The sequence below is a fragment of the Streptomyces rishiriensis genome, from assembly GCF_030815485.1.
Lineage (GTDB): Bacteria > Actinomycetota > Actinomycetes > Streptomycetales > Streptomycetaceae > Streptomyces > Streptomyces rishiriensis_A.
Genome location: NZ_JAUSWV010000002.1, coordinates 2,228,513 through 2,341,773, shown reverse-complemented (window position 1 = coordinate 2,341,773; position 113,261 = coordinate 2,228,513). Strand labels below are relative to the sequence as shown.

The following is a 113,261-nucleotide window of genomic DNA, read 5'->3' as shown; positions in this document are numbered from 1 at the left end:
ACTGGGCGGCCACACCGGCGACGATGCCGAGGATCCCGGCCGAGGCCAGCAGGGAGGCGCCCGCCGCGCGCATCGGCGGGAACGTCAGCAGCATCGAGGCCGCCGCGACCACGCCGACGACGGCCGCCACCACCCGCATGATCAGCGACACCTGGGTCCGTACCCGCCGGACCCGGGCCGGATCGTGCTGCATGCGCGCGTAGCGCGAATACGACGTCTCGACGATCGCTCCCGCGATCCTGATCACCAGCCAGGCCGCCGAGCCGATCAGCACCAGGGTGAGGACCTGGCCGATGCCGGTCCGATGGTCCTCCAGCATCTGGGCGGCGTCGTAGGACCCTCTCAGCATCGCCGCGCACAGCACGAGCTGATAGGGGATGCGGCCACGGCGCAGCAGACCCCACAGGGGGGTCTCGGGATGCCGATGGTCGGCCTTGCACAGCAGGCGGTCGGTGGCCCAGCCGATGAGGACTGTCAGCACGACCGAGCCGCCGACCACGATCACGGGGCGGAGCAGGTTCTCCATGCCTTCGAACGTAACCGGGTCGGAGGGGCCTTGAACATGCGGTTTCTGTGAGGAGACGCACGCACGGCGTTGTCAGTGCAGGCTGGCACCATGGGCACATGAACATCATGCTCTTTCACTCGACCTACGGTCCGCGGCCCGCGGTGCGTGCCGCGGCGGACCGGCTGCGCGCCGCCGGGCACGAGGTGTGGACGCCGGACCTCTTCGAGGGCCGCACGTTCGACACGGTCGAGGAGGGCATGGCGTACAACGAGGAGATCGGCAAGGACGAGCTGCTGAAGAGGGCCGTCCTGGCGGCCGCGCCCTACTCGGAGCGGGGGCTGGTCTACGCCGGGTTCTCGCTCGGCGCGTCGATCGCGCAGACCCTCGCCCTCGGCGACGCCAGGGCGCGTGGCCTGCTCCTCCTGCACGGCACCTCGGACCTCGCGCCGAACGTCTCGGTGGACGGCCTCCCGGTGCAGCTGCATGTCGCCGAGCCGGACCAGTTCGAGACCGACGACTGGCTGAGCGCCTGGTATCTCCAGATGGGCAGGGCCGGCGCCGACGTGGAGGTCTACCGGTACGCGGGAGCCGGGCACCTGTACACCGACCCCGAGCTGCCCGACTACGACGAGGAGGCGGCCGAGGCCACCTGGCGGGTGGCGCTCGGCTTCCTCGAGTCGCTCTAGGAGGATCGGCAGTTCCGGAGGGGACTAGACCGGGTCGTAGGTGCGCTCGACCTTCTGCGTGCCGCTGCGCGTGCGGTAGGAGCGGGACCAGGTGGAGGTCGCGGTGGCGCTGGTGCGGTCGGACAGGACGTAGTAGTCCATCTGCGCGTGCTCGGCGGTGATGTCCAGGACGCCGTAGCCGTGCCGGTCGGTGTCGACGAAGTGGACGTGCCGGTTCGCGGCCCGGATGACCGGGGAGGCGATCGCGGTGAGCGTGCCCTCCGGGACCTTCACGATGTCGTCGAGGTTGTCCGAGGTCACCGAGGTGACCACGAACTCCGTGGCGGCCGAGGCCGACAGCGGGTAGGTCCCGGCGTCCACCGGCACGTCGTTGGCCCACGCCATGTGGATGTCACCGGTCAGGAAGACGGTGTTGCGGATCGCGTTCGAGCGCAGGTGGGCCAGGAGTTCGCGCCGGTCGTCGGTGTAGCCGTCCCACTGGTCGGTGTTGAGGGCGATGCCCTCCTGCGGCAGGCCGAGCAGCTTGGCGAGCGGCTTGAGCAGGTCCGCGGAGAGCGAGCCGATCGCGAACGGCGAGATCATCACCGAGTTGCCGACCAGCCGCCAGGTGGTGTCGGATGCCTTCAGGCCGGCCTTCAGCCAGTCGAGCTGGGCGCGTCCGGTGAGCGTGCGGTCCGGGTCGTCGACGGTGCCGTTGCCGACGGCGGCCTGCTGCGAGCGGAAGGACCGCAGGTCCAGCAGGGAGAGATCGGCGAGCTTGCCGAAGCGCAGCCGGCGGTAGGTGGTGCCGGCGATGGCTGGCCGGACCGGCATCCACTCGAAGTAGGCCTGCTTTGCGGCCGCCTGACGGGCCGACCAGGCGCCCTCGGCGCCCTCGGTGTGGTTCTCGGCACCACCCGACCAGGTGTCGTTGGCGAACTCGTGGTCGTCCCAGATCGCGACGACCGGCGCCTTCGCGTGCAGGGCCTGAAGGTCCGGATCGGTCTTGTACTTCCCGTGCCGGGTGCGGTAGTCGGCGAGGGTGAGGATCTCGTGCGTGGGCGCCGTCTCCCGTACGACGACGCCGCGGGCGGTGTACTCGCCGGTGCCGTACTCGTAGATGTAGTCGCCGAGGTGCAGCCAGGCGTCGAGGTCGCCGCGGGCCGCGAGGTGACGGTAGGAGGAGAAGTAGCCGGCCTCCCAGTTGGCGCAGGAGACCACACCGAAGCGCAGGCCGGTGACGGCCGCGTCCGCCGCCGGCGCGGTGCGGGTACGCGCCACCGGGGAGTCGGTGCCGCCGGCCGAGAAGCGGAACCAGTAGTCGGTGGCGGGCGCGAGACCGCGGATGTCGGCCTTGACGGTGTGGTCGGTCGCGGCGGAGGCGGTGGTGGAGCCCTTGGCAACCACGTTCGTCAGCGCCTTGTCCGTGGCGACGACCCAGCTCACGTCGGTGTCCGGGCCGAGCCCGGAGCCGGGTATCGCCTCGGCGGTGGGCGTCACCCGGGTCCACAGCAGGACGCCGTCGGGCAGCGGGTCGCCGGAGGCGAGGCCGTGCAGGAAGACGGGGGCCTCGGCGGCACGGGCCGGCAGCGCGGCGGCGAGCGGGCCGGCCAGCACGGCGGTCGCCGCCACGGCCTTGAGCGCCGTACGGCGGCGCGGCGACAACGAGTTCAGGCGCTCTGACGGGGCGTCGGCGCTCTCGGAGGATCTGTATCGACTGGTCACGGCCGATCAGATTACTGACCGGTACGACAGCAGAGCGGGCGAACGCCCAAAAGTTCGCCCGCTCTTCCTGGAATTGTCGGCTCAGGGGCCGGTCAGCCCTTGAGGGCTGCCGCGAGTGCCGTGTTGAAGTCGGCGACCGTCATGGGGGCGTTCTGGCCGCCGGAGTCGGTGAGCTTCTTGCCGTCCATCTTCAGGGTCGGGGTACCCGAGACGCCGCTCTTGTCGAACGTCTTGGACATCTCCAGCGCCCACCGGTCGTAGGTGCCGTTCTTCACGGCGCTCTGGAACTTCGCGTTGCCCTTCAGGGCCGAGACGGTGTCCGCCACCTTGATCAGGTAGGAGTCGTCCTTGAACTTGTCCTCGGTCTCCTCGGGGTGGTACTTCGCCGAGTACAGCGCGGTCTTGTACTCGAGGAACGCCTCGGGGCTGACGTTGAGCGCGGCGCCCAGGGCGCTGAGCGCGTTCTTGGAGCCCTCGCCGGACAGGCTGCCGTCGAGGAAGGTCGCACCCACGTACTGGATCTTGAACTTGCCGGCGTCGAAGTCGCTTTTCACCGTCGCGCCGACGGTCTGCTCGAACTGGGCGCACACCGGGCAGCGCGGGTCCTCGTACATCACGAGCGTCTTCTTGGCGCTCGCCTTGCCCATGACGACCGTCGTGCCGTTCTTGCCACTGGTGTTGGCCGGCTTGACCAGCTTGGCGTTCTTGGCTTCATCCCAGTAGGCGGGCTTGTTCGCCTGGACGACGGCGTAGCCTATGCCGCCGGCCGCGGCGAGTACGCCGACGACCGAGAGGGCGACGATGATCTGCCGCTTGGCCTTGGCCCGCTTGGCCTCGCGCTCGCGCTCGATGCGCAGCCGCTCCCGGGCCGCCGTCTTCGCCGCAGCGCTGTTCCGCTTGCTCATGGTGTTCTCCAAAGGGACGCGCACCCCGTGGGTACGCGGAAGTTTCGTGGGGACGTGCAGGGACTGGACCGAGTCGTGCTCGGGAGCCGCGGGTCCGGTCAGACCGCGGCGGCCGGGCACGGCGGTCCACGCCGTCCGAGTGAGTGCGCGAGAATCCGCTCGCGGACGGTGGCCGACCGGCGGACGGGCCGCGGCAGGCGGCGGGCCGCCGGGGCGCGTCGCACGGTCACGGCGGCGACGGCCAGCAGCAGCGGCCGGAAGGTGGTCGCGGTCGCCGCCCGCAGCAGCTGGCCCAGCGCCCGCTCGCCCCGGCGCAGCCAGGCGGCCGCGATCAGGCCCACGCAGACGTGCGCGCCGAGCAGCAGCCACGCGGCGGCCGGGTCGGGGTGGGCGAGGAGCCCGCCCAGCCGGTCGCTGTCCGTGCCGGTGACCTGGGCCAGCGGGGTGCCGACGGGTGTGCCGTCGCCGCACAGCACGTCCCAGCCGACGGAGGCCAGCGGGCCGGCGACCGGGCCGCCCGCACGGCCGTAGCAGACGTGCTGGCCGGTGGTGAAGACGGTGTCGGCGGCCAGCTCCAGCGGGATCAGCAGGGCGGCGATCCGCCCGAAGCCGCACTCGCGGCCGGCGAGGACGTAGGCGAGGGCGAACACGGCGGCCGCGACGGCGGCCACCGTGTTGAGCGGCAGCGGGGCCCGGGACAGCAGCACGTGCGACGCGGTGCTGAGCGTCACGACGCATGCCGTGAACAGCGCCGCGCGTACGGCTCTGAGGCGGGTCCCGGATATGTCCATAGCGGAGGAGAGTGTGTCACGTGCTCCCGTAGGAGACCCCTAAAGGGTCCCTGTGAGACGGCGGACCCTCAGAGACCCGGAATCCGGCCGTTGCGGAACAGGTCGACGAAGATCTGGTGGTCGGCACGCGCGCGTGCGCCGTAGGTGTGCGCGAAGTCGACCAGGAGAGGCGCGAAGCCGTCCTCGTCGGCCGCGATCGCCGCGTCGATGGCCCGCTCGGTGGAGAAGGGCACCAGGGACTCGCCGGAGGTGTCGTCCGCCGCCGCGTGCATCGTGGCCGTGGCCCGGCCCAGGTCGGCGACGACGCCCGCGACCTCCTCCGGGTCGTCGATGTCGCCCCAGTCCAGGTCGACCGCGTACGGCGAGACCTCGGCGACCAGCTGGCCGGCGCCGCCCAGCTCGGTCCAGCCCAGCCACGGGTCGGCGTGCTGCTGCAGGGCGCGCTGGGAGATCACCGTGCGGTGGCCCTCGTGCAGGAAGTAGTCACGGATCGCCGGGTCCGTGATGTGCCGGGAGACGGCCGGCGTCTGGGCCTGCTTGATGTAGATCACGACGTCGTTCTCCAGGGCGTCGCTGTGGCCCTCGAGGAGGATGTTGTACGACGGCAGACCGGCCGAGCCGATGCCGATGCCCCGGCGGCCGACGACGTCCTTCACGCGGTAGGAGTCCGGGCGGGCCAGGGAGGTCTCCGGCAGGGTCTCCAGGTAGCCGTCGAAGGCCGCGAGGACCTTGTAGCGGGTGGCGGCGTCCAGCTCGATGCTGCCCCCGCCGGGCGCGAAGCGGCGCTCGAAGTCACGGATCTCCGTCATCGAGTCCAGCAGCCCGAAGCGGGTCAGTGACCGGGCGTCGCGCAGCGCGTCGAGCAGCGGGCCCTGCGCGGTGTCCAGGGTGAAGGGCGGCACCTCGTCGCTCTTCGCGCCGGTGGCCAGGGCGTGGATCCGCTCCCGGTAGGCGCCCGCGTACACCTCCACCAGCTCACTGATCTGCTCGTCGCCGAGCGCCTTGGCGTACCCGATCAGGGCGATGGACGCGGAGAAGCGCTTCAGGTCCCAGGTGAAGGGGCCCACGTACGCCTCGTCGAAGTCGTTGACGTTGAAGATCAGCCGGCCTGTCGCGTCCATGTACGTGCCGAAGTTCTCCGCGTGCAGGTCGCCGTGGATCCACACGCGCGAGGTGCGCTCGTCCAGGAAAGGGCCGCCCCGCTTCTCGGCGTCGAGATCGTGGTAGAAGAGGCCCGCGGTGCCCCGGTAGAACGCGAACGCCGAGGCCGCCATCTTCCGGAACTTCACCCGGAACGCGGCCGGGTCGGCGGCCAGGAGCTCGCCGAACGCGGTGTCGAAGACGGCGAGGATCTCCTCGCCGCGGTGCTCGTCGTTGAGCTGCGGAACCGACATCGCTGGGTGCCTCCTGGTGCATGACATGTACGACAGCGCTTCTGTCGCATCCAACGGGTGGGGCCGGACGAAAGTGCCCGCGGCCCCACCCGTGAAGGTACGTGGGGAACGAGCCCGGGTGTCAGTCGCGAGGCATAGACTTCGACGCTGTCCCCCGATCCGTCCGTAACCGGTGGGACACCCGTTGCCGTTTGTTTCCCTTGGAGGCCGCAGCCGTGTCAAAGCCGCCGTTCACGCACCTGCACGTCCACACCCAGTACTCGCTGCTGGACGGTGCCGCGCGGCTCAAGGACATGTTCGACGCGTGCAACGAGATGGGCATGACCCACATCGCCATGTCGGACCACGGCAACCTGCACGGGGCGTACGACTTCTTCCACACCGCGAAGAAGGCGGGCGTCACGCCGATCATCGGGATCGAGGCGTACGTCGCCCCCGAGTCCCGGCGCAACAAGCGCAAGATCCAGTGGGGCCAGCCGCACCAGAAGCGCGACGACGTCTCGGGTTCCGGCGGCTACACCCACAAGACGATCTGGGCGGCCGACGCGAAGGGCCTGCACAACCTCTTCAAGCTCTCCTCGGACGCGTACGCCGAGGGCTGGCTGCAGAAGTGGCCCCGGATGGACAAGGAGACCATCTCCCAGTGGTCCGAGGGGCTCATCGCCTCCACAGGGTGCCCCTCCGGCGAGCTCCAGACCCGGCTGCGTCTCGGCCAGTTTGACGAGGCCCTGAAGTCGGCGGCCGAGTACCAGGACATCTTCGGCAAGGACCGCTACTTCCTGGAGCTGATGGACCACGGCATCGACATCGAGCACCGGGTCCGCGACGGCCTCCTGGAGATCGGCAAGAAGCTCGGCATCCCGCCGCTGGTCACCAACGACTCGCACTACACGTACGCGCACGAGGCGACCGCGCACGACGCGCTGCTGTGCATCCAGACGGGCAAGAACCTCTCCGACCCGGACCGCTTCCGCTTCGACGGCACCGGCTACTACCTGAAGTCCACGGACGAGATGTACGCCATCGACTCCTCGGACGCCTGGCAGGAGGGGTGCGCGAACACCCTCCTGGTGGCCGAGCAGATCGACACCACCGGCATGTTCGAGGCGAAGAACCTCATGCCGAAGTTCGACATCCCGGACGGCTACACCGAGGTGACCTGGTTCAAGGAGGAGGTCCGCCGCGGAATGGACCGCCGCTTTCCGGGCGGCGTCCCCGAGGACCGGCAGAAGCAGGTCGAGTACGAGATGGACGTCATCATCCAGATGGGGTTCCCGGGCTACTTCCTCGTCGTCGCCGACTTCATCATGTGGGCGAAGAACCAGGGCATCGCGGTCGGCCCGGGGCGCGGTTCCGCGGCCGGCTCGATCGTCGCCTACGCGATGGGCATCACCGACCTCGACCCGATCCCGCACGGCCTGATCTTCGAGCGGTTCCTCAACCCCGAGCGCGTCTCCATGCCCGATGTCGACATCGACTTCGACGAGCGCAGGCGCGTCGAGGTGATCCGGTACGTGACCGAGAAGTACGGCGCCGACAAGGTCGCCATGATCGGCACCTACGGCAAGATCAAGGCGAAGAACGCCATCAAGGACTCCGCGCGCGTGCTGGGCTACCCGTACGCGATGGGCGACCGCCTCACCAAGGCGATGCCCGCCGACGTCCTCGGCAAGGGCATCGACCTCAACGGCATCACCGACCCCTCGCACCCGCGCTACAGCGAGGCGGGCGAGATCCGCGCGATGTACGAGAACGAGCCGGACGTCAAGAAGGTCATCGACACGGCCAAGGGCGTCGAGGGCCTGGTCCGGCAGATGGGCGTGCACGCGGCCGGCGTGATCATGTCCAGCGAGCCCATCGTCGACCACGCCCCCATCTGGGTGCGGCACACGGACGGCGTGACCATCACGCAGTGGGACTACCCGCAGTGCGAGTCGCTCGGCCTGCTGAAGATGGACTTCCTCGGCCTGCGCAACCTGACGATCATGGACGACGCCGTCAAGATGGTGAAGTCCAACAAGGGCATCGACCTCGACCTGCTGTCCCTGCCGCTCGACGATCCGAAGACCTTCGAACTGCTGCAGCGCGGTGAGACCCTCGGCGTCTTCCAGTTCGACGGCGGCCCCATGCGCTCACTGCTGCGCCTGATGAAGCCCGACAACTTCGAGGACATCTCCGCCGTCTCCGCGCTCTACCGTCCCGGCCCGATGGGCATGGACTCGCACACCAACTACGCGCTCCGCAAGAACAAGCTCCAGGAGATCACCCCGATCCACAAGGAGCTCGAGGAGCCGCTCGAAGAGGTCCTGGCGGTCACCTACGGTCTGATCGTCTACCAGGAGCAGGTGCAGAAGGCCGCGCAGATCATCGCCGGGTACTCGCTCGGCGAGGCCGACATCCTGCGCCGCGTGATGGGCAAGAAGAAGCCCGACGAGCTGGCGAAGAACTTCACCATCTTCCAGGCCGGCGCCAAGAGGAACGGCTACAGCGACGAGGCGATCAAGGCCCTGTGGGACGTGCTGGTCCCCTTCGCCGGCTACGCCTTCAACAAGGCGCACTCCGCCGCGTACGGCCTGGTCTCGTACTGGACCGCCTACCTGAAGGCGAACCACCCCGCCGAGTACATGGCCGGACTGCTCACCTCGGTCAAGGACGACAAGGACAAGTCGGCCGTCTACCTCAACGAGTGCCGGCGCATGGGCATCAAGGTGCTCCCGCCGAACGTCAACGAGTCGGTGCACAACTTCGCCGCGCAGGGCGACGACGTGATCCTCTTCGGCCTCGAAGCCGTGCGCAACGTCGGCACGAACGTGGTCGAGTCGATCATCAGGAGCCGCAAGGCCAAGGGGAAGTACGCCTCGTTCCCCGACTACCTCGACAAGGTCGAGGCGGTCGCCTGCAACAAGCGCACCACGGAGTCGCTGATCAAGGCGGGCGCGTTCGACACCCTGGGGCACACCCGCAAGGGCCTCACCGCGCACTTCGAGCCGATGATCGACAACGTGGTCGCGGTCAAGCGCAAGGAGGCCGAGGGCCAGTTCGACCTCTTCGGAGGCATGGGCGAGGAGGAGACGAGCGAGCCCGGCTTCGGACTCGACGTCGAGTTCACGACCGACGAGTGGGAGAAGACGTATCTGCTCGCCCAGGAGCGGGAGATGCTCGGTCTGTACGTCTCCGACCACCCGCTCTTCGGACTGGAGCACGTGCTGTCGGACAAGGCGGACGCGGGCATCGCCCAGCTCACCGGAGGTGAGCACGCGGACGGCGCGGTCGTCACCATCGGCGGCATCATCTCCGGTCTCCAGCGGAAGATGACCAAGCAGGGCAACGCCTGGGCGATCGCCACCGTCGAGGACCTCGCGGGCTCCATCGAGTGCATGTTCTTCCCGGCGACCTACCAGCTCGTCTCGACCCAACTCGTCGAGGACGCCGTCGTCTTCGTCAAGGGCCGCCTCGACAAGCGGGAGGACGTGCCGCGGCTCGTCGCCATGGAGCTCCAGGTCCCCGACCTGTCGAACGCGGGCACCAACGCGCCCGTGATCCTCACCATCCCGGCCACCCGGGTCACCCCGCCGATGATCAACCGCCTGGGGGAGATCCTCACCCATCACCGGGGTGACAGCGAGGTCCGGATCAGGCTCCAGGGCCCCACCAAGACGACCGTCCTGCGGCTGGACCGGCACCGGGTCAAGCCCGATCCCGCGCTGTTCGGTGATCTGAAGGTGCTGCTCGGCCCGTCCTGCCTGGCCGGCTAGGCGCCAGAGGCGAGAAGAACCCACGAGGGGCGCATCCGGTACCGGATGCGCCCCTCGGTGCGTCCGAGCCGCAACGGCCCGTCGCCTGAACGTCAGTTGTGGCCGAAGCGCTTCTCCCGGCCCTTGCGGGCGACGTCGGCGGGTGTCACCTGTGCGATGCGCTGCTCGGTCTGCGACTCCATCGAGGACGGCTGGACTGCCTGCCGGCCGCGCTCGGACTGCGGCTGTTTACGTTCCTGCTTCTTGTTCTTGGCCATGGTGATTCGCCTCCTGGGAGGATCTGGGGGCCATCGACGGGACCAGACTCACATAGGCTGACTTACGACGCATTTCGGATAATTACCGTCCGTAACAGGGATTGTCGGAGCGCAAGCCCCCGAAACGCCACGCCGAAGATCGAGTTCCGGCCGTTAACCTCCGCGCGGTCGGGCAGACTCGAAGAAAGCCCGAAGCAAAGCTCCCGGAAAGAGGGTGAGTCGTGTGGACCGCTGCATCGTCCTGGTGGACGCCGGGTATCTGCTGGGGGCCGCCGCCAGCCTCCTCGCCGGGGAGCCGTCGCGATCGAGGATCACCGTCGACCACTCCGCCCTCGTCCAGGGCCTGCGCGAACAGGCCGAGTCGGAGACCGAGCGGCCGCTGCTGCGCATCTACTGGTTCGACGGCGCCCCGGACCGCGTCCCCCAGCCGGAACACCGCAGACTGCGCGTGATGCCCCGGGTGACCGTCCGGCTGGGCGCACTGACCCGCAGCGACGGCCGCTGGGCCCAGAAGGGCGTCGACGCCGCCATGCACGCCGAGCTGACCGAACTGGCCCGTAACCGCGCCTGCTCCGACGTCGTCCTCGTCACCGGTGACGGCGATCTGCTGCCCGGCATGATGGCCGCCAAGGAACACGGCGTCGCCGTCCACCTGTGGGCCGTCCAGGCGGCCGACGGCGACTACAACCAGTCCGAGGACCTGGTCGCCGAGGCCGACGAGCGGCGCGTCCTGGACCGCATCTGGATCACCAAGGCCGTACGCGCGAAGGAGCTCGGCGGGACGTGCGCGCCGCCGCCCGTGCCCCGGCCCGAGATCGCCGCGATCCTCTCCGCGCCGCTGCCCGACTCCGGCCTCGCCCGCCCCGCCGAGCGGTCCGGCGACGAGAGCGAGCACCCCTCCGCGGGTGACGCCTCCCGGAACGGCGCCGAGGAGCGCGTTCCCGCCCCCAAGGGAGGCGTGCCGACGCCCAAGGACCTGGCGGCCCTGCGCGCACCCGGCGGCGCCCAGACCGTCCAGCAGCCCACCACCGCGACCCTGCGCTGGTCCTCCGACAAGGGCTGGGTCGACCGTCCCGGGATCGCCGCCGAACCCTCCGAGGTCGCCGCGATGCCGACGCTCGCGCAGCTCACCACGGCGGAGCAGCGGTGGGCCGACCGCGAGGAGGACATCACCACCGTCGGCGGCGACCCGTACGAAGTGGGGCAGGTCTTCGCGCGCCGGTGGATGGGGCGGCTCGGCGAGCAGGGCCAGCTCCAGAAGCTCTCGGGCATGTACCCGCGGATCCCGCACCGCATCGACGGCGAGTTGCTGAGGTACGCGGCCCGCTTCGGACTGCTCGCCCACAAGGACGACCAGATCGACGAACACGACCGGTACGCCATCCGGGCGGGGTTCTGGCGCGAGATCGACGTACGGACGGCCGCCGAGCACGCTCCGGCCGGCGACTGAACCCCTCTCCCGGGACGCCCCGACGGCGAGCGGCGGTCCGTGACCCCGTAGTCTCGTTCCTTGTGAGTACGCGCGCGGCACCGCCCATTCGGCACAGGGACGAGGTCGTGTGTGCCGTGCGCGGGCTGACGAAGACCTACCCTGCGGTCCGCGGCCGGCGCGGCACTCCCGCGACACCCGAGGTCCGGGCCACCGACGACGTACGCCTGGACATCCGGCGCGGTGAGATCTTCGGGCTGCTCGGCCCGAACGGCGCCGGGAAGACCACCCTCGTACGGCAGATGACCGGGCTGATGCGGCCCGACACGGGCAGCGTGGAGATCCTCGGCCACGACATCGTGCGCCACCCCGAGCGGGCCGCGCGGATCCTCGCCTACCTCGGGCAGGAATCCACCGCCCTCGACGACCTCACCGTCTCGCTGGCCGCCGAGACCACCGGACGGCTGCGCGGCCTCGACGTGCGCGCGGCCCGCCGGGAGCGCGACGCCGTCCTCGACGAGCTGGGACTCACGCCGATCGCCGAACGGCCGCTGCGCAAGCTGTCCGGCGGCCAGCGGCGGCTGGCCTGCTTCGCCGCCGTGCTGGTGGGGGAGCGGCCGCTGCTCGTGCTGGACGAACCGACCACCGGGATGGATCCCGTGGCACGGCGGGCCGTGTGGGCCTCCGTGGACCGGCGGCGGGCCGAGCGCGGGACGACCGTGCTGCTCGTCACCCACAACGTCATCGAGGCGGAGACCGTCCTCGACCGGGTCGCCGTCCTCGACCAGGGCCGGGTCATCGCCTGCGACACCCCCACGGGGCTCAAGGAGCAGGTCGCCGACGAGGTGCGGGTCGAGCTGGTGTGGCGGGAGCGGGCGCCGCTGGACGTGCCCGAGGTCGCCGCGCTGCGCGAGCGGGCCGTGGAGTCGGGCCGCCGCTGGACACTGCGGCTGGCGCCGGACGAGGCCCGCGCGGTCGTCGCCACGGTCACCGGCGGGGGCCGCCTTCGCCGCCCTGGACGACTTCACTCTCGCCACACCCAGCCTGGAGGACGTCTATCTGGCGCTGGGCGGGGCGGCCCGGCAGGGGCTGGTGCGGGCATGAGGGCGGCGAGAGCGCGCGGCCCCGAGGTGAGCGCGCGAGCCGCCGGGCCCGTATGGGACGGTAGGGGAACCGTAGGGAAGAGGAGCAACGTCACGTGAGTGTCGTACCCGCCGAGGTTCTGCCGGGAAGCGCCCGGGCCGTCGTACCGGCGGTGCCCCGCACCACGCCCGCGGAGCTGGCACCCCGCGCGCGGCTGTGGCCGTCGCTGGCGGCCGTCTACCGGGCGCAGCTGTCCCGGGCCCGGGTGGCCCGTATCCCGCTGCTGTTCGTGGCGACCTTCCAGTCGGTCGGCATCCTGATCATGATGCGGGGCGTGGTGGACGGAGGCCGCGAGGCGGAGGCCGTCGTGGCGGGCTCGGCGGTCCTCGTCGTCGCGTTCGTCGCGCTGAACCTGCTCGCCCAGTACTTCGGTCAGCTGCGGGCGAGCGGCGGACTGGACCACTACGCGACCCTTCCGGTGCCGCCGGCGGCCGTGGTGCTCGGGGCGGCGGGGGCGTACGCGTCCTTCACCGTGCCGGGAACCCTGGTGACCGCGGTCTTCGGATGCGTGCTGTTCGGGCTGCCGCTCACCCATCTGTGGGTGCTCGTGGCCGTGATCCCGCTGGCCGGCGCCGCACTGTCCGGACTCGGCGCGGCCTTCGGACTGCTCGCGCCGCGACCGGAGCTGGCCACCCTGCTGGGGCAGCTCGGCATGTCGGCGGCGCTGCTGCTGGGCGTGCTGCCGCCGGACCGCATGCCGGAGGCGGTGCGCCTCACCCGCGATCTGCTGCCGTCGACGTACGGGGTCGAGGCGTTCGCCCGGACCTTCCGGTCCAGTCCCGACTGGGCTTTCGTCCTCGGCGACCTCGCCGTGTGCGCCGGTGTCGGCGTCGTCTCGCTGGCCGTCGCCACCTGGGCGTACCGTCGGGCCGCCGTCCGGTGACGCGCGGCACAGGCGCGCCTGGCACCATGTCAGAGTGACCGCACCGCTGACTCCGCCTCCGCCGCCGCACGAGCCCTCCCCGCACACGGCCTGGCCGCCGTCGCCCGGCGGGTACGCGGGGGTGGCCGCCGCGCCCCATGACGTCGCGTACGGACAGGACGGGCCCGGCATGAAGACCGAACTGCGCGAAGCCGCCGTCATCACGGTGGTGGTCGCGGTCGCCGGGGCGCTGCTCGGGCTGCTGTGGGTGTGGCTGGCGCCGAAGGTGCCGCTCGTCGGCGACCTGGTGGACGACAACTGGGTCGTCTACTTCAAGGACACCGAGGGCGAGCAGGCGATCGGGGTGGACGGGACGTTCACCCTGTTGGCCCTGGCCTGCGGGGCCGTGAGCGCCGTGGCGGTGTTCCTGTGGCGGCGGCGCGGTGGAGTGCCGCTGGTGATCGCCCTCGCCGTCGGCGGGTTCCTCGGTTCGTTGCTGGCGTGGCGGCTGGGCGTGTGGCTGGGGCCCGACTCCGATGTGATCGCGCACGCGCAGTCGGCGGGCAAGGGGGTCGCGTTCTCCGCTCCGCTGAAGCTGGGGGCGAAGGGGGCGTTGCTGGCCTGGTCGTTCGCCGCGGCGCTGGTGCATCTGGGGCTCACGGCGCTGTTCGGGCCCCGGGATCCCGATCCGTATCAGGTGCACGGGGGTGTGCCGAAGGACGGGTACGGGGCGCCGATGGGCTAGGGGCTTTCTCCCGCCCCGCCGGCTCTTCCGGTCCCCGGGGGCGCTGCCCCCGGACCCCCTTTTCGGTCCGGACCGCCTCGTCCTCGAACGCCGGACGGGCTGTCTAGGCGCGGGCGATCGGGGACAGTACCGCCCCGGTGAGGCCTGCCAGGTCCGTCGGGGCGAGTTCGACCTCCAGGCCTCTGCGTCCCGCCGAGACGCAGATCGTCGGGTGTGCCGAGGCCGACGCGTCCAGGACCGTGGGGAGCTTCTTGCGCTGGCCCAGGGGGGAGATGCCGCCCCGGACGTAGCCCGTGGTGCGTTCCGCGAGGGTCGGGTCGGCCATCGCCGCTCGTTTTCCGCCCACCGCCGACGCCAGGGCCTTCAGGTCCAGAGAACCGGCCACCGGGACCACGGCCACCGTCAGGGCGCCGTCCACGTCCGCGACGAGGGTCTTGAAGACCCGGTCGGGGGAGACGCCCATCGCCTCGGCCGCCTCCTCGCCGTAGGACGGGTGGCCGGGATCGTGGTCGTAGGCGTGGACCGTGAACTCCACGCCCGCCGCCGTCAGAGCCACCGTCGCGGGCGTGCCCGCGGACTGCTGCTGTTGCTTCTTCGGCTTCTTCGCCATGCCGACCTTCAGTTGAGACTCGTCGGGCCGCGCGTCAGGTCCGACGCGGGCAGCGAGGGCAGGTTGCGGATGATCGCCGTCTCCGCGCGCAGCAGCTTCAGCTCGTCCCGCAGGCGGGAGGCCGTGTCGGGGGCCTGGAGCAGGCGCTGCTTGGTCGGGGTGTCCAGCATCATCGCCGCCGCCACCAGGTACGACACCACCGAAGGGTCGTCCGGGAGGTCCGCGCCGGTGGTCAGCGAGCGTTCCCGGGCACCCGCCAGGCGCTTCTGGTACTGGCGGAAGGCCCGCAGTACGCCTTCCGCGAGGGCGCCCGCCTCGTCGCCCGGGTCCTCGGGGAGCTCCTGGAGCTCGGCGGTCAGGAACGGGCCCGACGCGTCCACCGACAGCAGCTTCACGCGGGTCGTGCCCGTCGCCAGCACCTCGAAGGTGCCGTCGGCGCGCTCCCGGATGGTCGCCGCGTCGGCCACGCAGCCGACGTCGTGGAACGCCTTGAGCGGGCTCTCGCCGAAGCCGGCCGCGGGGCCGCGCTCGGGTAGTGCGGTCTGGTCGGGCAGGCCGGGGGAGCTGGGGGCCACCTCATGGCCGTCGCGGATGGCCACGACGGCGAACCGGCGCGATTCGTCCTCGGGGGTCTTCAACAGGTCGCGCATCATGGCGCGATAGCGCTCCTCGAAGACGTTGAGCGGGAGCACGAGCCCCGGGAACAACGCCGAGTTCAGAGGGAAGAGCGGCAGACGGACGGTGGTCACGACGCAGAAGCCTAGTGGTCCGTGGAGTGGGCTCGTTCGCCGTGCCCGGTCCCTGGACGCCAGGGCGGCCGTTCGGACGGCCCCGAGCGCACTTCCTCGCGCACCGCCAGGAAGTGGCCGAGCGGATCGTCCGACAACCGGTCCCAGGGGAAGGACGTGGCGTACGGGCCGATCAGACGCAGTTGCGCGAGGGCGTCGTCGTGGCGGTCCAGGCGGACCAGGACGTACGCCAGCACGTTGCGGATCTCGGCCGGCCACGGGTCGACGGACGGGAAACGGGCGGAGAGCGCGATGGCGCGGTCGGCAGCCGCGTCCAGTCGCTCGCGCGGCACCTCGGGCCCGCAGCCGTCGGTCAGGTACGCGAAGGCGGCCCGCGTCGGCAGCGCCTGGACGAGGGAGCCGGCCGGCGCGTCCTGCGCGGCGCGGTCGGCGAAGTCGAAGCACTCCCGGTGGGAGCCGTGCCACGACTCGGCCAGATACCGCTTGGCGGCGACATGGCAGCCGTAGTGGTGGGGGGCGCGGCGGACCGCGGCCGACCACAGTTCGCCGAAGTACTTGTGCCCGGCGCGGGTGCCGCGCGCGTGGTCCAGGGCGATCCGCCACGGCACCGGGTCGCGGACGTCGCTCTGCGCGGCGGCCGTGATCAGCGGGCTCACCTCGCGCAGCAGTTCCGCCCGGGCCGGTGAGCGCCAGGCCCGCTCCACCGCGAGCTGGGCGGCGACGAGCAGCACGTCGGGGTCGCGCGGGGCGGCGGCGCACCACTCCTCGAACCACTCCGAACGGGAGTGCGCGAAGGACGCCAGCCGGGTGACGTACCGGTCGCGGTACTCCCACTCGGCCCGCTCCCGGGTATGGGCCATGAGCTGGGCGGCGGGCGCGTAGGCGCCCAGGCCGGCGGCGACCAGGGCGGGACCGAGCCGGTCGTCGGGCACATCGAGGAGCACCTCGTCGTCGGCGGGGAGCCCGGCGGCGCTGTGGGGGGCGGCGGCGTTCCGTGCCGTCCGGGAAGCCCGGGAGGCGCGGATGAACGGGGGCAGCAGAGCCATGATGTCGCCCATTGAAAAGCCGCGGGTTCAGATTGCGCCAGAGGGTTCGGAGACCTTCACGAAAGTTGTACGTCCTACGGTCAAGGGGCGGCAAAAGGTGATGGCGCCGCCACTGTGCGTGAGCCCGCCGCCGGTCTCTCACCCCCGGCGCAGCAGTCGCGTGGCACCGGCCGCCACCGTCGTCGCCAGGATCCAGCCCAGCAGGATCAGCGCCGCCGACAGCCACTGCCAGCCGCCGTACAGCCGCCACTCGCCGGCCTGGCCGAGGTCGATGACCGGCAGCAGCAGATCGAGGGCGAAGAGGGCGGGATTCCACGGCGGATGCCCGTTCCGGTCGACGGGCGGATGCGCGGCGTGCGCGAAGGCCAGCGAACTCGCCGCCCACAGCACCGTCATCCACACCGCCGCGCGGCCCGGCCGGTACCCGTAGGCGACCGTCCAGTCCTGGACGTAACCCCAGAGCTTCGCGGCCGGCGGCAGGGTCTCACGGCGCCGCCGCTGCTTGGCCAGCAGCACCTCGCGGGCGTCCTCGTCCTCCCCGCCGGCCCGCAGCACGGCGGCCAGCCGCTCGTACGGCTCCGGGGCGTACTCGGCGGTCGCCGCGGCCACCCAGCCCAGCCGCTCGGCCAGCGGGAACGGACCCTGCGGCACCAGGTTCTCGTACGCGAAGCCGCCCATGTGCACACTGCCGGGGCCCGGCCACGCGCTCGCCCGGTCCACCAGGTTGATCACCCGGGCACCCGACAGCACCACCTTGCCGCGCGGCGGCCGCTCCCCGAGGAAGCGCAGCTCGGGCGTCTGCACCCGGCGCAGTGACAGCTCCTGGTCCTCCGTGAACACGAACCGGGCCCGCTCCAGGTCGACCGCGTCCCCGAACCGCCCGTCGTCCAGCCGCACCCCGCCCCGGCACTCGAAGCGCTGGATGCGGGTCCCGCGCGCGGGCGTCGTGCCGCTCAGCGCCTGGCCGCCGACGCCGGCCGGGGTCAGGTACAGCGAGCGCTCCACCGTCAGCTGGGGCGCGTTCAGGGCGAGCCGCGTGTACGGGTTGGACAGCCGCGCCCCGCGCAGGCTCAGCGACACGCCGATCTTGGCGCTGCGCAGGCTCAGCTCACCGTGCGATTCGAGCAGCTCGGCCTGGAGGTCCTGGCCGACCGTCATGCCGTCGGCGGCGATCGAGCGGCCGCTGCGGTCGCGGTGGACGATCGCCTGGTTGAGCAGCAGGTCCGTGCCGATGTGCGCGTCGGTGAGCCGGACGCCGTTGTGGAAGCGGCAGCGGGGCAGGTGCAGATCGCCCTCGGTGTGCAGCCGGGCCGCCTCCAGGCGCGGCACCGAGCAGTCGACCATCCGCACGGTGGTGAACCGCGCCTCCGGCAGCAGCACTTCCCGCTCGAACCGGCAGCGCTTCATCTCCAGGTACGGCACCACCGTGCCGCCCGCGAGGTCCAGGGTGCCGCTGATCTGCACGCCCGCCAGTTTCAGCGAGGCGACGCGGCCGGCCAGCGCGGGCGGTCCGTCCAGCAGCAGCCAGGCGACGATCCGCGCCCGCACGGTCCGCGACGCACCCCACGGATGCCCGCCGTGCGGGTCGTCGACGACCGTGTCCCCGCTGCTCAGGTCGTACACGCTGCCGTTGCGGAAGGCCTGCCACATGCCGGCCTCGGCCGCGGTCAGGTCGTCCGGCAGATCGCCCGGATCGTCGTCTCCCGCACGGATCGCCGCCCCCTCGGTCACCCTCGGCACCTCCTCCGTCACTCACGGCTTTCGCACAGCCGTTCAATGCCCGGTGGGCGGCCGCTCGAACGCCGGGCCCGAAGGTGATCTTCCGGATTCGGCCAGGTTCTGTATCAGCCATTGATACGCGCGGACGACGCCCGATCCCGGTCTGAGAGAATTGACGACGTGATCTCCCGAATCGATCTGCGCGGCGACGCCCTCCCCGAGGGTCCCGCCCTGCGCGACCTGCTGCCCCGAGCCGACTTCGACGTCTCGGCCGCCCTCGAGAAGGTGCGTCCGATCTGCGAGGCCGTGCATCATCGGGGCGACGCGGCGCTGATCGACTTCGCCGAGAGGTTCGACGGGGTGCGGCTGGAGTCCGTACGCGTGCCGGCGCACGCCCTCGCCGACGCGCTCGAGCGGCTCGACCCGGCCGTCCGCGCGGCTCTGGAGGAGTCCATCCGCCGCGCCCGTCTCGTCCACCGCGAGCAGCGCCGCACGACCCACACGACCCAGGTCGTGCCCGGCGGCAGCGTGACCGAGAAGTGGGTACCGGTCGACCGCGTCGGGCTGTACGCGCCCGGCGGCCGGTCCGTCTACCCGTCCTCCGTGATCATGAACGTGGTGCCCGCCCAGGAGGCCGGTGTCGAGTCGATCGCCCTCGCCTCCCCGGCGCAGGCCGAGTTCGACGGCCTTCCGCACCCGACGATCCTCGCCGCCTGCGCCCTGCTCGGCGTCGACGAGGTCTACGCGGCCGGTGGCGCGACCGCCGTCGCGATGTTCGCGTACGGCACCGAGTCCTGCCCGCCCGCCGACATGGTCACCGGCCCCGGCAACATCTGGGTCGCCGCAGCCAAGCGCTACTTCGCCGGCAAGATCGGCATCGACGCGGAGGCCGGTCCGACCGAGATCGCGGTCCTCGCCGACGACAGCGCCGATCCGGCGCACGTCGCCGCCGACCTGATCAGCCAGGCCGAGCACGATCCGCTGGCCGCCGCCGTCCTGGTGACCGACTCCGTCGAGCTGGCGGACGCGGTCGCGAAGGAGCTGGAGCCGCAGGTCGCGGCCACCAAGCACGTCGAGGACCGGATCGTCCCGGCGCTCGCCGGCCGGCAGTCGGCGATCGTGCTGGTCGACGGCGTCGAAGAGGGCCTGCGCGTGGTCGACGCGTACGGCGCCGAGCACCTGGAGATCCAGACGGCCGACGCCGCCGCCGTGGCCGACCGGGTGAGGAACGCGGGCGCGATCTTCGTCGGCCCCTGGGCCCCGGTGTCGCTGGGCGACTACGCGGCCGGGTCCAATCACGTGCTGCCGACGGGCGGCTGCGCCTGCCACTCCTCCGGGCTGTCCGTGCAGTCCTTCCTGCGGGGCATCCACATCGTCGACTACACGCGGGACGCGCTGGCCGAGGTCGCCCACCACGTGGTGACGCTGGCGGAGGCGGAGGACCTGCCCGCGCACGGCGCGGCGATCAAGGCGCGGTTCGGGTGGAAGGTACCGGCGAGCAAGTGAACCTCGGAATCGACGATCTCCCCGTACGGGACGAGCTGCGCGGCAAGTCCCCCTATGGCGCGCCCCAGCTGGACGTCCCCGTACGGCTGAACACCAACGAGAACCCCTACCCGCTGCCCGAGGCGCTCGTCGAGCGGATCGCGGAGCGGGTGCGCGAGGCGGCCCGGGACCTCAACCGCTACCCGGACCGGGACGCCGTCGAGCTGCGCACGCAGCTCGCGCGGTACCTGACGGACACCTCCGGGTACACCGTCGGCCGGGCGAACGTGTGGGCCGCCAACGGCTCCAACGAGGTCATCCAGCAGCTGCTCCAGACCTTCGGCGGACCGGGCCGTACCGCGATCGGGTTCGAGCCGTCCTACTCGATGCACGGGCTGATCGCGCGCGGCACCGGAACCGGCTGGATCTCCGGTCCGCGGCGCGAGGACTTCACCATCGACCTGGCCGCCGCCGAGCAGGCCGTCGCCGAGCACCGGCCGGACGTCGTCTTCATCACCACCCCCAACAACCCCACCGGCACCGCGGTCCCGGCCGAGACGGTCCTCGCGCTGTACGAGGCCGCGCAGAGCGCCAAGCCGTCGATGGTCGTCGTGGACGAGGCGTACATCGAGTTCAGCCACGGCTACTCCCTGCTGCCGCTGCTCGAAGGCCGGCCGCATCTCGTCGTCTCGCGCACCATGTCCAAGGCCTTCGGGGCGGCCGGTCTGCGCCTCGGCTACCTCGCCGCGCACCCGGCGGTCGTCGACGCCGTCCAGCTCGTCCGGCTGCCGTACCACCTGTCGGCCGTCACCCAGGCGACCGCGCTGGCCGCCCTGGAACACACCGACACGCTGCTGAAGTACGTCGAGCAGCTCAAGTCGGAGCGGGACCGGCTGGTGCGCGAGCTGCTCGCGATCGGCTACGAGGTCACGGCGTCCGACGCCAACTTCGTGCAGTTCGGACGGTTCGAGGACGCCCACACGGTCTGGCGGCAGATCCTCGACCGGGGCGTCCTGGTCCGGGACAACGGCGTGCCCGGCTGGCTGCGCGTCACCGCCGGGACCCCCGAAGAGAACGACGCGTTCCTCGACGCGGTCCGTGAGTTGAAGTGTCTTGTGGGGGGCACCCCCACGCCCCCGAAGGAGCAGAGCGCATGAGCCGCGTAGGACGTACAGAGCGCACGACGAAGGAGACGTCGGTCCTCGTCGAGATCAACCTCGACGGCACCGGCAAGGTCGACGTGTCGACCGGTGTCGGCTTCTACGACCACATGCTGGACCAGCTCGGCCGGCACGGTCTGTTCGACCTGACCGTGAAGACCGACGGCGACCTGCACATCGACTCGCACCACACCATCGAGGACACCGCCCTCGCGCTCGGCGCCGCCTTCAGGCAGGCCCTCGGCGACAAGGTCGGCATCTACCGCTTCGGCAACTGCACGGTCCCGCTGGACGAGTCCCTCGCCCAGGTCACCGTCGACCTCTCCGGCCGGCCCTACCTCGTGCACACCGAGCCCGAGAAGATGGCGCCGATGATCGGCGAGTACGACACCACGATGACCCGGCACATCCTGGAGTCCTTCGTCGCCCAGGCGCAGATCGCGCTGCACGTGCACGTGCCCTACGGGCGCAACGCGCACCACATCGTGGAGTGCCAGTTCAAGGCGCTGGCCCGGGCCCTGCGCTACGCCTCCGAGCGCGACCCGCGCGCCGAGGGCATCCTCCCCTCCACGAAGGGCGCCCTGTAAAGCCATGAGCGGACTGTCGACCGTCCTGATCGTCGTCGGCCTCTTCCTGGCCGGCGGCATCTACTCCTTCGTCAAACAGCAGATGCCCAAGAGCCTGATCGTGCTGCTCTCGATCGGCGCCGCGATGTGTCTCCTCGCCGGCGTCGTGCGGCTGGAGGTGTGGAATTGAGCACCGTTTCGAAAAGCCCGAAGAAGGTCGTCGTCTTCGACTACGGCTTCGGCAACGTCCGCTCCGCCGAGCGTGCCCTCGCGCGCACCGGGGCCGACGTGGAGATCACGCGTGACTTCGACGCGGCCATGAACGCCGACGGGCTGCTGGTGCCGGGCGTCGGCGCCTTCGCCGCCTGCATGCGAGGCCTGAAGGAGGCCCGCGGCGACTGGATCATCGGCCGCAGGCTGTCCGGCGGGCGCCCGGTGATGGGCATCTGCGTCGGCATGCAGATCCTGTTCGCCCGCGGCATCGAGCACGGTGTGGAGACCGAGGGCCTCGACGAGTGGCCCGGCGCGGTGGAGCCGCTCCAGGCCGAGATCGTGCCGCACATGGGCTGGAACACCGTCGACGCCCCGGCCGGTTCCGAGCTGTTCGCCGGACTGGACGCGGACGCGCGCTTCTACTTCGTGCACTCCTACGCCGTCCAGGACTGGTCGCTCGACGTGCACAACCCGGTGATGCGCGCTCCCAAGGTGGCCTGGTCGACGCACGGCAGCCCGTTCGTGGCCGCCGTGGAGAACGGCGCCCTGTGGGCCACGCAGTTCCACCCCGAGAAGTCCGGCGACGCCGGAGCCCAGCTCCTCACCAACTGGATCGGAACACTGTGAGCAAGCTCGAACTCCTCCCCGCCGTCGACGTCCGCGACGGCCAGGCCGTCCGCCTCGTGCACGGCGAGTCGGGCACCGAGACCTCCTACGGCTCCCCGCTCGAGGCCGCCCTCGCCTGGCAGCGCTCGGGCGCCGAATGGCTGCACCTGGTCGACCTGGACGCCGCGTTCGGCACCGGCGACAACCGGGCCCTGATCGCCGAGGTGGCCAGGGCCATGGACATCAAGGTGGAGCTGTCCGGCGGCATCCGCGACGACGACACCCTCGCCGCCGCCCTCGCCACCGGCTGCACCCGGGTGAACCTGGGCACGGCCGCCCTGGAGACCCCCGAATGGGTCGCCGAGGTCATCGCCGAGCACGGCGACAAGATCGCGGTCGGCCTGGACGTACGGGGCACGACCCTGCGCGGCCGCGGCTGGACCCGCGACGGCGGCGACCTCTACGAGACGCTGGCGCGGCTCGACAAGGAGGGCTGCGCGCGCTACGTCGTCACCGACATCGCCAAGGACGGCACCCTCCAGGGCCCGAACCTCGAGCTGCTCAAGAACGTGTGCGCCGTGACGGACCGGCCGGTCGTGGCGTCGGGCGGCGTGTCCTCCCTCGACGACCTGCGGGCCATCGCCGAGCTGGTGCCGCTCGGCGTCGAGGGCTCCATCGTCGGCAAGGCCCTGTACGCCGAGGCGTTCACCCTGGAAGAGGCTCTGGAGGCGGTCGCCCAGTGAGCGATGTCCGACGCGTCACCACAGGCGCGCCCTGGGAGGAGACCTTCGGGTACTCCCGCGCGGTGGAGCTGCCGAACGGCCTGGTGCTGGTCTCCGGGTGCACCTCGATCGTGGACGGCGAGATCGCCGGCGGCGGTCCGTACGAGCAGACGGTCAACGCCTTCACCGTCGCGTTCGCGGCGCTGGAGCAGCTTGGCCTCGGGCGCGACGACGTGGTGCGCACCCGCATGTACCTCACCCACGCGCGGGACGTGGACGACGTCGGACGCGCCCACAAGGAGCTGTTCGACTCCGTCCGGCCCGCCGCGTCCATGCTCATCGTCTCCGGCCTCGTGGACCCCAGCCTGGTCGTCGAGGTCGAGGTGGAGGCCTATCGGGGAGGGGCGCCCGCATGACCCTGGCCGTACGAGTCATCCCCTGCCTGGACGTGGACAACGGCCGGGTCGTCAAGGGCGTCAACTTCCAGAACCTGCGCGACGCGGGCGACCCCGTCGAGATGGCCAAGGTCTACGACGCCGAGGGCGCCGACGAGCTGACGTTCCTGGACATCACCGCCTCGTCGGGCAACCGCGAGACGACCTACGACGTGGTGCGCCGCACCGCCGAACAGGTCTTCATCCCGCTGACCGTCGGCGGCGGGGTACGCACCCCCGAGGACGTCGACAAGCTGCTGCGGGCCGGCGCGGACAAGGTGGGCGTCAACACGGCCGCCATCGCCCGCCCCGAACTGATCAAGGAGATCGCCGAGCGGTTCGGCAGCCAGGTGCTCGTCCTCTCGGTGGACGCCCGGCGGGCTCCCTCGGGGACCTTCGAGGTGACGACCCACGGCGGCCGTCGGGGCACCGGCATCGACGCCGTCGAATGGGCGCACCGCGCGGCCGAGCTGGGCGCGGGCGAGATCCTGCTCAACTCGATGGACGCGGACGGCACCAAGGACGGCTACGACCTGGAGATGATCGCCGCCGTCCGCAAGCACGTGTCGGTCCCGGTGATCGCCTCGGGCGGCGCCGGCCGGCTCGCCGACTTCCCGCCGGCCGTCGAGGCGGGCGCGGACGCGGTGCTCGCCGCGTCCGTGTTCCACTTCGGCGACCTGCGGATCGGCCAGGTCAAGGACGCGCTGCGGGAGACCGGGCACCCCGTGCGCTGAGCTCACCCCTTCGGTTGAGTCAGCTGCACGAAGTTGCCCACCGTGTCGTCCAGGACGGCCGCGACGACCGGACCCTGGTCCTGCGGGGGATGGGTGAAACGCACACCCAGCCCCCGCAGCCGCTCGTACTCCGCGTCGAGGTCGTCGACCGAGAAGACGATGCACGGCAGCCCCGCCTCCCGCAGGGCCGCCCGGTACGGCTCCGCGATGGGGCCGCGGCCGGGCTCCAGCAGGAGCTGAAGATCCCGCTGGGCCCCTTCCGCCGCGCCCACGGTGACGAAGAGCGTGCCCTCGCCGAGGTCCATGTGCGTCCGCGTCTCGAACCCCAGGACCTCGGTGTAGAACGCGTGGGCCTTCGTGACGTCGTCGACGTACACGCTCGTCATGGCGACCTTGATCATGTGCGGTCCTCTCAGATCCCGGTCAGATCCCGAGCTGCTTGCCGCCGTGCAGCCGGGCGATCGCTTCCTTCTCGCCGTCCAGCTCCACCTCGGCGGCGCTCCGCCGGCCGTACAGGAACAGCAGCAGCTCGGACGGCTCCCCGGTGGCCGTCACGACCGGCGTGCCCCGGTTGGCGACCGCCGTACGGCCGTCCGGGCGCCGCAGCACCAGTCCGGTCGGGGCGCCGCGGCCCGTGAGACGCGCCGTGCGCTCCAGGCGGGACCACAGGGCGTCCTGGAAGACCGGGTCGAGCGCGCGCGGCGTCCAGTCCGGCCGGGCCCGCCGGACGTCCTCGGTGTGGACGTAGAACTCGATCGTGTTGGACGCCTCGTCGAGCTGCTTGAGCTGGAAGGGCGAGAAGCGCGGCGGACCGGTGCGGATCAGCTGGATGAGCTCCTCGTACGGCTTGGCGGCGAACTCCTCCATCACCTTGTCCAGGCGGGACGCGAGCTGCTTGATCAGGATGCCCCCGGCGGCGTCCGGGCGGCGCTCGCGCACCACCACGTGCGCCGCCAGGTCCCGGGTCTGCCATCCCTCGCAGAGGGTCGGGGCCTCGGGACCCGCCGTTTCCAAGAGGTCGGCGAGAAGGAGCCGTTCACGCTTGGCGAAAGTCGACATGCAGTCAGCCTACGGCCGCGTGGAGGGTCCGCCCAGTGGACACGGGCCGTCACTGTCAGTGCTGCGCGGCACAATGGCAGACATGACCAGCACGCCCCTGCACAGCAGTCTCGACCCCGCGATCGCCGCGCGCCTCAAGCGCAGCGCCGACGGGCTCGTCCCCGCCATCGCCCAGCAGTACGACACCGGTGAGGTGCTCATGCTCGGCTGGATGGACGACGAGGCACTGCACCGCACCCTCACCACCGGCCGCTGCACCTACTGGTCGCGCAGCCGCCGGGAGTACTGGGTCAAGGGCGACACCTCCGGCCACTTCCAGTGGGTCAGGTCCGTGGCCCTCGACTGCGACGCCGACACCGTGCTCGTCAAGGTCGACCAGGTGGGCGCCGCCTGCCACACCGGCGCGCGCACCTGCTTCGACGCCGACGTACTGACCGTCGCACCGGCCGAGGACGCCGATTCCGGCGCACCCGCCACGGATCAGTAAGGTCAGCCACCATGGACCTCGAGACGTTCCGCAAGCTGGCCACCGATCGCCGCGTCGTTCCGGTCACCCGCAAGCTCCTCGCCGACGGCGACACCCCGGTCGCGCTCTACCGCAAGCTCGCCGCCGAGCGCACCGGCACCTTCCTGCTGGAGTCCGCGGAGAACGGCCGTTCGTGGTCCAGGTACTCCTTCGTGGGCGTCCGCAGCGCCGCCACGCTCACCGCGCGCGAAGGCCAGGCCCACTGGCTCGGCACCCCGCCCGTGGGCGTCCCGCGGGACGGCGACCCGCTCGCCGCCCTGCGCGCCACCATCGAGACGCTCCACACCCCGCACGAAGAGGGCCTGCCGCCCTTCACCGGCGGCATGGTCGGCTACCTCGGCTACGACATCGTGCGCCGTCTGGAGAAGATCGGCCCCGGTGACCGCGACGACCTGCGGCTGCCGGAGCTGACCATGCTCCTGACCAGCGACCTCGCCGTCATGGACCACTGGGAGGGCTCCGTTCTGTTGATCGCCAACGCGATCAACCACAACGACCTCGACACGGGCGTCGACGAGGCCTACACGGACGCGGTGGCCCGGCTGGACGCCATGGAGGCCGACCTCTCCCGTCCGGTGGCCCAGCCCCCGGCCGTCCTCCCGCCCTCCGAACTCCCCGAGTTCAGCGCCCTGTGGGGCGGCCCCGACTTCCGAGGGGCGGTCGAGGACATCAAGGAGCGCATCCGCGCGGGCGAGGCCTTCCAGGTCGTTCCCTCACAGCGCTTCGAGACGGCGTGCACGGCGAGCGCGCTGGACGTCTACCGGGTGCTCCGGGCGACGAACCCCTCCCCGTACATGTACCTGTTCCGCTTCGACGGCTTCGACGTCGTGGGCTCCTCCCCGGAAGCCCTCGTCAAGGTCGAGGACGGGCACGCCATGGTCCACCCCATCGCCGGCACCCGGCACCGAGGGGCCACCCCGCAGGAGGACCAGGCCCTCGCCGACGAACTGCTCGCCGACCCCAAGGAGCGGGCCGAGCACCTGATGCTCGTCGACCTCGGCCGCAACGACCTGGGCCGGGTCTGCGAACCCGGCTCGGTCGAGGTCGTCGACTTCATGTCCGTCGAGCGGTACTCGCACGTGATGCACATCGTCTCGACGGTCACCGGGAAGGTCGCGGCGGGGCGCACCGCCTTCGACGTCCTCACCGCCTGCTTCCCCGCCGGCACCCTCTCCGGCGCCCCCAAGCCGCGCGCCATGCAGATCATCGACGAACTGGAGCCGTCCCGGCGGGGCCTGTACGGCGGCTGCGTGGGCTATCTGGACTTCGCGGGCGACTCCGACACCGCCATCGCCATCCGTACGGCTCTCCTGCGCGACGGCACCGCCTACGTCCAGGCCGGCGCGGGCATCGTCGCCGACTCCGACCCGGTCGCCGAGGACCAGGAGTGCCGCAACAAGGCGGCGGCGGTCCTGCGAGCCGTCCACACCGCCAACCGGTTGGCTCCCCAGGGCTCTTCCGGACAGCCGGCCGGGGCACGTTCCGAAGATAGGACGCGTCTCACGTGAACCCCGGGTGACGGTTCGCCCGGGGTTCAGGCGATAGTGGAGTACGTGACTGCTGTTCCGCATCCCCGCTCCGAAGCCGCCGCCCCCGCCGGGGCCGGCCGCCGAAGCCTCGCGCTCGCCCTGCTGTTCGGCGCGCTGGGCTCGGCCGTGACGCTGTTGTCCACCCGGCAGCGCTGGTCGGAGGGCACGGCCACGGTGGCCGGCGGCGCCTTCCCGCTGACCGCCAAGGGCAGCGACGTCACGGGCGTGCCCGCGGCGCTCGCCATAGCGGCCCTCGCCGCGCTCGTCGCCGTCTTCGCCGTCCGCCGGGCCGGCCGCTTCGCGGTCTCCGCGCTGCTCGCCCTCTCCGGCGCCGGCATCATGGCCGCCGCCCTGCTCGGGGCCTCGGACGGCTCGGCGCTCGACGAGCAGGCCGCCCGCGCCTCCGGCGACACCTCGGCGACCGTCGCCTCCTTCACCCACACCGCCTGGCCCTACGCCGCGGCGGTGGGCGGCGCCCTGATCCTGTTGGCCGGCCTGCTCGCCGTCTGCTACGGCCGCCGGTGGCCCGCGATGTCGGGCCGCTACGAACGCGACGGCACCCCGCGCCCCCGGCGCACGGCCAAGCCCGTCGACCCGGACCGGCCCGAGGACATCTGGAAGGCCCTGGACCGGGGCGAGGACCCGACGGGCGCGGATCCCGCCTGAAACACCGCGCGCGGAGCCCGCGGACCAGGTCCGGGTCCACGTCCGGTCGCGAGTTTCCCGATGTGGTGAATCAGACGCGATCGGAAGCCACCCCCGCGTCCGCGGCGCGCGCGGGTACGGGACAATGGACGACGAGCGTCCGGCTCGGACGGACACAGAGACAGCAATGAGGAGCAAGTCATGGCGGGCAGCAGCCACGGACACACCCCGGCCGCCTGGACCGGTGTCACCATCGTCTTCATCGGGTTCATCGTCGCGGGCGCGTTCATGGTGATGGCCGAGCCGCTCGGCTTCTGGGCCGGCATGGTGATCGTGGCTCTCGGTGGTGTCGTCGGCGGCATCATGCGCGCGATGGGCCTCGGCATGCCGAAGGACGCCCACCCGGTGCACCAGGTGACGACCACCCGCGAGCCGGCGGGCGCCGAAGCCTGAGCCCCCGTAGGACGGCGGCAGGACTTCCGCAGGACCTCGTGAGGGGCGGCCGGTGCACACCGGCCGCCCCTCACGCGCGCGTGGCGCCCCGGCGGGGCACAATGCGAGGTGTGAACGCCGACAGCCAGCGGGTGACACCCCGGACGCATCCGACACCCCCGGGAACCGTGCTCGGACGACTGGCGGTGCCCGCCGGGATCCTCGCGGCCGTCGCCGGGGCCTTCGCGTACGTGGGGACCGTCGACCCCAACGAGCCCGGCCACTACCCGGTCTGCCCGCTCCTGCGCATCACGGGCCTGTACTGCCCGGGCTGCGGCGGACTGCGCGGCGCGCACGCCCTCGTGCACGGAGATCTCGCCGCCGCGCTGCACGACAACGCACTCGCGGTCGTCGGCTGTCTGGGCTTCGCGGTGGTGTGGACCGTCTGGGTGGTCCGTGCGGTGCGCGGACGCCCCGCGCGCGTGGAACCCACCCTGGCGCAGCTGTGGACGCTGGGCGCGTTCCTGCTGGTCTTCACGGTCGTCCGGAACCTGCCGTTCGGTGGCTGGCTGCATCCTTGATCAACGGGCGGACGTCCGGTACGGGGGCGCCTGCCGCCCGAGTCGTGCGAAGCTGGTTCGAGGGCGCGGGAGGTACCGCCGTCAACCGGATGTGAGGCCTTCGCCTTCCTCCGGATACCATCGCAGTGACCACCTCTTTTTCCACGGGTGGCCGGTGGTCGCTGAAACTGCCAACGTCTCAACCGCTGGAAGGGGGCCGCTCGCGTGAGTGTGCTCGACGAGATCATCGACGGAGTCCGTGCCGACCTCGCGGAGCGGCAGGCGCGCGTCAGCCTCGACGAGCTCAAGGAGCGCGCGGCGAAGGCCCCCGCAGCCAAGGACGGGGTGGCCGCGCTCCGGGGCGACGGCGTCAAGGTGATCTGCGAGGTCAAGCGCTCCAGCCCGTCCAAGGGCGCGCTGGCCGCGATCGCCGATCCGGCCGGACTGGCCGCGGACTACGAGGCGGGCGGCGCGGCCGTCATCTCCGTCCTCACCGAACAGCGCCGCTTCGGCGGCTCCCTCGCCGACCTCGAGGCGGTACGCGCGCGGGTCGACATCCCCGTCCTGCGCAAGGACTTCATCGTCACCTCGTACCAGCTGTGGGAGGCCCGCGCGTACGGCGCCGACCTCGCGCTGCTGATCGTGGCCGCCCTCGAGCAGCCGGCCCTCGAGTCGCTGATCGAGCGCGCCGTCTCCATCGGCCTCACCCCGCTCGTCGAGGTCCATGACGAGGACGAGGTCGAGCGCGCGGTCGACGCCGGCGCCAAGGTGATCGGCGTCAACGCGCGCAACCTGAAGACCCTCGAGGTCGACCGGGGCACCTTCGAGCGCGTCGCCCCCGAGATCCCGGCCCACGTCGTCAGCGTCGCCGAGTCCGGCGTCCGGGGCCCGCACGACCTCATCGCGTACGCCAACGCCGGCGCCGACGCCGTCCTGGTCGGCGAATCCCTGGTGACGGGCCGCGACCCGAAGACCGCGGTGGCCGACCTGGTGGCGGCGGGCGAGCACCCCGCACTCCGGCACGGCCGGGGCTGAGACCCCGCTAGGCTTGATCCGATGACTCCGACGACCGCCGAGAAGACCACGGACCGGTACGCCCGCCTCGCGCGCGGCTGCCGCCCCCGTGGTTGCCGCGCGCCCGCACGCCGGGTGCACGGCAGGCGTGTGCGCTACGTCATCGGGGACGAGCCCGGCCAGGTGAACGGCATGCGATGGCAGCGCCCCGTCAGGGGCGCGGGGAACGGCGCGACCGGCAGCGATGGTCTCGCAGCCGGCCGGTAATCCCTGCCCCCACGGCGATTCGGTGTCCGACACACACTCACCGTGAGGTTTCCGCATGCCCAGCGAGTTCTTCGTTCCCGACCCCGAGGGTCAGGTCCCCAGCGCCGAAGGCTACTTCGGCGCGTTCGGCGGCAAGTTCATCCCGGAGGCCCTCGTCGCCGCCGTGGACGAGGTCGCCGTCGAGTACGACAAGGCGAAGCACGACCCCGAGTTCGCCCGCGAGCTCGACGACCTGCTCCTGCACTACACCGGCCGGCCCAGCTCCCTCACCGAGGTGCCGAGGTTCGCCGAACACGCCGGCGGCGCCCGGGTGTTCCTCAAGCGCGAGGACCTCAACCACACCGGTTCCCACAAGATCAACAATGTGCTCGGGCAGGCCCTGCTCACCCGGCGCATGGGCAAGACCCGCGTGATCGCCGAGACCGGCGCCGGCCAGCACGGCGTGGCGACGGCCACGGCCTGCGCCCTCTTCGGGCTCGAGTGCACCATCTACATGGGTGAGATCGACACCCGGCGCCAGGCCCTCAACGTGGCGCGTATGCGCATGCTGGGCGCCGAGGTCGTGGCGGTGAAGTCCGGCAGCCGCACGCTGAAGGACGCCATCAACGAGGCCTTCCGCGACTGGGTCGCCAACGTCGACCACACGCACTACCTCTTCGGCACGGTCGCCGGACCGCATCCCTTCCCGGCGATGGTGCGCGACTTCCACCGTGTCATCGGCGTCGAGGCCCGCCGCCAGATCCTGGAGCGCGCGGGGCGCCTGCCCGACGTGGCGGTCGCCTGTGTCGGCGGCGGCTCCAACGCCATCGGCCTCTTCCACGCCTTCATCCCGGACGACGGCGTCCGGCTCGTCGGCTGCGAGCCGGCCGGTCACGGCATCGACACCGGCGAGCACGCGGCGACCCTCACCGCGGGCGAGCCCGGCATCCTGCACGGCTCGCGCTCCTACGTCCTCCAGGACGACGAGGGCCAGATCACCGAGCCGTACTCCATCTCGGCGGGTCTGGACTACCCGGGTATCGGCCCCGAGCACTCCTACCTCAAGGACAGCGGACGCGGCGAGTACCGCGCGGTCACCGACGACGCGGCCATGCAGGCGCTGCGTCTGCTGTCGCGCACCGAGGGCATCATCCCGGCGATCGAGAGCGCGCACGCGCTGGCCGGGGCCCTCGAGGTGGGCAGGGAGCTGGGCAAGGACGGGCTGATCGTCGTCAACCTGTCCGGCCGCGGCGACAAGGACATGGACACGGCCGCGCGTTACTTCGGCCTGTACGACACCGACGCCGAGGTCGCCGCCAACGCGGCCGACACCGCCGAGATCGAGGAGGACGCCAAGTGAGCGGGGCCGAGTTCACCGGGGGGAAGAGCGGGCTGCTGTCGGACACCCTCGCCGGGGCCAAGGCCGAGGGCCGCGCCGCGCTCATCGCCTACCTCCCGGCCGGGTTCCCGACCGTGGACGGCGGCATCGAGGCGATCAAGGCCGTCATCGACGGTGGTGCGGACGTCGTCGAGGTGGGTCTGCCGCACAGCGACCCGGTCCTCGACGGTCCGGTCATCCAGACCGCCGACGACATCGCCCTGCGCGGCGGGGTGCGGATCGCGGATGTGATGCGGACGGTCCGGGAGGCCTTCGAGGCCACCGGGAAGCCGATTCTCGTCATGACGTACTGGAACCCGATCGACCGCTACGGGGTCGAGCGCTTCACCGCCGAGCTGGCCGAGGCGGGCGGCGCGGGCTGCATCCTGCCCGACCTGCCGGTGCAGGAGTCGGCGCTGTGGCGGGAGCACGCCCACAAGCACGGCCTCGCGACGGTCTTCGTCGTGGCGCCGAGCAGCAAGGAGGCACGGCTCGCGCAGATCACCGAGGCGGGCAGCGGCTTCGTCTACGCCGCCTCGCTGATGGGGGTCACCGGCACCCGTGAGTCGGTGGGCGCGCAGGCCCAGGACCTGGTCGAGCGGACCCGGGCCACCGGGACCGGCCTGCCCGTCTGCGTCGGCCTCGGCGTCTCCGACGCGAGGCAGGCCGCCGAGGTCGCCGGCTTCGCCGACGGCGTGATCGTCGGCTCGGCGTTCGTCAAGCGGATGCTGGACGCGCCGGACGACGCGGCCGGTGTCGAGGCGGTCCGCGAGCTCGCGGGCGAGCTGGCCAAGGGCGTGCGCCGACAGGTGTAGCCGGGACAGGCGGAACAGAGCGGACATTTCTCCGGGTCACTCGAACGGGTGGACCTGGAGACGGGGAGGCGCAATGCGCCTCCCCGGTTCGTTCTGGGGGTGTGAGCGAGAAGAATCGTGCGGGAAAGCGCACCGCCAGGGAGCGGCTGGCGGACGAGCGAGAGAAACAGAAGGCCGCGGAGCGGCGACGGCGGACGCTGATCGTCGCGTCGAGCGTCGTCTGCGTCCTGGGTCTGGCGGCGGTGATCGGGGTCGTCGCGGCGAACTCCGGCAAGGACGACAGCAGCGACAAGGCGGGCCCGGTCGTGGCGCCCTCCGGAGCGCTGGGCGAGGACGCGCCGGCCATCCCCGTCGGCAAGGACGGCGCCAAGTCCACGCTCACGGTGTGGGAGGACTTCCGCTGCCCGGCCTGCAAGGCCTTCGAGGCGGCGTACCGGCCGACGATCCACGAGCTGACGGGCGCCGGGAAGCTCAGGGTCGAGTACCACCTGGCCACCCTCATCGACGGCAACATGGGCGGCAGTGGCTCCCGTAACGCGGCCAACGCGGCGGCGTGCGCGCAGGACGTCGGGAAGTTCCCCGCGTACCACGACGTGCTCTACGAGAACCAGCCGGAGGAGACCGACGACGCCTTCGCCGAGAACAGCAAGCTCATCGGACTCGCGGCCAAGGTCGACGGCCTCGACACGCCGGCGTTCCGTACCTGTGTCGAGGACGGCACGCACAACAGCTGGGTCGCGAAGTCCGACCAGGCCTTTCAGAACGGCCATTTCGGCGGCACTCCGACCGTGCTGTTCAACGGCAAGAACATTTACGCCGACCAGTCGATGACACCGGCCAAGCTGAAGCAGATGGTGGAGGAGGCCGACCAAGGGTGATCAGGGGTGAACCCCCTGCGCACCCGCCCGTTATGGAGCCGTAGCCGGGCTGCCCGTCGTCGGCCCGGTCCGGCACGGTAGCGTCGTCCCTGCCATGGAACTTGCCTACATTCCCAGCCCGTCGCACGGGGTGCTGTATCTCGGCCCCGTTCCGTTGCGCGGCTACGCGTTCTGCATCATCATCGGCGTCTTCGTCGGGGTCTGGCTCGGCAACAGGCGCTGGGTCGCCCGTGGCGGGCAGCCCGGCACGGTGGCCGACATCGCCGTCTGGGCGGTGCCTTTCGGCCTGGTCGGCGGCCGGCTCTACCACGTGATCACGGACTACGAGCTGTACTTCAGCGAGGGCCGTGACTGGGTGGACGCCTTCAAGGTGTGGGAGGGCGGCCTCGGTATCTGGGGCGCGATCGCGCTCGGCGCGGTGGGCGCGTGGATCGGCTGTCGCCGTCGGGGCATCGCCCTGCCCGCCTATGCCGACGCCATCGCGCCCGGCATCGCCCTGGCCCAGGCCATCGGCCGCTGGGGCAACTGGTTCAACCAGGAGCTGTACGGCAAGCAGACCGACCTCCCCTGGGCGCTGCACATCACGTCCTCGGCGGACGGGCGGGTGCCCGGCTACTACCACCCGACGTTCCTGTACGAGTCGCTGTGGTGCGTCGGCGTCGCCCTGCTCGTCATCTGGGCCGACCGCCGGTTCAAGCTGGGCCACGGACGCACCTTCGCGCTGTACGTCGCCACGTACTGCGTGGGCCGTGCGTGGATCGAGTACATGCGGGTCGACGACGCCCACCACATCCTGGGCCTGCGGCTGAACGACTGGACCGCGTTGGTCGTGTTCCTGCTCGCGGTGATCTACATCGTGATCTCGGCGAAGAAGCGTCCGGGGCGCGAAGCGGTGGTCGAGCCGGGTGCGGTTGCCTCCGGCGGTGAGACGGAAGCCGACGGCGCGGGCAAGCCGAAGGACGCGGCCGAGGCCGAGGACGTCGCCGACGCCAAGGACAAGGCCAAGGGCGAGGCTGAGGCCGGCGCCGAGACCGATGCCAAGGGTGACGGCGAAGCCGAGGCCGGGACGGACGCCGAAGCGAAGGACGCGGCCGAGGCCGAGGACGTTGCCGACGCCAAGGACAAGGGCGAGGTCAAGGGCGACGAGGCCAAGGCCGACGCCGAGGACTCGGGCGACACCAAGCCCTCCGCCGAGGCCGGGCTGAAGGACGGGGCCGGGTCGGCCGGCAAGAAGAGCTGACGACTGGTCGTTCGTACGACGACGAGGGCGCCCGGGGTCTGCCGGGCGCCCTCGTCGTCTGTGCGCGACGGGCCGGGTCAGTCCCCGCGGGCTGCCAGCGACAGGGTGCGCTGTGCCATCGCCACCACGGCCGCGTCGATGAAGCGGCCGTCCGGCAGGGCCTGGGCTCCCCGCTCGGTGGCCGCCGCCTTCACGATCGTCTCGGCTTCCTCCAGCTCGTGCTGGGTGGGCAGGTAGGCCCGTTCGATGATCGGCAGCTGGCGCGGGTGGATGGCGGCTCGGCCCAGAAAGCCGAGGGTGCGGCCGCGGGCGCAGCTGGTGGCGAGGCCCTCCAGGTCGCGGATGTCGGGGTGCACCGACTGGGGTGGGGGCGCCAGACCCGCGGCCCGGGCGGCGACCACGACACGGGCGCGGGACCAGTCGAGGCCCGCGTCGTCGCGGACGCCCAGGTCCGCTCGTAGGTCCGCCTCGCCGAGGGCGATGCCGCGCAGCGAGGGGTGGGCGCAGGCGATGGCGTAGGCGTGTTCGATGCCGAGGGCCGTTTCCAGGAGGGCGTGGAGGGGGGTGGCTCCACGGTTGCCGGACGGAACGGAATCGGCGACGCGGATGATCTGGTGCGGGGACGTCACCTTCGGCAGGCGCAGGGCGGATACCCCGGGGAGGGCTGCCAGCGTGCGGAGGTCCGCCGCCGCGAAGGGGCTGTCCAGGGCGTTCACCCGGACATGGACCGGGACCGGCTGGGGCTCGCCGAGGCGTTCGGCGGTGGCCGTGCGGGCGTACTCCTTGCGGTCCGGGGCGACCGCGTCCTCGAGGTCGACGATGACGACGTCGGCACCGCAGGCGAGGGCCTTGGTGACGGTCTGCGGGCGGTCGCCGGGGACGTAGAGCCAGGTCAGAGGGGTGTTCGTCATACGGCGCCCGCCTCGCGGAGGGACGTCAGCTCGGCCGGGGTCAGGCCCAGTTCGGTCAGGACCTCCTCCGTGTCGGCGCCGTGCGGGCGACCGGTCCAGCGGATCGCGCCGGGCGTGGAGGAGAGCCGGAAGAGGACGTTCTGCATGCGGATCCGGCCCAGCTCCGGGTCCTCGACCGAGGTGATCGTGTCGAGGGCCTGGTACTGGGGGTCCGCCATCACGTCGCGTACGTCCTGGATGGGGGCGATCGCCGCCTCCGCCTTCTCGAAGGCGGCCAGGACGTCGGCGCGGCTTCGGGCGGCGATCCAGCTGCCCACCGCCTCGTCGAGCAGGTCGGCGTGGGCGGCCCGGTCGGCGCCGGTCGCGAACCAGGGCTCGTCGATCAGGTCGGGACGGCCGACCAGGCACATCACGCGCTCCGCGATCGACTGGGCGGACGTCGAGACGGCGACCCAGCTTCCGTCGGCCGTGCGGTAGGTGTTGCGCGGGGCGTTGTTGGCGGAGCGGTTGCCGGTGCGGGCCTGGACGTATCCCAGCTGGTCGTACCAGAGCGGCTGGGGGCCGAGGACGGTGAGGATGGGTTCGATGATCGCCATGTCGACGACCTGGCCCGCGCCGGTGCGGTCGCGGGCGGCGAGGGCCGTCATGACGGCGTAGGCGGTGGCCAGACCGGCGATCGAGTCGGCCAGGCCGAAGGGCGGGAGGGTCGGGGACGCGTCCGGTTCCCCGGTGATCGCCGCGAACCCGCTCATCGCCTCGGCGAGGGTGCCGAAGCCGGGGCGGTGCGCGTAGGGGCCGAACTGGCCGAAGGCGGTGACCCGGGCGAGGACCAGCCGGGGGTTGGCCGCCGACAGTTCGTCCCAGCCGAGGTCCCACTTCTCCAGCGTGCCGGGGCGGAAGTTCTCGATGATCACGTCGGCGGTGGCGGCGAGACGCAGCAGCGTGGCGCGGCCGCCGGGCCTGGAGAGGTCGAGGGTGATGGCGCGCTTGTTGCGGCCGAGGAGTTTCCACCACAGGCCCACGCCGTCCTTCGACGGGCCGTGGCCTCGGGAGGGGTCCGGCCGGGTCGGGTGCTCGACCTTGACGACCTCCGCGCCGAAGTCGCCGAGCATGGTGGCGGCGAGGGGGCCGGCGAAGAGGGTGGCCAGGTCGAGGACGCGGACGCCGTGCAGGGGGGTGGTCCTCCCGGCCGTCTCCCCGGTCGTTTGTTGCGTCGTTTCCTGCATCGCTTCCCCGGTCACTTCCTCCGTCGCCTTCTGGGTCGTCGCCTGCGTCGCTGCCCCGGTCATGACGCGTACTGCGTCTCGATCTCGGAGCGGTAGGGCATCGAGGCGGAGGCGCCCGGCCGCTGGACCGACAGGGCCGCCGCCGCGGACGCCCAGGCCAGCCCCTCCCGTACGGGCCGCCCCTCGCCGAGCGCGACGGCGAGGGCGCCGACGAAGGTGTCGCCCGCGCCGGTCGAGTCGACGGCGGTGACGCGTGGGGCGGGAACGGTCAGCGGTTGCGCTCCCCGGGCCGCGTAGAGGCTGCCGGACGAGCCGAGCGTGATGACCACCTCCGGCACGCTGTCCAGCAGGGCGGTGGCCGCCTCGCGCGGGTCGGTGCGGCCGGTGAGCGTGGCCGCCTCGTGCTCGTTGGGCACCAACAGGTCGGTGACCGCGAGGAGTTCGGGCGGGAGCGGCTGGGCGGGCGCCGGGGTGAGGATCGTCCGGACGCCGTGGGCACGGGCTGCCCGGGCGCCGGCGACGACCGCGGCGAGGGGGACTTCGAGCTGGAGCAGGAGTGCGTCGACGGAGGCGATGAGGACCTCGTCGCCGGGGGCGAGATGGTCGACGGCGCTGTTCGCGCCGGGGACGACCACGATCGCGTTGCCGCCCTCGTCGTCCACGACGATGTGGGCGGTGCCGGAGGGGCTCTCGACGGTGCGCAGGTGGTCGGTGTTCACGCCGGAGTGCTCCAGGGTGGTGCGCAGCCGGGTGCCGAAGGCGTCGTTGCCGACGGCGCCGATCATCGACACGGTGCCGCCCGCGTGGGCGGCGGCGATCGCCTGGTTGGCGCCCTTGCCGCCGGGGATCGTACGGAACTCGCGTCCGGTCACGGTCTCCCCGCGCTGCGGGGGCTTCGCGACGTAGGCGACGAGATCCATGTTCGTGCTGCCGAGCACGACGATGTCGGTCATGGCTGGGAAGCCTCCCGGGGGACGAGGGACCAGGTGAGGTGGGCCAGGGTGTCGAAGCCGACGCCGTTGAGGTCGGCGACGGAGGTGGCCAGGCGGTTCTTGAGGGGGGCCGTCCAGTGGTCGGGGAGCGCGGCCGGGTCGCCGGCGAGGAGGGCGGCGATCCCGCCGGCCGTGGCGCCGGCCGAGTCGGTGTCCAGGCCGCCGGACACGGCACGGCCGACGGAGCCGGTGAAGTCGCCGTCCGCGTGCGTGAGGGCGGCGGCGACCAGGGCGGTGTTGGGGATGGCGTGGACCCAGTGGTACGCCTTGTGGGCGGCGTGGAGTTCGTCCACCACGGTGTCGAAGTCGGGGTGTTCTCCGGCGAGCCGGACGGCGTGGGTGACGGCCTGCGCGAGGCGGGAGCGGGGCGGGACGACGCTCAGGCCGGTGCGCAGACATGCGTGGATGTCCTGGGCGCCGGTCGCGGCGGCGGCGATGGTGGCCGCCGTGAACATCGCCGCGTAGACGCCGTTGGCGGTGTGCGTGAGGGTGGCGTCGCGGTGGGCCTGCTCGGCCGCCGCGGCCGGGTCGCCGGGGTTGGTCCAGCCGTGGACGTCGGCGCGGATGAGGGCGCCGATCCATTCCCGGAAGGGGTTGCGGTGACGGGCGGTGAACGGGGGCTCGATGCCGCAGAGGAGGTTGCGCAGGGCGACGCGTTCGGCGGTGAAGGTGCGGCCCGCGGGCAGTTCGTCCAGCCAGAGCCGGGCCACGTCCGCGGTGCTGAAGTCCCTGCCGTGGCGCTGGAGCAGGAGGAGGTTCAGGAGCGGGTAGTTGAGGTCGTCGTCCTCGGGCATGCCGTCGATGTTCTCGGCGAGGGAGGTGGTGGCCGAGCGGCGGTTCCAGGGGTGGGCCTCGAGGAGGGGGCCGGGGACTCCGCGGGCGGTGAAGTAGCCGGCGAGGGGCCAGTTGCCGGTGGCCCGGGCGAGCTGACGGACGGCGTCCAGGGGAAGTTTCTCCACCGGTTTGCCCAGGAGGCAGCCGACGGCCCGGCCCAGCCAGGCCGCTTCCAGGGCGGCCCGCGTGGGGGCCTGCGCGGGGGCGTCGGCCGGACGGCCCGGCCACTGCGGGCACAGGGCCCTGATCCTCTCCAGTCCGGTCGGCTCGTGGTCCGCCGATCTGCTGGGCAGGTCGGCCAGTTCGTCCAGGAGATCGTCGGCGAGGAGGCGCAGATAGCGTGAGGCGCGCTGGGGGGAGGCGCCGGCCCGGGGCGGGGCCTCGCAGCCGCCGGCCGCTTTCCAGCGTGCGGCGATCGCCCACGGCTCCCGGCCGTCCTGGGCCGCCTGGTGCAGTTCGTGGCCGAGGAGGTCCTCGGGCTGCACCCAGGTCAGTCGGAGCATCGGGGACCTCCGAGCGCGGAGAAGGCCCGCTCGTGCGTACGGCGGTGGTGCACGTCGCGGTCGAAGATCTCCCGGGTGACCTCGGTGAGCGTCGCGGCGGGCTGCCAGAGGTCGAGGCGGCTGGCCTCGGCGACCTGCTTCGACCACTCGTCGGGTACCGGTGAGCCGAGGGCGCCGGCCACCGCTCCCGCCATCGTCGCGATCGAGTCGCAGTCGCGGCCGTAGTTGACCGCGCCCAGGACCGCATGCCGGTAGTCGCCGTCGGCCACCAGCAACATGCCCAGGGCGATGGGGAGTTCCTCGATCGCGTGCAGGCGGGACGGGCGGCGGGCGGCCAGCGAGGGCCGGCGGTAGTCGGGTCCGACGGTGTCGTACGGCGCGACCGCCTCGCGCAGCGGCACCAGCGCCGACTCGAACTCGGTGTGCCGGGACGCCGTTTCGCAGACCTTCTCGATCGCCGTGCGGGTCCCGTCCTGTGCCAGGGCCAGACAGGCCGTGACGACGGAGTCCGCGGTGGCGCCCGGCGCGCACGCGGCCGCCACCGCCGCCGCGAACACTCCCGCCGCCTCGCGGCCGTACGACGACTGGTGGGCGCCGGAGATGTCCAGCGCCTCGGCGTACGCACCCGCCGGGTGGGCCGCGTTGACGAGACCCACCGGGGTCATGTACATCGCCGCACCGCAGTTGACGATGTTGCCGACGCCCGCCTCACGCGGGTCCACATGACCGTAGTGCAACCTTGCCACCAGCCATTTCTCCGCCAGGAAGATCCGCTGGAGGGGAAGTGCCTCCGCCTCCAGCTCCGGGATCCAGCGGGGTGTCGTCAGCAGGTCAGGGACCAGGTGGTCGGCGATCGCGTAGGCGTCCAGGTGATCGCGGACCGTGGCGTAGACCCTGATCAGCGCGTGGGTCATCAGGGTGTCGTCGGTGACGTGGCCGTCGCCCTTGTGGTACGGGGCGATGGGGCGGGCGGTACGCCAGTCGTCGCCGTTCCAGGGACCGACGACGCCGTGGACCCGGCTGCCGTGGCGCTGGAGGATCTGCTCGGGGGAGTAGCCCTCGACGGGGCCGCCGAGCGCGTCACCGACGGCCGCGCCGACGAGGGCGGCGGTGATGCGATCTTCCAGGGTTCCGCCGTTGCTTTCTTGTGCTTTGGGCGTCATGCACCGAATCATCCTCCTGGAGGTGCCGGTTGTGCGGCTTCCAGGAGTCCGGCGAGTTCCACCAGGTCGGTGCCGGTGAGCCGGGGCAGCACACAGCCGGAGAGGACGCGGCAGCTGTCCCGCCAGGAGACGGGGATCGCGGCGCCGCCGCCCAATGCGCCCGTCAGCGCTCCCGCCAGGGCCGGGGCCGAGTCCGCGACCCGGGACAGACAGGCCGCCGCCGGTACCGCTTCGGCGATACGGCCGCCGGACGCCGTCGCCAGGGCCAGCGCCACCGGGACCGTCTCCGCCGCCGCGATGCCGTAGCTGTAGACGTGGTCGACGATCTGGTGCTCGAGGAGGGGGATGAGCGCGAAGGCACTGTCGGCGCCGTGGGCCAGCTCCAGGGCGTGGCGCGCGTTGCGGCCGATCTCGGTGTGCTCGGGGAGTTCGGCGAGCGCCGCCGCGACGCAGGCGTCGGGGTCCGCGCCGACGAGGGCCAGCGCGAGGGCCGCCGCCATCGCGCGCGCACCGTGCACACCGTCGCCGTCCTGCGTGTAGCGGGCGTCGAACTCGGCCAGCCCGGCGGCGAGTCGGGGGTCGCCGGGGTGCGCCACGGCCAGGACGCAGGCGCGCACGCAGGCCGCGTCGTCGAAGTAGTGGGGGTTGTCGTGACCGGTGGCGGGCGGCCGCAGCCCCGCGGCGAGGTTGCCGAGGCCGGCGCGTACGGAGATCCGGGCACGCAGGGGGAGGACGGCGGACTCGATCTCGGGCGCGCGGTCGGCGGCCGCCGCGACCTCGCAGGCGATGGCGTTCCAGGTCAGGTCGATGGCGGCGCGCATCCGGCGTTCCCGGCTGAGGTCGCCGAGGGCGTCGTCGTCCCCGGCCCGCAGGACCGCCTCGGCCGCGAACGCCGCCCACTCGGCGTCGTCGGAGGGGCCGAGCCGCAGGGGTTCGGGGGGCTGGTTGAGGGCGATGGGGACGGGGAGGGTGGTCGTCGCGTTGTGTTCGGCGAAGGTGTCGAGTTCGCGGGTCAGACGGCGGGTCCACTCCGGCATGCGGGCGGCCCGGTGGCGGGCGGCGGGCCAGCCGGCGGCGTCGCCCGCGGCGAGGCCGAGCAGGAGGCCTTCGACGCGGCGCGCGTCCCGCGGGCGGGCGGGTTCCACGGCCCCGGCCGCGCCTTCGGCCCTTCTGCCGCCGCCCGCACCGCCCGTGCGGCTTTCGGTGTCGGGTGCAGGTGGTCCCTGTGGGGCGTCCTCTTCGTCGGCGGCCGCGGGTTCCGCCGGGTCCGCCGTGAGCGTGCCGGCCGTCATTCCCTCGTCCAGCGGTCCGGGTGGTCTCACGGTCGCACCTCCGCGCCGTCGGTGGCCGCCAGGGCGAAGGCGGTCGGGTCCGGCAGGGGCAGCGGGGCGAGGCCCATCAGGTTCGGCACGAGATCCACGCCGACCATTCCCTCGCCCCACTTGCCGCCCTCGCCCGGCACCAGCAACTCGGCGACGTCCAGCACGTGATGGCCCGCCATGGACGGCAGGCAGCTTCCCCGAGCCGGGCCGATCGCCGCCGCCCAGTCCGCCGGGATCGCCGACACACCCTGGGTCGCACCGGCCAGGGCGCCGGCCACCGCGGCCGTCGTGTCCGCGTCGCGTCCCATGTTCACCGCCGTGAGGACCGCTTCGCGGAAGTCGCCGTCGGCGGCCGCGTAGGCGCCGAAGGCGAGGGCGACGGCCTCGGGGGCGAGATCGGTCCACGGGTAGCCCCCGATGACGACGGCGGAGCGGACCGCCCGTTCGCCCCGGTGGGCCACCGCGACCGCCCGGCGCAGGGAACGCGCCGTCCAGGAGTCCTCGGGGACCACGGCCAGGGCCGAGGCGACCACCGAGATCGCCGGCGCTCCCGCCATCGCCGCCGCCACTCCCGCCGCGACCGCCTGGCCGCCGTAGATGCCCTCGCCGTCGTGGCTCACCGCGCCGTCGATCGCGACCAGGCGGGCCGCTTCCGCGGGCCGGCCCGCGGCGAAGACGCCGAAGGGGGCCGCGCGCATCGCCAGTCCGTCGCTCCAGGCGTGCCGGTGCTGCGCCGAGATGGGCGCCGCCAGGCCGCGGCGGAGGTTCTCCAGGGTGCCGCGTTCGCTGAACCCGGCGCCGCGGAAGGGACCCTCGTCGAGGTCGGCGATCCACTGGTGCCAGGCCGCCTCGACATGGGCCGGGGTGAGCGCCGAGCCGTGGCGGGCCAGCAGCAGGCCCGAGAAGATCGCGTACTCGGTGTCGTCGGTGCCGGCCGGCCGGTCGGTGACGTAGCCGGTGATGCGGCCCCAGCGGGCGCGGATCTCGGACGGCTTCATGTTCTCGGCGGGGGCTCCCAGGGCGTCTCCCACGGCGAGGCCGAGCAGGGCGCCGCGGGCCCGTTCGCGGAGTGCGGCGGCGTCCCCCGGCGCCGGGACCGAGGGGATGCGGGCGGTCGATGCCATACGCGACCTCTCCTCAGGGGCTCCGCACGGGGCGCGGAACCCTTTGCGGATGTGTCCCACCGTCGGCGGTTGACCTCAGCCTCGGAGGCTGCCATGTCACCCGGTCGACATCCGTGCAGCCCCTTGATCGTATGAGCATTCGAAGGCAAAGCCGCAGGTTAGCCCAGCCTTTCCTTTCTGGCGGGCAGGAATCTCCAGGCGTATCTTTTGCGTTATCAAAAAGTGGACTCAGTCCAGACTTAGCTTTGCCTCAGCTTGCTGGGGCCCCGCGACATCCTGGGGGATCGCATGGCCATCATCGAAACCGAAGCCGCACTGCACGAGGCGCACCGTGACAACCACACCCACCGGGACGTCAACGGAGGCTGGCTGCGGCCCGCCGTCTTCGGTGCGATGGACGGGCTGGTCTCCAACCTCGCCCTGATGACCGGTGTCGCCGGCGGTTCGGTGGGCCATCAGACCGTCGTCATCACCGGACTCGCCGGTCTCGCCGCGGGCGCCTTCTCCATGGCCGCAGGCGAGTACACCTCCGTCGCCTCGCAGCGCGAGCTCGTCGAGGCCGAACTCGAGGTCGAGCGCCGCGAGCTGAGGAAGCACCCCAAGGACGAGGAGGCCGAGCTCGCCGCGTTGTACGAGGCCCGCGGCGTCGAGCCCGAGCTGGCCCGACGGGTCGCCCACCAGCTGTCGCGCGACCCGGAGCAGGCACTGGAGATCCACGCCCGTGAGGAGCTGGGCATCGATCCCTCCGATCTGCCCTCGCCGCTGATCGCCGCGGTGTCGAGCTTCGGCGCCTTCGCGCTCGGCGCGCTGCTGCCCGTGCTCCCCTATCTGCTGGGCGCCGCTTCGCTCTGGCCGGCCGTGCTGCTCGCGCTGTTCGGACTGTTCGGCTGCGGGGCCGTGGTGGCCCGGGTGACCGCGCGCACCTGGTGGTACAGCGGACTGCGGCAGCTCGCTCTCGGTGGTGCGGCGGCCGGTGTGACGTACGCCCTGGGCAGCTGGTTCGGAACGGCCGTAGGATAGTGCGGATGCTACTTATGCGTTGGGCCGCATAAGTAGTCGTTACTGACTGGTTTCGAGTGCTTAAGCAGCGGGCATGAGCCGTAAGCGCTGTGGGCAATGACGCCTTCGGCGCACTCGCGAGGTGCACGACGCCGCTTTCCTCGCCTTCCGGACCGGCGGACACCGATCAGATCGATCTTGTCCCGCTCGGTCCCCACACACTTCCAGCCACGTGCGCGATACCCCCGTCGCACCACCGTGGCGTCCGCATGCTGGAACGGAGTATCCGGTTCCCGAGAACCGCTCCATCATGTAACCTGCACGAAATTTTGCGTTACGCAGAGGGCCAACGTCGTCCCTTCGCCAGCAGACATGCCACTTGAGACGACGACGGGAGAGCCGATGCGTACGCCGCGCCAGCCGTCCCAGCATTCCGCGAATGGCCAGAACTGGTCCTTCATGGATGCTCGCCCTGCTGCGCAGGGTATGTACGACCCCCGCAACGAGCACGACGCCTGTGGCGTCGGCTTCGTGGCCAACCTCACCGGCGAGGCGAGCCACACGCTGGTCGAGCAGGCGCTCACCGTTCTGCGCAACCTCGAACACCGCGGCGCCACCGGCTCCGAGCCGGACTCCGGCGACGGCGCGGGCATCCTGACCCAGGTCCCGGACGCCTTCTTCCGCGAGGTCGCCGGACTGGAGCTCCCCGAGGCCGGCGGCTATGCCGTCGGTATCGCCTTCCTCCCCGAGGACGGCGTCCAGGAGGTCGTCTCACACATCGAGACGATCGCCGCCGAAGAGGGCCTCACCGTCCTCGGCTGGCGCGAGGTCCCGGTCGCCCCGGGCCTGCTCGGCGCCACCGCCCGCTCGACGATGCCGGCCTTCCGGCAGATCTTCGTCACGGACGGCGCGAGCACCGGCATCGACCTCGACCGCAAGGCGTTCGTGCTGCGCAAGCGCGCCGAACGCGAGGCCGGCGTCTACTTCCCGTCGCTGTCCGCGCGGACCATCGTCTACAAGGGCATGCTGACCACCGGCCAGCTCGAGCCCTTCTTCCCGGACCTGTCCGACCGCCGCTTCGCCTCGGCCGTGTCGCTCGTCCACTCGCGCTTCTCCACGAACACCTTCCCCTCGTGGCCGCTCGCGCACCCGTACCGCTTCGTCGCGCACAACGGTGAGATCAACACCGTCAAGGGCAACCGCAACTGGATGCGCGCCCGTGAGTCGCAGCTGGTCTCGGACCTGTTCGGACCGGACGAGAAGTCCATCGAGCGGATCTTCCCGGTGTGTACGCCGGACGCCTCCGACTCGGCGTCCTTCGACGAGGTGCTCGAGCTGCTCCACCTCGGTGGCCGCTCGCTGCCGCACTCCGTGCTGATGATGATCCCGGAGGCGTGGGAGAACCACGACTCCATGGACCCGGCCCGGCGCGCCTTCTACGAGTTCCACTCCACGATGATGGAGCCCTGGGACGGCCCGGCCTGCGTCACCTTCACCGACGGCACCCAGGTCGGCGCCGTGCTCGACCGCAACGGTCTGCGTCCCGGCCGCTACTGGGTCACCGACGACGGCCTCGTCGTCCTCGGCTCCGAGGTCGGCGTCCTCGACATCGACCCCGCCAAGGTCGTCCGCAAGGGCCGCCTCCAGCCGGGCCGGATGTTCCTCGTCGACACCGCCGAGCACCGCATCATCGAGGACGACGAGATCAAGGCCCAGCTCGCCGCCGAGAAGCCCTACGCGGAGTGGCTCGAGGCCGGCGAGATCGAGCTGGTCGACCTGCCCGAGCGCGAGCACATCGTGCACACCCACGCCTCGGTCACCCGCCGCCAGCAGACCTTCGGCTACACCGAGGAAGAGCTGCGCATCATCCTCGCGCCGATGGCCAAGACTGCCGGCGAGCCGCTCGGTTCCATGGGCACCGACTCGCCCATCGCCGCGCTCTCCGCCCGCCCGCGGCTGCTCTTCGACTACTTCACCCAGCTGTTCGCGCAGGTCACCAACCCGCCGCTGGACGCGATCCGCGAAGAGCTCGTGACCTCCCTGCGCTCGTCGCTGGGCCCGCAGGGCAACCTGCTCGAGCCCACCGCCGCGTCGTGCCGCACGGTCACGCTGCCGTTCCCGGTCATCGACAACGACGAGCTGGCCAAGCTCATCCACATCAACGCCGACGGCGACATGCCCGGCTTCAAGGCCGCGACGCTCTCCGGTCTGTACCGGGTGCACGGCGGCGGTGACGCACTGGCCGCGCGCATCGACGAGATCTGCGCCGAGGCCGACGCCGCCATCGACAACGGCGCCCGGCTCATCGTCCTGTCGGACCGCCACTCGGACGCCGAGCACGCGCCGATCCCGTCGCTGCTGCTCACCTCTGCCGTCCACCACCACCTCATCCGCACCAAGCAGCGCACCGAGGTGGGCCTCCTCGTCGAGGCCGGTGACGTCCGCGAGGTGCACCACGTGGCCCTGCTGATCGGCTTCGGCGCCGCCGCCGTCAACCCGTACCTGGCGATGGAGTCCGTCGAGGACCTGCTGCGCGCGGGCACCTTCCTCAACGGCCTCGAGCCGGAGCAGGCGATCCGCAACCTGATCTACGCGCTCGGCAAGGGCGTCCTGAAGGTCATGTCCAAGATGGGCATCTCCACCGTCGCCTCCTACCGCGGCGCCCAGGTCTTCGAGGCCGTCGGTCTCGACGACGCGTTCGTGGAGAAGTACTTCAACGGCACCGCCACCAAGATCGGCGGCGTCGGCATCGACGTCATCGCCAAGGAGGTCGCCGCCCGCCACGCCAAGGCGTACCCGGCCAGCGGCATCGCGCCGGCCCACCGCGCCCTGGACATAGGCGGCGAGTACCAGTGGCGCCGCGAGGGCGAGCCGCACCTGTTCGACCCGGAGACGGTCTTCCGCCTCCAGCACTCGACGCGCACGGCCCGCTACGACATCTTCAAGAAGTACACGGACCGCGTGAACGAGCAGTCCGAGCGCCTCATGACGCTGCGCGGCCTGTTCGGCTTCAAGTCCGACCGGCAGCCCATCTCCCTCGACGAGGTCGAGTCGGTCGACGAGATCGTCAAGCGCTTCTCCACCGGCGCCATGTCGTACGGCTCCATCTCCAAGGAGGCGCACGAGACCCTCGCCATCGCCATGAACCAGCTGGGCGGCAAGTCCAACACCGGTGAGGGCGGCGAGGACGCGGACCGGCTCTACGACCCGGCGCGCCGCTCGGCGATCAAGCAGGTCGCCTCCGGCCGCTTCGGCGTCACCTCCGAGTACCTCGTCAACGCCGACGACATCCAGATCAAGATGGCCCAGGGCGCCAAGCCCGGCGAGGGCGGCCAGCTGCCCGGCCACAAGGTCTACCCGTGGGTCGCCAAGACCCGGCACAGCACCCCCGGTGTCGGTCTGATCTCCCCGCCGCCGCACCACGACATCTACTCGATCGAGGACCTGGCCCAGCTGATCCACGACCTGAAGAACGCGAACCCGCAGGCGCGGATTCACGTGAAGCTGGTCTCGGAGGTCGGCGTCGGCACGGTCGCGGCCGGTGTGTCCAAGGCGCACGCGGACGTCGTGCTCATCTCCGGCCACGACGGCGGAACCGGCGCCTCCCCGCTCACCTCGCTGAAGCACGCGGGCGGCCCCTGGGAGCTCGGCCTCGCCGAGACCCAGCAGACGCTGCTGCTCAACGGCCTGCGCGACCGGATCGTCGTGCAGACCGACGGCCAGCTGAAGACCGGCCGTGACGTGATCATCGCCGCGCTGCTCGGCGCCGAGGAGTTCGGTTTCGCGACCGCGCCGCTCGTCGTCTCGGGCTGCGTCATGATGCGCGTCTGCCACCTGGACACGTGCCCGGTCGGCATCGCCACCCAGAACCCGGTGCTCCGCGACCGCTTCGCCGGCAAGGCGGAGTACGTGGTGAACTTCTTCAAGTTCATCGCCGAGGAGGTCCGCGAGATCCTCGCCGAGCTGGGCTTCCGCACCATCGAAGAGGCCGTCGGCCACGCCGAGGTGCTGGACGTCGAGCGCGCCGTCGACCACTGGAAGGCCCAGGGCCTGAACCTGGCCCCGCTGTTCCACGTGCCCGCCCTGCCCGAGGGCGCGGCGCTGCACCGCGTCATCTCGCAGGACCACGGCCTGGAGAAGGCGCTCGACAACGAGCTGATCAAGCTCGCCGCCGACGCCCTGGCCGCGGACTCCGCGACCGACGCCCAGCCGGTGCGCGCCCAGGTCTCCATCCGCAACATCAACCGCACGGTCGGCACCATGCTCGGCCACGAGGTGACGAAGAAGTTCGGTGGCGCGGGCCTGCCCGAGGACACCATCGACATCACCTTCACCGGCTCCGCCGGCCAGTCCTTCGGCGCCTTCCTCCCGCGCGGTGTCACGCTGCGCCTGGAGGGCGACGCCAACGACTACGTCGGCAAGGGCCTCTCCGGCGGCCGGATCGTCGTCCGCCCGGACCGCGGCGCCGACCACCTCGCCGAGTACTCGACGATCGCGGGCAACACCATCGCCTACGGCGCGACCGGCGGCGAGCTGTTCCTGCGCGGCCGCACCGGTGAGCGGTTCTGCGTCCGCAACTCCGGCGCGACGGTCGTCTCCGAGGGCGTGGGCGACCACGGCTGCGAGTACATGACCGGCGGTCACGCGGTCGTCCTCGGCGAGACGGGCCGCAACTTCGCGGCCGGCATGTCGGGCGGCATCGCCTACGTGATCGACCTGAACCGCGACAACGTCAACGCCGGCAACCTCGGCGCCGTCGAGGCGCTGGACGAGGCCGACAAGCAGTGGCTGCACGACGTGGTGCGCCGTCACGCCGAGGAGACCGGTTCGACGGTCGCCGCGAAGCTGCTCGTCGACTGGGACGCCGCCGCGGAGCGCTTCAGCAAGATCATCCCCAGCACGTACAAGGCAGTGCTCGCCGCCAAGGACGCCGCCGAGCAGGCGGGACTCTCCGAGTCCGAGATCACCGAGAAGATGATGGAGGCGGCGACCAATGGCTGACCCGAAGGGCTTTCTGAACCACGGCCGCGAGGTCGCCAAGTCCCGTCCGGTCGACGTACGTCTGAAGGACTGGAACGAGGTCTACGTCCCCGGCTCGCTGCTGCCGATCATCAGCAAGCAGGCCGGCCGGTGCATGGACTGCGGCATCCCGTTCTGTCACAACGGCTGTCCGCTGGGGAACCTGATCCCCGAGTGGAACGACTTCGCCTACCGCGAGGACTGGACGGCGGCCTCCGAGCGCCTGCACGCCACGAACAACTTCCCGGAGTTCACGGGCCGGTTGTGCCCCGCTCCGTGCGAGTCGGCGTGTGTGCTGGGCATCAACCAGCCGGCCGTCACCATCAAGAACGTCGAGGTCTCGATCATCGACAAGGCGTGGGAGACCGGCGACGTCGCCCCGCAGGCCCCCGAGCGCCTGTCCGGCAAGACCGTCGCGGTCATCGGCTCGGGCCCGGCGGGCCTGGCCGCCGCCCAGCAGCTCACCCGGGCCGGCCACACCGTCGCCGTCTACGAGCGCGCGGACCGCATCGGAGGCCTCCTCCGGTACGGCATCCCCGAGTTCAAGATGGAGAAGCGGCACATCAACCGCCGTATCGAGCAGATGCGCGCGGAGGGCACCCGCTTCCGTACCGGCATCGAGATCGGCCGCGACCTCAAGGCGACCGACCTCAAGAAGCGTTACGACGCGATCGTCATCGCCGCCGGCGCCACGACCGCCCGGGACCTTCCGGTTCCCGGACGGGAGCTCAAGGGCGTCTACCAGGCGATGGAGTACCTGCCGCTGGCCAACAAGGTCCAGGAGGGCGACTTCGTGACGCCCCCGATCTCGGCCCAGGGCAAGCACGTCGTGGTCATCGGCGGCGGCGACACCGGCGCCGACTGCGTGGGCACCGCCCACCGCCAGGGCGCGGCCTCGGTCACCCAGCTGGAGATCATGCCCCGCCCGGGCGAGGAGCGGGACGCGGTCACCCAGCCGTGGCCGACCTTCCCGATGCTCTACAAGGTCACGAGCGCGCACGAGGAGGGCGGCGAGCGGGTCTACTCCGTCTCCACCACCCACTTCGAGGGCGACGCGGACGGCAACGTCCAGTGGCTGCACCTCAGCGAGGTCGAGTTCATCGACGGCAGGCTGACCCCGAAGCCGGGCACGGAGCGCAAGATCCCCGCCCAGCTGGTCACCCTCGCCATGGGCTTCACCGGCACCGACCGTGAGAACGGCGTGGTGGAGCAGTTCGGCCTGGAGCTCGACGAGCGCGGCAACATCGCCCGCGACGCCGACTTCCGGACCAACGTCCCCGGCGTGTACGTCGCCGGTGACGCCGGCCGGGGCCAGTCGCTCATCGTGTGGGCGATCGCGGAGGGCCGCTCGGCCGCCCGCGGCGTCGACCGGTTCCTGACCGGCGCGAGTGAACTGCCGGCCCCGATCCGCCCGACGGACCGCTCGCTGCTGGTCTGACGGCCCGGCCCTCAGGGCCCTCGATCGTCCCGTACAAAGGCGTACGGAACACAGACGGCGCCTGCCCCACAGTCCCCGACCGGACGACCGGGCAGGCGCCGCCGCATGTCCGCCCACCGGCCTGCGGGCGGACCGGCGTGCGGGCGGACCCTCGTGCCGGTACGCGTGACCCGTCTAGGGCACCAGGTACGTCTCCCCGTACACCTGCCACCGCAGCGGCGGGCGCAGACCGAGGTTGCCCTCGCGCAGGAACCGGCGCTGGGTCGTGTCCACGCGCGAGGTGTCGGTCCCGGGGTGCCGCGTCAGCATGGCGCGGCGGCGGGCGTCGAGGAAGGCTTCGAGGTAGTCGGTCTCCTTGCCGCCCTGCGCGGGGGTGCGGACCTGTCGCATCGCGGACGCACGGATGCCGTCGAAGCTGGTCGGGCCGGCGCCCGGGCCGTGGAAGACCAGGGCGTCGTAGTAGATGAACTGGCCCAGCGCGCCGAGGCCGTCGACCCGGCCCCGGTGGACCGCCGGCTCGAAGTAGACGCGGTCGCGCTCGACGTCCTGGGCGGCCCGGAACGCCGCGGCCCTCGACTCCGCCCGCCAGGCGGCCGGGAAACCGGGGTCGAGACCGGCGTGCGAGGCCGTGCCGTCGACCCGGCGCAGGGCGGGGAGGTACGGGGCGAGGGCGTTGCCCGGGTGGTCGCGCGTGTAGCGCTCGACGAGGGTGAGCAGATCGTGCGTGCCGGTGCAGAAGCCGATCAGGCCCGCCGTGTAGCCCTGTCCGTCACCGATGTCCTCGACATAGCCGTACGCGCTGCGCCAGTTCAGGGTCCCGTTCTCGGCGCTCGCCACGATCTTCTGGGCCAGCTCCTTCTGGGTCGGGGCGGTGAGCCCCGGTGTGCTCGCCCGGACGTCGGTGGTCGGCTGGGCGAGCTGGGCAGGAGTGAACAGATACACCGTCGACGCTACGGCGGCGCAGACCAGGGCGGCGGCACGTTTCATGGCGCAACCCTAGAGCGGGAATGTCGCGTTCTTTGTCATTCCATCCTCATTGGTCGGCGAACGAACAAAAGGGCGGGAGCCGGTGGGTGTGGGAGGCTGTGCGCCATGGTCGCGATCAGTCTCACCAAGGTCCAGGAGACCGCACCCGCGCTGGTCAACCTCTACAAGAGCGCCGGGGTGTCCCTCGCCGAGCACGGCCTCGCCGGGCAGCGGGCCGCCGTCTATCTCGTCGTCGACTACTCGGGGTCGATGAAGCCGTACTACCAGGACGGCAGTGTGCAGGCGCTCGCCGACCGGGTGCTGGGCCTGTCCGCGCACCTCGACGACGACGGCCGGGTGCCGGTCGTCTTCTTCTCCACCGACGTCGACGCCGTCACCGACATCGCCCTCGCCGACCACCAGGGGCGGGTGGACCGGATCGTGGCCGGGCTCGGGCACATGGGCAAGACCAGTTACCACCTCGCCATGGACGCGGTCATCGACCACTACCTCGACAGCGGGTCGAAGGATCCCGCGCTCGTCGTCTTCCAGACGGACGGCGGCCCGATCAGCAAGCTCGCCGCCGAACGCTACCTCTGCAAGGCGTCGAAGCTGCCCCTGTTCTGGCAGTTCATCGGCTTCGGCGACCGGGGCAGCAAGCAGTTCGACTTTCTGCGCAAGCTCGACGAACTGCCGGTGCCGGCGAAGCGAGCGGTCGACAACGCCGGTTTCTTCCACGTCGGTTCGGATCCCCGGAAGGTCTCGGACGCGGAGCTGTACGACCGGCTGGTGGGCGAGTTCCCGACGTGGCTGAGGGCGGCCCGGGCGCAGGGGATCATCCGGTGACCGTGCTGCTGCCCGCCGCCGGGCGCGCGGCCACGGCCTGGAAGAACGGCGGCGGGACGACCCGTGAGATCGCCTGCTCCCCGGCCGGGGCGGGCATGGCCGCCTTCACCTGGCGGGTCAGCCTGGCCGAGGTCGCCGCGGACGGCCCCTTCTCCGTGTTCCCCGCGGTGCAGCGGACGCTGACGCTGGTCGAGGGCGCGGGCATGGACCTGACCGTGGGCGGGCGGCGACGGCTCGTCGACGCACGGCACGTGCCCCACGACTTCCCGGGCGACGAGCCCACCGACTGCCGGTTGCTGGACGGACCCGTCGTCAATCTCAACGTGATGTGGCGCGGCGGTGTTTCGGCTCCGACCGTCGCGGTCGTACGCGGTCGGCTCCGGCTGCGGGCGGCGCACGCGCTGATCGTCGCCCTCGACGAGGGCGGGTCCGCCGATGTCGACGGGGTGCGGCTCGCCCGTCACGACGCGCTCCTGCTCACCGGGGAGGACGCCGTGCTGCACGCGCGGGGCCCGACGGCGGTCGTCGGCCTTACTGTGTGACCGCGGCCCCCTGAACCCCGTCGGCCCCGGACCGCCGCCGCCGGGCGCGGGCTGTCCTTGTCCGTCTGTCTGCCTCTGTCCGGCCGCCGGTCCGGTCAGTTCGTGGGCGGCCAGTTGCGCAGCAGGGTGTCGAGGGCGTCGAGGATCCTGGTCCAGGTCTCCTGGGTGTCGGGGGCGCTGTGGCTGAATCCGCCGCCGAGTTCCAGGGTGACGTAGCCGTGGAAGACGCTGCCCAGAAGGCGGACGGCGTGGGTCTGGTCCGGTTCGGTGAGGTCGTAGCCGCGCAGGATCGCCCGGGTCATACCGGCGTGCCGGGGGCCGGCGCTCGCGGCCGCCGCCTCCGGGTCGAGTCGCAGCTGGGCCGCGGCGTAGCGGCCGGGGTGTTCGCGGGCGTAGTCGCGATAGACGTCGGCCAGGGCGGTCAGGGCGTCCTTGCCGGCCCGCCCGGCCAGCGCGAGGTCGCCCCGGTCGGCGAGCTCCTCCAGGGCGAGCAGGGCGATCCGGGTTCTGAGGTCGTCGGAGTTCTTCACGTGCGAGTAGAGGCTCGCGACCTTGACGTCGAAGCGCCGGGCGAGCGCCGAGACGGTCACCTGGTCGAACCCGACCTCGTCGGCCAGTTCCGCGCCCGCCCGGACCAGACGATCCGTGCTCAGCCCCACTCGCCCCATGGCCATCCTCCGTGCCGTCCGTGGTTCGTCCGTGCCGTGATCCGCGCCTCGTAACCGATGGACATTATGCGTTTGCCTAAAAGCTTTAGGCAAATTAGCCTGCGTTATATGAAGCCGCTCACCGAGCAAGAGATCCGTGCCGCGTTCGTCAACTGCACCAAGGGCGAGGCCAGACGTCTGGCCGTCCCCCGGGACCTCGCAGACCGGCCCTGGGACGACCTGGACTACCTCGGCTGGCGGGATCCGCAGGCCCCCGACCGGGCCTACCTCGCCGTCGAGCTGGACGGCCGGCCGCAGGCGCTCGCGCTGCGCTCCTCCACCGCCGGCTCGTGGCAGGCGCGGCGCAGCATGTGCACGATGTGCCTGACCACCCACTCCGGCGGTGTCTCGTTGATGGTCGCGCCGAAGGCGGGCCGGGCCGGCCAGCAGGGCAACTCGGTGGGCGCCTACATCTGCAGCGACCTGGCCTGCTCGCTGTACGTGCGGGGCAAGCGGGACGCGGGGGTGGGGGCGCGGCTGCCCGAGACGATCACGCTGGAGGAGAAGATCGGGCGGACCGTGGCGAACCTCGCCGCGTTCGTCGCCAAGGTGACGGGCTGAGGCTACGCGCGGCCGCGCAGGACCTCCGCCCGGCACTCGTCCGGGGTGCCCCAGGCCGTGCGCAGGGCGCGGGCCTTGGTGAGCCAGAGCGACAGGTCGTACTCCGCCGTGTAGCCGATCGCGCCGTGCAGCTGGAGCGCTGTGCGCGCGGTCGTGTACGCCGCCTCGCAGGCACTGACCTTGGCGGCGGCGACATCCGCCGGGCTCATCGTCATGGCGGCGCCCAGGACCAGGGGGCGGGCGAACTCCAACGCGATCTTCGCGTCCGCCAGCCGGTGCTTGACCGCCTGGAACGAGCCGACGGGGACGCCGAACTGGACGCGCTGCCCGACGTACGCCACCGTCCGCTCCAGCAGTGCCAGACCCACTCCGAGGGCCTGCGCCGCGGTGGCCAGCCGGGCCCAGCGCAGGGCATCGTCCATGGGCGGGTCCGGGACGAGCAGCTCGCCCCCCGCCGCCAGGCGGGTGAGGCGACGGGCGGGGTCGAGGGAGGCGCGCACCGGACCGTGACCGGGGGCCAGCCGCAGGCCGTCGGCGGCCGACGTCAGCCGTATCGTCGCCGCGTCTCCGTCCACGGCGTACGAGCCCTCGGGTGCCAGCGTGGCCATCGCCTCGCCCGCGGCCAGAGCGGGGAGGAACCGCTCGGCGGGGCCCGGGTCGAGCAGCAGGGCCGCCACGGCGACCGTTTCCGCCAGCGGACCCGGCACCGCGTGCCGCCCCAGCTCCACGAAGGCGACGGCCAGGTCCACCGGCCGGGGCCCCAGACCCCCGTACGCCTCGGGGACCGCCAGGGCGAACACGCCGGCCTCGGCGATCCGCGACCACAGGGCGAGGCCCCCCGCCCGCTCGCCCCGGCTCCAGTCGCGGATCACGCCGGGAGTGTCGGCCGCGCCCAGCATCGCGTCCAGCGACCGGGCGAACGCCCGCTGCTCGGCGTCCGGGAGGAAGCGCATCGCCGGCGGAGCCGGCCTGGGCGAAGTCATCGGCGGCGTCCCCTCGGCAGGCCGAGCAGTTGCTCGGCGACGATGTCGCGCTGGATCTCGTTCGTGCCCGCGTAGATCGGGCCGGCCAGGGAGAAGACGTATCCCTGCGACCAGTCGGTGTCGGCCGCCTCTCCCTCCGCTTCCCCGGCGCCGAGCAGATCCAGCGCCGTCTCGTGCAGCGCGATGTCGTACTCCGACCAGAAGACCTTGTTCAGGCTCGACTCCGGGCCGAGCCGCTCCCCGGCGAGGAAGCGGGCGGCGGCCGCACAGGCGAACAGCTGGTACGCGCGGGCGCCGATCAGCGCGTCGGCGACACGGGCCGCGGTCGCCTCCGGACTGCCCCGGTCCACCCACAGGGCGTGCAGGCGGTCGGCCGAGGCGAGGAAGCGGCCGGGGGAGCGCAGGGTGAGCCCGCGTTCGTCGGCCGCCGTCGACATCGCGATCCGCCAGCCCTGGCCCGGCTCCCCGATCACGTCCTCGTCCGGCACGAACACCTCGTCCAGGAACAGTTCGGCGAACGCCGGCTTCCCGTCCAGGCGGCCGATGGGGCGGACGGTGACTCCGGGGGCCCGCAGGTCGAACATGAGGTAGGTGAGCCCCTGATGGGGCTTCGGGGTGTCGGGGCCGGTGCGGAACAGGCCGAAGGCGCGGTCGGCGAAGGCCGCGCGCGAGGACCAGGTCTTCTGCCCGCTCAGCCGCCAGCCGCCGGTCACGCGGACCGCGCCGGCGCGCAGCGCGGCCAGGTCGGAGCCGGCCTCCGGCTCCGACCAGGCCTGCGCCCAGACGACCTCGCCGGTGGCCATGGAGGGCAGGACCCGCGCCCGCTGTTCCTCGGTGCCGTGGTCGAGCAGCGTGGGGGCCAGAAGGCTCACCCCGTTCTGGCTGACGCGGCCCGGTGCGCCCGCCGCGTAGTACTCCTCCTCGAAGACCAGCCAGCGCATCAGCCCGCAGTCCCGCCCGCCGTAGCGCGTCGGCCAGTTCACCACCGACCAGCCGGCCGCGGCCAGTTCGGCCTCCCACGCGCGGTGCGCGGCGAAGCCCTCGGCGGTCTCCAGGGAAGGCAGCGGCTCGGACGGCACCCGCGCGCGCAGCCAGGTCCGGGCCTCGGCGCGGAACGCCTCGTCGGCGGGGGAGTGTGCGAGGTCCACGGCGCCCTCCTCGGGTGCGCGTTCTTCCCTAACAAGTGTTTGGTAGGTTAGCGTGCCGTCATGAAGAACGTCGAGGGTCCGCCGTACGTTCCCGGGCACGCGCTGCTCGCCGGCCGCAGCGCCGTGATCACCGCGGCGGCCGGCGCGGGCATCGGCGGGGCGACCGCGCGCCGGTTCCTGGAAGAGGGCGCGCGCGTGCTGATCAGCGACGCCCACGCGCGGCGCCTCGAGGCGTACCGGACCGAACTGGCCGAGGAGTTCGGCGAGGCGTCGGTGGCCGCCCTGCCGTGCGACGTCACCGACGAGAGCCAGGTGCGGGCCCTGTTCGACACGGCCGTGCGGGAACACGGGCGGCTGGACGTCGTCGTCAACAACGCGGGTCTCGGCGGGACCTCGGAACTCGTCGACATGACCGACGAGCAGTGGTCACGCGTCCTGGACGTCACCCTCAACGGAACCTTCCGGTGCACCCGGGCCGCCCTGCGGCTGATGCGGGACACCGGCGGGGGAGTCGTCGTCAACAACGCCTCCGTCGTCGGCTGGCGCGCGCAGGCCGGACAGGCGCACTACGCGGCCGCGAAGGCGGGCGTCATGGCGCTGACCCGGTGCGCGGCCGTCGAGGCGGCCGCGCACGGCGTGCGGGTCAACGCCGTCTCGCCGAGCCTCGCCATGCACCCGCACCTGGCCAAGGTGACCTCGGCCCCACTGCTGGAGGAACTCACCGCCCGGGAGGCGTTCGGCCGGTACGCCGAACCCTGGGAGGTCGCCAACGTGATCGTGTTCCTGGCCTCGGGCTACTCCTCGTACATGACGGGCGAGGTCGTCTCCGTCAGCAGCCAGCACGCGTGAGTACCGGGGCAGACCACAATGTGTCCGTGCCGACCAAGAAGAAGCCCCAGGTGACCGCGGCGCCCGCGCGTCGACGTGAACTCCTCGACACCGCAGCCGAGGTCTTCGCCGAACAGGGCTACAACGCCACCACCGTGCGGAAGATCGCCGACCACGCGGGCATGCTCGCGGGCAGCCTCTACTACCACTTCGACTCCAAGGAGTCGATGCTGGAGGAGATCCTGCGGACCTTCCTCGACGAGCTCTGGGACGGCTACGACACCGTCCTGGGCGCCGAGCTGGGACCACGGGAGACGCTCGCGGCCCTGGTCACCGAGTCCTTCCGGGAGATCGACCGGCACCGCGCCGCCGTCGCGATCTACCAGAAGGAGAGCAAGCAGCTCGTGACGCAGGAACGGTTCACGTTCCTCGCGGAGTCACAGCGCCGGTTCGAGAAGGCGTGGCTGTCCACGCTGGAGCGCGGCGTCGCGGACCGCGTCTTCCGCACCGACCTCGACATCCGCCTCGCCTACCGGTTCGTCCGCGACACCGTGTGGGTCGCCGCGTCCTGGTACCGGCCCGGCGGACAGCACAGCCCGGAGGAGATCGCCCGGCAGTACCTGTCGATGGTGCTGGACGGGATCGCCGTACGTGAACAGCCCTTTCCTGTGAGGGAGTCACCATGACCGAGGCCTACATCGTCGAAGCGGTCCGCACGCCCGTCGGGCGGCGCCGAGGAGGACTGAGCGCGGTCCATCCGGCCGACCTGGGCGCGCATGTGCTCAAGGAACTCGTCGCGCGGGCCGCCGTCGACCCGGCCGCCGTCGAGGACGTCGTCTTCGGCTGCCTGGACACGGTCGGGCCGCAGGCCGGGGACATCGCCCGGACCTGCTGGCTGGCCGCCGGGCTGCCCGAGGAGGTGCCGGGCGTGACCGTGGACCGGCAGTGCGGCTCCTCGCAGCAGGCCGTGCACTTCGCCGCGCAGGGCGTGCTGTCCGGGACCCAGGACCTGGTGGTCGCGGGCGGCGTGCAGAACATGTCGCAGATCCCGATCGCCTACGCCACCCGGCAGGCCGCCGAGCCCCTCGGCTTCACCCAGGGCCCCTTCGCGGGCAGCGAGGGCTGGCGCGCGCGGTACGGGGACCGGCCGGTGAACCAGTTCGCCGGCGCCGAGATGATCGCCGCGAAGTGGGGCATCAGCCGCCAGGACCAGGAGGAGTTCGCCCTGCGTTCGCACCGGCGCGCGGTGCGGGCGATCGACGAGGGCCGCTTCGCCCGAGAGACCGTCGCCCACGGGGCCGTCACCGCCGACGAGGGACCGCGCCGGGACACCTCCCTGGAGAAGATGGCCGCGCTGAAGCCCGTCATCGACGGCGGGACCGTCACCGCTGCCTGCTCCTCGCAGGTCTCCGACGGCGCGGCGGCCCTGCTGCTCGCCTCGGAGCGGGCGGTGCGCGAGCACGGCCTGACGCCCCGCGCGCGCGTGCACCACCTCTCCGTCCGCGGCGAGGACCCGATCCGCATGCTGTCGGCTCCCATCCCGGCCACCGCGCACGCCCTGAAGAAGACCGGGCTGTCGATCCACGACATCGACCTCGTCGAGATCAACGAGGCGTTCGCGCCCGTCGTCCTGGCCTGGCTGAAGGAGACCGGCGCGGACCCGGAGAGGGTCAACGTCAACGGCGGCGCGATCGCCCTCGGCCACCCGCTCGGCGCGACCGGCGCCAAGCTGATGACCACCCTGCTGCACGAACTGGAGCGCACCGGCGGCCGCTTCGGCCTGCAAACCATGTGCGAGGGCGGCGGCCAGGCCAATGTGACGATCATCGAGAGGCTGTGACGCTCATGCCGGGGCGCCCGTCCGTACCGGCGGGCGGAGTCCGGCGCGGGTCGCCGAAGCCGTGAGGCCCGTGGGGCGAGGGGGCCGGGGGGGTGTCTCTATGTCCTTCGTCAAGGACGTGGTGCCTGGTGTGCGGGTGTTTGGGGTGTCATGCGGCGAGGGTGATGGCGGGCGTTCTGGACTCGTAGTAGGTGCCGTCACGGAGCATGGCGAACAGGACGCTGATGCGTTGGCGGGCGAGTCGGAGGAGGGCCTGGGTATGGGTCTTTCCGCGCGCTCTTTGCCGGTCGTAGTAGGTGCGGGAGGCCGGGTCGGCGTTCATGCAGGCGAAGGCGGAGAGGAACATCGCACGTTTGAGCTGCCGGTTTCCGCCTCTGGGTGCGTGTTCGCCGTGGATCGAGGTCCCCGACGACTTCGTCGTGGGGGCGAGGCCGGCGTAAGAGGCGAGGTGGGCGGCACTGGGAAAGGCGGTCCCGTCTCCGACGGTGACCAGTAGGACTGCGGCGGTCCTGACTCCGATGCCCGGCATCGAGGTCAGGACCGGGTGAAGAGGGTGGGCCTCCAGCAGGCTGCTGATCTGGGCTTCCAGTGCCCGGCGCTGGTCGTGGACCGCGGCGAGCGAGGCGGCCAGGGACGGGATCACGATGTCGAGGGTGCCGGTTCCTGGGACCACGACGGTCTGTTCGTCGAGGGCGTCGAAGATGTCGTCGATCAGCCGCGCGGCCATGCGCGGGGCCTTGGGCCTGATGAGTTCGGCGAGTCTGCGGCGGCCGGCTTTCCGCAGAGCTGCCGGGGAACCGTAGCGCTCGAGGAGCCAGGTGACAGCCGGGTGGTCGAGCCGGGGTCCGAGCACGCGCTCGAGGCTGGGGTGGAACTGCGTGAGCAGGCCGCGTATCCGGTTGCTGGTGCGGGTGGCCTCGGCCGCGAGGTCCTGGTCGAAGCCGGTCAGCACCGTGAGCTCGGCGGTGATCTCGTCGGTCAGCTCCAGCGAGCGCAGCGTGTGAGGCATCGTCCGGGCCGCGTCGGCGATCACTGCCGCGTCCTTCGCGTCGGTTTTCGCCTCGCCCGGATAGAGGTCGGCGATCCGCCGCATCGCGAGTCCGGGCAGGTAAGCGACCTCGCATCCGGTGTCGCGGGCGACGGTCAGCGGCAGAGCCCCGATCGAGGCGGGCTGATCCACGATCACCAGGACGGTGCCGAACTTGGCTTTGAGCTTGTCGAAGACGGCCCGCAGCTTCGGCTCGCTGTTGGGCATCGGCTTGTCGAAGACCCTCTTCCCAGCCGGGGTGAGCCCGTGACCGTGGTGAGCGGTCTTGCCGACGTCCATCCCGAGGAAGACGCCCACGCCTTCGATGTCGAACATCGCAGCCTTTCCAGGTCGTTGACCGTGCCGGCCAGGGCGGTGGCACCGTGCTCGCGCATCCACGTTATGCAGACCTGCCGCCCACGTCTGTGCCCGGCATTGCGCCGGACCGGGCGGTGGCCGGGTCTCTCATCAGCGTCTCCGACGGCACCCCACGGCCCCGGCGACACCACCCCCCAGGTCATTCCTTCGACAGAGGGGACACAGTCATACCGGGCCCGGAGGCCAGCAGCCCCATTGCAGGACCGCGAAGAACATAACGGGGGAGGGGGCCGTGTGCGAGGGGGCGGTCAGGCCGACGTGACGATCATCGTGAGGCCGTGACGCTCATCGTGAGGCTCCGAGCCGGTGCACGGAGTCGAGCGTCTCCTCCGCCTCCCTCATGATCCGTGTCACCAACTCGGCGCACGACGGCAGGTCGTCGATCACCCCGGCGACCTGCCCCGCGGCCATCACCCCCGCATCCGTACGCCCCTCCACCATCGCGGACCTGAGCATCATCGGCGTGTTCGCGGCGAGCAGTACCTGACTCCAGGAGAGGTCCTTGCCGTGGCGCAGCGCAAGACCGTCACGGACCATCTCCCGCCGGCTGAGGCCGGACAGCTTCCGCAAGCCGGCCGCGTGACGCACCGCCCGCATCAGGGCCCTGACCCGGCCCGCGTCCTCCAGGGCGTCGACCAGCGCGGTGCGCAGCATGCGGTGCGGGAGGCCGTCCACCGCCCGGGTGACGGTGACGTCCCGGACTGTCGCCGCCAGATAGCGCGCCTTCACCGCGTCCGGGACCGGCGAGTCCGAGGTCAGCAGGAACCGGGTGCCCATCGCGACCCCGGCCGCCCCGTACGCCAGCGCCGCCACCAGCCCCCGCCCGTCGAAGAAGCCGCCCGCCGCCACGACCGGGATGTCCACGGCGTCCACCACCTGCGGCAGCAGTACCGTCGTCGCCACCTCCCCGGTGTGCCCGCCGCCCTCCCCGCCCTGCACGATCACCGCGTCCGCACCCCACGCGGCGACCTTCTCGGCATGCCGGCGGGCCCCGATGGACGGGATGACGACGACACCCCCCTCCTTGAGCTCGGCGATCAGCTCCGGGGAGGGCGCGAGCGCGAAGGACGCGACCCGAACCCCTTCGTCGAGGATGAGCCGCACCCGGTCGCCGGCGTCCGCCGCGTCGGCCCGCAGATTGACCCCGAACGGCGCCGATGTGCGCGACCGCACCTCACGCACGGCCGCCCGCAACCGGTCCACGGTCATGGTCGCGGAGGCCAGGATGCCCAGCGCGCCCGCGTCGGCCGCCGCCGACACCAGGCGCGGGCCCGCCACCCATCCCATCCCGGTCTGCACGATCGGGTGACGGACCCCGACCAGCCGGGTGAGCGCCGTTTCCATCAGAGGGCGACCTCCCGGGCCCGGGTGGTGCGCGGGTCGATCACCTCGCGGATCAGACGCAGTTCCTCCGCCGTCGGGTCGCGGGTGAGCGGCACTTCGTCCGGGACCACGAGGTCGAACCCCGTCGCCTCCCGGACCTGCTCGACACTCACCCCGGGATGCAGCGAGGCCAGCCGCATCGACCGGCCGGGGGTGGCGAAGTCGAAGACACCGAGATCGGAGACGACCCGCGGGATGCGGTGGTGGCGCGCTCCGGCCGCCCGGTCGTACCCGACCCCGCACACCATGTCGACCCGCTCGACGAAGACCCGCCGGGAGTGCCTCGGCACCCAGTAACTCGTCGGGTTGTTGAGCGTGTTGACCGGCGCGCCCCGCACCCCCAGCAACTGCCGCACGGGCTTCGCCCAGTCGCCGATGCACGCGATGTTCTGGTTGCCGTACCGGTCGATCTGGCTCGCGCCCATCATCACGTGCCGTCGGCCCCCGGTGACCAGCGCCAGGTGCTGCCGGTACGGCAGCCAGCCCTCGACGGTGCCGTCGAGACCGACGAGCAGCGCCTCCCCGTCGGTCAGCAGCAGGTCCGGCGCGAAGGTGTGCCGGGCGAGGCGGGCGCCCACGGAAGGGACCAGACCCATGGGACTGGCCAGGATCTCGCCCGCCCCGCGCCACGCCTCCGCACAGGCGATCACGCAGTGCTCGGCGCGCGTCACCCCGCTCATGACCCCTCCCCGGCCGCCGACCGGTACGCCCGCTCGTCCCCGGCGAGGAACCGCGCCGCGAACTCGGGCCAGGGCGTCGTCGCGTACCGCTGCTGGAACGCCTCGTCCCGGGCGTAGTCGGGGGCACAGGACGTGAAATGCGCCCCGCCCGGGGCCTCGATCACCCCCGTCACGGTGTGCCGCTTGATCAGCAGCGACTGCGGTGCCGCGGCCTTCGTCAGCTCGGCGGTGTCCACGACCTGTTCGCAGCTGACGTACGCCGCGTCCGCCGCCTCGCAGAACAGGTCGTCGAAGTAGGGATCCGGGCCCAGGTACTGCCCGTTGCCCAGCCGGTCGGCCCGGTTGACGTGCACCAGGGCGGCGTCCAGCCGCAGGGCCGGCATGGCCACGAACGTCTCCTGGTCCTCGTACGGCGAAGTCACCGTCCGCAGGCCGGGGTTGACCCGCATCACGTCCGAACCGATCCCCGCCCGCACGGGCAGGAAGGGCAGCCGGTTCGCGGCCGCGTGCAGACCCCACATGAACATCGCCTCGTCGACCTCCGCCAACTCGAAGGCCCCGCGCTCGCGGGCCGCGCGGTAGTGCGGCTCCAGGGGGATCGAGTCGAGGGTGACGAACGCGGTGACCAGCTTGCGGATCCGGCCCGCAGCGGCGAGCATCCCGACATCCGGGCCGCCGTACGACACGATGGTGAGGTCGGTGACCTGCGACCGGAGCAGCGCTCTGACCAGCGCCATCGGCTTACGGCGGGAGCCCCAGCCGCCGATGCCCAGGGTCATTCCGCTCGCCAGCCGGGCGACCGCCTCCTCGGCGGTCATCGTCTTGTCACTCACGCCTGCTCCCGTCCCTCTCCCCGCCGAAGGTGTCCCGGACCCGGTCGGCCACCCCGGAGACATCCGCCTCGAAGGTGAAGCCCTGCTCGAAGCGGTAGCTGCGGCGCACGTCGACCGGGTCGATGCCGTTGATCGCCGCCTTGGCGAGCCGCAGCAGCTCCCCGTCCTTGGCCGCTATCTCGCGCGCCAGGTCCAGCGCCGCGGCGCGCAGCGCGTCGCGCGGGACCACCCGCCATACCGCGCCGTGCGCGTGCAGCTCGGCCGCGGTGACGGTGCGCGAGGTGTAGTACAGGGCGCGCATCAGGTGCTGGGGGACCAGCCGTGCCAGATGGGTGGCCGCGCCGAGCGCGCCCCGGTCCAGTTCGGGCAGGCCGAAGACGGCGTCCTCGCTCGCCACGATCACGTCCGCGTTCCCGACCAGGCCGATGCCGCCGCCCAGACAGAAGCCGTGCACCACCGCGATCACCGGGACCTCGCACTCGTACACCGCGGCGAACGCCTCGAAGCAGCCGCGGTTGGCGCCGACCAGCGCCGACCGCCCCCGCCCCTGTATCTCCTTGATGTCCACGCCCGCGTTGAACCCCCGGCCCTCGGCCGTCAGCAGCACGCACCGGGTCCGCGGGTCGCGGCCGGCCGAGCGCACCGCGTCGGCCAGCGCGAACCAGCCGTCCACCGGCAGCGCGTTGACGGGCGGCACGTCGACGGTCAGTACGGAAATCCCCTTCTCGGGGGACGAGGTGGAGACACCCATGGAAGCATCAGCTACCTTTCCACCAAACGTTTGTTAGGTGAAAGGTAGCAGCGAATGGAGCTGGACGGAAAGGTCGCCGTCGTCACCGGCGGCACTCGCGGAGTGGGCGCCGGCATCGCACGCTCCCTCGCCCGCGCGGGCGCCCAGGTCGTGGTCTGCGCCCGCCGGCCACCGGAACACCCCCCGGACACCGCCGGGTTCGTGCCGCTCGACGTACGGGACGCCGACGCCGTACAGCGCTTCTTCACCGGCCTGCCCCGGCTCGACATCCTCGTCAACAACGCGGGCGGCTCCCCCTACCGTCCCCTCGCGCACACCGACGCCGCACGGCACGCGCGCGTGATCGAACTCAACCTCCTCGCACCCCTGACCGTCTCCCTCGCCGCGTACGACCACCTCAAGCACGCCCACGGCTCGATCGTGATGATCGGCAGCGTCAGCGGCAGCCGCCCCTCGCCCGGCTCGGCCGCCTACGGCGCGGCCAAGGCCGGCCTGGAGAACCTCGCCCGCTCCATGGCCGTCGAATGGGCGCCGGAGATACGCGTGAACACCCTCGTGGTCGGCATGGTCCGCACCGAACTGGCCCACCTCCACTACGGCGGCGTGGACGGCGTCGAAGCCGTCGCCCGCACCGTCCCCCTCGGCCGGCTCGCCCACCCCGCCGACGTGGGCGCGGCGGCCGTCTTCCTCGCCTCCGACGCGGCCCGCTACATCAGCGGGGCGAGCCTGCTCCTGCACGGAGGCGGCGAACGGCCCGCCTTCCTCGACGCCGCGACAGCCAACAAGGAGACGTGACATGAGCGGAATCTGCCACCGGCGCGTCGTCGCCGTCACCGGCGCCGGACGCGGCCTCGGACGCGCCCACGCCCTCGCCTTCGCCGCCGAGGGCGCCCGCGTCGTCGTCAACGACCTCGGCGTCGGCCTCGACGGCACCCCCGACCCCCGCAGCCCCGCCGCACAGGTCGCGGACGAGATCCGCGCGACCGGCGGCGAAGCCGTCGCACACGGCGGGGACATCGCCACCCCCGAAGGCGCCGCCACCCTCATCAGCACCGCCCTGGACACCTACGGCCGCCTCGACACCCTCGTCAACAACGCCGGCTTCCTGCGCGACCGCATGCTCGTCAACCTGACCGAGGACGACTGGGACGCCGTTCTGCGCGTCCACCTCAAAGGCCACTTCCTCACCCTCCGGCACGCCGCCGCACACTGGCGCGCCGAGACCAGGGCCGGCCGCCCGCCCGCCGCCCGTGTCATCAACACCAGCAGCGGCGCGGGACTCCTCGGCTCGGTCGGACAGGGCAACTACAGCGCCGCGAAAGCCGGGATCGTCGCCCTGACGCTCGTCGCCGCCGCCGAACTCGGGCGCTACGGCGTCCAGGTCAACGCGATCGCCCCCGCCGCCCGCACCCGCATGACCGAACACACCTTCGCCGCGACCATGACCGCCCCGGAGGACGGCTTCGACGCGATGGCCCCCGAGAACGTCGCCCCGCTCGTCGTCTGGCTCGGCTCCGCCGCGAGCCACGGCGTCACCGGACGCGTCTTCGAGGCGGACGGCGGACGCATCACCGTCATGGAGGGCTGGCGGCCCGGACCCACCACCGACAAAGGAGCACGCCTGACCCCCGCCGAGGCGGGCGAGGCCGTACAGAAACTACTGACTTACACGACGCCGCCCGGCACCGTGTACGGGACGTAGGCCCCCCGGGAACCCACCTGCACACGCGCGTGAACCGGCCTACGTGTCGCACTCCAGCACCGTCCGGCACAACGCGCACCGCGCCCGCACCCGCCCCCGCACCGGCACCCTGATCCGCTGGTGACAGGTGGGACACGCGAACGTCACCCGCAGCGCCCCCGGCGAGTCCGGCACGAAACGGTACGGAACGTCCCCGGCCGCCGCCGACCCCTGGTCCTGAGCATGCCGGCGATCACGCGCGTAACGCCGCCGCCCCGCCCAGCCCGCCGCCGTCAGCGGAGGCTGCCGCTCGTCGTCCCGGGCCCGCTCCAGACCGCGCCCGTACGCCGTGTACGCCTGCGCACTCGTGAACCACACCGACGGATCCTCACCGAAGACCAGCGACCGCTTCGCCAGCACGTACCCGAACTCCTCCGGAGTCAGATACCCCAGCTTCTGCGAGGACGCCGCGTCCTCCCGGTACGCGTCGAGCAGCAGCCAGCCCGCCCCCAGGTACGTCGTCGCCGTGTCCGTCAGGATCTCGTTGTCCCGCGTGCCCGGGAACGACAGGCCCACCCGATGCAGATAGATATGCATGATCTCGTGCGCCAGCGCCGCGCCGATGTCCCGCCGATGCGTACGGAACCGGTCGTTCAACTCCACGAAGTACTCCGGACCCGCCGTGAGTTCCACGTTCGCCGCATGCTCCATCGCACGGAACGCGACGATCATCCGCGCCTGAGGCAACCGGAAGTGCCGCACCAGCTCACGCGCCACCCGCTGCACCCCCAGATGCAGATCGTCGGTGTCACAGAACGCCACGTCCGCCGGGACCACACTCGACGTGAACTGATGGATGGTGTCGTACGACAACCGCCTGTACAACGCCGTGACAGCCGCCCGCACCGTCTCCAGGTGCGGATACCCGTGCTCGACCGGCCCGCCGTTCGCCACGCCCGTACCCCCAAGACGCCGAGGACCGAGAATCCGAGAATCCGATTCCACTGTAAGGGCAGGCACCCCCGGGACAGCCCCGGCGGACGCACTAGGGTGAACGCCCATGACCACCAGCAACACCCCCGGACCCGCCGACGTCGACCCCGCCGTCCGCGAGGAGCTCGGCCGGCTGCGCGACAGCATCGACAACATCGACGCGGCCGTCGTCCACATGCTCGCCGAACGCTTCAAGGCCACCCAGCAGGTCGGCCACCTCAAGGCCCGCCACCAGCTGCCGCCCGCCGACCAGGCCCGCGAGGCCCGCCAGATCGCCCGGCTGCGCACGCTCGCCGAGAACGCCAAACTCGACCCCGCGTTCGCCGAGAAATTCCTCAACTTCATCATCGCCGAGGTGATCCGCCACCACGAGCGCATCGCCGAGGACACCGTCAGTGGCCCGGCCCCCACACCGAACTGACCGCGGACGGGCCTCGCGGGCCGTCACCGGACCGTCGCCGCCCGTCAGCGCCACCCGCCGCACCCACCCCACGCGCGGCCGGAACGGCGCTCCGGCGCGAGAAGGGACATAGGGCACGTACCGATCCGCCCCTGTGCCCCGCCAGCGGTATCAGGCAGCATGTCGTTCATGTCCGTACTGACGCGCGACGAAGCGCAGAGCCGTGCCAAGCTCCTCGACGTCCACCGCTACACCATCGAGCTCGACGTGACGACCGGCGACGAGACCTTCGAGTCCAGCACCGTCATCCGGTTCGCCGCGCGCGCGGGCGGGGACACCTTCGTCGAGGTCAGGCCCGCGGCACTGCTCTCCGTCACCCTCGACGGCGAGCCCCTCGACCCCGGAACCCTGGACGGCAACCGGCTCCCTTTGAAGAACCTCACCGCCGGCGAGCACGAACTGCGCGTCCGGGCGAGCATGCGCTACTCCCGCACCGGCGAAGGCATGCACCGCTTCACCGACCCCACCGACGGCGAGACCTACCTCTACACCCAGCTGTTCATGGACGACGTGCAGCGCGTCTTCGCCGCCTTCGACCAGCCCGACCTCAAGGCCGTCTTCGAGCTGACCGTCAAGGCCCCCGAAGCCTGGACCGTCCTCGCCAACGGCACCACCGAACACCTCGGCGAAGGCCGCTGGAAGGCCGCCCCCACCCCCCTCATCTCCACCTACCTCGTCGCCGTCGCCGCCGGCCCCTGGCACTCCGTGCGCACCGAACACCAAGGGCTCCCCTTCGGCCTCCACTGCCGCCGCTCCCTCGCCCCCCACCTCGACGCCGACGCCGACGAACTCCTCGAGATCACCCGGCAGTGCTACGACCGCTACCACGAGAAGTTCGAGGAGCCCTACCCCTTCGACTCCTACGACCAGGCGTTCGTCCCCGAGTTCAACGCCGGCGCCATGGAGAACCCCGGCCTCGTCACCTTCCGCGACGAATTCGTCTACCGCTCCGCCGTCACCGACACCGAACGCCAGACCCGCGCCATGGTCATCGCCCACGAGATGGCCCACATGTGGTTCGGCGACCTCGTCACCCTCCAGTGGTGGGACGACATCTGGCTCAACGAGTCCTTCGCCGAGTACATGGGCTACCAGACCCTCACCGAGGCGACCCGCTTCACCGACACCTGGACCGACTTCGGCGTCGTCCGCAAACCCTGGGGCTACGACGCCGACCAGCGCCCCTCCACCCACCCCGTCGCCCCCGAGAACGTCGACGACACCGCCTCCGCTCTCCTCAACTTCGACGGCATCTCCTACGCCAAGGGCGCCTCCGCGCTACGCCAGCTCGTCACCTGGCTCGGCGAGAAGGACTTCCTCGCGGGCATCAACACCCACTTCGCCCGCCATCGCTTCGCCAACGCCACCCTCGCCGACTTCATCGACTCCCTCGCCGCCCACACCGACCGCGACGTCCACGCCTGGGCCGACGCCTGGCTGCGCACCACCGGGGTCGACACCCTCACCCCCACCCTCAACGGCAGCAACGGCGACCGCACCCTCACCATCGCCCACCACGGCAGCCGCCCGCACCGCGTCGCCGCCGGCCTCTACGATCTCGACCTCGCCGACGAAGGCAGCCTCACCCTGCGCGAACGCCTCGAAGTCGACATCCCGCAGAGCGCACCGCAGCCCATCGGCAAGCGCCCCGCCCTGGTGCTCCTCAACGACGGCGACCTCACCTACACCAAGATCCGCTTCGACCCCGCCTCCTTCGAAACCGTCCGCACCAGCCTCTCCGGCCTCCCCGACCCGCTCACCCGCGCCGTCGTCTGGAACGCCCTGCGCGACGCCGTCCGCGACGGAGACCTCGCCCCCGCCGCCTACCTCGACGCCGCCCGCGCCCACCTCCCCCGGGAGACCGACCTCGCCCTCGTGCAGGGCGTCCTCTCCTTCGCCTCCGGACAGGTCGCCGACCGTTACGTCACCCCGGAACAGCGCCCCGCCGCCGTCGCCACCCTCTCCGCCCTCTGCCGCGACCTCATCCGCCGCACCGAGGACGGCGACCACCCCGGCCTGCGCCTCATCGCCGTACGCCACTTCATCGACGGCGCCGCCCACCCCGACACCATCGCCGCCTGGCTCGCCGACGGCACCGTCCCCGGCGGCCCCGAACTCGACCCCGACCTGCGCTGGCGCGTCCTCGCCCGGCTCGCCGTCCTCGGAGCCACCGACGAGGGCGCCATCGCCGCCGAACTCGACCGCGACCCCTCCGCCACCGGCCAGGAAGGCGCCGCCCGCTGCCGCGCGGCCCTCCCCGACGCCGACGCCAAACGCGCCGCCTGGGCCGCCATGTTCGACGACGACACCCTCTCCAACTACCTCTTCACCGCCACCGCGCAGGGCTTCTGGCAGCCCGAACAGACCGACCTCGTCGCCGACTACGTCCCCCGCTTCTACCAGGACGCCGTCACCGTCGCCGCCCGCCGCGGCCCCGCCATCGCCGAAGCCGCCGGCCGCTGGGCCTTCCCCGCCCACGCCGTCACCCGCGACACCCTCCGCATGGGCGAGGAGTGCCTGACCCAAGCCGACCCCACCCCCGCCCTACGCCGCAAACTCATCGACCAACTCGACGACCTGGCAAGGGCGTTGCGAGTACGCCAGGCCTAACCCCCCCCGGAATTCCCCGACGGCCCCGAGAGGCCGGACGGCCCGGGGGAGCCGACGGCCCTCGGGGACTGGTGGCCCCGGGGGAGCCGATCGCCCTGGGGGACTGGTGGCCCCGGGGGAGCCGATCGCCCTGGGGGACTGGTGGCCCCGGGGGAGCCGATCGCCCTGGGGGACTGGTGGCCCCGGGGGAGCCGACGGCCCCGGGGCCCCTGATCACCGAGGGGGATTCGGCGGCCTTACGGGGGAGCTGACGGCCGCGACGGCCCGCGGCGAGCCGACGACCCCGGGCGAGCCGACGACCCCGGGTGAGCCGACGACCCCGGGTGAGCCGACGACCCCGGGCGAGCCGACGACCCCGGGCGAGCCGACAGGCCCGGGCGAGCCGACGGCCCCGGGGGACCCGACGGCTCCGGGCTTGGCGTCCCCGGGGGACCCGACGGCCCCGGAGGCCTCTGGTCCCGCCTTTCAGCGCCGGTCGGCAAATCCAGCCCGTCCGGCGATTGAGGACGAGGCCCGTTCAGGGCCGATGCGGGGGCCCGGGGGCGGCAGCCCCCAACGGCGCCCACACCAACCCCGGCACCGCATACCTCCGGCCCCGGCGCCACCTACCGCCCCGCGTCAGGTCCGCGCCCCGCGTCAGACCCGCGCCCGCGCCTGGGCCAAGGCAAGCAATGCCAGGGGCAAGCCCCGTGACGCAAGCCCCCGTGACGCAAGCCCCCGTGACGCAAGCCCCCGTGGGGCAAGGCCGGCGCCGCCCCGACGTCCCCCGTTAGGGTTCCGCTCACCGGATGTTCCGGGCGCGCCCGCGCAATCCCCGACAAGCTGACACTCCCCGCTGCGAGGCACCCGCCCCCGCGCCCCGGAGGAGCCCCCGTGAGCTTGCCGCCCCTCGCCTCAGGACCCGAAGGCCCCGACGCCCTGAGGCCGTTGCTCACGACCGTCCTCGACGCCCTCGCCGCCGGCCTGCGGGCCCGCGGAGGACCACTCCCCGCAGGCGGCCCCCAAGCCGTCGCCGCGCGAGTACGGCACGCGGCCGGAGACCTCCTCCCCGAACACGGCGACCCCCACGCCCTCACCACCCTCGTCCAGGCCCTCGCCGAAGGCGCCGCCGACCCCGCCGACCCCCTCTGCGCAGCCCACCTGCACTGCCCGCCCCTCGCCGTCGCCACCGCCGCCGACCTCGCCGTATCCGCCCTCAACCCCTCCCTCGACTCCTGGGACCAGGCACCGGCCGCCTCCGAACTCGAGGCCCTCGTGACCCGGACCCTCGCCGCTCACGCAGGCATGGCCGACGCCCTCGTCACCACCGGCGGCACCGAAGCCAACCAGCTCGCCCTCCTCCTCGCCCGCGAAACCCACGGCCCCACCCTCAGACTCGTCTGCGGCGCCAACGCCCACCACTCCCTGCCCCGCGCCGCCTGGTTCCTCGGCCTCCCCGAGCCCGTCATCATCCCCACCCCCACCGGCACCCTCGACCCCGCCGCCCTCGCCCGCACCCTCGCCACCCTGCCCGGCGGCCCCCTCGTCGTCGCCGCCACCGCCGGCACCACCGACGCCGGACTCATCGACCCCCTCCCCGCCATCGCCGCCCTCACCGCCACCCACGGCGCCCGCCTCCACATCGACGCCGCCTACGGAGGCGGCCTCCTCTTCAGCGACCGCCACCGCCACCTGCTCACCGGCCTCGACACCGCCCACACCGTCACCCTCGACCTGCACAAACTCGGCTGGCAACCCGTCGCCGCCGGGCTCCTCGCCGCCCGCGACGCACACGACCTCACCGCCCTCCACCACCACGCCGACTATCTCAACGCCGACGACGACACCGAAGCCGGCCTCCCCGACCTCCTCGGCCGCTCCCTGCGCACCACCCGACGCCCCGACGCCCTCAAGATCGCCGTCACCCTCAAGACCCTCGGCCGCACCGGCCTCGGCGCGCTCGTCGATCAAGTCTGCGACCGTGCCCAGCAGTTGGCCGCCCTCATCACCGCACACCCCGGCTTCGAACTCCACGCCCCACCCACCATCAGCACCGTCCTGTTCCGCCCCGCCGGCGCCCCCGACGAGACCGTGGCCGAGACCCGCCGCCGCCTCCTCACCCACGGCCGCGCCGTCCTCGGCCGAGCCCGCCTCGACGGCCGGCTCTGGCTCAAGGCCACCCTCCTCAACCCCCACACCCGCCCCCACGACCTCGCCACCCTCCTCGACCTGGTGGAAGGAAACACCCCCCGATGAACACACCCCCACACTTCGGCACCGACACCCCCCGCGACCTCGTCGGCATCGGCATCGGCCCCTGCAACCTCTCCCTCGCCGCCCTCGCCCATCCGCTCGCCGAACTCGACGCCGTCTTCTACGAACAACGCCCCCGCTTCGACTGGCACCCCGGCCTCCTCATCGACGGCGCCCGCGTCCAAGTCCCCTTCCTCGCCGATCTCGTCACCCTCGCCGACCCCACCAGCCCCTGGACCTTCCTCAACTACCTCAAGACCCACCACCGCCTCTACCCCTTCTACTTCGCCGAGCGCTTCCACACCCAACGCGCCGAATACGACACCTACTGCCGCTGGGTCGCCGACCAACTCCCCGGACTCCACTTCCGCCACCAGGCCGACGCCGTCCGCTGGAACCCCGAGCGCGACGTCTTCGAAGTCGACCACACCCAACTCGACACCGACGGCGAAGCCGAAGCCCTCGGCCGCACCCATACCCGCAACGTCGTCCTCGGCATCGGCACCGAGCCCTACGTCCCCGACGCCCTCCGCCCCCTCGTCGACGCCCCCGGCGTACCCGTCGTCCACGCCACCGACTACCTGACCCACCGCGACACCCTCCTCGCCGCCGGCCACATCACCGTCGTCGGGTCAGGACAGTCCGGCGCCGAAGTCTTCCTCGACCTCCTCCGCCACCGACCCGTCGGCCACGAACAACTCCACTGGATCGGCCGCACCGACGCCTTCGCCCCCATGGAGTACTCCAAACTCGGCCTCGAACACTTCACCCCCGACTACACCCGCTACTTCCACGCCCTCCCCGAAAGCACCCGCGACCGCCTCACCACCGCCCAATGGCAACTCCACAAAGGCATCGACGCCACCACCCTCGCCGCCATCCACGACGAGCTCTACCGACGCACCCTGGGCGGCGGCTGGCCCGACACCGTCCTCACCCCCGGCGTCCGCGTCCGCACCGCAGGACGCATCGCCACCACCAAGATCGAACTCCACCTCGAACACCTCCAGCAGAACACCCGCACCCGCCTCACCACCGACGCCGTCGTCCTCGCCACCGGCCACCGCGAACGCACCCTCGACCGCATCCTCGCCGGCCTCGACCCCTACATCCGCCGCGACAACAGCGAACGCCCCCGCGTCGACGAACACTTCCGCCTCGTCCTCGACCCCTCCATCACCGCCACCGGCTGCAACGTCTACGTCCAGAACGCCGAACGCCACACCCACGGCGTAGGCGCACCCGATTTGGGCCTCGCCGCCTGGCGCGCCGCCACCATCCTCAACACCCTCACCGGCAAGGAGACCTACCCCCTCCCCACCCGCACCGCCTTCACCACCTTCGGACTCGAACAACCCCAACCCCGCATCCCCACGGCCCGACAGGCACCCACCCTCACCCCCCTCGTCGACCGACGCTGAAACCCCGGGCAGCACCCACCACCCACGAGCGACACACGCGAAAGGCGGTGCTCCCGCGGTGACCGACCCGGCCACCGCACGAAACACCGCCCACCGCCCCGCAGCACCACCAGACGTCGGAACCCCTAGAACACCGGCGTCCCGTCACGCGTCAGCTTCCAGTCCACCGACGCGAAGTCCTTCGGATCCAGCACACCCTTCGCCGTCACCCACTCCGAGATCCGCGTACGGATCTCCGTCGACTCCGACCACAACTCCTGTGCCGACGCCACGTGCGGGAACGCGCCACCACCATTGGCCCGGTAGTTGTTCACCGCCAGCACGAACTGCTGCGCATCGTCCAACGCCACCCCGCCGAACGTCAGGTTCCTGATCCGCGAACCCGGCGCCTGCGCGATGTCGATCTCGTACGCCAGACCCGACACATAGTCGTAGTTGTAGTCCGGACGCCCCGCCGCGTTCGTCAGCTTCTCCGTGTCGACCACCGCTCCCGCCGCCGTCTGCACGAAGTACTGCGCCGAATACTCCAGGTACGCCCGCACCTGCGCACCCGTCATCAACTTCGCCACCAGCGTGTTGTCGTACACGTACAGGCTCGACAGATCCCGGATCGTCACCTGACCCGCCGGGATCTCCGACGTGCGCGAGAACGGCGACGCCTGCGCGATCACCGGCAGCGAGGCGTACGACGTACCCGCCAGGGCCGCCTTGACGACGTCCTCCTGCACCTTCGTGATCAGGTCGATGATCGGCGCGTCCTTGTACCGCGCCTCCACCGTCGTCAGCGTCTCCGTCGCGCTGCCGACCACCTGGTTGACATACGCCACGACCTTCGCGTGCTCGTCGCCCAGCAGCTTCGTGATCTTCGGATCGTCCGCGACCGTGTTGGAGTTCAGCACCTTCGAAGCAACGGACTCGACCGTCCACCGCCCCTTCTCGAACACCAGCTCCACATCGAAGACCGACAGCCGCTCCGCATACGCCAACGGCTCCGACAGCACGACCGTCTTCCCGGTCTTCGCGTTGACGACCTTCAGCTCCGGGATCTCCACATGCGCGTGACCCACCAGCACCGCGTCGATGTCCGGCACCTGCTGCGCCACCAACGCCGCCGAGTTCTCCACATACGGCAACTGGTCACCGTACGACGACGTACCGGACGAACCCGAGTGCGCCGACACGATCACCACGTCCGCACCCAGCGACTTCAGCTTCGGCACCCACTTCGCCGCCTGCTCCTCGAGCCCCGGGAACGCCAGCTTGCCCTGCACGTACGCCTTGTCCCAGATCGCGATACCCGGGTTCGTCAGACCCAGCACCGCCACCTTCACCGGCGGCGCGCCCTTCACACAGAACGTCTTGATCACGTAAGGCGGGAACGCCGGCTTCAGCGTCTTCGCGTCCACCGCGTTCGCCCCGAGCAGCGGGAACCGCAACTGCGACTCGAACTTCCGCAGCGTCTCGATGCCGTAGTTGAACTCGTGGTTGCCCAGCGCCGCAGCGTCGTACCCGATGGCGTTCATCGCCTGCGCCATCGGATGCACCGGACCACCCTTGGCGGTGATCGGGTCCACCTTCGCGTAGTAGTACGTCAGCGGAGTGCCCTGGATCGTGTCGCCCGCGTCCAGCAGCAGCGTGTTCTCGCGCCCCTTCTCCGCACGGATCCGGTTCACCAGCGTCGAGATACGCGCCAGCCCCTGAGCATTGCCGGCCGCGTCCTGGTACTCCGCGTCCTTGAAGTAGTCCCAGTTGAAGACGTGACCATGCAGGTCCGTCGTCCCCAGCACGGTCAGCGCATACCGCTTCGGCTGCTTGACCGGCTTCGCCGGCTTCTTCGCCTCGGCGGCCCGCGCCGGAGCCGCGGCAGCACCCGCGATCGCCACCCCCGCCCCGGTCACAGCGGACTTCTTCAGGAACTTCCGGCGATTCAACGGCATGGCTCATGCTCCTCGGGGAAAGGTCAACGACGCGCGTAGATTCTGACCCGGACCCGACCGACGGCAACAGGTCCAGGAGGTTTCGATCTGGTGACCAGCACGGTCAACACCCGCCAGGGACCAGGGAAAGCCATGACAAGGTAGGACGTATGACCTCCCCGCAGAACCCCCCGTACGGCACACCCGACGCCCCCCTCCTCACGGTCCGCGGCGAGGCCGAACTCGAAGTCGACCCCGAGATCGCCCGCATCGGCATCACCGTCACCGCCCGCGGCCGCGACCGCCGCACCACCCTCGACGACCTCACCCGCCGCAACACCACCGTCCTCGACCTGATCAAGTCCTACGGCGACGAAGTCGAGAACCTCTCCACCGGCGCCGTCTCCATCGCCCCCGAACTCGACCACCGCGGCCGAGGCGAACGCGTCCGCACCTACCACGGCACCATCCACCTCACCGCCGAACTCAGCGACTTCACCACCCTCGGCGAACTCACCACCCGCCTCGCCGACCTCGACCTCACCCGGATCGACGGCCCCAGCTGGCAACTCCGCCCCACCTCACCCGTCCACCGCCGAGCCCGACAGCAGGCCGTACGCGAAGCCGTACAACGCGCCAACGAGTACGCCGAGGCACTCGGCACCACCGTCGCCGCCCTCCTCGAACTCGCCGACACCGGCACACCGGGTGGACGCCCCCGCGCCGCCTTCGACCGCCGCGCCGTCCGCTTCTCCATGGCAGCCGCCGAAGCCGACACCGAGACCCCCGAACCCCTCGACCTCGAACCCCAGCGCATCCAGGTCCGCGCCGAGATCAGCGCACAGTTCACGATGAATCCACCGAGCCTGTGAATTCACCCATTCGAGGAAAACAGAAAAGTGCTCATCAGAGCGGTAGCCCGCACAATTTATTGGTTGACAACAACCCTTCACCCAAAGGTTGTTGAGCCGCCATGCTCACCCAATTCGCTACCCATCGGTAAGACATAAGCTCGAAACATGCGCCGAGCAAAAATCGTCTGCACCCTGGGCCCCGCCACCGACAGCTACGACCAGGTCAAAGCCCTGGTCGACGCCGGAATGGACGTAGCCCGCTTCAACCTCAGCCACGGCGGCCACGCCGAGCACGAGGAGCGCTACCAGCGCGTTCGCAAGGCCTCCGACGAAACCGGCCGCAGCGTCGGCCTCCTCGCCGACCTTCAGGGTCCGAAGATCCGCCTCGGCAACTTCACCGAAGGCCCCGTACTCCTTGAACGCGGCGACACCTTCACCATCACCGTCGAAGAAGGCGTCGAAGGCGACCGCCACAAGTGCGGCACGACCTACGCCGGCCTCGCGGAAGACGTCACCACCGGCGAACGCATCCTCGTCGACGACGGCAAGGTCTGCCTCGAGGTCACAGAGGTCGACGGACCACGCGTCCGCACCCGCGTCATCGAAGGCGGCGTGATCTCCGACCACAAGGGCCTCAATCTCCCCGGCGTCGCCGTCTCCGTCCCCGCCCTCTCCAAAAAGGACGAGGACGACCTGCGCTGGGCGCTCCGCACGGGCTTCGACGTCATCGCCCTCTCCTTCGTCCGCAGCGGCCGGGACATCGTGGACGTCCACCGGATCATGGACGACGAAGGCCGCCGCCTCCCCGTCATCGCCAAGATCGAAAAGCCCCAGGCCGTCGAGAACATCGACGACATCGTCGCCGCCTTCGACGGAATCATGGTCGCTCGCGGCGACCTCGGCGTCGAAATGCCCCTCGAACAGGTCCCCATCGTCCAAAAGCGCGCGATCAAGCTGGCGAAGCGCAATGCCAAGCCCGTCATCGTCGCCACCCAGATGCTCGACTCCATGATCGAGAACTCCCGCCCCACCCGCGCCGAAGCCTCCGACGTCGCCAACGCCGTCATCGACGGCACCGACGCGGTCATGCTCTCCGGCGAGACCAGCGTCGGCAAATACGCCATCCAGACCGTCCGCACGATGGCGAAGATCGTCGAAGCGGCCGAAGAGGACATCCTCGCCAAGGGCCTGCCCGACCTCACCGCCGACAACAAACCCCGCACCCAGGGCGGCGCCGTCGCCCGCGCGGCCGCCGAGATCGGCGACTTCCTCGACGCCGAGTTCCTCGTCGCCTTCACCCAGAGCGGCGACACCGTCCGCCGCCTCTCCCGCTACCGCTCCCCGATCCCCCTCCTCGCCTTCACCCCCGAACCGGCGACCCGCTCCCAGCTGAGCCTGACCTGGGGGGTCGAGACCTTCCTCGGCCCGCACGCGGACTCCACCGACGCGATGGTCGACCAGGTCGACGAGCTGCTGCTCAGGTACGGGCGCTGCCGGCAGGGTGACGTGGTGGTCATCACGGCGGGATCGCTCACCGGGGTCTCGGGCTCGACGAACCTGGTCCGCGTCCATCACGTGGGCGAGGACGACAGCCCGAAGTAGGGCTTCACTGTCGTGGCCGTGCGCAGCAAAAAGCGGAGGATCACACGAACGTGATCCTCCGCTTGTCGGTGCCGGGTGCGGGACTCGAACCCGCAAGCCGTGAGGCGCGGTCTTTTGAGGACCGTGTGTATGCCGATTCCACCAACCCGGCGGGACTGGCTGATCGGAAGCATACCGGGTCACCGTGACGCCCCGCCTCTAGGTAGGCTGCATAACCAGCAGCACTGCCCGGCCCGTAACAAGGAGCCCCCGTGACCGCCCCCGAGTCGCCCCAGCCCGTAGACGCGCCCGACGACGACAAGTCGCACGTGCCTCCGCTGACGACCCGCGTCGTCATCGCCGAGGACGAGGCGCTGATCCGTCTCGACCTCAAAGAGATGCTGGAGGAGGAGGGCTACAGCGTCGTCGGCGAGGCCGGTGACGGTGAGCAGGCGATCGAGCTGGCGCGCGAGCACAAGCCGGACCTGGTCATCCTCGATGTGAAGATGCCCAAGATGGACGGCATCTCGGCGGCCGAGAAGATCGCCGAGGAGCGCATCGCGCCGGTGCTGATGCTGACCGCGTTCTCACAGCGCGACCTCGTCGAGCGGGCGCGTGACGCCGGTGCGATGGCGTATCTCGTGAAGCCGTTCAGCAAGAGTGACGTCGTCCCGGCGATCGAGATGGCCGTCTCGCGGTTCACGGAGCTGCGTGAGCTGGAGAACGAGGTCGCGGATCTGACGCTGCGGCTCGAGACGCGCAAGCTGGTGGACCGGGCGAAGTCGGTTCTTCAGACGGAGTACGGGCTGACGGAGCCGGCGGCGTTCCGGTGGATCCAGAAGACGTCGATGGACCGTCGGATGTCGATGCAGCAGGTGGCGGAGGCGGTCATCCAGGACGCCGACGAGAAGAAGTCGTCGAAGGGCTGAGCCGCCCGGACCTACGCGAAACGACGAGGCCCGCGCCCCGAGAAGGGGCGCGGGCCTCGTCGTGTGCGTGTGTCGTGTGCGAGGGGTGCTCAGTCCTCGCCGAGGTACGCCTTGCGGACGGACTCGTCGTGGAGGAGGTCCTGGCCGGTGCCGGAGAGGACGATCTTTCCGATCTCCATGACGTGGCCGTGGTCGGCGAGCGAGAGGGCGGCCTGGGCGTTCTGCTCGATGAGCAGGATGGTCATGCCCTGGGCCTTGAGCTCGACGATGGTGGACATGATCTTCTGCATCATGATGGGGGAGAGGCCCATGGAGGGCTCGTCCAGCATGAGCAGTTTGGGCTGGGACATGAGGGCGCGGCCCATGGCGAGCATCTGCTGTTCGCCGCCCGAGAGGGTGCCGGCGGCCTGCTTGCGGCGCTCTCCCAGGATGGGGAAGAGGTCGTAGGCGCGCTGGATGTCCTTCTCGATGCCGGGCTTGTCGCTGCGGAGGAAGGCGCCGAGGCGGAGGTTGTCCTCGATCGTCATGCGCGGGAAGATGTGCCGCCCCTCGGGGGAGTGGGCGAGTCCGAGCGAGACGATGTCGTGGGCGGGGATCTTCTTCAGCGATTTGCCGTTGAACTTGATCTGGCCGCCGACGGGCTTGAGGAGTCCGGAGAGGGTGCGCAGGGTGGTGGTCTTGCCGGCGCCGTTGGTGCCGATCAGGGTGACGACCTCGCCGGCCTCGACCTTGAACGAGATGCCTTTGACGGCCTCGATCTTGCCGTAGGCGACCCGGAGGTCCTCGACTTCGAGCAGTGCGGTCATCGGTCGTTCTCCTTGCCGGGCGCGGCGTCCGTCGGAGTGGCGGCGCTGTCGGCCTTCGCTTCGGCGGCCTCGACTTCGGCTATCTCTTCGTCGCCGGGGGCGTTTTCGAAGGGTTCGCCGAGGTAGGCGGCGACGACGCGTTCGTCGCCCTGGACGGTGGCGCTGTCGCCTTCGACGAGTTTCTCGCCCTGCACGAGTACGGCGACCCGGTCGCAGAGGTTGAAGATGAAGCGCATGTCGTGCTCGATGACGAGGACGGCGATGCCCTTGTCGCGGATGGCGAAGACGAGCTCTTCGGTCGCGCGGGTTTCCTGGGGGTTCATGCCGGCGGTGGGCTCGTCGAGGAGGAGCAGCCCGGGCTCGCTGGCCAGTGCTCGCGCGATCTCCAGTTTGCGCTGTTCGCCGTAGGGGAGGTTGCGTGCGAGGTGGTCGGCCTTCTTCTCCAGGCCGATGAACTCCAGGAGTTCCATGGCCCGTGCGCGGGAGGCGGCTTCCGCCCGGTGGAAGGAGGGGAGGCGCAGGACGGCCGACCAGAAGCCTTCCTTGGTGCGGGTGTGGCGGCCTACGAGGACGTTCTCCAGGACTGTCATGTTGGCGAACAGACGGATGTTCTGGAAGGTGCGGGCGATGCCGGCCGCGGTGACCTTGAAGGATTTGGGCGGCAGGACGGTGCCCTTGTAGCGGACCTCGCCCTCGGTGGGGATGTAGAGGCCGGTGAGGCAGTTGAAGAAGGTCGTCTTGCCGGCTCCGTTGGGGCCGATGAGGCCGACGATCTCTCCGGCGTTGACGTGCAGGTCGACGTCGCGCACGGCGGTGAGGCCGCCGAAGCGCATGGTGACGCCGCGGGCGTCGAGGACCCTTTCGCCGACGGGGGCGACCGTGGTGGTGGTGTCGGTGGTCATGGTGGTCAGGCCCCTGCCTTGGTCAGGACGGTGGGAGCTTCCGCGTCCTCGTGGAACTCGAGCTGACGGCGCCGGTTGGGGATGAGTCCCTCGGGGCGGAAGCGCATCAGCAGGATGAGGGCGAGACCGAAGGCGAAGAGCTGGTAGTCGCCGAGGAACTGGAGCTTGTTGGGGATGAGGAAGAGCAGCGCGGCGCCGATGAGGGGGCCGCTGATGGTGCCCATGCCGCCCAGGACGACCGCGGCGAGCAGGAAGGCGGAGTTGGGCGGGATGGGGCCGGCGAAGAGGTACTGCTCGGGGGTCACGGTGTAGGTGACGTGGGCCTGGACGGTGCCGGCGAGGCCGGCGAGGGAGGCGCCGACGGCGAAGGCGATGAGCTTGACGCGGAAGCCGTTGATGCCCATGGCGAGGGCGGCGGTCTCGTCTTCGCGGATGGCGACCCAGGCGCGGCCGATGCGGGAGTCGCCGCTGCGCCGGAAGACGAGGACGACGACGGCGGTGATGAGGAGCATCAGGAAGAAGTAGTTGGCGAACCGGCCGATGGTGAATCCGGCGATGACGTGTTCGGCTCCGAAGTCGAACCCGAGGATGTTGAGGTTCGGGATGGAGGAGATGCCGTTGGAGCCGTTGGTGATGTCGGGGCCGGAGGTGCCGTCGAGGTTGTTCGCGGTGATGCGGAAGATCTCGCCGAAGCCGAGGGTGACGATGGCGAGGTAGTCGCCGCGCAGTCGCAGGGTCGGGGCGCCGATGAGGACGCCGAAGACGAGGGAGGCTGCGGCGCCGACGAGGACGGCGGCCCAGAACGGGAAGTGCACGTCGAACGGGGAGCTGGGGGAGCCGGAGACCATGGCGGCGGCGTAGGCGCCGACGCCGAGGAAGGCGACGTAGCCGAGGTCGAGGAGACCGGCGAGGCCGACGACGATGTTGAGGCCGAGGGCGACGGTGCCGAAGATCAGGATGTAGACGCCGACGGTGGCGTACTGGTCGTCGGTCTGGGTGAAGGGGAACATCGCGGCGGCGACGAAGGCGCCGCAGATGGTGATGTTCTGGTGGCGGGCGGTGATCTGGCTGGCCTGGGCGACGAGGCCGGACTTGTTGAGTGCGGCGAAGCCGAAGGCGGCGGTGATCAGGAAGCCGACGAAGAGTTCGTCGTACTCGGTGCCGATGCCGTAGGTGAAGATCGTGAGGCCGAGGCCGAGGACGGCGACGATGATCAGGATCTCGGCGTAGGAGGGCAGGGCGCCGAGGGGGCGGGCGGTGCCGCCGGCGAACGCTGCCTTGGTGGTGTCACGGCCGGCGCGGAGGCGGTGGCGGAAGAGTTCCCAACCGGTGTCGTCCGGGTCGTGGGGTTCGGGTTCGGGGCGCTCGAAGGGGAGGGCGAGGGCGCCGAGGAAGGCGGTGAGGGTGGCGAGGGCGGCGATGTAGCCGCCGGGCTCGAGGTTGACGATGCCGCCGAGGTCGACGGTGATCGCGATGACCGTGTACCAGACGGTGGCGAAGGCGGCGAGCGCGGCGAACTTGATGGCGCCGTCGCCGCCGGCGGGGGTGAGCCAGCGCAGACCCTTGACGCCGTAGGAGGAGAGGCCGAACAGGGTGGTGAGGGCGCCGCCGATGAGGGCGAGGACCTGGAGGCCGCCGGGGTAGCCGTAGACGGTGAGGTCGCCGGGGAAGGCGGCGGTCCAGGTCCAGGCGAGGAAGGTGGAGACGACGGTGAGGGCGCCGCCGCCGGTGGCGAGGGCGCGGCCGAGGTGCGGCGGGATGCCGATGAGGCCGGTGGCGGGCCCCGAGGTGGGGGCGCTCGGGGTCTCGGGTGCGGTGGTCTGTGTGGTCATCGGTGTCACGCCCTGTCCGCGACGCGCTCGCCGAGCAGGCCTTGTGGCCTGAACAGCAGTACGAGGATGAGAAGTACGAAGGCCCAGACGTCGGCCCAGGACTGGCTGCCGAACTTGTCCATGCCGGGGATGTCGGCGATGTAGGCGGTGGCCAGGGTTTCGGCGATGCCGAGGACGACGCCGCCGATCATGGCGCCGTAGATGTTGCCGATGCCGCCGAGGACGGCTGCCGTGAAGGCCTTGAGGCCGAGGATGAAGCCCATGCGGTAGTCGATCTGACCGTACTTCAGGCCGTAGGCGACACCGCCGATGGCGGCGAAGACGGCGCCGAGGGCGAAGGCGATCACGATGATCCGGTCGGTGTTGACGCCCATGAGCTTGGCGGTGTCCGGGTCCTGTGCCGTGGCCTGCATGCCGCGTCCGGTGCGGGTCTTCATGACGAAGTAGGCGAGGACGGCCATGCTGATGGGGGCGGCGGCCAGCAGGAAGATGTCACCGGTCTGGATCGTGACGTCGCCGATGTGGAAGGGGCCGCCCTCGATCTGGGGGAACGTGCGGGCCGAGGTGGCTTCCGGGTACCAGGCCCAGACGGCCTGCTGGAGGGCCAGGGAGAGGCCGATGGCCGTGATGAGGGGGGCGAGGCGGGGTGCTCCGCGCAGGGGGCGGTAGGCGAACCGTTCCGCTCCGATGGCGACGAGGACGGCGACCAGGATGGCGCCGACGAGCATGAGCGGCAGGGCTATCCACATGGTCGTGCCGTTCGGCAGTACCCAGAGGTAGACGGAGAGAGCCCCGAAGGCGCCCGTCATGAAGATCTCGCCGTGGGCGAAGTTGATGAGCTGGACGATGCCGTAGACCATTGTGTAGCCAATGGCGACCAGCCCGTACATGGATCCCAGTAGCAGGCCGTTGACCAGCTGCTGCGGCAGTTCGTTCACCGCATGTCCTCCGAGACGTTCGGATGATTTCGACGGATGTGTCCGGATGTGAGTCCGCGCGGGGCGCCAGTGGAACAGCGCCCCGCGCGGCTCGTGTGATGCGGGTGGGTCAGCCGGAGTAGGTGCCGGACTTCACCGGCTTCCAGGCGCCGTTCTCGACGGCGTAGACGGTGAGCTGCTTGTTGGTGGCGTCACCGAACTCGTCGAAGGAGACCTTGCCGGTCACACCGTCGAAGGAGACGTTCTGCATGGCGGCGGTGACCTTGGCGCGGGCGTCGTCCGGGAGCTTGCCGTCGTTGTCGTCGACGGCCTTCTTCACGGCTTCGATGATCGCCCAGGCCGAGTCGTAGGAGTAGCCGCCGTAGGCCTCGTAGGCCTCCTTGTAGCCCTCGGTCTTGTAGTTGGCCACGAACTCCTTGGCGGAGGCCAGCTCCTCGACGGGCGCGCCGACCGAGGTGGCGAGGTCGCCAGTGGCGCTGGCGCCGGCCAGCTTGATGAAGTCGGCGCTGTAGATGCCGTCACCGCCGACCACGGGGATCTTGGCGCCGGCGGCCTTGATCTGCTTGCTCAGGGGGCCGGCCTGCGGGTACTCGCCGCCGTAGTAGACGACGTCGGCGCCGGAGTTCTTGACCTTGGTGGCGATGGCCGAGAAGTCCTTGCTGTCCGGGTTGATGTGCTCGGTGCCCGCCACCGTGCCGCCGAGCTTCTTGAACTCCTCGGTGAAGGTTCCGGCCAGGCCGGCGCCGTAGGTCTTCTTGTCGTCGATGACGAAGACCTTCTTCTTCTTGGCGTCGTTGATCAGGTACTGCGCGGCGAACGGGCCCTGGATGGCGTCCGTGGTCGCGGTGCGGAAGTACGACGTGTAGACGCGCTTCTTCGTGGTCGCCCAGTCGGTGCCCTGGGTGAGCGCCGGGTTGGTGTTGGCCGGGGAGACCTCGACGAGCTTGGCGTCGTCGAAGACCTTCTGCATCGACTCGGCGACGGAGGAGTTCAGCGGGCCGACCACGCCGAGGACGGACTTGTCGGCGACCAGCTTGGTGGCGTTCTGCTGGCCCGAGGACGGCTGGGCCTGGTCGTCGAGCGCCTCGACCTTGAAGGTGATGCCGTCGACGTACTTCTGCTTGTTGGCCGTCTTGGCGGCGAGGTCGACGGAGTTCTTGATGCCGAGGCCCAGCGCGGACAGGTCGCCGGTCAGCGGGGCGTCGATACCGATGGTGACGGTGGTGCCGCCGCTGTCGGAGCCCTTGTCGTCGCTGTCGCGCGAGCCGCAGGCGGTGAGGGTGAGTGCTCCCGCGGACAGCGCGGCGGTAATGGCGATGAGCGAACGTTGGCGCACGTTCCAGTCCTTTCCCTGGGCGGCTCTCCCCCCTGGAAGAGGCCGAGTCGAGCGCTGGGCCGAAGGGGTATTCCAGCCGCGCGGTGACTGGGCGTGACTCTAAGCGGGTGAAGCTGACGGAGAGGAGAGTCTGGCCGATGCTGTGACGCTCTTGTTATGACACGAGGTAATGCAGAGCGGTACTTGGTGGGTGGAACAGCTGAATTCAGGCCGATTCGCCCTGTCCGCATGCTGAGAACGCGCAGGACGAACCCGGGTACGTTCAGGCGTCTCAGGCGTTTTGGTGATGACCGATTTCGTTGCTACAGGCGACTTGTAGGGCTTGGGAGAGGTCATGTGCATAGCGGGCGCCGAGGATGAAACTGTGGGCTTGTATTGCGCGCGCATTACGTAGAGTTACGTCCACGAAAGGCAGACCGACGTTCTTCGGCACTTCTCCGCATTCCGTTACCCGCATGGTGATGACGACTTTGCGGACGGACCCCGCTTTTGTCCTGAAGGGCGTACGGGGGACCGAGGTCAGAGAAAGGCCGGTGTACGGCTGGGTCAGTCGCGTCACGGTGACGGGCGGTCCTGACTCCACGCCGAGCAGGACCTCGAAGGCGAAGGTGCGGGGGAGGGCCCCGGGCGGTACGACCTCGCCGAGGTAGCTGACGTCCACCACCTGGGACGGGAACGGCGGTGCGGGGGCCGCCGGTTCGGCGTCGTGCGGCCGGGTCGCGTAGAGGTAGCCGCCGCCCGCGAGGAGGAGTGCCGCGGCGAGCGCCGCCGGCACGGCGCGGCGGTGGGCGGCAGGCGGGCGGACGAACCGGCGGAGCCGAAGGACCAGGCGTCCGGCGGGAGTTGAGGCCTGCGCGGCGAAGGCGTCGGCGTCAAGGGCGTCGGATGAGTGGCGGGTGCCGGGGGAGCGGTGCGGGCCGGCGGCGGGGCCGGTGTCGTCGGTCTCCCACGCGTGGGTGCCCTCGCCGGGCTCCACCGGGCCCACGCCGCTCACTGCCAGGGGCCCTCGGTCGGGCCGCCGGAGCGGTACCGGTCCGCGCAGGCCCGGCCCGCCTCGCGGTCGATCAACTCGTCCGCCGCGTCGGCACCTTGGTGCTTCTTCGCGGTCCGTGCGGCGTCCACGACGGCGCGCAGGATCTCGTACTGTCCGTTGGACAGTCCCATCGACTGGTAGTCCCCGTAAGCGGTGCTGTCCAGGACCTCGCGCGACCAGTGGGCTACGACGCGGGTGCACAGTTCCTCGGGCGAGGCGGTGGACGGCGACGGGCCGGACGGTGACCGGGTGCCGCTCGAGCCGGCGCTCCCGGAGGCTCCGCAGGCGGTCGCCAGCAGGCCCGCCAGGAAGGCCGCCGGCAAGGCCGCCCGCAGCGCCGGTCCGGACGGCCGCCTCGCCGCCCCCGCCCGTGGGGCTCCTCCCGTGGTCATGCCCCGACGCTAGGCCGCCGCGGTGGGAGTGGGCAACGGCCTCGCGCGGATGACTCTCCGGAGCGGCGGGGCGTCAGCCCGCGCTGGACACCTGCGCGCCGTCGCCGGCCCGTACGTCCCGCAGCAGACAGGTGAGTCGCGCGGTGCACACGCGCCGGCCCTCCGGGTCGCTGATCACGATCTCATACGTCGCCGTGGAGCGGCCCTGGTGCACGGGTGTGGCCACGCCGGTGACCAGGCCGGAGCGGACCCCGCGGTGGTGGGTGCAGTTCAGGTCGACACCGACGGCGATCTTGGTGCTGCCGCCGTGCAGCATGGCGCCGACCGAACCGAGGGTCTCGGCGAGGACCGCGGAGGCGCCGCCGTGCAGCAGGCCGTAGGGCTGGGTGTTGCCCTCGACCGGCATGGTGCCGACGACCCGGTCCGCGGACGCCTCGACGATGTCCACGCCCATGCGGGTGCCGAGGTGCCCGGCCGAGAACAGGGCCAGGATGTCGACGCCGAGGGCGGCGTACTCGTCGATGACCTCTTGCGGGAACTTCACGTGCTGCTGCTCGCCCATGGGGCCCGGCTCCGTTCGTCGATCACAGTCCAGCGTGACTTAAGCAAACGCTCAGTCGGTCGCCGATTGTTCCAGACGGACGACTACGGACTTGCTGGCCGGGGTGTTGCTGGTGTCGGCGGTCGCGTCCAGCGGGACCAGGACGTTGGTCTCCGGGTAGTAGGCGGCGGCGCAACCCCGGCTGGTCGGGTAGAGCACGACCCAGAAGCCGGGCGCCCGTCGCTCCACGCCGTCCCGCCATTCGCTCACCAGGTCCACGTACGAGCCCTCGGCGAGCCCGAGCACGCGCGCGTCCTCGGCGTTGACCAGGACGACCCGGCGGCCGTTCCTGATGCCCCGGTAGCGGTCGTCGAGGCCGTAGATCGTGGTGTTGTACTGGTCGTGCGAGCGCAGCGTCTGAAGGAGCAGCCGGCCCTCGGGCAGCCGGGGGTACTCGACGGGGGCCGCGGTGAAGTTGGCCTTGCCGGTCGCCGTGGGGAAACGGCGCTCGTCGCGCGGGGCGTGCGGGAGGGTGAAGCCCTCGGGGCGGGCCACGCGCGCGTTGAAGTCGTCGAAGCCGGGGATCACGCGCGCGATGCGGTCACGGATCGTCGCGTAGTCCTTCTCGAACTCCTCCCACGGGACCTTGCTGTCCTCGCCGAGCACCCGGCGGGCGAGGCGGCAGACGATGGCGGGCTCGGACAGCAGGTGCGCGCTCGCCGGCGCCAGGCGGCCGCGCGAGGCGTGCACCATGCCCATGGAGTCCTCCACGGTCACGAACTGCTCGCCGCCGCCCTGAAGGTCGCGTTCGGTCCGGCCGAGCGTCGGCAGGATCAGGGCCCGTGCGCCCGTCACGACGTGTGAGCGGTTGAGCTTGGTCGACACGTGCACCGTCAGCCGGGCGCGTCGCATGGCCGCCTCGGTGACCTCGGTGTCCGGCGAGGCCGAGACGAAGTTGCCGCCCATCGCGAAGAACAGCTTCGCCTCGCCGTCGCGCAGCGCGCGGATGGCGCGGACGACGTCGAAGCCGTGCTCGCGCGGGGGCGCGAAGCCGAACTCCTTCTCGAGGGCGTCCAGGAAGGCCGGCGCGGGCCGCTCGAAGATGCCCATGGTGCGGTCGCCCTGCACGTTGGAGTGCCCTCGCACCGGGCACACGCCCGCGCCGGGACGGCCGATGTTGCCGCGCAGCAGCAGGAAGTTGACGACCTCGCGGATCGTCGGCACCGAGTGCTTGTGCTGGGTCAGGCCCATGGCCCAGCAGACGATGGTGCGCTCGGAGGCGAGCACCATGCGCAGGGTCTCCTCGATCTCCGCGCGCGTGAGGCCGGTCGCGGTGAGCGTCTCGTCCCAGTCGGCGGTACGGGCCGCGTCGGCGAACTCCTCGAAGCCGTGGGTGTGTTCGGCGATGAACGCCTCGTCGAGCGCGCCGTCGGTGTCGAGGACGAGCTTGTTGAGGAGCCGGAAGAGGGCCTGGTCGCCGCCGATGCGGATCTGGAGGAAGAGGTCGGTGAGGGCGGCGCCCGCGGTGAGGCCCTTGGGGGTCTGCGGATTCTTGAAGCGCTCCAGGCCCGCCTCGGGCAGCGGGTTCACGCTGATGATCTTCGCGCCGCCCGCCTTGGCCTTCTCCAGGGCGGACAGCATGCGTGGGTGGTTGGTGCCCGGGTTCTGCCCGGCGACGATGATCAGGTCGGCCTGGTAGAGGTCCTCGAGCAGGACGCTGCCCTTGCCGACGCCGATGGTCTCCGACAGGGCCGAGCCGGACGACTCGTGGCACATGTTGGAGCAGTCCGGCAGGTTGTTCGTGCCGAGTTCCCGGGCGAAGAGCTGGTAGAGGAACGCGGCTTCGTTGCTGGTGCGGCCCGAGGTGTAGAAGACGGCCTCGTCGGGAGAGGCGAGGGCGGCGGTCTCCTCGGCGATGATGTCGAAGGCGCGCTCCCAGGTCACCGGTTCGTAGCGCTCCCCGCCCTCGGGCAGGTACATGGGGTGCATGAGGCGGCCCTGCTGGCCGAGCCAGTAGCCGCTGCGGCCGGCGAGGTCGGCGACCGGGTGCGCGGCGAAGAACTCGGGGGTGACCCGGCGCAGGGTCGCCTCCTCGGCGACCGCCTTCGCGCCGTTCTCGCAGAACTCGGCGGTGTGCCGGTGCTCGGGTTCGGGCCAGGCGCAGCCCGGGCAGTCGAAGCCGTCCTTCTGGTTGACGCGCAGCAGCGTCAGCGCGGTGCGCTTCACACCCATCTGCTGCCGGGCCATCCGCAATGAGTGCCCGACGGCCGGCAAACCCGCCGCCACGTGCTTGGGCTCGGCGACCTGCGGCGCGTCCTGGACCGGATCGGCCTTGGGAGGCTTCGTTGCCATCGCGCGCTCTCCTTCGCTCGCCTGTGCCACACACCTCCACGATCCTCGCACGAGGCGCCGACAGCGTTCCCGTGCGGCCCGGTCGCCGCACGGGACCAAAGCCTGCGGCGGACGCCGGGCGGCCCGGGGAACCCGGTGGGACGTGCCGGCCGGGACCGAGTGTCAGTGGGGCGTGGCAGGATCGGGGGCGTGGCAGAGACAGCAGCGAAGAAGACCGACACCCCCGCCGGCAGCCGGCCCCGCCTGATGCTCATGGACGGGCACTCGCTGGCCTACCGCGCGTTCTTCGCGCTGCCCGCGGAGAACTTCACCACCGCGACGGGCCAGCCGACGAACGCGATCTACGGTTTCGCGTCGATGCTGGCCAACACCCTGCGTGACGAGGCGCCCACGCACTTCGCGGTCGCGTTCGACGTGTCCCGCAAGACCTGGCGTTCCGAGGAGTTCACCGAGTACAAGGCGAACCGCTCCAAGACGCCGGACGAGTTCAAGGGCCAGGTCGAACTGATCGGCGAACTGCTCGACGCGATGCACGTGTCCCGGTTCGCGGTGGACGGCTTCGAGGCGGACGACGTCATCGCCACGCTCGCCACCCAGGCCGAGGCCGAGGGCTTCGAGGTCCTGATCGTCACCGGCGACCGCGACTCCTTCCAGCTGGTGTCCGAGCACACCACGGTGCTGTACCCGACGAAGGGCGTCTCGGAGCTGACCCGGTTCACCCCCGAGAAGGTCGTCGAGAAGTACGGGTTGACGCCCGCCCAGTACCCCGACTTCGCGGCGCTGCGCGGCGACCCGTCCGACAACCTGCCGGGCATCCCCGGGGTCGGTGAGAAGACGGCCGCGAAGTGGATCAACCAGTTCGGTTCGTTCGCGGAGCTCGTCGAGCGGGTCGAGGAGGTCAAGGGCAAGGCCGGGCAGAACCTGCGCGACCACCTGGAGGCCGTCAAGCTCAACCGCCGCCTCACCGAGATGGTCCGTACCGTCGAGCTGCCGAGGACGGTCGTCGACCTGGAGCGCTCCGCGTACGACCGCACGGCCGTCGCGGTGATCCTGGACACCCTGGAGATCAGGAACCCGTCCCTGCGGGAGCGGCTGTTCGCCGTCGACCCGGGCGGCGAGGAAGCCGAGGCGACGCCGGTGATCACCGGCGGTGTGGAACTGGACGGCACGGTGCTGGGCACCGGTGAGCTGGCCGGCTGGCTCGCGGAGCACGGCACCGACACCCTGGGTGTCGCCACCGTCGACGCCTGGGCGCTGGGCGCCGGCTCGGTCGCCGAGATCGCACTCGCCGCAGCCGCGGGAGCGGCCGCCTGGTTCGACCCGGCGGAGCTGGACGAGGCCGACGAGAACGCCTGGGCGGCCTGGATCGCCGCCGAGGACCGCCCCAAGGTCCTGCACAACGCCAAGGGCGTCATGCGTGTCTTCGCCGAGCACGGCTGGTCCGTCGCCGGTGTCGGGATGGACACGGCCCTCGCCGCGTACCTGGTCAAGCCGGGCCGCCGCTCCTTCGACCTGGACGCGCTGTCCCTGGAGTACCTGGGCCGTGAGCTGGCCCCCGCCGCCGCGGCCGACGGCCAGCTCGCCTTCGGCGCGGACGACCGCGCCGAGGCCGAGGCCCTGATGGTGCAGGCCCGCACGATCGTCGACCTCGGTGAGGCGTTCCGCGGCCGGCTGGAGGAGGTCGGCGCGGCCGACCTGCTGCGCGACATGGAGCTGCCGACCTCCGCCCTCCTGGCCCGCCTGGAGCGGCACGGCATCGCCGCCGACCGCGCCCACCTGGAGGCCATGGAGCAGATGTTCGCGGGCGCCGTCCAGCAGGCCGTGAAGGAGGCCCACGCGGCCGCCGGTCACGAGTTCAACCTGGGCTCGCCCAAGCAGCTCCAGGAGGTCCTCTTCGGCGAGCTGGGTCTGCCGAAGACGAAGAAGACCAAGACCGGCTACACCACCGACGCCGACGCCCTGGCCTGGCTCGCCGGCCAGACGGACAACGAGCTGCCGGTCGTCATGCTCCGCCACCGCGAACAGGCGAAGCTGCGGGTCACCGTCGAGGGCCTGATCAAGACGATCGCCGCGGACGGCCGCATCCACACCACGTACAACCAGACGGTCGCCGCGACCGGCCGGCTGTCGTCCACGGACCCGAACCTGCAGAACATCCCCGTCCGCACCGACGAGGGCCGGGCGATCCGCCGCGGCTTCGTCGTCGGCGAGGGCTTCGAGTCCCTGATGACCGCCGACTACAGCCAGATCGAGCTGCGGGTGATGGCCCATCTGTCGGAGGACGCGGGTCTCATCGAGGCGTTCACCTCCGGCGAGGACCTGCACACCACGGCCGCCTCCCAGGTGTTCGGCGTCGAGCCCGGCGCGGTGGACGCGGAGATGCGGCGCAAGATCAAGGCGATGTCCTACGGGCTCGCGTACGGCCTGTCGGCGTTCGGCCTGTCCCAGCAGCTGAACATCGACGCGGGCGAGGCGCGCGGCCTGATGGACGCCTACTTCGAGCGCTTCGGCGGCGTCCGGGACTACCTGCGCCGCGCGGTCGACGAGGCACGGGCGACCGGCTACACGGCGACGCTCTTCGGCCGCCGCCGCTATCTGCCCGACCTCAACAGCGACAACCGTCAGCGCCGTGAGGCGGCCGAGCGCATGGCCCTGAACGCGCCGATCCAGGGCACGGCGGCGGACATCGTCAAGATCGCCATGCTCAAGGTGGACGCGGCTCTGCGCGCGGCGGACCTCGAGTCCCGCATGCTGCTCCAGGTCCACGACGAAATCGTCCTGGAGATCGCCCCCGGCGAGCGGGCCGCGGTCGAGGAGCTGCTCCGCCGTGAGATGGTCCACGCCGTCCGGCTGAGGGCCCCGCTGGACGTGTCGGTCGGTGCGGGCGCGGACTGGGAGTCGGCGGCGCACTAGCCTTCGGCGGGGGAGCGGCAGGCCGCTCCGACCACGGCTGTAAGGGGCTCTGCCGGCAACGGCAGGGCCCCTTCGCGTGCCCCGGGGCAGCCGGCGCGGTGGGGGCCGGTTCCGTCACGGGAACCCCGGTCACTGCCAGTACTTCCCCCGAAGGGCCCTCACCCGCGTGGCCCCCGAGAACAGGCCCCCTCCGGCTCCGGGCCGCCAGGATGCCGCCATGGGTATACGCATGCTCCACCGCCGGAAGGCCCACGCACGCGTTCACGCCACGGCGGCCGCCGATCCGCGGTCCGGGCCCGGGGCGGCTTCCCGCAAGCGGCGGCACCTCGCCCTCGCGCCCGGCGCCGCCGCTCCCCGCATCCCGTGGACCCCCGGCACGGCGCTGCGGTCGGCCGCCGCACGGCTGCGCCGTCCGGTTCCCGTCCGGTTCCTGCCCCGGGCCGTGAGCCGGTTCCTGCCCCGGATCGTGACCCGGTTCCTCGCCGGGCCCGTGCCGCGGGAGGACAACCGGCGGCACCTGTGGGCCGAGGCGGTACGCGGTCATCTGGCCGTGGCCCTCGGCGTCCTCGGCCGGCTCCGCGGACCCCGTACCGTCCGGCGCGTCCCCCTCGTCGTCGTGACGGCGACCCCGCTCAGCGAACGCCCGGGCGACTCCTCCGCTCACTGACCCCGGCCGCGTCCCCGTCCGCGTGCCTGTCCGCGTCCGCGTCGCTGTCCCCGCCCGGTTCCGGCCGTCCGGCGCAGGCATCCCGGACGGCCGGATCAGCCGGCCGGACCGGCCGGACCGGGCGCCACAGCCGTACGCCGACCGCGTACAGCAGCACCCCCAGCGCCAGCCCCGCGCCCGCCCCGAAGCACAGCGTCGGAATGAGCTCCCAGGGCTTCGCCTCGCGCGCCCCCCAGTACTCCCACCACCGTGTCGCCCGCCGTACCGCCGCGACCAGCGCGCACCCGCCGATCAGGGCGGCCGCCCACCACCGGTCCCGCGCCGACAGCACCGCGACCCCCACCGGCTCGGTTTCCGGCGCCCGGCGCAGCGCGTACGTCACGAACGCGGCGATCGCGACCGCGGACAGGGCCGAACCCCCGTACTGGAGGTACCAGTACAGAGGTGAGCCGGCGAGGTCCTCGCCGAGGACGGGGAACAGCCGCATGCCCCAGCGGTCGAGGTGCGTGAACGCGTCCCACACCACATGGGTCAGCGCACCGAACGCCGCGGAGACGTACCACCACAGGGCGGTGGAAGGCCGCACACGCGCGCGTGGCGCCCCGCAGCGGGTCAGCGTGGCCGTCCGGCCCTGCCGGGACCGCGGCAGCAGCGCCACCAGCGGCTCGCGCACCAGCAGCCAGAGCCCCACCAGCGCCCAGGCGACGAGCACGTCCACCGTGAACACACCGGGGAGGGAATGGGTGACATGGCCGAACTCCATGGCCCCGGACAGGACACTCGCCGCGTAGTAGGTCATGTCGGGAGCGAACGAGCCCGCCACGAGTGCACCCGGGACGAGGGACCCGCGGCAGGTGCCGTCGGCGCGTACGGCGGGCAGCACGGCCGCCGCGTGACTCAGCGTGAACGGCAACGGTGCTCCTCAAGGCGGACGTTGACGGGCCGACCGGCCCGGTGATCTACGACGTCCAGTACGCGGGGCACGGTTCCCGGCCGACGGCACGTGAGCGGCTGGTGAAAACGGCACCCGAACGGGTGCCGGTGCAAAAGAAGTTGTCGTAGGGTCGCCTGGGTCGGCGTACCCGAAGGCGCGTCGAACAGAAGAGCAGAGCAAGGCAAACCGCCCACGAGCGCAACCCTCGGGGCGGGTTGATCGTCACACCGGTGACGGCGGCAAGAGCGGCAACGGCCACAACAGGGGCAACAGCCGCGACGGCAGGGTGCAGGCGAAGAGACGGGCGTACCGCGTCCACGGGAGGAATTCACTCATGTCGGCGCATTTCGGCACGAGGCTGCGCAAGGGAGCGGTCAACACGACCGTGGCCGCACTGGCGGTAGCGGCTCTGGCCGCGTCCCAGGCACCGGACGTCACGGCCGACGGCCACGGCAGACAGACCGCCGCCGACACCCCGTCGTCCGCCGAGACCGGCAGCGGCATCGGTGACAGCGCCACCGGCAACTCGCCGTACTACACGGACCTGCCGCCGCTGAAAAGCCCGAACCCCGCGCCGAGCGAGAGCTCCTCCACCACCCCGGCCGCCACCGGCACAGCGGAGGCGGGCATCCCGGCGACGGTCCTGGACGCCTACAAGAAGGCCGAGGCGGAGCTGGCGCAGTCCAAGCCCGGCTGCAACCTGCCCTGGCAACTCCTCGCGGCCATCGGCAAGGTCGAGTCGGGTCAGGCCCGCGGCGGCAACGTGAGCGCCGACGGCACCACCATCTCGCCGATCCTCGGCCCGGTCCTCAACGGCGTCGGCTTCGCGAACATCAGCGACACCGACAACGGCGCGTACGACGGCGACAGCACCTACGACCGCGCCGTGGGCCCCATGCAGTTCATCCCGTCCACCTGGGCGTGGGCGGGCCGCGACGGCAACGCCGACGGCAAGAAGGACCCCAACAACATCTACGACGCCGCGCTCGCCGCCGGCCACTACCTGTGCCGTTACGACTGGGACATGTCGGCCACGTCCGGAATGCGCAGCGCGATCCTCAGCTACAACAACTCGACGGACTACCTGAACACCGTCCTGTCGTGGCTCGAGTACTACCGCAAGGGCACGCACGAGATCCCCAACGGCACCGGCACCGTGCCGGACAACCGCAGCGACGACGGCACCGGCTCCACGCCCACCTGGCCCTCGACCCCGTCGACTCCGACTCCGACGACCCCGTCGACGCCCAGCAAGCCCAGCACGCCGTCGACACCCGGCACGCCCAGCACCCCGTCGACGCCCAGCACCCCCACCCCGACGCCGACGCCCACCGAGACGGTCGGCCGTCTCGAGGACGCGGGCACGGCGACCCTCACCGCCATGGCGGGCGACGCGTTCACCGAACGCATCGGCACCCGCGCCGAGACGGCGGCCGGCAAGGCCGTCGCCGGGGTCCGGATCCGCTTCACCATCGTCGGCGACACCGACGCCACCTTCAGGGGCGGCGAGAGCGTCGCCACGATCTCCACCGACGCCAAGGGCGTCGCCCTCGCACCCGCCCTCGTAGCGGGCGAGAAGACCGGCGGCTTCACCGTCCGCGCCACGATCCTCGGCCGCACACTCTCCGCCCTCGACTACAGGGCCACCGTCACCGCCCGCGCCGCCGACACCCTCGCCCGCACCGGCGGCACCGCGCTGACCTGCACCGCCGGCGGCGAGTTCGCCGACCGGGTCGAAGTGAAGGCGACCTACAAGGGCGCCGTCGCGGACAAGGTCGCGGCCACCGCCACCCTGATCAAGTCGGCGGACGACCCCACCGCGAACGACAAGGGCCCCTACTTCAAGGACGCCGCCGGCAACCCCGTCCGCACGCTGGACCTCCAGACCGACGCGAACGGCCTCCTGGCCCTGCCCACGCTGTACGCCGACGACACCGCCGGCGCCTATCTGCTCCGCATCACGACCACGGGCGGAGCGACCCTGACGGTCGAGCTCACCGTCACGGCCGCCGCGACCTCGACGCCGAGCCCGACGCCCGGCGCGTCGGAGCCGACGCCCAGCGAGTCGGCGTCGACGACCACCGGCTCGTAACCCCTCGGCGGACCCTGCTCGGACCGCTCTGCCGGACAACGACGACGGCGGCGCCCCCTCCACCGGGGCGCCGCCGTCGTGTGCGACGTGTTCTCATCTCGCCCGCGCGTTGCTACCGTGCCCGACCTGACGTCTCGTCAGCTCCGGGAGGCCCGTATGCGTGCCCTGATCGCCGCCGCGACCGGACTCGCCGTCGCGCTCGCCCTGGTCCTCACGCTGACCGCGATCGGCTCACCGGCCGGCAAGACCTCCCCGAAGCCCCTGCTGACGACGGTGCCCGCACACCCGTAACCGCCCCGGAGGGAGGCCGACATGCGCCGCAAGGCAAGCCTGATCCTGCTCGCCCTCGCCGTGTTCTGCGCGGCACTGTCCCCGCTGCTGCGCTGGTACGCCTTCCCGCGGCTGGCCAAGATCCCGGCCGACGAGTACCAGACCATGGTCCTGGAGGCGAAGAACGCCACCCTCCTCGACTACGGCACCATGACCGCCCGCACGGTCCCCGAGATCACCATCGTGCAGACCCTCAAGGGCGACGTGGAGGCCTCCGAGAAGATCGAGAAGACCGCCGGCCGGGACGTCGTCGTCTGGGACGGCCTGTCGTACGTGCAGGGGCCCGACGGCAAGATGGTCTCCAAGGTCCCCGAGCGGTACATCTTCGACGCCCACACCCAGGAACCCGTCCACGCCACCGGCGAAGCGGTCGACGGTGACCCGGTGCGCCGGGAGGGCATCGAGTTCAAGTGGCCCTTCCTGACGGAGAAGCGGGACTACGAGTACTTCGACGCGCAGACCCGCACCACGGCCCCCATCCACTACAAGGGCACCCAGACCTTCCGCGGCCTCGAGGTCTACTACTTCGAGCAGACCGTCCCCTGGACCAAGGTCGCCATGCCCAGGACGATGCCGGTCGAGGGCATCACCCCGGAGACCGTCGCCGCGACCGGCACCACCCGCTGGTACACCACGGTCCGCAAGTTCTGGGTCGAACCCGTCACCGGCGCGCCCGTCTACGGCGAGGAGATCCACCAGGAGGAACTCCGCGGCGGAACCCTGCTCGGCGGCCGAGCGAAGGTCACCGCCTTCGCCGGGCACGTGAAGATGCGCGAGGACTACATCGAGCACACGGTGTCCGTGATCAAGTCCAACCGCACCCTGGTCCTGCTGCTGACCGCCTACCTACCCTGGGGTCTCCTCCTGCTCGGCGCCCTCCTGATGGGCCTCTCCCTCTACCTGGAGGCCCGCACCCGCCGCCCGGACGGACCCGCCGCCGACCCCGCCGCTGCGCAGCCGGTCACCGCCTGAGCCGCGCGTTGGTGAACCGGGTCGGCTCGGCCCCTGCCGGATCCTCGGGCCAGGGATGCTTCGGGTACCGGCCGCGCAACTCCGCCCGAACCCCCTTGTAGCCGTCCCTCCAGAAGGAGGCGAGGTCGGCGGTGACGGCCGCGGGCCGCCCGGCGGGCGACAGCAGATGCACCAGCAACGGCACCCCGGCGACCCGCGGCGACTCCTGGAGCCCGAACATCTCCTGCAGCTTCACCGCCAGGACCGGCCGCTCCGGGTCGGCATAGTCGATCCGGATCCTGGACCCGCTCGGCACGGTGATCCGCTCCGGCGCCAGCTCCTCCAGCCGGGCCGCCTCACCGGAAGCCCAGGGCAGCAACCGGCCCAGCGCGGCCCCGGCGTCGATCCGCCCGAGATCGCTCCGCCGCCGGGCCCGGCTCAGCTCGGGCTCCAGCCACTCGTCCACGCGCGCGTGCAGCGAAGCCTCGCAGACGTCGGGCCACGGGTCCCCGAGGTGCCACCGCAGGAACGCCAGCCGCTGCCGCAGGGCGCCCGCCTCGGACGACCACCGCAGCAACCCCAGCCCGTCCTTCTCCAACCCCTCGACCAGCGCACCGCGTACGAGCCCCGCGTCGGCGTCCCGGAGCGGACGCACCGCCAGCTCCACGGCCCCCAGCCGCTCCACCCGCAGTGCCACGACATCCCCGTCGGCCCAGTGGACCTCGTCCCGCTCGTCGAGCAGCGCGCCCGCCGCGAACCGCGCGACCTCCTCGTCCACGACTGCCGCCAGCTGCACGCGCGCGTGCCCCCTCCCCACCGGCCGGTCGGCGACGGCGACGGCGAGCCAGGACGCCCCACGCAGATCGGTGCCCTCGCGGACCTCGGCCCGGGTGCCGGAGACCATGAGGTAGGAGCCGCCGTCGGCCCTGGCCAGCCGCTCCGGGAAGGCGAGAGCGACGACAAACCCGGCAAGGACGTCCGCACCGGCATCGGCCCCCGCCCGCGCACCGACCCCGACACCCGCACCGGTCCCCGTACCGACACCCGGACCGGCCTTCGCGCCGAGACCGGCACCCGGACCGGCACCCGCACCCGCAGCCGCCGCCGCACCGACACCCGGCCCCGGACCGGCACCCGGAGCCGCACCCGCACCCGCACCGACCCTGGATCCGCCGCCGTCCGCTCTCGCGGCGGCGGGCCCGGTCGGTGTCCGGTCTTCGACGACGGCCCGCAGCCGGCGCACCTCGGCCCGCCACCGCGCACCGTAGGCGTCACCCCCGCGCCGGGCGGACCGCAGAGCGGCGGCCAGATCGTCGCCGTACTCCCGCGGAGCCTCCTCGCTCAGCAGCGCCACCACCTCGGCGGCCCGCTCCACCCCCACCGACGCGGCCCCGTCCAGCAGGGCCCGGCCCAACCGGGGGTGCAGGCCCAGCCGGGCCAGCCGCACCCCCCGCGCGGTGGCCCGGCCCGCGGAGTCCACCGCCCCGATCGCCGTCAGCAAGGACCGGGCCGCCGCCATCGCCCCATCCGGCGGCGGATCCAGCAACGCCAGTCCGGAAGCGTCAGGATCCCCCCAGCACGCCGCCTGAAGGGCGAACGCCGTCAGGTCGGCCACCCGGATCTCCGGAGCCGGGAACGACGGCAGACGGGCGTCCTCCGCCTCCTCCCAGCAGCGGTAGACCACACCCGGCCCCTCCCGCCCGGCCCGGCCCGCCCGCTGCCGGCCCGCCGCCTGCGAGGCACGCACGGTCGCGAGCGCGCTCAGCCCCCGCGCGTGGTCCACCCGCGGCTCGCGCGCCAGCCCCGAGTCGACGACCACCCGCACCCCGGGCACCGTCAGCGAGGACTCCGCCACGGAGGTCGCCAGGACCACCCGGCGCCGCACCCCGGGAGCCAGCACCGCGTCCTGCACCGCCGCCGGCGCCCGGCCGTGCACCTGGAGCACGTCCACCCCGGCCGGCGCCCCGAGGAGCCCCGCGACCCGCGCGATCTCCCCGACACCCGGCAGGAAGCACAGCACGTCCCCCGAACGCTCCGCCAGCGCCCGCCGCACCACCGACGCGACGTGCGCCAACAGCGCGGGGTCCACCCGCATACCGTGCGGCGGCCGCACCGGACGGGCCGACGGCGCCCAGACCACCTCGACGCCGAAGAGGGAACCATGGGCCTCCACCACCGGCGCTCCGCCCAGCAACCGCGCCCAGCCGGCCGTGTCCGTCGTCGCCGAGGCCGCCACCAGACGCAGCTCGGGCCGCAGCGTCTCGCGCACGTCCCACAGGAAGGCCGCCGAGGTGTCCGCGTCGAGGTGCCGCTCGTGGCACTCGTCGAGCACCACCACGTCGACGCCCGTCAGCTCCTGGTCGCGCTGGAGACGCTGGAGCAGCACACCGGTCGTGACGACCTCCACGCGCGTGTGCCGCCCGACGACCCGCTCCCCGCGCACGGTGTGGCCCACGCTCTCCCCGGGCCGCTCACCCAGCAGCCACGCCATCCGCCGGGCCGCCGCCCGCGCCGCGATCCGGCGCGGCTCGGCCACCAGCACCCGCCGGGCCGGCCCCTCGCCCAGCAGCCCGGCCAGGGCGAGCGGCACCAGCGTCGTCTTGCCCGTACCGGGCGGCGCGGCGAGGACGGCCGTGCCGTGCCCGTCCAGGGCGTCGTTCAGGGCGGGCAGGGCGGCCCGCACGGGCAGCGCGTCCAGGGCTTCGTCACGGAGGATCACGCCTCCAGTGTCGTACGCCCCCGAAACGCCGAACACGCGCGTACGCGGGCCACCCGAAACGCCCTACACGCGCGCGTGCGCGTGCCGAGGAAAGGAAGGAAAGGAACGGAGACGGACGGACGGGCCGAGGACGGAGCGAGCGGGAACGCGACCGGCTAGTCCCGCTCGCAGACGAAGACGGCCGTCCCCGGAATCAGGTTCCCGCGCAGCGGGGACCAGCCGCCCCACTCCGAGGAGTTCCAGGCCGGCCACTCCGGCTCGACCAGGTCCACCAGCCGGAAGCCGCCCGCCACGATGTCGCGCACCCGGTCGCCCAGCGTCCTGTGGTGCTCCACGTACACCGCGCTGCCCTGGTCGTCCTGCTCGACATAGGGAGTGCGGTCGAAGTAGGACGAGGACACGGTCAGCCCCTCCGGGCCCGGCTCGTCCGGGAACGCCCAGCGGATCGGGTGGGTCACCGAGAACACGAAACGGCCCCCGGGCCGCAGGACCCGCCGCACCTCCTTCAGGACCAGCACCGGGTCGGCCACGAAGGGCAGCGCCCCGTACGCCGAGCAGGCCAGGTCGAAGGAGGCGTCCGCGAAGGGCAGCGCGCCCGCGTCGGCGCACACCAGCGGGAACGAGCCACCGATGCGCAGCGCGTGCTGGAGCTGGCGGTGCGAGAGGTCCAGGGCGACCGGACGCGCGCCCTGCGCGGTCAGCCAGCGCGCGCACTGCGCCGCGCCGGCGCCGATCTCCAGGACCGACTTGCCCTTCAGCTCCTCCGGCGGGCCGAGCAGCTCCGCCTCCACCTCGTCCACACCCTCGGGACCCCACACGAAGCGGTCGTCGCCGAGGAAGGTGCCGTGCTCGGTCTGGTATTCGTCCGCGTTGCGGTCCCACCAGCCCCGGTTGGCCCGGGAGCTCTCGGTGACGTCGGCGTCACGCCGGGTGGCTTCGGGCTCGAAGCCCGGCTCGGACGATTCAGGCTCTTGGATGATCGGCTCCCTCGTCGTACTCTTCCGTGCAACCCGCCCGGCGGTGTCACCCCAGGTGCCACCGGCGAGGCCTCCTGCGGCCTGCGTGACCTCAGGAGAAAGGTTGTGTGCCGGGTATGCGGCGATCTGCCCCGGGTGTGCGCCTTCGCGCATTGACCCCGCCCGGCTGCCCCCGTATGCTACAAGTTGCGCTGCGGGCCTGCGCACCTCAGACGTAGCAGGCTGCGCTCGCATCTGTTGGATGTCCCCTCGGTTCTCGAGGTGCCATCACCAGTTCCTGGTGAGGCGCTTCCTCAGCTGTCCGGCTTCTTCAGAGCGATCACGGGCTCCCGGCGTAGCAGTACCTACGACTCACTGTCCGTACCGGAGCCCTTTCCCACATGACGAGCAGCACCGAGACCACCTCTACCACGCCGCAGGTAGCGGTCAACGACATCGGTAACGAGGAAGCCTTCCTCGCCGCGATCGACGAGACGATCAAGTACTTCAACGACGGCGACATCGTCGACGGCGTCATCGTGAAGGTCGACCGGGACGAGGTCCTGCTCGACATCGGTTACAAGACCGAAGGCGTTATCCCGAGCCGCGAACTCTCGATCAAGCACGACGTCGACCCCAATGAGGTCGTCGCCGTCGGTGACGAGATCGAGGCCCTCGTTCTCCAGAAGGAGGACAAGGAAGGCCGCCTGATCCTCTCGAAGAAGCGCGCCCAGTACGAGCGTGCCTGGGGCACCATCGAGAAGATCAAGGAAGAAGACGGGATCGTCACCGGTACCGTCATCGAGGTCGTCAAGGGTGGTCTCATCCTCGACATCGGCCTCCGTGGCTTCCTCCCGGCGTCCCTCGTCGAGATGCGTCGTGTCCGCGACCTCCAGCCTTACGTGGGCAAGGAGCTCGAGGCCAAGATCATCGAGCTGGACAAGAACCGCAACAACGTGGTCCTGTCCCGCCGTGCCTGGCTCGAGCAGACCCAGTCCGAGGTCCGCCAGACGTTCCTCACGACCCTGCAGAAGGGTCAGGTTCGCTCCGGCGTCGTCTCCTCGATCGTCAACTTCGGTGCGTTCGTGGACCTCGGTGGCGTCGACGGACTCGTCCACGTCTCCGAGCTTTCCTGGAAGCACATCGACCACCCCTCCGAGGTTGTCGAGGTCGGCCAGGAAGTCACCGTCGAGGTCCTCGACGTCGACATGGACCGCGAGCGTGTCTCCCTGTCGCTGAAGGCGACCCAGGAAGACCCGTGGCAGCAGTTCGCCCGCACGCACCAGATCGGGCAGGTTGTTCCCGGTAAGGTCACGAAGCTCGTTCCGTTCGGTGCGTTCGTGCGCGTCGACGAGGGCATCGAGGGCCTGGTCCACATCTCCGAGCTGGCCGAGCGCCACGTGGAGATCCCGGAGCAGGTCGTCCAGGTCAACGACGAGATCTTCGTCAAGGTCATCGACATCGACCTCGAGCGCCGCCGCATCAGCCTCTCGCTGAAGCAGGCCAACGAGTCCTTCGGTGCCGACCCGGCCTCGGTCGAGTTCGACCCGACCCTGTACGGCATGGCCGCGTCCTACGACGACCAGGGCAACTACATCTACCCCGAGGGCTTCGACCCCGAGACCAACGACTGGCTCGAGGGCTTCGAGTCGCAGCGTGAGGTCTGGGAGAACCAGTACGCCGAGGCGCAGACGCGCTTCGAGCAGCACCAGGCTCAGGTCATCAAGTCCCGCGAGGCGGACGAGAAGGCTGCTGCCGAGGGTGGCGACACGGCGGGTGCCGCTCCGGCCGCGTCCAGCGGTGGCGGTGGCGGCGGTTCCTACTCCTCCGAGGGTGCCGACACGTCCGGCGCCCTGGCTTCCGACGAGGCGCTCGCCGCCCTGCGCGAGAAGCTGGCCGGAGGCCAGAGCTGAACACCCCCAGCGGGGAGACCCCCCACGGGGGAACCCCCACCAGCTGAGGTCTAGCAGCTTGTCGTCGAGGGCCCGCACCTTTCGAGGTGCGGGCCCTCGGTGCTGCCCGGAAACGGAAATCGCCGTCCACTCCGTGACCGGAATCGCCGTCCACTCCGTGACCGGAATCGGCGTCCACTCCGTGACCGGAATCGCCGTCCACTCCGTGACCGTCCTCGCGCGCCGCCGACCCTTCCGGGACCTCATCCGGTCGCCGTGAGAAGCAGGCAGGAGTCACCTGATCAAGGTGCGTGGACCGGGAATGCCCACGGTCCGGCGCGCGTTGGACAGGAGGAACACGAGGGGAGCGGTCCAAGTGCTTGATCCGCAGGGTTTGTACGCATGGGAGCCGAAAGGCCTGGCAGTCGTCGACATGGCGCTGGCCCAGGAGTCGGCCGGACTTGTCATGCTCTACCACTTCGACGGATACATCGACGCGGGCGAAACCGGTGACCAGATCGTCGACCGGCTCCTCGACTCGCTGCCCCACCAGGTCGTCGCCCGCTTCGACCACGACCGGCTGGTCGACTACCGCGCCCGCCGCCCGCTGCTGACCTTCAAGCGCGACCGATGGACCGAGTACGAGGAGCCGGCCATCGAGGTGCGGCTCGTACAGGACACCACCGGCGCCCCCTTCCTCCTGCTCTCCGGCCCCGAACCGGACGTGGAGTGGGAACGCTTCGCCGTCGCCGTCAAGCAGATCGTGGAGCGCCTCGGCGTCCGCCTCTCGGTGAACTTCCACGGCATCCCCATGGGCGTCCCGCACACCCGCCCCGTGGGCCTCACCCCGCACGGCAACCGTACGGACCTCATGCCGGGCCACCGCAGCCCCTTCGACGAGGCGCAGGTCCCCGGCAGCGCCGAGGCGCTCGTCGAGTACCGCCTCATGGAAGCCGGCCACGACATCCTGGGCGTCGCGGCGCACGTCCCGCACTACATCGCCCGCTCGGCCTACCCCGACGCCGCCCTGACGGTCCTGGAAGCGATCACGGCGGCCACCGGCCTGGTCCTGCCGGGCATCGCGCACGGCCTGCGCACCGACGCCCACCGTACGCAGACCGAGATCGACCGCCAGATCCAGGAGGGCGACGAGGAACTCATCTCCCTCGTCCAGGGCCTGGAGCACCAGTACGACGCCGCCGCAGGCGCCGAGACCCGCGGCAACATGCTCGCCGAGCCCGTCGACATCCCGTCGGCGGACGAGATCGGGCAGGAGTTCGAGCGATTCCTCGCCGAGCGCGAGGGCGAAGGCTGAGCTTCCCGGCCCGCAAGCCGGAAAGCAGCACACAGGGGCCTGTCGGGTGCATCGTCACCGGCAGGCCCTAAGCTTCCGCTCATGCTGAAAGTGGGCCTGACCGGCGGGATCGGCGCCGGCAAGAGCGAGGTGTCACGGCTGCTCGTCGAGTGCGGAGCCGTACTCATCGACGCCGACCGCATCGCACGCGAGGTCGTCGCACCCGGCACCCCGGGGCTCGCGGCGGTCGTGGACGCCTTCGGCGAGGACGTCCTCGCCCCGGACGGCAGCCTCGACCGCCCCAGCCTGGGCTCCATCGTCTTCGCCGACCCAGCGAAACTGGCGCTTCTCAACTCGATCGTGCATCCCCTGGTCGGCGCCCGCTCCCGCGAACTCGAGTCGACCGCCCCCGAGGACGCCGTCGTCATCCACGACGTCCCCCTCCTCACCGAGAACGCCCTCGCCCCCCTGTACGACGTCGTGGTCGTCGTCGACGCGGCCCCCGAGACCCAGCTCGACCGGCTCGTCCGGCTCCGCGGCATGACGCAGGAGGACGCACGCGCGCGAATGGCCGCCCAGGCGACCCGCGACCAGCGCCGGGAGATCGCCGACATCGTGATCGACAACGACGTACCGCTCGCCGCACTCCACCGGCGCGTGAAGGACGTATGGGCCGACCTCGCGCGCAGAGCGCACGCGCCGCACGGCACCTCTCCGGAATAGCGGCCCGCGCTCCGCGCGTTGAACCCATTGCGCAAGGGAAGGATTTTTCCGTGCCCGATACCAGTGGTTCGACCGGACGTACTCCGGAGACACACGTCATCGACTTCCGTGCCGCGGAGCATCTGCTCGCCGCACGGGACCCGCGGGGCGCGGTGAAGTTGCTCGATGGAGTCATCGCCGCACACCCCGAGAACACCGCCGCCCGGCTGCTGCGCGCGCGTGCCTTCTTCGCCGCCGCCCAACTGCGGCCCGCCGAGCTGGAGTTCACCATCGTCCTGGAACGCGAGCCGGACAACGCCTTCGCGCACTTCGCGCTCGGCCGCACCTATGAGCGGCAGGGACGGGGCGACCAGGCCAAGCGCCACTTCCGGCTGGCCGCGGCGCTGGACCCGAACCCGCAGTACCTCAAAGCGGCACGCTTCGAAAGCTGAGACGGCCACGGTCGGGCGGCCGAAGATCCGACGCCGATGAAGGCGCCGGATCTTCGGATGGCTGGACCTTCGGTGGCTGGACCTTCGGGCTGTCGGACCTCCGGGCCCTTGGGAACTGCAGCCTCCCCAGTCTTCGGGTCTCCGGCCTCCGGGTCTCCGGCCTCCGGGTCTCCGGCCGTCCTGCCCTTCGGGCCCGGGCGTCCTGGCCTTCGGGTCCTCGATCTTCCGGTCCTCCAGGCGTCCTACCCCTCGGGCCTTCGGATCTTCCGGCCTCAAGGGTGGCGGTGCTCGGGCGGCGGGTACGGCGGGATGTCGCGGCCCGGCTGGTAGTGCGGGCCCTGCCGCCGATGCCTGAGGATCATCGCCAGGTCGACCGTGATCACCAGCCACAGCACCCCGCACGCGGCCGCCCACCCCGGGCGCCCCGCGAGAGCGAACGCGGCCGCACCGAAGATCGCCCAGGCCAGACCCCACACGGTCAGCCACAGACGCATCCGCAGCGCACTGCGCGCTGTCACCGGCTCACTGCCCGTACGCATCCCTATCACCGCTCCTCCTTGCAACGTACTCCCCGGTCCGGACGTTCTCCAAAGGGCGGTGCTCTCGCCTCCCGCACGGATCGAACAGAGCGGCCGCCCCCCGAACGAGTGAACCAGTGGGCAGCTGGAACTGCCCTGCGGCCACCGGCCGTTGAACGGGCATGAGGCTGGAAATGAGAGACGGATACCAGGGAACCGGTCCCGGTGCGATCACCCCGGACGGCTGCGCGGTCGAGCTCTACTCGCGCCTGCCGGTGGGCAACGAGCCGGAAGTCATCGCCGCGGCGGTGCCCGCTGCCGCCCACATCCTGGAACTGGGCAGCGGGGTCGGCCGAGTGACCCACGCCCTGCTCGAGCGCGGGTTCACGGTGACGGCGGTGGACGAGTCCGCCGAGATGCTGGAGCGCGTCCGAGGAGCCCGCACGATATGCAGCTCCATAGAGGATCTCGCCCTGGGCGAGACGTTCGACGTCGTGCTGCTCGCGTCGTTCCTCGTGCACAACGGGGACATCGAGGTACGGCGAAGGATGCTGCGGGCCTGCGCACAGCACGTTGCGAAGGGTGGCTGCGTGCTGATCCAACGAGAAGGGCAGGACTACCACACGAACGTGCCGCGTGAGCGCGTCGACCCGAGCGGCTTCACTGTTCGGATCGTCTCGGCCGAGCCCGTCGGGGACGGCGTCCACTCCGTACGCGCGGAATACGACTTCCCGGACGCGGCGTGGACCCAGACCTTCCGTTCCCGGCCGCTGTCCAGGGACCAGTTCGAGGAGGCCCTGGCGGAAGCGGGTCTGCGGGTGGAGCGCTATCTGACGGAGGACCGCGTGTGGGTGAGGGCGGTGTCGGCGACGGAGTAGAGAGGGGAGAGCAGAGAGCGGGGGTGCAGAGGCAGGGAGTACGGAGAGAGGGACGGGAGCGCTCGGAGAAGACGGCAAGGGGTGCGAGGGACGGGCAGGAACGCCAAGGGCGGTGGCGAGAGAAGTTCCGGCGGATTGCGATGAGTTCGCTGACGGAGAGCGGTCTACCTCTCCGACAGCACAACGGACCGCTCACCGCAGGAGACCCTCATGTCCGAGACCACGGCTTCCCTCGCCGCCACCACTACGGCCGCCGCGCCGGCGTCCGCGTCCGCGATCGCGCGAGGCCGCCGGGCCCGGATCGCCCTGCGAGGCTTGCAGGTGCTCCTCGCGCTCTTCTACGGCATCGCCAGTGCGCTGCCGAAGCTGATCGCACACCCGTCGGCCTCCGATGCCTTCGATGAGCTGGGCTGGGGCAGCGGGGGCATGTACACCATCGGCGCCCTGGAACTGGCCGGTGCGGTCGCCCTGCTGATTCCGGTGCTCCAGTCCGTGGCGGCGATGGCGCTGGGGGCGCTGATGGTGGGCGCGTTCGTCGTCCAGGTCGTCGTCTTCGACGGCCAGAACGCGGCGACGCCGCTCATCCTGCTCGTACCGCTGGCGCTCATCGCCTGGAAGCGCTGGGAGTCCAACGCGGAGCTGCTGCGGTGGGCACGGCGAGCAGCGTGACGAGGGACGCGACCAGGGACGCCCTGAAAGACGTCACGGAAGACGTCACGAAAGACGTCACGCGGGACGTCGCGAGGGCGAGGGTGTGACGAGTCGGGCGGGGTGGGGCGGGGGAGGGGAGGGGGGAGGGGGCCCCAGCACTCCGCCCTCGGGCCCGGCCAGCTCGGATTCGTCCAGCCCCGTCTTACCGTGGAGACCCCGTCTTACCGTGGAGACATGGATGCCTCCAAGGCCCCTCACGGCTCCGCACTCTCCCCCGATCCGGCCATCCCCACCACCGCAACCGACCCAACGACCCCGGCCGCCCCAGCCTCCGCCTCCCCCTCCGGCCCCGCCGCTCATCCTCCCGAGGCCTGCGCCTCTGCCTCCGCCTCTGCCTCCGCCTCCGCCCTGGACATGCTCGACCGGCGGGTCGGGGGCTGTCGGGCGTGTCCTCGGCTGGTGGCGTGGCGGGAGGAGGTTGCCCGTACCAAGCGGGCGGCGTTCGCGGACTGGACGTACTGGGGGCGGCCTGTCCCGGGCTTCGGCCCGCCGGACGCCCGGCTGCTGATCGTCGGGCTCGCCCCGGCCGCGCACGGGGGGAATCGTACGGGGCGGATGTTCACCGGGGGCCGTTCCGGTGATGTGCTGTACCAGGCGTTGTACGACGTGGGGCTGGCGTCGCAGCCCACCGCGGTGTCCGTCGACGACGGGCTGGAGCTGTACGGCGTGCGGATCACCTCGCCCGTGCACTGCGCGCCGCCCGCCAACAAGCCCACCCCGGGGGAGCGGGACACCTGTCGGCCCTGGCTCGTGCAGGAGCTGAAGCTGCTGCGGCCGACGTTGCGCGCGGTCGTCGTACTCGGTGCTTTCGGTTGGCAGGCCGCGCTGCCCGCGTTCGCCGAGGCGGGTTGGACCGTGCCCCGGCCGCGGCCCGCCTTCGGGCACGGGGCCCGGGTTCCACTCGTCGGCCCGGAAGGACCTGACGGCACCGGGGGCCCCGTCGGCCCCGTCGGCACTGGCGGCACCGAGGGCCCCGTCGGCCTCGACGTCTTCGGCTGTTTCCACGTCAGTCAGCGCAACACCTTCACCGGACGGCTCACCCCCGAGATGCTGCGCGATGTGCTGCGCACCGCCGCGGGGGCGGCGGGGCTGCCGTGAGGTCCGGTCAGACGACGCGTGCCGCGGCGATCGGCCGTGACGCGACCGGATAGGCCTTGTCCCGGGCGGTGTTGACGCTCCAGCGGTAGCGGGAGAACTCTCCGGTGGCGCTGGAGGCGTAGAACATCATGTGGCCGATGCCGACGCCCTCGAACTGTTCCTCCGCGAGGAGGCTGACCATGCGGGTGTCGGGATACCTGGGATAGTTGGTCAGCGCGTACACGCCGTGCGGTTCGGCCGTGCAGTCGACGACCTCGACGGCGTACTGGGTCTCGCCGGTGAAGTCGGCGACTCCGTCGAAGACGCCCTTGATCTCGCGGACCATGACGATGTGGCCGGTGTTGCCCTCGACCTGGCCGCTGTAGTCCACCGCGATGAGATCGCCCGGCCGGAGGTCGGCGACCTTGCGGATCTGCTGGAAGCGCGGGCCGGCGGTGCCCCCGGCGAAGGCCTGGCGGTAGTCGGCGGCCTCGGGGATGCGGTCCTGGAAGTACTGGGTGAAGTAGGCGTCGGTGGCCCATGCGTAGGTGTGCTTCAGCGTCCAGGTGACGAAGGACGAGCAGCGGGCCCGGGCTGTCCAGCTCGACAGGTCGTCGGGTGTGCCCCAGGTGACGGTGGACGGGGCGCCGATCAGGTAGACGTTGTTGAGGCGGGCCGTGCGGCCGCTGATCAGGGAGATCTCGTCGGCGGTGAGGGCGCGGCCGTAGGCCCGCACATCGTCGACCGAGCCCTTGAAGTGGTTCACGTAGGCGCCGTTCCAGCGGGCCCGGCCTATGTTGAAGCCCTGGGGGGCGGCCCAGGACAGGGTGGCGTCGGCGGTGCCTTCGGGCACGCCGTTCACGTACAGGTGGACCTTGGCGCCGTCCCACACTCCGGTCAGGTGGGTCCACTTGCCGGGCACGGGGGTGGTGGTGGCGAGGGCGGAGATCTTGACGCTCTGGTCCTCGGCGCGCACCTTGAACGCCCATGCGCCCGCCGTGTCGTCGTACTGGAGCAGGAAGCGGCTGCACCCGGTGCCGTCCTGGCTGACGGCCGTGTACATGGTGGTCGGGGCGGCGTCGTCCGCGAGGCGTACCCAGGCGGAGACGGTGAACGGGGCCGTGGTGTCGAGCACGGAGGCCGTGGCGGCGTAGGACGCGGCCAGGGTGAGTTCGCCGCCCGCCCGCAGGGTGGTCCATTCGGAGCCGGCGCCGGGGGTGACGGGATGGTCGTGGCCGGAGTGGTCGGCGCCGGAGCCGTCCAGCGGCCAGTGGCCGGTGAGGCCGGTGGGCAGGTGACCGGCCGCCAGGAGGCGCTGGTACTGGACCAGTTGCTCGGCCTGGGCGAGATGGGGTGGGGCGACCGGTGTGAAAGGGGTGTCGAGCGGGGCGTCGGCGGCGGCGTTCCCGGCGGCTCCGAGTACGCCGGTCATCGCGCCCGCCCCCAAGAGTGCGGTTCCGCTCAGTAGTCCGCGTCTGCTCACCATGGTTGTTCTCCCCGTCCTCGTGGCCGCGTGTGCGCCTTCGGACGCCTGTCCGAAGGGTCAGGGGATTCTAGGCGGGGCGTGCTCGGGGGAGGGTGGCGCCTCGGGTGGGTCGGCTTTCCCGAACAGGTGCCGGACCGTGGAGCGGTAGTTGGCCTGTACGTGGTCGAGGGCGTGGGCACGGGCCCGGGCAGGGTCGCCGGAGGCGATGGCCTGGTAGAGGTCCTGGTGTTCGGTGAGGAGTTGGGGCCATTCCTCGTTGCGCCGGGTGAGCCACTGCAGGCGGCCGGCGACCGGTTCCATGACCGACATCAGCAGGGTGTTGCCGGCCATGGCGAGGAGCCGGTCGTGGAAGCGGGTGTTGATGTCGGTGATCGCCTCGGCGTCCCCGGCGTCGGTGGCGCTCGCAGCGCGTGCCAGGAGGTCGCGCAGCTCCGCGAGGTCCTGCGGGGTGGCCCGGGCGGCGGCCAGTCCGGCCGCGTACACCTCCAACGCCTCGCGCAGCTCGAAGAGTTCCTTGACGTCGGTGGGGCTCAGGGGCCTCACGACCGTGCGGCGCGGGGTCTCGAAGAGGACGAAGCCCTCGGCGACGAGTGCCCGGATGGCCTCCCGGACCGGGACCCTGGAGACGCCGAACCGGTCGGCGAGCTCGCGCTCGACGAGCCGGTCACCGGGACGCAGCCTGCCGGCGATGATCTCCTGCCGCAGGGACCCCAGGACGCGCTCGCGCACCGCTCCGAGGGGTTCGATCTTCGTCATGGGGCCATCTTCGCCGATTCGAGGGGGCTTTTACGGAGCCGTAACGGGACGGACATCGGTCAGAACGCTTGACGACGGGACCATGTCCGCAGTTTGGTATACCAAACGGTCCGGTCAGCAGTCCTCCTCCGTCCCCTCGCCCAAGGAGGCCCCGTGTCCCTCGCCGACAGCGCCGAAGCCACCGGCGCACCAGCGTTCGTCCCCGACCCCCGGCTCACCAACGAAGACCTCGCGCCCGCCGGAAAGCGGAACTGGAAGGTCTTCGACCTCTTCGCCCTGTGGATGTCGGACGTCCACAACCTCGGCAACTACACCTTCGCCGCCGGACTGCTGGTCCTCGGTATGAACGTGTGGCAGGTGTTCACGTCCCTCCTCGTCGGCTTCGTGCTCATCTACATCGGCATGAACTGGATGGGCCGGATCGGCCAGCGCCACGGTGTGCCCTTCCCGGTGGTCAGCCGCATCAGCTTCGGCGTCTGGGGCGCCAACGTCCCGGCCCTCATCCGCGCAGTGATCGCCATCATGTGGTACGGCATCCAGACCTACCTCGCCTCCGTCGCCGTCAATGTGATGCTGCTGGCGGCCTGGCCGGGCCTGGAATCCTGGACGCACAGTTCCTTCCTGGGCCTCGACGGGCTGGGCTGGCTCTCCTTCGTCTCCCTCTGGCTCGTCCAGGCGATGATCATCAGTCAGGGCATGGAGTCCGTGCGGAAGTTCCAGGACTTCTGCGGCCCGGCGATCTGGCTGGTGATGATCGCGCTGGCGGTGTGGGTGCTGTCCAAGGCCGGCTGGACCATCTCGCTCACCTCCACCCCGCACCCGGTCTCCGTGGGGGAGCAGTGGCGGCAGTGGTTCGGCGCGATCGGTCTGATCCTCGCCACGTACGGCACGCTGATGCTGAACTTCTGTGACTTCTCCCGCTTCGCGCCCGACTACCGGACGGTCCGCCGCGGCAACTTCTGGGGGCTGCCCCTCAACTCGACGGCGTTCGTGGTCGTCTCCGTCATCGTCACCGCCGGCTCGCTCGAGGTGTTCGGCGAGGCCGTCACCGACCCGGCGGAGCTGGTCGCGAAGGTCGGCAACACCTGGGTGCTCGTACTGGGCGCACTCACCTTCGCCATCGCCACCATGGGCGTCAACATCGTCGCCAACTTCGTGTCGCCGGCGTACGACCTCGCCAACGTCTGGCCGCAGAAGATCACCTTCAGGGTCGGCGGCATGATCAGCACGGTCGCGGCGCTCGTGGTCACCCCGTGGAACCTGTTCTCCAACCCCACGGTCGTCAACTACTTCCTCGGCGGCCTCGGCGCCTTCCTCGGCCCGCTGTTCGGCGTGATCATGGTGGACTACTACTGGGTCAAGCGCGGCCGCGTCGACGTGAACGAGCTGTTCGACGCCACCCCCGGCTCCCGCTTCTACTACCGCAGAGGCGTCAACCCCAAGGCGCTGTGGGCGTTCCTGCCCTCCGCGGCGGTCGCGGCGGTACTCGCGCTGGTGAAGACCTTCAGCGACGTGGCGCCGTACTCCTGGTTCATCGGGACGGCCCTGGGCGCCGGCCTGTACGTGCTGCTGTGCCGCGGTGAGCGGACCGCCGGGTCCGTGGTCGCGGCCGAGAAACCCGCGGAGGTCTGAGAAGCGTGCGGAACGTGCGGATCGTCGTCACCAACTGCAACACCACGCGGGAGATGACCGAGGAGATCGTGCGAGGCGCCCGGGCCGCGGCAGGCCCGGGCACCACCGTGACCGGACTGACCCCGGCCTGGGGGCCCGAGTCGGCGGAGGGCTGGCTCGACAGCTTCCTCTCCGCCGCGGCGGTCATGGACGCGCTGCGGACCTATGACGGGGCGCCCTACGACGCCGTCGTCATGGCCGGCTTCGGTGAGCACGGACGGGAGGGCGTACGGGAGCTGGTGGACGTGCCCGTCGTCGACATCACCGAGGCCGCGGCGCATCTGGCGTGTCTGCTGGGGCGCCGGTACGGGGTGGTGACCACGCTGGAGCGGTCCTGCGGCCAGATCGAGGACAGCCTGGAGCTGGCCGGAGTGGGCCGCAACTGCGCCGCCGTCGTCGGCACCGGCCTCGGCGTCCTCGACCTGGGCGACCGTGACCGCACCGGGGCGGCCTTCGTGGCGGCTGCCGAACGGGCCCGGGCGGCGGGTGCCGAGGTACTGGTCCTGGGGTGTGCGGGGATGACGGGACTGGAGCGGGTGGTGGGCGACAAGCTGGGCCTTCCGGTCGTCGACGGGGTGGGCGCGGCGGTGAAGCTGGCCGAGGGGCTGGTCGCGCTGGGGCTGACGACCAGCCGGGCGGGGAGTTTCGCGAGGCCGGTGCCGAAGCGGAGGGCGTGGGGGGCCGAGTAGCCGGGCGGCGCGGTTCCCGGGACGGCGAGGCGCCGGATCAGGGCGGCTCCTCGGGTCCGCGTACCCGTGGGGCGCGCTCGGTCAGGAACTCCGCGCGGCGTTCGGCCGCTTCGACCCGCTCGACGCGGTAGAGGCGCAGCGGCGGCGCGGCCCGCGCACGCGGATCGACGCTGAGCCGGTCCGGCGGCCCCAGCAGCCGGAACACCAGCGGACCCGTCCATCCCCGCATCCGCAGTCCGGCTGCCGACACGTACCGCCGCCCGTCCTCCATGAACCCCGTCAAGGCCCGCTCCCCTCGCCGCACTCCGGTCGTGACGCTGTGTGACGACGCTTCCCATTGAAGCGCGCTCCACTGACAATCGCCTCGCCGCGGATAACCGCTGGACGACGCAGACCCGCACTCGTCACGCTGATGCCCATGCGGAGCAAGCGACTGGGCCGTTTCACGGCGGCGGACTTCTGAAAGTCCGCCGGAAGTTCCGGCGGACCCCCGGAGGTCTGCCATGTCCCGCACCGTCCATCACGTCCGTCCGCGGCACCGTGTCCGCCCCGATGACCGGCCGTCGCAACGCCGGGGCTGGAGCACCGGCCACCGTCTCGTCGAACTGCGTCACAGCGCGGGGGAGTCGGCGCGGGCGCGGCGTGAGCGGCGTCGACCGGTGCCCGTCCCGCTGGTGTGCGCGTTCCGCTCCTACACCTTTCCCCGGTCGCTGAACTCACGGATCGACGGCCCCTACGAGTCCCGTGCGCGCGCCGCGCTGTCCGTGTTCCGCTCGACCGCCCGCAACCGTCTGCGCGCCGCCGGGCCGGGCGCGCTGCTCCTCGTGGCCGAGGACCTGGACCACCCGCCGACCCGCCACCGGCACGGGAACGTGTGGGACTGCTGAGCGGAACCAGCACATGACCCCCGCGTCCGGCTCGCCGGGAGGGCCGCCGGATCGCGGGGCGTCGACAACATCGCCGCGGGCTTTCCACGGGTCCGGTCCCGGCGCTTCGGCGGTGCCGGGAAGGGACGGTCGTCTCGTCGGTCGATAACCCGTTGGGGTGAGGGCGTCGGAGCCGCTACCGTCCTCGTCGTGGCGAAACTCAATCAGATCATCGCAGTCGAGAAGGGCGTCAAGTCCAAGGCCCACCAGGACCTGAGCACGGCTCAGCACGGGCTCCAGAAGCCCGCTTTGCTGGCCGGCATCTCGCGGACCTACCAGCCCAAGGACG

General features: G+C 71.4%; 105 protein-coding genes, 1 tRNA gene and 1 pseudogene (2 of these 107 running past the window's edge). 60 read left to right on the top strand and 47 right to left on the bottom strand.

Features of this window, described 5'->3' with window-relative positions; genetic code table 11:
- Positions 1-526: the beginning of a mechanosensitive ion channel family protein gene (locus QF030_RS12940; RefSeq protein WP_307162812.1), read on the bottom strand. The gene continues 587 nt to the left of window position 1, outside the view; 526 of the gene's 1,113 nt are visible here — the first part of the coding sequence; the start codon lies at positions 524-526; its stop codon lies beyond the left edge, outside the window.
- Positions 527-624: 98 nt separating this feature from the next.
- On the opposite strand from QF030_RS12940, the gene QF030_RS12935 reads away from it, so the two are divergent.
- Positions 625-1,194, top strand: a complete 570-nt coding sequence (locus QF030_RS12935) for a dienelactone hydrolase family protein (protein ID WP_307162811.1) — start codon at positions 625-627, stop codon at positions 1,192-1,194.
- Positions 1,195-1,218: 24 nt separating this feature from the next.
- On the opposite strand, the gene QF030_RS12930 is transcribed toward QF030_RS12935, so the two are convergent.
- From QF030_RS12930 to QF030_RS12915, 4 genes are all read right to left on the bottom strand, one after another.
- Entirely contained in the window at positions 1,219-2,898 is a 1,680-nt protein-coding gene (locus QF030_RS12930) for an alkaline phosphatase D family protein (protein ID WP_307162810.1), read from the bottom strand.
- Positions 2,899-2,990: 92 nt separating this feature from the next.
- Entirely contained in the window at positions 2,991-3,803 is an 813-nt protein-coding gene (locus QF030_RS12925; RefSeq protein WP_307162809.1) for a DsbA family protein, read from the bottom strand.
- A gap of 98 nt (positions 3,804-3,901) precedes the next feature.
- Positions 3,902-4,594, bottom strand: coding sequence for a hypothetical protein (locus QF030_RS12920; protein WP_307162808.1), 693 nt, complete (start codon positions 4,592-4,594; stop codon positions 3,902-3,904).
- 68 nt (positions 4,595-4,662) lie between these two features.
- Entirely contained in the window at positions 4,663-5,988 is a 1,326-nt protein-coding gene (locus QF030_RS12915; RefSeq protein WP_307162807.1) for a DUF2252 domain-containing protein, read from the bottom strand.
- Between the two features lie 215 nt (positions 5,989-6,203).
- Here QF030_RS12915 and dnaE point away from each other — a divergent pair, with 215 nt between their 5' ends.
- Positions 6,204-9,743, top strand: a complete 3,540-nt coding sequence (dnaE, locus tag QF030_RS12910; protein WP_307162806.1) for a DNA polymerase III subunit alpha — start codon at positions 6,204-6,206, stop codon at positions 9,741-9,743.
- Between the two features lie 92 nt (positions 9,744-9,835).
- On the opposite strand, the gene QF030_RS12905 is transcribed toward dnaE, so the two are convergent.
- Positions 9,836-10,000, bottom strand: coding sequence for a hypothetical protein (locus QF030_RS12905; RefSeq protein WP_307162805.1), 165 nt, complete (start codon positions 9,998-10,000; stop codon positions 9,836-9,838).
- Positions 10,001-10,223: 223 nt separating this feature from the next.
- Here QF030_RS12905 and QF030_RS12900 point away from each other — a divergent pair, with 223 nt between their 5' ends.
- From QF030_RS12900 to QF030_RS12885, 4 genes and pseudogenes are all read left to right on the top strand, one after another.
- Positions 10,224-11,450 carry an NYN domain-containing protein gene (locus QF030_RS12900; RefSeq protein ID WP_307162804.1) on the top strand — a complete coding sequence of 409 codons (1,227 nt, stop codon included), beginning with the start codon at positions 10,224-10,226 and terminating at the stop codon, positions 11,448-11,450.
- 116 nt (positions 11,451-11,566) lie between these two features.
- Positions 11,567-12,533: pseudogene (locus QF030_RS12895) on the top strand (ABC transporter ATP-binding protein).
- A gap of 94 nt (positions 12,534-12,627) precedes the next feature.
- Positions 12,628-13,455, top strand: a complete 828-nt coding sequence (locus QF030_RS12890; RefSeq protein WP_307162803.1) for an ABC transporter permease — start codon at positions 12,628-12,630, stop codon at positions 13,453-13,455.
- A 34-nt stretch (positions 13,456-13,489) separates the two neighbouring features.
- Positions 13,490-14,179, top strand: a complete 690-nt coding sequence (locus QF030_RS12885; RefSeq protein WP_307162802.1) for a DUF2567 domain-containing protein — start codon at positions 13,490-13,492, stop codon at positions 14,177-14,179.
- Positions 14,180-14,282: 103 nt separating this feature from the next.
- Here QF030_RS12885 and ybaK read toward each other — a convergent pair whose 3' ends face one another.
- The 4 genes from ybaK to QF030_RS12865 all read right to left on the bottom strand — a co-directional run bounded on the left by ybaK (position 14,283) and on the right by QF030_RS12865 (position 18,315).
- A complete protein-coding gene (ybaK, locus tag QF030_RS12880; RefSeq protein ID WP_307162801.1) occupies positions 14,283-14,789 on the bottom strand; it encodes a Cys-tRNA(Pro) deacylase in 507 nt (168 codons plus the stop codon).
- Positions 14,790-14,797: 8 nt separating this feature from the next.
- On the bottom strand, positions 14,798-15,538 hold the full coding sequence (locus QF030_RS12875) for an LON peptidase substrate-binding domain-containing protein (protein WP_307162800.1): 741 nt from the start codon (positions 15,536-15,538) through the stop codon (positions 14,798-14,800).
- 11 nt (positions 15,539-15,549) lie between these two features.
- Positions 15,550-16,596: a hypothetical protein gene (locus QF030_RS12870; protein ID WP_307162799.1), complete on the bottom strand. Its 1,047-nt coding sequence runs from the start codon at positions 16,594-16,596 to the stop codon at positions 15,550-15,552.
- Between the two features lie 126 nt (positions 16,597-16,722).
- Positions 16,723-18,315, bottom strand: a complete 1,593-nt coding sequence (locus tag QF030_RS12865) for an oxidoreductase (RefSeq protein WP_307162798.1) — start codon at positions 18,313-18,315, stop codon at positions 16,723-16,725.
- A 168-nt stretch (positions 18,316-18,483) separates the two neighbouring features.
- On the opposite strand from QF030_RS12865, the gene hisD reads away from it, so the two are divergent.
- Genes hisD through hisF form a run of 8 tightly spaced genes read left to right on the top strand, consistent with a single transcriptional unit; the run spans position 18,484 to position 24,223 of the window.
- Positions 18,484-19,809 carry a histidinol dehydrogenase gene (gene hisD, locus QF030_RS12860; protein ID WP_307162797.1) on the top strand — a complete coding sequence of 442 codons (1,326 nt, stop codon included), beginning with the start codon at positions 18,484-18,486 and terminating at the stop codon, positions 19,807-19,809.
- Positions 19,806-20,945, top strand: a complete 1,140-nt coding sequence (locus tag QF030_RS12855; RefSeq protein ID WP_307162796.1) for a histidinol-phosphate transaminase — start codon at positions 19,806-19,808, stop codon at positions 20,943-20,945. Before hisD ends, QF030_RS12855 begins: the two co-directional genes overlap by 4 nt.
- Entirely contained in the window at positions 20,942-21,535 is a 594-nt protein-coding gene (gene hisB, locus QF030_RS12850) for an imidazoleglycerol-phosphate dehydratase HisB (RefSeq protein WP_307162795.1), read from the top strand. The genes QF030_RS12855 and hisB overlap by 4 nt, the downstream gene beginning before the upstream one ends.
- A 4-nt stretch (positions 21,536-21,539) precedes the next feature.
- Positions 21,540-21,704: a hypothetical protein gene (locus tag QF030_RS12845; RefSeq protein WP_189916770.1), complete on the top strand. Its 165-nt coding sequence runs from the start codon at positions 21,540-21,542 to the stop codon at positions 21,702-21,704.
- A complete protein-coding gene (hisH, locus tag QF030_RS12840; protein ID WP_307162794.1) occupies positions 21,695-22,354 on the top strand; it encodes an imidazole glycerol phosphate synthase subunit HisH in 660 nt (219 codons plus the stop codon). The genes QF030_RS12845 and hisH overlap by 10 nt, the downstream gene beginning before the upstream one ends.
- Entirely contained in the window at positions 22,351-23,076 is a 726-nt protein-coding gene (gene priA / locus QF030_RS12835) for a bifunctional 1-(5-phosphoribosyl)-5-((5-phosphoribosylamino)methylideneamino)imidazole-4-carboxamide isomerase/phosphoribosylanthranilate isomerase PriA (RefSeq protein ID WP_307162793.1), read from the top strand. Before hisH ends, priA begins: the two co-directional genes overlap by 4 nt.
- Positions 23,073-23,471: a RidA family protein gene (locus QF030_RS12830; protein WP_307162792.1), complete on the top strand. Its 399-nt coding sequence runs from the start codon at positions 23,073-23,075 to the stop codon at positions 23,469-23,471. The genes priA and QF030_RS12830 overlap by 4 nt, the downstream gene beginning before the upstream one ends.
- The gene (gene hisF / locus QF030_RS12825; RefSeq protein ID WP_307162791.1) at positions 23,468-24,223 is read left to right on the top strand and encodes an imidazole glycerol phosphate synthase subunit HisF; all 756 of its coding nucleotides are present in this window, start codon (positions 23,468-23,470) and stop codon (positions 24,221-24,223) included. Before QF030_RS12830 ends, hisF begins: the two co-directional genes overlap by 4 nt.
- A gap of 2 nt (positions 24,224-24,225) precedes the next feature.
- Here hisF and QF030_RS12820 read toward each other — a convergent pair whose 3' ends face one another.
- Positions 24,226-24,624: a VOC family protein gene (locus tag QF030_RS12820; RefSeq protein WP_307162790.1), complete on the bottom strand. Its 399-nt coding sequence runs from the start codon at positions 24,622-24,624 to the stop codon at positions 24,226-24,228.
- 22 nt (positions 24,625-24,646) lie between these two features.
- Complete coding sequence (locus QF030_RS12815) at positions 24,647-25,282, bottom strand: TIGR03085 family metal-binding protein (RefSeq protein WP_307162789.1); 636 nt, start codon at positions 25,280-25,282, stop codon at positions 24,647-24,649.
- An 82-nt stretch (positions 25,283-25,364) separates the two neighbouring features.
- Between QF030_RS12815 and hisI the strand changes: the two genes are divergently transcribed.
- The 11 genes from hisI to lgt all read left to right on the top strand — a co-directional run bounded on the left by hisI (position 25,365) and on the right by lgt (position 34,545).
- Complete coding sequence (hisI, locus tag QF030_RS12810; RefSeq protein ID WP_307162788.1) at positions 25,365-25,769, top strand: phosphoribosyl-AMP cyclohydrolase; 405 nt, start codon at positions 25,365-25,367, stop codon at positions 25,767-25,769.
- A gap of 11 nt (positions 25,770-25,780) precedes the next feature.
- Positions 25,781-27,316: an anthranilate synthase component I gene (locus QF030_RS12805; RefSeq protein WP_307162787.1), complete on the top strand. Its 1,536-nt coding sequence runs from the start codon at positions 25,781-25,783 to the stop codon at positions 27,314-27,316.
- A gap of 36 nt (positions 27,317-27,352) precedes the next feature.
- A complete protein-coding gene (locus QF030_RS12800; RefSeq protein WP_307162786.1) occupies positions 27,353-28,003 on the top strand; it encodes a TIGR02234 family membrane protein in 651 nt (216 codons plus the stop codon).
- A 180-nt stretch (positions 28,004-28,183) separates the two neighbouring features.
- Entirely contained in the window at positions 28,184-28,435 is a 252-nt protein-coding gene (locus tag QF030_RS12795) for an HGxxPAAW family protein (RefSeq protein ID WP_307162785.1), read from the top strand.
- 101 nt (positions 28,436-28,536) lie between these two features.
- On the top strand, positions 28,537-28,995 hold the full coding sequence (locus tag QF030_RS12790) for a DUF2752 domain-containing protein (protein WP_307162784.1): 459 nt from the start codon (positions 28,537-28,539) through the stop codon (positions 28,993-28,995).
- Between the two features lie 204 nt (positions 28,996-29,199).
- Entirely contained in the window at positions 29,200-30,009 is an 810-nt protein-coding gene (trpC, locus tag QF030_RS12785) for an indole-3-glycerol phosphate synthase TrpC (protein ID WP_028806852.1), read from the top strand.
- A 21-nt stretch (positions 30,010-30,030) separates the two neighbouring features.
- Positions 30,031-30,255: a tryptophan biosynthesis modulator TrpM gene (gene trpM, locus QF030_RS12780; protein ID WP_307162783.1), complete on the top strand. Its 225-nt coding sequence runs from the start codon at positions 30,031-30,033 to the stop codon at positions 30,253-30,255.
- Between the two features lie 55 nt (positions 30,256-30,310).
- Positions 30,311-31,594 carry a tryptophan synthase subunit beta gene (gene trpB, locus QF030_RS12775; protein ID WP_307162782.1) on the top strand — a complete coding sequence of 428 codons (1,284 nt, stop codon included), beginning with the start codon at positions 30,311-30,313 and terminating at the stop codon, positions 31,592-31,594.
- The gene (gene trpA, locus QF030_RS12770) at positions 31,591-32,427 is read left to right on the top strand and encodes a tryptophan synthase subunit alpha (protein WP_307162781.1); all 837 of its coding nucleotides are present in this window, start codon (positions 31,591-31,593) and stop codon (positions 32,425-32,427) included. Before trpB ends, trpA begins: the two co-directional genes overlap by 4 nt.
- A gap of 101 nt (positions 32,428-32,528) precedes the next feature.
- Positions 32,529-33,305, top strand: coding sequence for a thioredoxin domain-containing protein (locus QF030_RS12765; protein WP_307162780.1), 777 nt, complete (start codon positions 32,529-32,531; stop codon positions 33,303-33,305).
- 94 nt (positions 33,306-33,399) lie between these two features.
- A complete protein-coding gene (gene lgt, locus QF030_RS12760) occupies positions 33,400-34,545 on the top strand; it encodes a prolipoprotein diacylglyceryl transferase (RefSeq protein WP_307162778.1) in 1,146 nt (381 codons plus the stop codon).
- 77 nt (positions 34,546-34,622) lie between these two features.
- Here lgt and QF030_RS12755 read toward each other — a convergent pair whose 3' ends face one another.
- From QF030_RS12755 to QF030_RS12725, 7 genes are read right to left on the bottom strand one after another with little or no spacing between them, the layout of a single operon-like run.
- A complete protein-coding gene (locus tag QF030_RS12755; protein WP_307162777.1) occupies positions 34,623-35,456 on the bottom strand; it encodes an HpcH/HpaI aldolase/citrate lyase family protein in 834 nt (277 codons plus the stop codon).
- Positions 35,453-36,682 carry a CaiB/BaiF CoA transferase family protein gene (locus QF030_RS12750; protein WP_307167552.1) on the bottom strand — a complete coding sequence of 410 codons (1,230 nt, stop codon included), beginning with the start codon at positions 36,680-36,682 and terminating at the stop codon, positions 35,453-35,455. Before QF030_RS12750 ends, QF030_RS12755 begins: the two co-directional genes overlap by 4 nt.
- A 59-nt stretch (positions 36,683-36,741) precedes the next feature.
- Positions 36,742-37,635, bottom strand: a complete 894-nt coding sequence (rbsK, locus tag QF030_RS12745; RefSeq protein ID WP_307162776.1) for a ribokinase — start codon at positions 37,633-37,635, stop codon at positions 36,742-36,744.
- Positions 37,632-39,011 carry an ADP-ribosylglycohydrolase family protein gene (locus QF030_RS12740; RefSeq protein WP_307162775.1) on the bottom strand — a complete coding sequence of 460 codons (1,380 nt, stop codon included), beginning with the start codon at positions 39,009-39,011 and terminating at the stop codon, positions 37,632-37,634. Before QF030_RS12740 ends, rbsK begins: the two co-directional genes overlap by 4 nt.
- On the bottom strand, positions 38,999-40,174 hold the full coding sequence (locus QF030_RS12735; protein ID WP_307162774.1) for an ADP-ribosylglycohydrolase family protein: 1,176 nt from the start codon (positions 40,172-40,174) through the stop codon (positions 38,999-39,001). Before QF030_RS12735 ends, QF030_RS12740 begins: the two co-directional genes overlap by 13 nt.
- An 8-nt stretch (positions 40,175-40,182) precedes the next feature.
- The gene (locus tag QF030_RS12730; RefSeq protein WP_307167551.1) at positions 40,183-41,466 is read right to left on the bottom strand and encodes an ADP-ribosylglycohydrolase family protein; all 1,284 of its coding nucleotides are present in this window, start codon (positions 41,464-41,466) and stop codon (positions 40,183-40,185) included.
- A gap of 26 nt (positions 41,467-41,492) precedes the next feature.
- Positions 41,493-42,620, bottom strand: coding sequence for an ADP-ribosylglycohydrolase family protein (locus QF030_RS12725; RefSeq protein WP_307162773.1), 1,128 nt, complete (start codon positions 42,618-42,620; stop codon positions 41,493-41,495).
- 288 nt (positions 42,621-42,908) lie between these two features.
- Between QF030_RS12725 and QF030_RS12720 the strand changes: the two genes are divergently transcribed.
- From QF030_RS12720 to QF030_RS12710, 3 genes are all read left to right on the top strand, one after another.
- On the top strand, positions 42,909-43,640 hold the full coding sequence (locus QF030_RS12720; protein WP_307162772.1) for a VIT1/CCC1 transporter family protein: 732 nt from the start codon (positions 42,909-42,911) through the stop codon (positions 43,638-43,640).
- A gap of 381 nt (positions 43,641-44,021) precedes the next feature.
- Complete coding sequence (gltB, locus tag QF030_RS12715; RefSeq protein WP_307162771.1) at positions 44,022-48,620, top strand: glutamate synthase large subunit; 4,599 nt, start codon at positions 44,022-44,024, stop codon at positions 48,618-48,620.
- Positions 48,613-50,076, top strand: a complete 1,464-nt coding sequence (locus tag QF030_RS12710; protein ID WP_307162770.1) for a glutamate synthase subunit beta — start codon at positions 48,613-48,615, stop codon at positions 50,074-50,076. The genes gltB and QF030_RS12710 overlap by 8 nt, the downstream gene beginning before the upstream one ends.
- 174 nt (positions 50,077-50,250) lie before the next feature.
- On the opposite strand, the gene QF030_RS12705 is transcribed toward QF030_RS12710, so the two are convergent.
- Positions 50,251-51,063, bottom strand: a complete 813-nt coding sequence (locus QF030_RS12705) for a chitosanase (RefSeq protein ID WP_307162769.1) — start codon at positions 51,061-51,063, stop codon at positions 50,251-50,253.
- 105 nt (positions 51,064-51,168) lie between these two features.
- Between QF030_RS12705 and QF030_RS12700 the strand changes: the two genes are divergently transcribed.
- Both QF030_RS12700 and QF030_RS12695 read left to right on the top strand, forming a co-directional pair.
- On the top strand, positions 51,169-51,888 hold the full coding sequence (locus tag QF030_RS12700; protein ID WP_307162768.1) for a vWA domain-containing protein: 720 nt from the start codon (positions 51,169-51,171) through the stop codon (positions 51,886-51,888).
- Positions 51,885-52,430: a HutD/Ves family protein gene (locus QF030_RS12695; RefSeq protein ID WP_307162767.1), complete on the top strand. Its 546-nt coding sequence runs from the start codon at positions 51,885-51,887 to the stop codon at positions 52,428-52,430. Before QF030_RS12700 ends, QF030_RS12695 begins: the two co-directional genes overlap by 4 nt.
- A gap of 95 nt (positions 52,431-52,525) precedes the next feature.
- Here the strand turns inward: QF030_RS12695 and QF030_RS12690 are convergent, their stop codons facing one another.
- Positions 52,526-53,098 carry a TetR/AcrR family transcriptional regulator gene (locus tag QF030_RS12690; protein ID WP_307162766.1) on the bottom strand — a complete coding sequence of 191 codons (573 nt, stop codon included), beginning with the start codon at positions 53,096-53,098 and terminating at the stop codon, positions 52,526-52,528.
- 108 nt (positions 53,099-53,206) lie between these two features.
- Between QF030_RS12690 and QF030_RS12685 the strand changes: the two genes are divergently transcribed.
- Positions 53,207-53,698 (top strand): FBP domain-containing protein, encoded by a 492-nt coding sequence (locus QF030_RS12685; protein ID WP_307162765.1) that lies wholly within the window; start codon positions 53,207-53,209, stop codon positions 53,696-53,698.
- A gap of 2 nt (positions 53,699-53,700) precedes the next feature.
- Here QF030_RS12685 and QF030_RS12680 read toward each other — a convergent pair whose 3' ends face one another.
- Both QF030_RS12680 and QF030_RS12675 read right to left on the bottom strand, forming a co-directional pair.
- Positions 53,701-54,651, bottom strand: a complete 951-nt coding sequence (locus QF030_RS12680) for an acyl-CoA dehydrogenase family protein (protein WP_307167550.1) — start codon at positions 54,649-54,651, stop codon at positions 53,701-53,703.
- A 26-nt stretch (positions 54,652-54,677) separates the two neighbouring features.
- Positions 54,678-55,829, bottom strand: coding sequence for an acyl-CoA dehydrogenase family protein (locus QF030_RS12675; RefSeq protein WP_307162764.1), 1,152 nt, complete (start codon positions 55,827-55,829; stop codon positions 54,678-54,680).
- A 60-nt stretch (positions 55,830-55,889) separates the two neighbouring features.
- On the opposite strand from QF030_RS12675, the gene QF030_RS12670 reads away from it, so the two are divergent.
- Genes QF030_RS12670 through QF030_RS12660 form a run of 3 tightly spaced genes read left to right on the top strand, consistent with a single transcriptional unit; the run spans position 55,890 to position 58,497 of the window.
- Positions 55,890-56,678 (top strand): SDR family oxidoreductase, encoded by a 789-nt coding sequence (locus QF030_RS12670; RefSeq protein ID WP_307162763.1) that lies wholly within the window; start codon positions 55,890-55,892, stop codon positions 56,676-56,678.
- 26 nt (positions 56,679-56,704) lie between these two features.
- A complete protein-coding gene (locus QF030_RS12665) occupies positions 56,705-57,343 on the top strand; it encodes a TetR/AcrR family transcriptional regulator (protein WP_307162762.1) in 639 nt (212 codons plus the stop codon).
- On the top strand, positions 57,340-58,497 hold the full coding sequence (locus QF030_RS12660) for an acetyl-CoA C-acetyltransferase (protein ID WP_307162761.1): 1,158 nt from the start codon (positions 57,340-57,342) through the stop codon (positions 58,495-58,497). The genes QF030_RS12665 and QF030_RS12660 overlap by 4 nt, the downstream gene beginning before the upstream one ends.
- A 148-nt stretch (positions 58,498-58,645) precedes the next feature.
- Here QF030_RS12660 and QF030_RS12655 read toward each other — a convergent pair whose 3' ends face one another.
- The 5 genes from QF030_RS12655 to QF030_RS12635 all read right to left on the bottom strand — a co-directional run bounded on the left by QF030_RS12655 (position 58,646) and on the right by QF030_RS12635 (position 63,549).
- Complete coding sequence (locus tag QF030_RS12655; protein WP_307161152.1) at positions 58,646-59,860, bottom strand: IS110 family transposase; 1,215 nt, start codon at positions 59,858-59,860, stop codon at positions 58,646-58,648.
- Positions 59,861-60,187: 327 nt separating this feature from the next.
- Complete coding sequence (locus QF030_RS12650) at positions 60,188-61,246, bottom strand: NAD(P)H-dependent flavin oxidoreductase (RefSeq protein WP_307162760.1); 1,059 nt, start codon at positions 61,244-61,246, stop codon at positions 60,188-60,190.
- Entirely contained in the window at positions 61,246-61,965 is a 720-nt protein-coding gene (locus QF030_RS12645; RefSeq protein ID WP_307162759.1) for a CoA-transferase subunit beta, read from the bottom strand. The genes QF030_RS12650 and QF030_RS12645 overlap by 1 nt, the downstream gene beginning before the upstream one ends.
- Positions 61,962-62,798, bottom strand: coding sequence for a CoA transferase subunit A (locus tag QF030_RS12640; protein ID WP_307162758.1), 837 nt, complete (start codon positions 62,796-62,798; stop codon positions 61,962-61,964). The genes QF030_RS12645 and QF030_RS12640 overlap by 4 nt, the downstream gene beginning before the upstream one ends.
- Positions 62,791-63,549: an enoyl-CoA hydratase family protein gene (locus QF030_RS12635; protein WP_307162757.1), complete on the bottom strand. Its 759-nt coding sequence runs from the start codon at positions 63,547-63,549 to the stop codon at positions 62,791-62,793. Before QF030_RS12635 ends, QF030_RS12640 begins: the two co-directional genes overlap by 8 nt.
- Before the next feature lie 54 nt (positions 63,550-63,603).
- On the opposite strand from QF030_RS12635, the gene QF030_RS12630 reads away from it, so the two are divergent.
- Both QF030_RS12630 and QF030_RS12625 read left to right on the top strand, forming a co-directional pair.
- Entirely contained in the window at positions 63,604-64,344 is a 741-nt protein-coding gene (locus QF030_RS12630) for an SDR family oxidoreductase (protein WP_307162756.1), read from the top strand.
- Between the two features lies 1 nt (position 64,345).
- Entirely contained in the window at positions 64,346-65,251 is a 906-nt protein-coding gene (locus QF030_RS12625; RefSeq protein WP_307162755.1) for an SDR family oxidoreductase, read from the top strand.
- A 39-nt stretch (positions 65,252-65,290) separates the two neighbouring features.
- Here QF030_RS12625 and QF030_RS12620 read toward each other — a convergent pair whose 3' ends face one another.
- Positions 65,291-66,184 (bottom strand): hypothetical protein, encoded by an 894-nt coding sequence (locus QF030_RS12620; protein WP_307162754.1) that lies wholly within the window; start codon positions 66,182-66,184, stop codon positions 65,291-65,293.
- Positions 66,185-66,290: 106 nt separating this feature from the next.
- Here QF030_RS12620 and QF030_RS12615 point away from each other — a divergent pair, with 106 nt between their 5' ends.
- The 4 genes from QF030_RS12615 (at position 66,291) to QF030_RS12600 (ending at position 72,946) form a co-directional block, all read left to right on the top strand.
- On the top strand, positions 66,291-66,644 hold the full coding sequence (locus QF030_RS12615; RefSeq protein WP_307162753.1) for a chorismate mutase: 354 nt from the start codon (positions 66,291-66,293) through the stop codon (positions 66,642-66,644).
- 168 nt (positions 66,645-66,812) lie between these two features.
- Positions 66,813-69,293: an aminopeptidase N gene (gene pepN / locus QF030_RS12610; protein ID WP_307162752.1), complete on the top strand. Its 2,481-nt coding sequence runs from the start codon at positions 66,813-66,815 to the stop codon at positions 69,291-69,293.
- An 873-nt stretch (positions 69,294-70,166) separates the two neighbouring features.
- A complete protein-coding gene (locus tag QF030_RS12605) occupies positions 70,167-71,528 on the top strand; it encodes a pyridoxal phosphate-dependent decarboxylase family protein (RefSeq protein WP_307162751.1) in 1,362 nt (453 codons plus the stop codon).
- Positions 71,525-72,946 carry a lysine N(6)-hydroxylase/L-ornithine N(5)-oxygenase family protein gene (locus QF030_RS12600; protein ID WP_307162750.1) on the top strand — a complete coding sequence of 474 codons (1,422 nt, stop codon included), beginning with the start codon at positions 71,525-71,527 and terminating at the stop codon, positions 72,944-72,946. Before QF030_RS12605 ends, QF030_RS12600 begins: the two co-directional genes overlap by 4 nt.
- Positions 72,947-73,071: 125 nt before the next feature.
- Here the strand turns inward: QF030_RS12600 and QF030_RS12595 are convergent, their stop codons facing one another.
- Positions 73,072-74,883 (bottom strand): bifunctional metallophosphatase/5'-nucleotidase, encoded by a 1,812-nt coding sequence (locus QF030_RS12595; RefSeq protein ID WP_307162749.1) that lies wholly within the window; start codon positions 74,881-74,883, stop codon positions 73,072-73,074.
- Between the two features lie 149 nt (positions 74,884-75,032).
- Here QF030_RS12595 and QF030_RS12590 point away from each other — a divergent pair, with 149 nt between their 5' ends.
- Together QF030_RS12590 and pyk are read left to right on the top strand one after the other, a co-directional pair.
- Positions 75,033-75,734 carry an SIMPL domain-containing protein gene (locus tag QF030_RS12590; RefSeq protein WP_307162748.1) on the top strand — a complete coding sequence of 234 codons (702 nt, stop codon included), beginning with the start codon at positions 75,033-75,035 and terminating at the stop codon, positions 75,732-75,734.
- A gap of 147 nt (positions 75,735-75,881) precedes the next feature.
- Positions 75,882-77,318 (top strand): pyruvate kinase, encoded by a 1,437-nt coding sequence (gene pyk, locus QF030_RS12585; RefSeq protein ID WP_307162747.1) that lies wholly within the window; start codon positions 75,882-75,884, stop codon positions 77,316-77,318.
- A gap of 69 nt (positions 77,319-77,387) precedes the next feature.
- Here the strand turns inward: pyk and QF030_RS12580 are convergent.
- A tRNA-Leu gene (locus QF030_RS12580) sits at positions 77,388-77,469 on the bottom strand.
- 100 nt (positions 77,470-77,569) lie between these two features.
- Here QF030_RS12580 and QF030_RS12575 point away from each other — a divergent pair.
- A complete protein-coding gene (locus QF030_RS12575) occupies positions 77,570-78,226 on the top strand; it encodes an ANTAR domain-containing response regulator (RefSeq protein ID WP_307162746.1) in 657 nt (218 codons plus the stop codon).
- A gap of 89 nt (positions 78,227-78,315) precedes the next feature.
- Here the strand turns inward: QF030_RS12575 and QF030_RS12570 are convergent, their stop codons facing one another.
- From QF030_RS12570 to QF030_RS12530, 9 genes are all read right to left on the bottom strand, one after another.
- On the bottom strand, positions 78,316-79,032 hold the full coding sequence (locus QF030_RS12570; protein ID WP_230196219.1) for an ABC transporter ATP-binding protein: 717 nt from the start codon (positions 79,030-79,032) through the stop codon (positions 78,316-78,318).
- Positions 79,029-79,934 carry an ABC transporter ATP-binding protein gene (locus tag QF030_RS12565; protein WP_307162745.1) on the bottom strand — a complete coding sequence of 302 codons (906 nt, stop codon included), beginning with the start codon at positions 79,932-79,934 and terminating at the stop codon, positions 79,029-79,031. The genes QF030_RS12570 and QF030_RS12565 overlap by 4 nt, the downstream gene beginning before the upstream one ends.
- Before the next feature lie 5 nt (positions 79,935-79,939).
- Positions 79,940-81,766 (bottom strand): branched-chain amino acid ABC transporter permease, encoded by a 1,827-nt coding sequence (locus QF030_RS12560; protein ID WP_307162744.1) that lies wholly within the window; start codon positions 81,764-81,766, stop codon positions 79,940-79,942.
- A 5-nt stretch (positions 81,767-81,771) separates the two neighbouring features.
- Positions 81,772-82,704, bottom strand: coding sequence for a branched-chain amino acid ABC transporter permease (locus QF030_RS12555; RefSeq protein WP_307162743.1), 933 nt, complete (start codon positions 82,702-82,704; stop codon positions 81,772-81,774).
- A gap of 109 nt (positions 82,705-82,813) precedes the next feature.
- Positions 82,814-84,040: a branched-chain amino acid ABC transporter substrate-binding protein gene (locus QF030_RS12550; RefSeq protein WP_307162742.1), complete on the bottom strand. Its 1,227-nt coding sequence runs from the start codon at positions 84,038-84,040 to the stop codon at positions 82,814-82,816.
- Between the two features lie 271 nt (positions 84,041-84,311).
- Positions 84,312-85,034, bottom strand: coding sequence for a Tat pathway signal sequence domain protein (locus QF030_RS12545; RefSeq protein ID WP_307162741.1), 723 nt, complete (start codon positions 85,032-85,034; stop codon positions 84,312-84,314).
- On the bottom strand, positions 85,031-85,465 hold the full coding sequence (locus tag QF030_RS12540; RefSeq protein WP_307162740.1) for a hypothetical protein: 435 nt from the start codon (positions 85,463-85,465) through the stop codon (positions 85,031-85,033). The genes QF030_RS12545 and QF030_RS12540 overlap by 4 nt, the downstream gene beginning before the upstream one ends.
- A gap of 73 nt (positions 85,466-85,538) precedes the next feature.
- On the bottom strand, positions 85,539-86,027 hold the full coding sequence (locus tag QF030_RS12535; RefSeq protein WP_307162739.1) for a hotdog fold thioesterase: 489 nt from the start codon (positions 86,025-86,027) through the stop codon (positions 85,539-85,541).
- A gap of 51 nt (positions 86,028-86,078) precedes the next feature.
- Positions 86,079-88,358 carry an FdhF/YdeP family oxidoreductase gene (locus QF030_RS12530; protein ID WP_307162738.1) on the bottom strand — a complete coding sequence of 760 codons (2,280 nt, stop codon included), beginning with the start codon at positions 88,356-88,358 and terminating at the stop codon, positions 86,079-86,081.
- Between the two features lie 189 nt (positions 88,359-88,547).
- Here QF030_RS12530 and polA point away from each other — a divergent pair, with 189 nt between their 5' ends.
- Both polA and QF030_RS12520 read left to right on the top strand, forming a co-directional pair.
- Positions 88,548-91,271 carry a DNA polymerase I gene (polA, locus tag QF030_RS12525; RefSeq protein ID WP_307162737.1) on the top strand — a complete coding sequence of 908 codons (2,724 nt, stop codon included), beginning with the start codon at positions 88,548-88,550 and terminating at the stop codon, positions 91,269-91,271.
- Between the two features lie 217 nt (positions 91,272-91,488).
- On the top strand, positions 91,489-91,938 hold the full coding sequence (locus tag QF030_RS12520) for a hypothetical protein (RefSeq protein ID WP_307162736.1): 450 nt from the start codon (positions 91,489-91,491) through the stop codon (positions 91,936-91,938).
- Here the strand turns inward: QF030_RS12520 and QF030_RS12515 are convergent.
- A complete protein-coding gene (locus tag QF030_RS12515) occupies positions 91,904-92,851 on the bottom strand; it encodes a DUF4184 family protein (protein ID WP_307162735.1) in 948 nt (315 codons plus the stop codon). The genes QF030_RS12520 and QF030_RS12515 overlap by 35 nt on opposite strands.
- A gap of 355 nt (positions 92,852-93,206) precedes the next feature.
- Between QF030_RS12515 and QF030_RS12510 the strand changes: the two genes are divergently transcribed.
- From QF030_RS12510 to QF030_RS12500, 3 genes are all read left to right on the top strand, one after another.
- Positions 93,207-94,964, top strand: coding sequence for a lytic transglycosylase domain-containing protein (locus QF030_RS12510; RefSeq protein WP_307162734.1), 1,758 nt, complete (start codon positions 93,207-93,209; stop codon positions 94,962-94,964).
- A 156-nt stretch (positions 94,965-95,120) separates the two neighbouring features.
- Positions 95,121-95,255, top strand: coding sequence for an SPW_0924 family protein (locus tag QF030_RS12505; protein WP_307162733.1), 135 nt, complete (start codon positions 95,121-95,123; stop codon positions 95,253-95,255).
- A 21-nt stretch (positions 95,256-95,276) separates the two neighbouring features.
- Positions 95,277-96,266: a DUF3068 domain-containing protein gene (locus QF030_RS12500; RefSeq protein WP_307162732.1), complete on the top strand. Its 990-nt coding sequence runs from the start codon at positions 95,277-95,279 to the stop codon at positions 96,264-96,266.
- On the opposite strand, the gene QF030_RS12495 is transcribed toward QF030_RS12500, so the two are convergent.
- On the bottom strand, positions 96,256-98,961 hold the full coding sequence (locus QF030_RS12495) for an ATP-dependent RNA helicase (protein WP_307167549.1): 2,706 nt from the start codon (positions 98,959-98,961) through the stop codon (positions 96,256-96,258). The two genes, QF030_RS12500 and QF030_RS12495, sit on opposite strands and share 11 nt — an antisense overlap.
- Positions 98,962-99,119: 158 nt before the next feature.
- Positions 99,120-100,094 (bottom strand): class I SAM-dependent methyltransferase, encoded by a 975-nt coding sequence (locus QF030_RS12490; protein WP_307162731.1) that lies wholly within the window; start codon positions 100,092-100,094, stop codon positions 99,120-99,122.
- 227 nt (positions 100,095-100,321) lie between these two features.
- Here QF030_RS12490 and rpsA point away from each other — a divergent pair, with 227 nt between their 5' ends.
- The 5 genes from rpsA (at position 100,322) to QF030_RS12465 (ending at position 104,260) form a co-directional block, all read left to right on the top strand.
- On the top strand, positions 100,322-101,833 hold the full coding sequence (gene rpsA / locus QF030_RS12485) for a 30S ribosomal protein S1 (RefSeq protein ID WP_307162730.1): 1,512 nt from the start codon (positions 100,322-100,324) through the stop codon (positions 101,831-101,833).
- A 133-nt stretch (positions 101,834-101,966) separates the two neighbouring features.
- Positions 101,967-102,092: a hypothetical protein gene (locus tag QF030_RS12480; RefSeq protein ID WP_307162729.1), complete on the top strand. Its 126-nt coding sequence runs from the start codon at positions 101,967-101,969 to the stop codon at positions 102,090-102,092.
- A gap of 96 nt (positions 102,093-102,188) precedes the next feature.
- On the top strand, positions 102,189-103,127 hold the full coding sequence (locus QF030_RS12475; protein ID WP_307162728.1) for a PAC2 family protein: 939 nt from the start codon (positions 102,189-102,191) through the stop codon (positions 103,125-103,127).
- A gap of 81 nt (positions 103,128-103,208) precedes the next feature.
- Complete coding sequence (gene coaE, locus QF030_RS12470) at positions 103,209-103,829, top strand: dephospho-CoA kinase (RefSeq protein ID WP_307162727.1); 621 nt, start codon at positions 103,209-103,211, stop codon at positions 103,827-103,829.
- Between the two features lie 50 nt (positions 103,830-103,879).
- Positions 103,880-104,260: a tetratricopeptide repeat protein gene (locus QF030_RS12465; RefSeq protein ID WP_171396630.1), complete on the top strand. Its 381-nt coding sequence runs from the start codon at positions 103,880-103,882 to the stop codon at positions 104,258-104,260.
- A gap of 272 nt (positions 104,261-104,532) precedes the next feature.
- Here the strand turns inward: QF030_RS12465 and QF030_RS12460 are convergent, their stop codons facing one another.
- The gene (locus tag QF030_RS12460; RefSeq protein WP_307162725.1) at positions 104,533-104,799 is read right to left on the bottom strand and encodes a DUF6343 family protein; all 267 of its coding nucleotides are present in this window, start codon (positions 104,797-104,799) and stop codon (positions 104,533-104,535) included.
- A 173-nt stretch (positions 104,800-104,972) separates the two neighbouring features.
- Here QF030_RS12460 and QF030_RS12455 point away from each other — a divergent pair, with 173 nt between their 5' ends.
- From QF030_RS12455 to QF030_RS12445, 3 genes are all read left to right on the top strand, one after another.
- Positions 104,973-105,656, top strand: coding sequence for a class I SAM-dependent methyltransferase (locus QF030_RS12455; RefSeq protein WP_307162724.1), 684 nt, complete (start codon positions 104,973-104,975; stop codon positions 105,654-105,656).
- Between the two features lie 210 nt (positions 105,657-105,866).
- Positions 105,867-106,325: a DoxX family protein gene (locus tag QF030_RS12450; RefSeq protein WP_307162723.1), complete on the top strand. Its 459-nt coding sequence runs from the start codon at positions 105,867-105,869 to the stop codon at positions 106,323-106,325.
- A 396-nt stretch (positions 106,326-106,721) separates the two neighbouring features.
- A complete protein-coding gene (locus QF030_RS12445) occupies positions 106,722-107,465 on the top strand; it encodes a uracil-DNA glycosylase (RefSeq protein WP_307167548.1) in 744 nt (247 codons plus the stop codon).
- A gap of 7 nt (positions 107,466-107,472) precedes the next feature.
- Here the strand turns inward: QF030_RS12445 and QF030_RS12440 are convergent, their stop codons facing one another.
- Both QF030_RS12440 and QF030_RS12435 read right to left on the bottom strand, forming a co-directional pair.
- Positions 107,473-108,876, bottom strand: coding sequence for a LamG domain-containing protein (locus QF030_RS12440; protein ID WP_307162722.1), 1,404 nt, complete (start codon positions 108,874-108,876; stop codon positions 107,473-107,475).
- Positions 108,877-108,987: 111 nt separating this feature from the next.
- Positions 108,988-109,686 (bottom strand): GntR family transcriptional regulator, encoded by a 699-nt coding sequence (locus QF030_RS12435; protein ID WP_307162721.1) that lies wholly within the window; start codon positions 109,684-109,686, stop codon positions 108,988-108,990.
- 153 nt (positions 109,687-109,839) lie between these two features.
- Between QF030_RS12435 and QF030_RS12430 the strand changes: the two genes are divergently transcribed.
- Together QF030_RS12430 and QF030_RS12425 are read left to right on the top strand one after the other, a co-directional pair.
- Positions 109,840-111,318 carry an NCS1 family nucleobase:cation symporter-1 gene (locus QF030_RS12430; RefSeq protein ID WP_307162720.1) on the top strand — a complete coding sequence of 493 codons (1,479 nt, stop codon included), beginning with the start codon at positions 109,840-109,842 and terminating at the stop codon, positions 111,316-111,318.
- A 14-nt stretch (positions 111,319-111,332) separates the two neighbouring features.
- Positions 111,333-112,046, top strand: a complete 714-nt coding sequence (locus QF030_RS12425) for an aspartate/glutamate racemase family protein (protein ID WP_307167547.1) — start codon at positions 111,333-111,335, stop codon at positions 112,044-112,046.
- A 37-nt stretch (positions 112,047-112,083) separates the two neighbouring features.
- Here QF030_RS12425 and QF030_RS12420 read toward each other — a convergent pair whose 3' ends face one another.
- Complete coding sequence (locus QF030_RS12420; protein ID WP_307162719.1) at positions 112,084-112,329, bottom strand: hypothetical protein; 246 nt, start codon at positions 112,327-112,329, stop codon at positions 112,084-112,086.
- Between the two features lie 220 nt (positions 112,330-112,549).
- Here QF030_RS12420 and QF030_RS12415 point away from each other — a divergent pair, with 220 nt between their 5' ends.
- Both QF030_RS12415 and QF030_RS12410 read left to right on the top strand, forming a co-directional pair.
- Positions 112,550-112,933 carry a hypothetical protein gene (locus QF030_RS12415; RefSeq protein WP_307162718.1) on the top strand — a complete coding sequence of 128 codons (384 nt, stop codon included), beginning with the start codon at positions 112,550-112,552 and terminating at the stop codon, positions 112,931-112,933.
- Between the two features lie 189 nt (positions 112,934-113,122).
- Positions 113,123-113,261 carry the 5' end (the start) of a DUF7873 family protein gene (locus QF030_RS12410; protein ID WP_307162717.1) on the top strand. Its footprint extends 593 nt past the window's final position, so only the first 139 of its 732 coding nucleotides appear in the window; the start codon lies at positions 113,123-113,125; the stop codon falls past the right edge of the window.

What these genes read in the sequence shown, in the direction of transcription:
- QF030_RS12935 (WP_307162811.1), top strand. Translation starts at nt 625, where the DNA reads ATGAACATCATGCTCTTTCACTCGACCTACGGTCCGCGGCCCGCGGTG.
- QF030_RS12925 (WP_307162809.1), bottom strand. Translation starts at nt 3,803, where the DNA reads ATGAGCAAGCGGAACAGCGCTGCGGCGAAGACGGCGGCCCGGGAGCGG.
- QF030_RS12920 (WP_307162808.1), bottom strand. Translation starts at nt 4,594, where the DNA reads ATGGACATATCCGGGACCCGCCTCAGAGCCGTACGCGCGGCGCTGTTC.
- QF030_RS12915 (WP_307162807.1), bottom strand. Translation starts at nt 5,988, where the DNA reads ATGTCGGTTCCGCAGCTCAACGACGAGCACCGCGGCGAGGAGATCCTC.
- QF030_RS12905 (WP_307162805.1), bottom strand. Translation starts at nt 10,000, where the DNA reads ATGGCCAAGAACAAGAAGCAGGAACGTAAACAGCCGCAGTCCGAGCGC.
- ybaK (WP_307162801.1), bottom strand. Translation starts at nt 14,789, where the DNA reads ATGGCGAAGAAGCCGAAGAAGCAACAGCAGCAGTCCGCGGGCACGCCC.
- QF030_RS12870 (WP_307162799.1), bottom strand. Translation starts at nt 16,596, where the DNA reads ATGGGCGACATCATGGCTCTGCTGCCCCCGTTCATCCGCGCCTCCCGG.
- hisB (WP_307162795.1), top strand. Translation starts at nt 20,942, where the DNA reads ATGAGCCGCGTAGGACGTACAGAGCGCACGACGAAGGAGACGTCGGTC.
- QF030_RS12845 (WP_189916770.1), top strand. Translation starts at nt 21,540, where the DNA reads ATGAGCGGACTGTCGACCGTCCTGATCGTCGTCGGCCTCTTCCTGGCC.
- hisF (WP_307162791.1), top strand. Translation starts at nt 23,468, where the DNA reads ATGACCCTGGCCGTACGAGTCATCCCCTGCCTGGACGTGGACAACGGC.
- QF030_RS12820 (WP_307162790.1), bottom strand. Translation starts at nt 24,624, where the DNA reads ATGATCAAGGTCGCCATGACGAGCGTGTACGTCGACGACGTCACGAAG.
- QF030_RS12815 (WP_307162789.1), bottom strand. Translation starts at nt 25,282, where the DNA reads ATGTCGACTTTCGCCAAGCGTGAACGGCTCCTTCTCGCCGACCTCTTG.
- hisI (WP_307162788.1), top strand. Translation starts at nt 25,365, where the DNA reads ATGACCAGCACGCCCCTGCACAGCAGTCTCGACCCCGCGATCGCCGCG.
- QF030_RS12805 (WP_307162787.1), top strand. Translation starts at nt 25,781, where the DNA reads ATGGACCTCGAGACGTTCCGCAAGCTGGCCACCGATCGCCGCGTCGTT.
- QF030_RS12795 (WP_307162785.1), top strand. Translation starts at nt 28,184, where the DNA reads ATGGCGGGCAGCAGCCACGGACACACCCCGGCCGCCTGGACCGGTGTC.
- QF030_RS12790 (WP_307162784.1), top strand. Translation starts at nt 28,537, where the DNA reads ATGCGAGGTGTGAACGCCGACAGCCAGCGGGTGACACCCCGGACGCAT.
- trpM (WP_307162783.1), top strand. Translation starts at nt 30,031, where the DNA reads ATGACTCCGACGACCGCCGAGAAGACCACGGACCGGTACGCCCGCCTC.
- trpB (WP_307162782.1), top strand. Translation starts at nt 30,311, where the DNA reads ATGCCCAGCGAGTTCTTCGTTCCCGACCCCGAGGGTCAGGTCCCCAGC.
- lgt (WP_307162778.1), top strand. Translation starts at nt 33,400, where the DNA reads ATGGAACTTGCCTACATTCCCAGCCCGTCGCACGGGGTGCTGTATCTC.
- QF030_RS12755 (WP_307162777.1), bottom strand. Translation starts at nt 35,456, where the DNA reads ATGACGAACACCCCTCTGACCTGGCTCTACGTCCCCGGCGACCGCCCG.
- QF030_RS12750 (WP_307167552.1), bottom strand. Translation starts at nt 36,682, where the DNA reads ATGCAGGAAACGACGCAACAAACGACCGGGGAGACGGCCGGGAGGACC.
- rbsK (WP_307162776.1), bottom strand. Translation starts at nt 37,635, where the DNA reads ATGACCGACATCGTCGTGCTCGGCAGCACGAACATGGATCTCGTCGCC.
- QF030_RS12740 (WP_307162775.1), bottom strand. Translation starts at nt 39,011, where the DNA reads ATGCTCCGACTGACCTGGGTGCAGCCCGAGGACCTCCTCGGCCACGAA.
- QF030_RS12735 (WP_307162774.1), bottom strand. Translation starts at nt 40,174, where the DNA reads ATGACGCCCAAAGCACAAGAAAGCAACGGCGGAACCCTGGAAGATCGC.
- QF030_RS12730 (WP_307167551.1), bottom strand. Translation starts at nt 41,466, where the DNA reads ATGACGGCCGGCACGCTCACGGCGGACCCGGCGGAACCCGCGGCCGCC.
- QF030_RS12725 (WP_307162773.1), bottom strand. Translation starts at nt 42,620, where the DNA reads ATGGCATCGACCGCCCGCATCCCCTCGGTCCCGGCGCCGGGGGACGCC.
- QF030_RS12720 (WP_307162772.1), top strand. Translation starts at nt 42,909, where the DNA reads ATGGCCATCATCGAAACCGAAGCCGCACTGCACGAGGCGCACCGTGAC.
- gltB (WP_307162771.1), top strand. Translation starts at nt 44,022, where the DNA reads ATGCGTACGCCGCGCCAGCCGTCCCAGCATTCCGCGAATGGCCAGAAC.
- QF030_RS12710 (WP_307162770.1), top strand. Translation starts at nt 48,613, where the DNA reads ATGGCTGACCCGAAGGGCTTTCTGAACCACGGCCGCGAGGTCGCCAAG.
- QF030_RS12705 (WP_307162769.1), bottom strand. Translation starts at nt 51,063, where the DNA reads ATGAAACGTGCCGCCGCCCTGGTCTGCGCCGCCGTAGCGTCGACGGTG.
- QF030_RS12700 (WP_307162768.1), top strand. Translation starts at nt 51,169, where the DNA reads ATGGTCGCGATCAGTCTCACCAAGGTCCAGGAGACCGCACCCGCGCTG.
- QF030_RS12690 (WP_307162766.1), bottom strand. Translation starts at nt 53,098, where the DNA reads ATGGGGCGAGTGGGGCTGAGCACGGATCGTCTGGTCCGGGCGGGCGCG.
- QF030_RS12685 (WP_307162765.1), top strand. Translation starts at nt 53,207, where the DNA reads ATGAAGCCGCTCACCGAGCAAGAGATCCGTGCCGCGTTCGTCAACTGC.
- QF030_RS12680 (WP_307167550.1), bottom strand. Translation starts at nt 54,651, where the DNA reads ATGCGCTTCCTCCCGGACGCCGAGCAGCGGGCGTTCGCCCGGTCGCTG.
- QF030_RS12670 (WP_307162763.1), top strand. Translation starts at nt 55,890, where the DNA reads ATGAAGAACGTCGAGGGTCCGCCGTACGTTCCCGGGCACGCGCTGCTC.
- QF030_RS12660 (WP_307162761.1), top strand. Translation starts at nt 57,340, where the DNA reads ATGACCGAGGCCTACATCGTCGAAGCGGTCCGCACGCCCGTCGGGCGG.
- QF030_RS12655 (WP_307161152.1), bottom strand. Translation starts at nt 59,860, where the DNA reads ATGTTCGACATCGAAGGCGTGGGCGTCTTCCTCGGGATGGACGTCGGC.
- QF030_RS12650 (WP_307162760.1), bottom strand. Translation starts at nt 61,246, where the DNA reads ATGGAAACGGCGCTCACCCGGCTGGTCGGGGTCCGTCACCCGATCGTG.
- QF030_RS12645 (WP_307162759.1), bottom strand. Translation starts at nt 61,965, where the DNA reads ATGAGCGGGGTGACGCGCGCCGAGCACTGCGTGATCGCCTGTGCGGAG.
- QF030_RS12635 (WP_307162757.1), bottom strand. Translation starts at nt 63,549, where the DNA reads ATGGGTGTCTCCACCTCGTCCCCCGAGAAGGGGATTTCCGTACTGACC.
- QF030_RS12630 (WP_307162756.1), top strand. Translation starts at nt 63,604, where the DNA reads ATGGAGCTGGACGGAAAGGTCGCCGTCGTCACCGGCGGCACTCGCGGA.
- QF030_RS12625 (WP_307162755.1), top strand. Translation starts at nt 64,346, where the DNA reads ATGAGCGGAATCTGCCACCGGCGCGTCGTCGCCGTCACCGGCGCCGGA.
- QF030_RS12615 (WP_307162753.1), top strand. Translation starts at nt 66,291, where the DNA reads ATGACCACCAGCAACACCCCCGGACCCGCCGACGTCGACCCCGCCGTC.
- pepN (WP_307162752.1), top strand. Translation starts at nt 66,813, where the DNA reads ATGTCCGTACTGACGCGCGACGAAGCGCAGAGCCGTGCCAAGCTCCTC.
- QF030_RS12600 (WP_307162750.1), top strand. Translation starts at nt 71,525, where the DNA reads ATGAACACACCCCCACACTTCGGCACCGACACCCCCCGCGACCTCGTC.
- QF030_RS12595 (WP_307162749.1), bottom strand. Translation starts at nt 74,883, where the DNA reads ATGCCGTTGAATCGCCGGAAGTTCCTGAAGAAGTCCGCTGTGACCGGG.
- QF030_RS12590 (WP_307162748.1), top strand. Translation starts at nt 75,033, where the DNA reads ATGACCTCCCCGCAGAACCCCCCGTACGGCACACCCGACGCCCCCCTC.
- pyk (WP_307162747.1), top strand. Translation starts at nt 75,882, where the DNA reads ATGCGCCGAGCAAAAATCGTCTGCACCCTGGGCCCCGCCACCGACAGC.
- QF030_RS12570 (WP_230196219.1), bottom strand. Translation starts at nt 79,032, where the DNA reads ATGACCGCACTGCTCGAAGTCGAGGACCTCCGGGTCGCCTACGGCAAG.
- QF030_RS12565 (WP_307162745.1), bottom strand. Translation starts at nt 79,934, where the DNA reads ATGACCACCGACACCACCACCACGGTCGCCCCCGTCGGCGAAAGGGTC.
- QF030_RS12560 (WP_307162744.1), bottom strand. Translation starts at nt 81,766, where the DNA reads ATGACCACACAGACCACCGCACCCGAGACCCCGAGCGCCCCCACCTCG.
- QF030_RS12540 (WP_307162740.1), bottom strand. Translation starts at nt 85,465, where the DNA reads ATGACCACGGGAGGAGCCCCACGGGCGGGGGCGGCGAGGCGGCCGTCC.
- QF030_RS12535 (WP_307162739.1), bottom strand. Translation starts at nt 86,027, where the DNA reads ATGGGCGAGCAGCAGCACGTGAAGTTCCCGCAAGAGGTCATCGACGAG.
- QF030_RS12530 (WP_307162738.1), bottom strand. Translation starts at nt 88,358, where the DNA reads ATGGCAACGAAGCCTCCCAAGGCCGATCCGGTCCAGGACGCGCCGCAG.
- QF030_RS12520 (WP_307162736.1), top strand. Translation starts at nt 91,489, where the DNA reads ATGGGTATACGCATGCTCCACCGCCGGAAGGCCCACGCACGCGTTCAC.
- QF030_RS12510 (WP_307162734.1), top strand. Translation starts at nt 93,207, where the DNA reads ATGTCGGCGCATTTCGGCACGAGGCTGCGCAAGGGAGCGGTCAACACG.
- QF030_RS12505 (WP_307162733.1), top strand. Translation starts at nt 95,121, where the DNA reads ATGCGTGCCCTGATCGCCGCCGCGACCGGACTCGCCGTCGCGCTCGCC.
- QF030_RS12500 (WP_307162732.1), top strand. Translation starts at nt 95,277, where the DNA reads ATGCGCCGCAAGGCAAGCCTGATCCTGCTCGCCCTCGCCGTGTTCTGC.
- QF030_RS12490 (WP_307162731.1), bottom strand. Translation starts at nt 100,094, where the DNA reads ATGCGCGAAGGCGCACACCCGGGGCAGATCGCCGCATACCCGGCACAC.
- rpsA (WP_307162730.1), top strand. Translation starts at nt 100,322, where the DNA reads ATGACGAGCAGCACCGAGACCACCTCTACCACGCCGCAGGTAGCGGTC.
- coaE (WP_307162727.1), top strand. Translation starts at nt 103,209, where the DNA reads ATGCTGAAAGTGGGCCTGACCGGCGGGATCGGCGCCGGCAAGAGCGAG.
- QF030_RS12460 (WP_307162725.1), bottom strand. Translation starts at nt 104,799, where the DNA reads ATGCGTACGGGCAGTGAGCCGGTGACAGCGCGCAGTGCGCTGCGGATG.
- QF030_RS12455 (WP_307162724.1), top strand. Translation starts at nt 104,973, where the DNA reads ATGAGAGACGGATACCAGGGAACCGGTCCCGGTGCGATCACCCCGGAC.
- QF030_RS12450 (WP_307162723.1), top strand. Translation starts at nt 105,867, where the DNA reads ATGTCCGAGACCACGGCTTCCCTCGCCGCCACCACTACGGCCGCCGCG.
- QF030_RS12445 (WP_307167548.1), top strand. Translation starts at nt 106,722, where the DNA reads ATGCTCGACCGGCGGGTCGGGGGCTGTCGGGCGTGTCCTCGGCTGGTG.
- QF030_RS12440 (WP_307162722.1), bottom strand. Translation starts at nt 108,876, where the DNA reads ATGACCGGCGTACTCGGAGCCGCCGGGAACGCCGCCGCCGACGCCCCG.
- QF030_RS12435 (WP_307162721.1), bottom strand. Translation starts at nt 109,686, where the DNA reads ATGACGAAGATCGAACCCCTCGGAGCGGTGCGCGAGCGCGTCCTGGGG.
- QF030_RS12415 (WP_307162718.1), top strand. Translation starts at nt 112,550, where the DNA reads ATGTCCCGCACCGTCCATCACGTCCGTCCGCGGCACCGTGTCCGCCCC.